The following is a 115,343-nucleotide window of genomic DNA, read 5'->3' as shown; positions in this document are numbered from 1 at the left end:
CAGCTGCACGTCGACCCGGTCGGCCAGGCCCGCCGCGGCGATCCGCTCGGTGGCCAGCTTGCGCTGCTCGGTGGAGATGGTGAGCGAGGTGACCCGCGCTCCCCTGCCCGCGGCGCGCAGCGCCAGCTCGCCCCAGCCGGTCCCGATCTCCAGCACCCTGCTGCCCTCGCGGACGCCCGCGTAGTCCAGCACGCCGTCGATCTTGCGCCGCTGGGCGGCGGCGAGGTCGTCCTCGCCGGGCGCGAACAGCGCCGACGAGTAGGTCATCGTCTCGTCGAGGAAGGTGGCGAACAGGTCGTTGGACAGGTCGTAGTGACGGTGGATGTTGGACCGGGCGCCCTCGACCGTGTTCCGCTCACCGCGCGGCTGCTGCCGCTCGACGAGCCGCCGGAACCGTTGCAGCACAGGGGGAATCAGCGTCGCCATCCGCTCGGCGAACGGCGTCAGCAACTCGGCCAGCGCGTCGGTGGTCCAGTCCCCCACCATGTACGCCTCGCCGAAGCCGATCTTCGTGTCGGCACCCAGCCGGTGGAAGAACGCGGCGGGCCTGCGCAGCCGCATCTCGGGCGCGCCCGCGCCGCCCGCGCCCAGCGTGCTGCCGTCGGGCAGGGTGATCCGCACGTCGAGGGGGCGCACGGCCCTGCGGAACAACGCCTCGGCGATGCGGGCACGCCACGGCGCCCTCGGCGGTGTCGCGAGTCCCGGCCAGCGCTGGCCCGCTGCCGGGTTCGGCGATTCGACGCTCGATGTGCTCACGACTGTCCTCCCTTGATTCTGTTGTCGGGGTCAGATCCGGATTCGCAACCGTTCTGCCTCCGGTTTACTCCACACTCCGCCGAGCGTGGCGTCGGTGGGCAGCGCCAGTGTCTCCAGTGTGAAAGCCCGGGCCAGCCGGGTCCACACGGAGGGCCTGCGCACCATGGAGTGTCCCTCGTCGGTGACCTCGAACCGGACAATCCCGGCGGCCAGGGCGGCGGCCCGCAGACAGAACGCGTGCGACTCGGCCGCGCTGGTGACGCGGTCCCTGGTGCCGTGCGCGACGAGCACCCTGCGGCCGGCGGCCGGCTCCACCGGTTCGCCTGCCGGGGTCCACGGCGCCAGCGCGCAGGCCCCGGTCACCGCCGGATCGTCGGCCACCCGCAACGCGACGCGGCCGCCGAGCGAGTGGCCCAGCAGCACGATCGGGACGTCCGGATGGTCCGCTCGCAGGCGTTCCAGCGCCCACCGGGTGTCCACAACCGGATCGAGCGCCGGCTCGTTCCAGCCACGCAGCCGGTTGCGCAGCAGGCCGACGGCCAGTCCGTGGCGGCCGCCCGCGCGGAACAGGTCCCGCGCGAACGGCACCATCCGCAGGTAGGCCAGCCGCCATGGCCGGACCCGCTCGGTGTCGTGCTCGGCGCCGCCGTGCAGGACCAGCGCGATCCCGGTGACCGCGCCCGGCGGCCTGCGCACGGACAGCACCGGGTGATCGGCCGGTGCCGCCACCATTCGGTCGTCGTTCATTCCCGCAGCCTCCCCGCAGCGTGGTGATCGTGGCAAGGTGGATTCGGATCACGAACCCGACCGGAAGGGGCACTGTGGTGCAGACCACTCGACTCGGCGGCCTGGCCACCGACGCGCTGGCGCGTGCGGAGGATCGCAACACCGACCGGATCGCCGAGACAGCACGGCTGGTGGTGGACTGCATCCGGGCCGACGCGCTGATCTACACCGCGGGCGCGGGCCACTCGCTGGCCGCCGTCGCGGAGACGTTCTACCGGGCGGGCGGGCTGGCGTGCGTGTACCCGCTGTACCACCCCGATCTGCTGCCGCTGCACGGCGCGCACAGCAGCACGCTGACCGAGCGCCGCTCGGGTCTGGCCGCCGAGGTGCTGGCCGGGCCCGCGCCGGGGCCGCAGGACCTGCTCGTGGTCTTCTCCACCTCCGGGGTCAACCCGTACCCGGTGGAGCTGGCCGCGACCGCACGCGCGGCCGGCACCCGGGTGGTGGCGGTGACGTCGGTCGACTCGGTCGCGGTGGCACCCCGCCGTGCGGGCAGCACCCTGGTCGAGGAGGCGTCGGTGGTGCTCGACTCCGGTATCCGCCCCGGCGACGCGAGCTACCCCGAGGACTCGCCCGTCACCGCACCGCTGTCCACTGTGGTCAACGCGTACCTGTGGAACCTGATCCTAGTGTCGACTCTTGACCTGGCTGCGTCGGAGAACGTGGAGGTTCCACTGTGGAAAAGTTCCAACGTGGACGGTGGCGACCAGGCCAACATCCGGCTGCGCGAGCGGTACCAGGAGCGCATCCCGGCCCTGCGGTGAACGGCCGGTGCGCGCCCGGTTTCGAACCGGTCCGGGAGGCGTTCGAGCGCAACTTCGCCGACCGCGGCGAGGTCGGCGCGGCGGTCGCCGTCACCGTCGGCGGTGAGCTGGTGGTCGACCTGTGGGCGGGCTGGGCCGACGCGGAGCGGACCGTGCCGTGGCGGGAGGACACGCTCACCAACGTCTGGTCGACCACCAAGGGCGTCGTGGCGATCGCCGCCCACCAGCTGGCCGACCGCGGCGAGCTGGACCTGGACGCGCCCGTCGCCCGCTACTGGCCCGAGTTCGCCGCCGAGGGCAAGGACGCCATCCCGGTGCGCTGGCTGCTCTCCCACCGCTCCGGTGTGGTCGGTATCGGGCTGGACCGCCCGGTCACCGTCGAGGAGCTCTACGACTGGGAGCACATCACCGGCCTGCTGGCCGCGCAGGCGCCGTTGTTCGCGCCGGGAACGGCCAGCGGCTACCACGCGCTGTCCTACGGTTTCCTCGTCGGCGAGGTGATCCGCCGGGTCAGCGGGCAGACCGCAGGCGAGTACCTGGCCGAGCACGTCGCCGGCCCGCTGGGCGCCGACTTCGTCCTCGGGCTCGGCGACGCCGACCTGCCGCGCTGCTCGTCGATGATCGAGCCGGTGCTCACCTCGGCTGCCGCGCAGGCACTGGCGACGGCGTTCGCCAACGCGGGCCCGGTGGCGCTCGCGGCGATGGCCAACCCGCGCGTGGAGGGCCACCACGCCAACGCCGACGACTGGCGGCGGGCGGAACTGCCCGCGCTCAACGGCCACGGCACCGCCCGTGCCGTGGCCACGATCTACGGGGCGCTGGCCGACGGGTCGCAGCGGCTGCTGTCCGACGCCGCGCTGGCCACCGCGCGGGCCGGCCAGGGTCGGGAGGTCGACGTGGTCGGCGGGCTGCCCAACGAGTGGGCGCTCGGGTTCTACCTCGGCAGCGAGGAACGCGGCTTCGGGCCCAACCCGCTGGCGTTCGGCCACGACGGCTTCGGCGGCTCCAGCGGCGGCGCCGACCCGGAGGCCGGCGTCGGCTTCGGCTACGTGATGAACCAGATGGGCCCGCTGCTGCGCGACGACCCGCGCAAGCTCGCGCTGGTCGCCGCGCTCTACAGCTGCCTCGGTTAGGCGGCCTCGGCCACCGGGCGGTCGAGGAACTGGGTGCGGTGCAGTTCGGCGTACCGGCCGTCCAGCGCGATCAGCTCGTCGTGGGTGCCGCGTTCGACGACGGTGCCGTCCTCGATCACCAGGATCAGGTCGGCTGCCCGCACGGTCGACAGCCGGTGCGCGATCACCAGCGACGTCCGGCCGGCCAGCGCGCTGGTCAGCGCCTCGCCCACCGCGGCCTCGGACGCGGTGTCCAGGTGCGCCGTCGCCTCGTCCAGCACGACGACCCTGGGCTGGGCCAGCAGGAGCCTGGCGATGGTCAGCCGCTGCCGCTCGCCGCCGGAGAGCCGGTAGCCGCGCTCGCCGACCATCGTGTCCAGCCCGTCCGGCAGGCTGCGCACCAGCTCGGCCAGCCGCGCCCGCTCCAGCGCGTCCCACAGCTCGTCCTCGGCGACGCCCGGCTTGGCGTAGGCGAGGTTGGCCCGGATCGTGTCGTGGAACAGGTGCCCGTCCTGGGTGACCACGCCGATGGTCTCGCGCAGCGACTCGAAGCTCAGCTCGCGCACGTCGACGCCGCCGACCCGCACCGCGCCCTCGTCCACGTCGTAGAGCCGGGGAAGCAGGCCTGCGATCGTCGACTTGCCGGCGCCCGACGACCCCACGAGCGCCACCATCTGCCCCGGTTCGGCGCGGAAGCTGATGCCGTGCAGCACTTCCTCGCCACCGCGATTGCCCACTGTGGCCACTTCCTCCAGGGAGGCCAGCGAGTAGCGGTCCGGCGAGGGGTAGCCGAAGCGGACGTCGTCGAACTCGACCGCGACCCCGCCCGCCGGTACCCGCTTCGGGTCGGCGGGCTCGGTGATCATCGGCTTGACGTCGAGCACCTCGAAGACCCGCTCGAACGACACCAGCGCGGTCATCACGTCGACCCGGACGTTGGCCAGCGCGGTCAGCGGGGCGTAGAGCTGGGTGAGCAGCAGGGCCAGCGCCACCACGGCGCCGGGGGCCAGCTCGCCGCGCAGCGCCAGCCAGCCGCCCAGGCCGTACACCAGCGCCTGCGCGAGCGCGGACACCAGCGTCAGGCTGGTCATGAACCAGCGGGTCAGCATCGCGGTCCGCACGCCGATGTCGCGGACCCGGCCCGCGCGCTCGCCGAACTCGTCGACCTCGGCCTTCGGCCGTCCGAACAGCTTGACCAGCGTCGCGCCCGGCGCGGAGAAGCGCTCGGTCATCTGCGTGGTCATCGACGCGTTCAGCCCGGCGGACTCACGCTGCAGGTCGGCCATGCGCCTGCCGATCCGGCGGGCGGGCAGCACGAACACCGGCAGCAGCACCAGCGCCAGCAACGTCACCTGCCAGGACAGCGCCATCATGACCACCAGCGACAGCGCCAGCTGGATCACGTTGGTGACCAGGCCGGACAGCGTCGCGGTGAACGTGCGCTGGGCGCCGATCACGTCGTTGTTCAGCCTGCTCACCAGCGCGCCGGTGCGGGTGCGGGTGAAGAACGCCACCGGCATCCGCTGCACGTGCTCGAACACCGCGCGGCGAAGGTCGAAGATGAGCCCTTCCCCGATGTGCGCGGACTGCCACCGCTCGACCAGGCCGATCCCGGCGTCCACCAGTGCGACCACGGCGATGAGCCCGGCCAGCCCGACCACCAGTCCGGCGTCCTGGCCCGCGAAGATCGCGTCCACCACCTTGCCGGCCAGCAGCGGCGTGCTCACCGCGAGGCCGGCGCCGATGACGGTCAGCACGACGAACCAGCTCAGCCGCCGCCAGTGCGGTCTGGCGAACCGGGCCACCCTGCGGACCGTGCCCTTGCGCAGGCCCTTCGGGGCCTCGTCCGCTCGCATCGCGGAATTCCACAACGACCAGACGTTGTCCATCCCCGATCCTCCCAGAAACTTCTATATTAGTTGAGCTTTTCTGCGGATATGTCCTGGCCAACGCCGGGTGCCACCTGGTTCTTCCCGATTCGGCGAGAAATCTTCCGATGTGCCCGAACCGTGCCGCGGCGGTCTCGATAACCTGCCCGCATGGTGCGTCTCGTCGCCGGTCTGCGGGCCCGGCCGCTGCTGGTCGACCTGCTGTTCTACCTGGGCTGCGCCGGGTACGCGCTGACGCTGGCGCTGACCAACGAGTTCTACGGGTTCCGGATCTGGGGCAACTTCGCACTCGCCGGATACGGGCTGGCGTTCCTGCACACGGCCTGGCGGCTGACCGGACTCGGCCAGGGCGCGCCGGCCTGGCTGCGGTCCCGCTGGTTCGGCATCGGCTCGGTGGCCGTGGTCGGCATGCTGGCTCCGCTGGTGATGCTGGTGGTGCGCAGGCTGACCGGCCGCGACTGGCTGATCACGCCGTGGTCGTGGAGCGCGCAGCCGGAGGTCTGGGTGATCGAGCGGTCGGCCCGGCTGCTGCTGGACACCGGCACGCCCTACACCGACATCGCGGCGCTGCCCCGGCCGCCCGAGGTGAACGACTACACGCCCTACGGCCCGCTGATGCCGGTGTTCGGCCTGCCGAGGGCATTGTTCGGCGGCACGCCGGTGACCGACGCGCTCACCGACGCCAGGCTGATGTTCGTGCTCACCGCGGTCGCGTGCGGCTGGGCCGCCCTGAGGCTGCTGCGGGTCCGGACCGTACCGGTCGGCGCGGCACAGCTGGCCGTCGTGTTCCCGCTGACGGCGCTGACCTTCGCCACCGCCGCGCCGGATCTGGCGATCCTCGGCCTGATCGTGCTGTCCGCGGCGCTGGCCGTCGCCGACCGGCCGCTCGCCGCGGCGGTCGTGGCCGCGCTGGTCGTCAACGCCAAGGCCACCGCGCTGCCGACGGCGATCGTCGTGGCCGTGGTGATCGCCGCGCGGCTGGGCGGGCCCGCGCTGGGCAGGTTCGTGCTCGCGTTCGCCGCGGTGACCGCCGCGGTCAACGTTCCGGTGGCACTGGTGAACCCCAGGGCGTTCGCCGAGCACGTGGTGTGGTTCCCGCTCGGCATGGGCCAGGTCGCCTCGCCTGCCGCGAGTCCGTTTCCCGGGCAGCTGCTCGCCGGCACCGGACCGGTCGGTCAGGCGCTCGTGTTCGTCCTGATCGGCGTGGCGGGGCTGGCCATCGGCTGGTGGGTGCTGCGGCACCCACCGACCACGGCCGCGGACGCGATGTGGCGGATGGCCGTCGGCATGGGGACGCTGATTCTGCTCACCCCGGCGAGCCGCTTCGGCTACCTGGTGTACCCGGCGGTGCTACTGGGCGCGTCGCTGGCCTTCACCGGCGCGCGACAGCGCGCGGACGCTACTTCTTCTTGACCCGCGTCGCGCCGCCACGGCCGCGCAGCTGAACGCCGGATTCGGAAAGCACCCTGTGGACGAATCCGTACGACCGTCCAGTCGACTCGGCGAGCGCACGAATGCTCGCGCCCTTCTCGTATTTCTTCTTCAGGTCAGCGGCCAGCTTGTCGCGCGTGTTTCCGGTGATCCGCGCGCCCTTCTTGAGGTCAGCCACGTCTCTCCGCCTTCCGCCTGAGAGTGCTTTGGGCCACATACGGCCCCCTGCCGCCGCAATGATCGAACACCGCAGCCCGGATTGCCAGACGACGGGCGAAAAACCTTCCGAAACCGCTATGACATTGGGCCATTCCAGTGTGTTTGTTCAACATCAACTAACAACACGATCACGAGATCAACTCGGGACGTATCCGCAGGACTAGTACACCCTCCGCACCCATTGACGGCAAAAAAGCCGTCACGCGAGTTGCACGAGATCCAGATAGTCCGCCGACCAGTGGTCCTCGGTGCCGTCGGGCAGCAGGATGACCCGCTCCGGCTCCAGCGCCTCGACCGCACCGGGGTCGTGGGTCACCAGGACGACGGCGCCGGTGTAGCTGCGCAGCGCGCTCAGCACCTGTTCCCGGCTGGCCGGGTCCAGGTTGTTGGTGGGCTCGTCGAGCAGCAGCACGTTGGCCGCGCTGGACACCAGGCCGGCCAGCGCCAGCCTGGTCTTCTCACCACCCGAGAGCGTGCCGGCCGTCTGGTCCAGCTGCTCGCCGCTGAACAGGAACGAGCCGAGCAGGTTCCGCAGCTCCTGCGCACCGGTGTCCGGCGCGAGGTGCCGGATGTTCTCCCACACCGTGGCGTCGTGGTCGAGCGTCTCGTGTTCCTGCGCGTAGTAACCCAGCCGCAGCCCGTGCCCGGCCTCCACCGCGCCGGTGTCGGCGGTCTCCATGCCGCCCAGCAGGCGCAGCAGCGTGGTCTTGCCCGCGCCGTTGAGCCCGAGCACGACGACCTTCGACCCGCGGTCGATGGCGAGGTCGACGCCGGTGAAGATCTCCAGCGAGCCGTAGGACTTGGACAGTCCCTCGGCGGTCAGCGGGGTCCGGCCGCAGGGGGCGGGCGCGGGGAACTTGATGTGCGCGACCTTGTCGGCCTGCCGCGTCTCGTCGAGGTTGGCCAGCATCTGCTCGGCCCGCCGCGCCATGTTCTTCGCCGCGACGGCCTTGGTCGCCTTCGCGCCGAGCTTGGCCGCCTGCTGCTGCAGCGCGGCGGCCTTCTTCTCCGCGTTGGCCCGCTCGCGGCGCCTGCGCTTCTCGTCGGTGGCCCGCGCTTCCTGATACCGCTTCCAGGTCATGTTGTAGTGGTCCAGCTCGCCCCGCGTGGCGTCGAGGAACCACACCTTGTTGACCACCTCGGCCAGCAGCTCGACGTCGTGGCTGATCACCACGAGCCCGCCCTCGTGGGCCTTGAGGAAGCCGCGCAGCCAGGTGATCGAGTCGGCGTCGAGGTGGTTGGTCGGCTCGTCCAGCAGCAGGATCGTGTCGGACTTGCCGCCTGCGCCCGCCTCGGACGCGGCGAACAGGATCCGCGCCAGCTCGACGCGGCGCCGCTGGCCGCCGGACAGCGTGCCCAGCGTCTGCGCCAGCACCCGGTCGGGCAGGCCGAGGTTGGAACAGATCCGCGCCGCCTCGCTCTCCGCGGCGTACCCGCCGAGCGCGGCGAACCGCTCCTCCAGCCTGCCGTAGCGGCGCACGGCACGGTCCCGCTCGGTGTCGTCGACCAGCTCCGACATCGCCGACTGGGCCTTCTCCATGTCGCGCAGCAACGTGTCGAGTCCGCGCGCGGACAGCACGCGGTCCTTCGCGGTGACCGACAGGTCGCCCTCACGCGGGTCCTGCGGCAGGTAGCCGAGTTCGCCGCCGTGCCGGACCTCGCCCGCGTAGGGCTCGCCTTCCCCGGCGAGCACCTTCAGGGTCGTGGTCTTGCCGGCGCCGTTGCGCCCGACGAGGCCGATGCGGTCGCCGGACTGGATACGCAGCGCGGTGTCGGCGAGCAGGATGCGCGAGCCGGCGCGCAGCTCGAGGCCGGTGGCCGTGATCAAGGGAAACTCCTGGACTACAGGGGTGGACGGGAAGCACGGGATCGCCCGCGGTGTCGGCACGCGGGCGCGGCGCTACTCCAGCTGAATGTCCACGTTCCCCAGGATACGGGCCGGTGTCCACCGATTTTCCCCGGCGTGGGCGGGCTCACCCGTCGCGGACGGTGATCTCCACCGCGAACGCCCGCTCGGCGGCGTCGTCGAGCACGGTGCGCCGCGGCTCGGGGATGTCGAGCACCCGGGACACGGCCAGCGCGAACACCGGCTCCAGCCGGCGGTCCGCCCGCAGTTCGTCCAGCGCCCTGCGGTCCCCGCCGAGCACCACGGCGTCCAGTTCGGACAGTCGCGAACCCAGTACCGCCAAGGCGTCCTCGGCGGCGGCCCGCAGGGCCTGCCTCGCCTGCCCCTCGCGCCTGCGGGCGAACCGCTGCTGGGACCAGCCGCCGGCGGCGCTGCGGCCGTGCACGAGGCGCCGGTCGGTCCGCGACACCAGCACGGCACCGTCGCGGGCCAGGCCCACGCTGTGGCCGCCGAGGCGGACCAGCAGCAGGCCGACGGTGCGCGGCACACCGGCGTGCTCGATCAGCGGGCCGACCACCAGCCCGTCGTGCTCGCCGGTCCCGGCCAGCGGCGGGAACGGCACGGCCGCCGTCGCGGTCGTACCGTTCCCACCTGTCACCCGGACCGTCTCCGCCGCCAGGGTGGTGGCGGTGACCCCGTCGTTGCGGGTGGCGAAGCGGTCGAACCAGCCGGCCAGCCGGCGCGGGTCCACCTCGACGACCCGTCCGCCGCCCGCCGCCTGCCGTACCTTCGCCACCCGGTCACCGTAGAGCTAGAGCGGCCGCACCGGCCCGTTGCCCACCCCCGGCTGGACGAGGACAGGGCTGCGCGGGGCGGCCTGGTAGCCGTTGAGGTGCAGCGACACCGACCGGATGGAGCCGATGTCGCCGCCGGCCACGTCCTTCGCGGTGAACGTCCACGTCCCGTCCACCCGCTCCGCGGTCGCCAGCGGCGAGACCGGCGCGTACGTGCCGGTGTAGGGCGCGTCGCTCGCCCCGACGGTGCTGAACGCCCGTGCCGCGCCGTCGGCGAACACCACCTGGCACAGGTTGTTGCCACCGCCGCCGGACTCGGAGAACAGCGTGGCCGTGGCGCCACCCGGCGTGGTCAGCGTGCCGACCAGATCTCCCACGAACGAGTGGTTGATGCCCACCGTCGTGGAGTTCTGGTCGGTGCTGCACGTGGTGCCGTCGATGGACACGGACACCTTCCACGCCCGGCCCACCCCGGTCACCGGAATCCGCACGCTGGCGCCGACCTCGCTGTCGTCCGGGATCGCCACCGGTTCCCCCGCGTAGGCGAAGTGCTGGGTGACGTCGGACGGCCTGCCGACCGGCACCGGGAACTCCACCTCGGTCGGCGAGTGGGCACCGGCGAAGGTGACCCTGGCCCGCAGCACGACCGGCACGCCCGGCTCATGGGCGGGCGGGACGGTCAGCGTGAACTCGTTGACACCGGTCTGTTTCGGGCTGATCGTGCCGTAGAACTTCGACCGCGGCGCCACGGTCACCCCGGGCGTCGGGCTGGTCAGCAGCACGCTGGTGGACACCGCGGCACCGTCACCGCTGTTGGTCACCGGCAGCATGACCCTGGCCGTGTCGCCGGGATCGAGGTGGCCGCCGCCGTCGTTGGGGGTCACCATCGGGCGCTGGGCCGTGGCCACCGGCTGCGGGCTGGCACCGGTGTGGGCCAGCACCCGGTCGGCGAGGATCACGCCCGCGCCGCTGACCCCGTCGACGCCCGGTGCCTCGATGTCCTGCGCGGTGGCGATCAGTGCCTCCCGTACCTCCTTCGGGTGCATGCCCGGGTTGCCGGACAGCACGAGCCCGGCGATGGCCGCGGCGTGCGGTGCCGCCGCCGAGGTGCCGAAGAACGGGTTGAAGCCGGTGACGCTGGTGGCGGTGCCGTCGGCCGCGGTCAGGTCCGGCTTCTGCCGCACCTCTCCCCCGCTGGCCGACACGTTGCCCGGCGTGATCGCCGTTCCGTCGGCCTCGTAGAACATCCGGCGCGGGCCGTCGGACTCGAACCGCTCGACCTGGCTGCCCGGGCCGAACGAACCGGGGAACGGGCCGGCCGGGTTGGCCGGGTCGCCCGGCTCCAGCGGCCTGCCCAGTGGCGTGGCGGCCGGGGTGGCGGCGACACTGAACGCCTGCCGGGCGGCCGAATGGCCGACGGTGACACCGGGCGTGGTGTAGGCCTTCAGGCCGTCGGGCGAGTCGGAGAACCGGCCACGCAGCGCGGACAGCGACAGGTACCGGTTCTCGCCGGAGTACTTCACCACCGCCAGGCGCAGGCCGCTGCCGCCGCCCAGCGGAGTGTTGAGCCGCTCGTACGGGTCCTGGGTGCCGGTCTGGTTGGCCTGGCTGAACGCGACGACCCCGCCCGTGGCGTTGAACAGGTACAGGTCGTAGTCGTTGGCGGACCTGCCGAGCGGGTCCGACCAGTGCAGCGTCACCGGGACGTTCGCCGACGAGGCCGCCGAGACGGGCTGGAAGATCTGGGTGCCCGCGGCACCGGCGAAGTCGTGGGCGGCGCCGACGAACTTGCCGGCCTGCTGGCCGGAGTCGACGAAATCGCCCTCCCAGTGGCCCGAGGTGCCGTCGGTGGTGTTGCCCTCGTTGCCCGCCGAGGAGAAGTAGAGCGCGCCGTCGGCGGTCACCTCGTTCACGGCCTGGGCGATGATCCAGTCCTGGAACGGGCTTTCCTTGAAGTACAGGACGTCGTCGACGATCACGTCGCAGCCGGCGTCGAAGCGCAGCTTGCGGATGTTGTCGGCGAATCCCGCGTCGGAGCTGAACGCCGTGGCGAAGCCCAGCTCGGCGCCGGGCGCGACGTCGTGCAGGATCTCCAGCATCGCGGTGCCCTCGTTGCCGGTGCCCGCCTGCCCGGGCAGCACGTCGACGCGGGCGGGCAGCTCACCGCGCGCCTGCGAGGCGGCCAGCGAGCCGACGCCGTCGGACAGCGCGCAGATCTTCACCCCGGCGCCGGTGACGCCGTACTGCTGGCGTGCGGTGTCGGCGTTGTGGGCGCGGTCGCCCTGGCTGGTCACCGCACCGGCCCGCACGCGCATGGCCTGGCCGACCTCGGCGGCGACCGACGCCGCGTCGGCCTCCTTGTCCCGTGGCGTGTCGGAGGTGACCGGCGCGGCGGGTTCGTTGGCCTGCCGGGCGGTCATCGCGCCGCCGGCGGCCTCGACGGCGCGGACGTCGGACCGCTCGGCGAGCCGGGCCACGGCGTCCAGCGGCAGGGCGGCGCGGATGCTGCTCGCCTTGTGTGACACGACGCGGGCGGTGCCGCCGAGCTGGGCGAGCGCGGTCAGCAGGCCGTCGGTGACAGCGGTCGCCCGGATGTCGACCTCGACGGTGCCCTGCTGGGAAACCTTGGCCCCAGTGGAAAGCGCGCTCAGCGGAGTGCTCCGCAGCCCGCCCTCGCGCAGCCGCTTCTCGACGACCAGCCGGCTGTCCACCTTGGACTCGGCCGGGGTCTGCGAGCGCTTGAGCTGCTGCAGGGCGGCGATCTGGCTCAACATCGTGTCGGTGAGCTCGCCCGGTGCGGGCTGCTCGGCCGTCGCGGGTGCCGCGAGCCCCACGGCGGTGACGAGGCAGGTGAGCGCGGCGAGTACCGCCTGCGGTCTCCTGCGGGTGAGGGACGTTCGACGCACGTGCGCCTCCGATTCCTAGGCGCGTGCCCCGACTCACGCAGACCGATGCCGGTGATCACCGGCTGAGTCAGCGTAAGTACCCACAGTGGCGACAGGCAGCACCCGTTGGAGTGACACTCACACGACGGTGGCGACGAAGCTCGTGAAGGCCACCTTCACCACGTCACACGTAATGAAGGTGGCCTTCACGTGCTGTGGCCGGGACGGGAGCCCGTCAGAGGACGAACGAGTCCGACCAGGGCTGTGCGGCGCGGCCGGACAGGGCGTCCAGCAGCGTCACCGCCTGCTTGTCGGTGAGCGAGGCGACGAAGTCCACCACCGCCCTGCCGCGGGCCAGGCCGTACAGCTCGTCGCGTCCGGTCACCGGCTCACCGGCCGGCCCGACCAGCAGCTCGGGCGCCGACCGGGCCAGCGCCGTGTACTCCCCGTGCGCCAGCTCGACCAGGTCGTGCAGCCGCCGCGGCAGGCGGGACGCCTCCTCGCGGTCGCCCAGCCACGCGTCCAGCGCGTCGACCAGCGAGGACAGCAGGCTGGCCTGCCCGCGCTGGTGCAGCGCCAGGTCGGGCCGCAGCAGGACGAACCGCCGGTGCACGAACTTCAGCACCTGCACCTCGTGCCACTGGGCGGGTCGCAGCGTGACGTGACCGGAACGGGTCGACGGCGCCGCGGTCAGCGTGACGCCGTCCACCAGCCGCGCGGTCCACCTGGCGAAGAACGCCGCCGTGGCCCGCTCGGCCTCGATGGAGCCGTCGAACGGGCTGGCCAGCAGGTCGTCCACCAGCTCCGAACGCACCCGCGCGACGGCGTGCGCGAACGCGTCGTCGTCGACGATCCAGCCGTCCTTGGCGTGCAGGCGCCGCCGCAGCGCCTCCAGCGACCGGCCCGGCTGCCGCTGGTCGGCCGCCAGCTCCGCGGTGTCCAGCCCGGCCAGCTCGCCCAGCCGGTCCACCCACTGCCCCAGCTCCGCCGCCACCGACGCGTGCTGCAGCACGCCGATGCGGTGGAAGTCCTGCAGGTCGTGGATGGCGTAGGCGATGTCGTCCGCGGTGTCCATCACGGACGCCTCGACCGTCTGCTGCCACGGCTCGATCCGCTCGGCGAACGGCGCCCGTGCCTGCTCGAAGTCGTCCAGTTCGGTGCAGTAGGCGGAGAACTTGCTCGACCCGGTGCCGACGGCGTCGGCGGGCTCGGCCGCGCCCCGGGGCGGGATGCGCATCGTCGACGGGTGCGGCGAGGGCCGGTGCCGCCGCGCCCACGGGTACTTCAGCACGGCCGCGCGCACGGCCGCGGTCAGGTCGAGGCCCACCGCGGACGGTCCGCGCACGTCGGTGGTGGTGATGATGCGGAAGGTCTGCGCGTTGCCCTCGAAGCCGTCGGTCAGGCCGTAACGGTGGCGGGCGATGCGGTCCAGCACCCGCTCCCCCAGGTGCCCGAACGGCGGATGGCCCAGATCGTGGGCCAGCGCCGCCGCCTCGGCGACGTCCGGGTCGCAGCCGCCCAGCTTGGCCGCCAGCTGCGCGGTGTCCACCCCGGTCCCGAGCCGCTCGGCGATCGCCCTGGCGACCTGCGCGACCTTCAGGCTGTGCGTGAGCCGGTTGTGCAGCAGACCCGACCCGGACGCGCTGACCACCTGCGTGACCCCGCCGAGCCGGGCGAAGAACGGTGAGGCCGCGATGCGGTCCCGGTCGATCCGGAACGGGGTGGTGGCCAGCTCCGCGTCCGCCGCGACGCCGTCACGCCGCCAGGCCCGGGGATCGAGGTCGTTCATGGGCCCACCGTAACGTGGGAGCCCGTGACGGACGTGATCGTGGCCGGAGCGGGTCCCGCCGGTGTGGCGCTGGCGGGTGCGTGTGCCCGGCTGGGCCTGGCGACGACGCTGGTCGACCCGGCTCCGCGACGGCCGTGGCCGGCCACCTACGGCCTGTGGCGCGACGAGGTGCCGGACCTGCCCGCGTCCGCCGTCGCCGCGGCGAGCCGGGACGTCGTCGCCACCGCCGTGACCACCCACCGGCTGGACGGCGAGTACCTGATCGCCGACAACGCCGGGCTGCGGCGGTGGCTGAGCCACCCGGAGATCCGGTTCGTCACCGGTCGCCTGGCCGGGGCCGAAGCCGGCCCGGCGGGTGTCACGGTGACGCTGGCGGACGGCCGCCGCCTCGCCGCCGCCGCGGCGTTCGACGCGACCGGCGCCCGCCGGGCGGCCCGCAACCAGACCGCGTACGGCCTCCCGGTGGCCGACGCGGCCGCGCTGACCGGCGGGCACGACGTGGTGTTCATGGACTGGCACCCGGGTCCCCGGCCGGACGGGCTGGCCACCCCGACGTTCCTCTACGCCGTGCCGCTGGGCGAGGGCAGGGTGCTGGTGGAGGAGACCGACCTGGCCGGCGCGCCCGGGCTCGCCCCGGCGGTACTGGCCGGCCGCCTGCGGGCACGGCTCACCGCGGCCGGGATCGCCGCGGCCGGGCCGCCCGAACGGGTCCGCATCCCGCTGGACCTTCCGGCCACGACCCGGGGCGCGGCCGTCCCGTTCGGTGCCGCCGCCGGGCTGGTGCACCCGGCCACGGGCTACAGCCTCGCCACCACGCTGCGCCTGGCGCCCGCCGTCGCGGCCGCCGTAGCCGCGGATCCCGGCGCCGCCAGGACCGCCGCGGCCAGGGTGATCTGGCCACCGGCCGCCCGGGCGGTCCACGCACTGCGCCGGCACGGCCTGGCCGCGCTCACCGCGCTGCCGCCGCGGCGCGTCCCAGAGTTCTTCGAGCTGTTCTTCACGCTGCCCGCGCCACTTCGCCACGCCTACACCGGCGGCAGGGACGACCTGCCGGGCACGGCACGGGCGATGGCCGCGTTGTTCGGCGCGTCGCCGTGGCGGCTGCGCGCGGGGCTGGCGCTGCCGGTCAGGCCGGGTCGACGAAGCCGGACTCGAACGCCCTGATCACCGCCTGCGTGCGGTCACGCGCCCCGAGTTTGCTCAGCACGTTGCCGACGTGGGTCTTCACCGTCTGCACACCGAGGAACAACGTGCCCGCGATCTCCACATTGGACTGCCCGGTGGCCATCAGCCGCAGCACCTCGGCCTCCCGTTCGGTCAGCCCGGCCTTGGCCAGCCGGTCCCGGCCCGAGCCGGGGGTGTTGCGGGCGGCCAGCCTGCGGATCGCCGCGGGGAACAGCAGGGACTCGCCGTGCACGACGGTCTGCACCGCGGAGACGATCTCCTCCGGCCGCGCGCGTTTGAGCAGGAAACCGGACGCGCCGGCGCGCAGCGCGTCGTAGACGTAGTCGTCGTTCTCGAAGGTCGTCACCACGATCACCTTCGGCGGCTGGTCCATTGTGGACATCAGGTGCTCGGTGGCGCGGATCCCGTCGACCGCGGGCATGCGCACGTCCATCAGCACGACGTGCGGCCGCAGTCGCGACACCAGGCCCGGCACCTCGGCGCCGTCCCCGGCCTCGCCGACCACCCGCAGGTCCGGTTCGGAGTCGACGATAGCCCGCAGGCCGGCGCGGATCAGCTGCTCGTCGTCCACCAGCAGCACGTCGATGGTCATGTCGCTGTCCCCCACGGCAGTCGCACCGCGACCTCCCACTGTTCACCCCGTCGGCCGGCACGGTACTCCCCGCGCAGCACGTCGACCCGTTCCGCCATGCCCCGCAGCCCCCGCCCGCCGCGTACCCGGCGCCGCGGCACGTCGGTGGCGGGATTGGTGACCGTCAGCTCCAGCACGTCGGCGCCCACGTCGAGCACCAGCGTGACCGGGACCTTACCGGCGTGCCGCAGGGCGTTGGTCAGGCATTCCTGGACGATGCGGTACGCCTCGCGGGACACCACGGCGGGAACCGCTGCCAGGTCGCCCCGCACGTCGTCGTGCACGGTGGCGCCGGACAGCCGGGTGGCCGACAGCAGCGCGGGCAGTTCGGCGAGCCCGGCCTGCGGCCGGGTCCCCGCCTTCTCGTCGCGCAGCAGGCCCAGCACGTGGTCCAGGTCGTCCAGTGCGGCCCTGGCGGAGTCCTCGATGGCCAGCAGCGACCGTTCGGCTCCGTCGGGGTCGTCGCGCAGAATCCGCCGGGCGGCCCCCGCCTGCAGGGTGACCACGCTGAGCGCGTGCCCGACCGAGTCGTGCAGCTCGCGGGCCAGCCGGTTGCGTTCGGCCAGGCGCTCGGTCCGCTTCTCCAGCTCGGCGATGCGATCGCCCGCCGACACGCCCAGCAGCGCGGCCGCCGCCCTGGCCAGCAGGGCGCCGACCCCCGCGGTGAGGTAGATCAGCGCGACAACGGCGACGACCAGCAGTGCCGGGACCCACACGCCGGGCCAGCCGATGGGCACCTCGAGGCCGTCCGGTGTGCCGATGGCCCATTTGCCGGTGAACACCCCGATGATGCTGAGCACCAGGAACACCGGCACGATCAGGCTGAGGAAGCTCACGATGCCACCGGCCACCACGTGCAGCAGGAACATCGCGCCGGACCGCAGCCGTACCGACCAGCTCCCGGCGGGGCCGAACGTCACGCCGGGCACCGGATCGTCGAGCAGTTCCCGCACGGCCGCGCCCTCCAGCACCCGCACCGCGGGGATGAACGACGTCACCAGCATCACCAGCAGTGCCAGCACGACCCCGATCACCATCGCGGTGTCCACTGTGGCCGCGAGCGGCAGCATCGACGGGACCGCGACGGTGACCAGGATGAGGTAGGGCACCAGCAGGGCACCGCCGAGGATCAGGTAAACCCATCGGCGGTAGGTCGACCGCCTCACCAGCGGGGCCAGCACACGCACCCGACGATCCTCGCAGAAGTCCCTACGGGACGGGTTCCCTCCCGGGAGGGAGCGGTCGCAGACGTCCGAACGAGACTGGCGGTCCGCGGGCGTGCTTGGATTCTGCCCATGCTCTCACCGCTGTTCGCGCTGCTCAGCCTTCCCTTCTACCTCGTCGTGCTGTGGCCGCTCGTCGTCGCGGCCCGTCGCGTGCTCGGTGTTCGCATCGGCGTGGTCAGGGCGCTGGTCGGTGCCGCGATCGGCTGGGCCGTCGGCGTGGGCGCGATGACGGTGCTGCTGAGCCGGATGCAGAACAGTCCCGGTGCGTTCGCCGCGTTGATCATCCCCATCGCGGGCAGTGCGCTGCTGGCGACGATGATCTTCCTGTTCCTCGCGGAGATGGCCGTGCCCAGCGGCACGGCCCTCGGGCCGATCGCGCGGCTGCGGTCGCTGCGGCGCAGGGTGGCGCGGGCACGGCGGTACTCGCAGATCAGCCGGATCGCCGTGCGGCACGGGCTGGGCCCGTACCTGGTCGGCCGCCGCGACCCGGAGATCTCCGGCAGGCAGGCCACGCTGGCCCGGTCGCTGCGCAAGGCGCTCGAGGAAGGCGGGGTCACGTTCGTCAAACTCGGTCAGCTGCTGTCCACCCGGCCCGATCTGCTGGCGCCGCCGTTCATCGAGGAGCTGAGCCGGCTGCAGGACCAGGTGTCGCGCGTGCCGGCCGAGCGGATCGAGGAGGTGCTGCGTGACGAGCTGGGCGCGGGCTCGGCCGAGCTGTTCGCCGAGTTCGACCCGGTGCCGCTCGCGGCGGCCTCGATCGCGCAGGTGCACCGGGCGCGGCTGCGCTCCGGCGAGGACGTGGTGGTCAAGGTGCAGCGGCCGGACGTCCGCCAGGTCGTGGAACGCGACCTGGACATCGTCGGCCGGGTCGCGGCGTCGCTGAACTCGCGTGCCGCCTGGGCCCGTTCGCTGGGCGTGGTGGAGCTGGCCGAGGGGTTCGCCGTGGCACTGGTCGAGGAGCTGGACTTCCGGGTCGAGGCCCGCAACATCGCCGCGGTGACCGCGGCCTACCCGGACGGCGCCGTGGCGCTGCCCCGGGTGCACCAGAACCTGTCCACCGAGCGGGTGCTGGTGATGGACCGGCTCGACGGCGTCCCGCTCGGCAGCGCGCGGCCGGAGGACGGGCAGCGGGAGCCGTTGGCCCGCTCGCTGCTGGACTGCCTGCTGCGGCAGGTGATGCTGCACGGCGTGTTCCACGCGGACCCGCACCCCGGCAACGTGCTGCTGCTGGCCGACGGGCGGCTCGGCCTGCTCGACTTCGGCTCGGTCGGCAGGCTGGACGCCGGGTTGCGCTCCGGGTTGAACCGCCTGCTGCTGGCCATCGACCGAGGCGACCCGGGTGCGTTGCGCGACGGGCTGCTCGACGTCGTCGACCGGCCGGACGAGATCGACGAGCAGCGGCTGGAACGGGCGCTGGGCGCGCTGGTCGCCAAGCATTTCAGCCACGGGCAGGCGCCGGACGTCGAGTTGTTCACCGACCTGTTCCGGGTGATCGCCGAGTTCCGGCTGGCCGTGCCGCCGCCGGTCGCGGCCGTGTTCCGCGCGCTGGCGACGATGGAGGGCACGCTGGCGATGCTGGCGCCCGGGTTCAACATCATGGTCGAGTCGCGGCAGTTCGCCACGGCACGCGTCGGCGAGAAGATGCGGCCGGACTCGGCCGGTCAGGTCGCGCGGGACGAGTTGCTGGCCATGCTGCCGGTGCTGCGCGGGCTACCGCGGCGGATCGACCGGATCACCGGGGCGCTGGAGCAGGGCAGGCTGTCGGTCAACGTCCGGCTGCTGGCCGACGAGCGTGACCGCGGCGTCGTCACCGGATGGCTGCACGAGGTGCTGCTGGCGTTCGCGGGCGCCACCACCGGCCTGATGGCGGCGCTGCTGCTGGCCGGCAGCGGCGGGCCGAACGTGCTGCCGGACCTGCCGCTCAACCACGTGTTCGGCTACAACCTGCTGGTGATCAGCGCGCTGGTCGGCCTTCGGCTGCTGTTCGTGGTCTTCCGCGGGCAACGTCGGCAGGCGTCCCGGACGGTGGAGTGACCTCAAAGCGGTGCCGTATAGGCCGTTATACATTTGACTCAATGCTGATTATTCTATAAACAATAGAACATGTTGTTCCGCGTCGACCCGTCCAGCTCCGTACCGCTCGTCGAGCAGATCAGCGGCAACGTCCGCCAGCACCTGGTCAATGGGACCATCACCACCGGTGACCGGCTCCCCGCCGCCCGGGAACTCGCCGACTCGCTGGGGGTCAACATGCACACGGTGCTCAAGGCGTACGCCGCGCTGCGAGACGAGGGGCTGCTGGAGCTGCGCCGGGGCCGGGGTGCGGTGATCACCGCCACTCATCCTGCCGACAGTGCCCGAATGTCCGCGGCACTGCGGGAAGTGGCGGACGCGGCCCGGCGCATGGGCCTCGGCGCCGACGACGTCGTCCAACTCGTGCGAAAGGCGTTGCCATGAACGTTCGCTGGCTCACCGGCCTGGTCCTGCTGCCCGCGATCAGCATCGGTACCGGCAGCACGCTGGCACTGGTCTGGCGCTCACGCCTTCCCGCTACCCTCCCCCAACGCGGGAGCGCGGGAACCGGGCAACCCGTCGTCGGCACGATATCGGTCGACTCCGTCTCCGTCGGACTACTGGGCACCGCGATCGCGGTGTGGCTGCTCGGCGCCACGATCTTCTTACTGAATAAACACTTCCGCGCCGCGGTGCTGCCGACCGTCCTGGTGGTCACCACCGTTCTGCCGTTGGCCCTGCTGGCAATCCTGGCACCGGCGCTGGACGCCACCAGCCCCGAGCAGGTGGGCCCGCCGTCGCTGATGCTGCTGGCCGCGGTGCCGCTCGCGATCGTGCTCGCGCTCGCCGTTGGCCTGCTGCTCGCCGGAACCGAGGTACCAGACCTTCCGGCCGCCGGTCCCCTGCCCGCCGGCGCGGCCGTGACACCGATTGGCGCCGGAGAACGAGTGCTGTGGTCGGAGCGCCAGCCGGTCTGGATCTACCGATGGCTCGCCGCGGCGCTGACCCTCGGCGGGGTCGTGGCCACGGCGGTACTGAGTATCATGCTCGGTCCGTTGATCGGGCTGGCAGGCGTCGCGCCGGTCGTGGCCGCGGTCGCGCTCGAGGCGCTGGGACGCTACTCGTTGCGGGTCGACGAGCACGCCGTCCGTGTGCGGCTCGGCCCGGTGCGGCGGCTCGTCCGGCTGGACACCGTCGAGCGTGCGGACACCGCCGAACTCGACACCGTCACCTGGCTGGTGCGGGGTTCGCTGCGCGGCTTGGCTTCCGGGATGTCCGTGCTGTGGCCGGGGCGGGTGCTGCGGCTGACGTTGTCCGACGGCAGCACAACATGGCTGACCTGCCGCGCACCGGACACCGTCGCGGGCCTGATCAACGGCTTGCGCGCACGCGGACCGGTCGGCTGACGGTCCACAAGCACGTGAAGGCCACCTTCATCACGTGAGACGTAATGAAGGTGGCCTTCACGTGCTTGGGCCAGCCGGGAGGAGCTACACCGTGAAGCCGAGGGCGCGCAGCTGCTCGCGGCCGTCCTCGGTGATCTTCTCCGGGCCCCACGGGGGCATCCACACCCAGTTGATCCGGAAGTCCTTCACCAGACCCGCGCCGCCGGTCAGCGCCGCCGCGGTCTGGTCCTCGATGACGTCGGTCAGCGGGCAGGCCGCCGAGGTCAGCGTCATGTCCAGGGTCGCCGTGTTGTCCGGCTCCACCCGGATGTCGTACACCAGTCCGAGGTCCACCACGTTGATGCCGAGCTCCGGGTCGACCACGTCACGCATGGCCTCCTCCAGGTCCTCGACCTTGGCGACGTCGGCGGACGGCTCGGCCTGCTCCGGCAGGTCGGCCGCCGTGCGTCCCTCCCGGTGGTCCGCTGTCGTCTCGCTCATGAAGCCTCTCCGTTCCGGCGGTTCGCTTCGGTCCTGGTCAGCGCGTCCTTGAAGGCCATCCACCCGAGCAGGGCGCACTTGACCCTGGCCGGGTACTTCGCCACGCCAGCGAAGGCGACGGCGTCCTCGAGCACGTCCTCGTCCGGCTCGACCTGACCCCGTCCCTGCATCAGCTCGACGAAGGCCTCCATGGTGGACATCGCCTCGTCCACGGTGTGCCCCACGACGAGATCCGTCAACACCGACGCCGACGCCTGGCTGATCGAGCAGCCCTGCCCCTCGTAGGACACGTCGCCGACCTTGTCACCGTCCAGCGACACCCGCAGCGTCACCTCGTCGCCGCAGGTCGGGTTCACCTGGAACGACTCGGCGTCGAACGGGTCACGCAGACCGCGGCCGTGCGGGTTCTTGTAGTGGTCCAGGATGATCTCCTGGTACATGCTCTCCAGCTGCACGGCTCAGGCCACCCCGAAGAAACGCTGCGCCTCGCGGACACCGGCCACCAGGGCGTCCACCTCGCTGAGGTCGTTGTACAGATAGAACGACGCGCGCACGGTCGCCGGGACACCCATCCGGCGGTGCAGCGGCCAGGCACAGTGGTGGCCGACCCGCACCGCGACGCCCAGGCTGTCCAGCACCTGGCCGGCGTCGTGCGGGTGCACGCCGTCGATCACGAACGACACGGCACCACCACGGTCGGCCGAGTCGGCGGGGCCGATGATCCGCACCCCGTCGATCTCGCCGAGCCCGGCCAGCGCCGCCTCGGTGAGCGCGTGCTCGTGCGCGGCGATCCGGTCCATGCCGACGGCCGACAGGTACTCGACGGCCGCGCCCAGGCCGACGGCCTGCGAGGTCATCGGCGAACCGGCCTCGAACCGCTGCGGCGGCGGCGCGAACGTCGAGCCCTCCATGCGGACCAGCTCGATCATCGAACCGCCGGTGATGAACGGCGGCATGGCCTCCAGCAGCTCACGGCGGCCGTAGAGCACGCCGATGCCGGACGGGCCGAGCATCTTGTGCCCGGAGAACACCGCGAAGTCCACACCGGACCCGGCGAAGTCCACCGGCATGTGCGGAACCGACTGGCAGGCGTCGGCCAGCGTCAGCGCGCCGACCGACTTCGCCTTGCGCACCAGCGTTTCCAGCGGGTTGACCGTGCCGAGCACATTTGACTGGTGGGTGAACGCCACCAGCTTGGTCCGCTCGGTGATCAGGCTGTCCACATCGGACAGATCGAGCCTGCCGTCGTCGGTGACCCCGAACCAGCGCAGCGTGGCACCGGTGCGCTGACACAGCTGCTGCCACGGCACCAGGTTGGCGTGGTGCTCCATCTCGGTGATGACGATCTCGTCGCCGGGACCGATCCGGAACCGCTCCGCCTCCTCGCCCGAGGTGGCGGAGTTGCTCATCGCGTAGGCGACCAGGTTGAAGCCCTCGGTGGCGTTCTTCGTGAACACCAGCTCACCGGGGGTGGCGCCGACGAACTCGGCGATGCGCACCCTGGCGCCCTCGTAGGCGTCGGTGGACTCCTCGGCGAGCTGGTGCGCGCCGCGGTGCACCGCCGCGTTGGAGGTCTCCAGGAAGCGCCGCTCGGCGTCGAGCACCTGCAGCGGACGCTGCGAGGTCGCCCCGGAGTCCAGGTACACCAGTGGTTTGCCGTCCCGCACGGTGCGGGCCAGGATCGGGAAGTCGCCGCGCACGGCGCCGACGTCCAGTGGGACAGAGCCGGCTGACGTGGTGGTGGTCATCGCGCCAACTCCTCTCGTGCTGTGGTGGTGGACTCCGGGGTGACCCGCGAACTCAGACCGCGGCCTCGGCCTTGACGTACTTGACGTAGCCGTTCTCCTCGAGCTCGTCAGCGAGTTCAACACCGCCGGACTCGACGATCTTCCCGCCGGCGAACACGTGCACGTAGTCCGGGGTGATGTGCTTGAGGATCCGGGTGTAGTGCGTGATCAGCATGACGCCGACCTCGTTGTTCGCCTTGTAGTCGTTGACGCCCTGCGAGACCACGCGCAGCGCGTCGACGTCCAGGCCCGAGTCGGTCTCGTCCAGCACGGCGAACTTCGGCTTGAGCAGCGCCAGCTGCAGGATCTCGTGACGCTTCTTCTCACCGCCGGAGAAGCCCTCGTTCACGCTGCGCTCGGCGAACTCGGCGGAGATGTCGAGCTTGCCCATCTCCTCCTTGACCTCCTTGACCCAGTGGCGCAGCTTGGGTGCCTCGCCACGGATCGCGGTGGCCGCGGTGCGCAGGAAGTTCGACATGGACACGCCGGGCACCTCGACCGGGTACTGCATGGCGAGGAACAGGCCGGCGCGGGCACGCTCGTCGACGCTCATCTCCAGCACGTCCTCGCCGTCGAGCAGGACCTGGCCGGAGGTCACCTCGTACTTGGGGTGGCCGGCGATCGCGTAGGACAGGGTGGACTTGCCCGAGCCGTTGGGCCCCATGATGGCGTGCGTCTCACCGGAACGGATGGTGAGGTTGACGCCCTTGAGGATCTCCTTGGCACCCTCCTCGGTCGTGACCGAGGCGTGCAGGTCCTTGATTTCCAGTGTTGCCATGGGTTTGCTTCGTTCTCCTGGGTGGACGGGAAAGTTCGGGTCAGGCGCCGACGGCCTGGAGTTCGGCTTCGATCGCGGCTTCCAGGCGCTCACGCACCTCGGGAACGCCGATCTTCACCAGGATCTCGTGGAAGAACCCGCGCACGACCAGCCTGCGCGCCTGCTCCTCGGCGATCCCGCGCGACTGCAGGTAGAACAGCTGCTCGTCGTCGAACCGCCCGGTGGCGCTGGCGTGGCCCGCGCCCTCGATCTCGCCGGTCTCGATCTCCAGGTTGGGCACCGAGTCCGCGCGGGCACCCTCGGTCAGCACCAGGTTCCGGTTGAGCTCGTAGGTATCGGTGGCCTCGGCGGCCGCGCGGATCAGCACGTCGCCGATCCACACCGCGTGCGCGTCGTCGCCCTGCAGCGCGCCCTTGTACATGACGTTGGACTTGCAGTGCGGCACGGCGTGGTCGACGAACAGCCGGTGCTCCTGGTGCTGCCCCGCGTCGGCGAAGTACAGGCCCAGCAGCTCGACCTCGCCGCCCGGCTGGGCGAACGTCGCGGTCGGCGACACCCGGACCAGGTTGCCGCCGAGGGTGACCACGGTGTGCTTGAGCACGGCGTCGCGGCCGACCTTCAGGTGCTGCTCGGACACGTGCACCGCGTCGTCGGCCCAGTCCTGCACCGACACCACGGTGACCTTCGCCGAGTCGCCGATCACGAACTCCACGTTGTCGGCGTAGGTGCCCGACCCGGTGTGGTCGAGGATGATCACGGCCTCCGCGAACGCCTCCGCGCGCACCTGCAGGTGCCCGTAGGCGACCTTGCCCTCGCCGGGGCCGGTCAGGCGCAGCACGCTCGGCCTGGACGCCTTGGTCTCCTTCGGCACCGTCACCACCGTCGCCTTGGCGAAGGCCGTGTAGGCCTGCGCGGCGATGCGGTCGCTGGGCACGCCGGCGGCGCCGAGCCGCTCGTCGTCGCGGCCCACGGTCTCGACGGTGACCTCGGGGGCCACGTCGGCCTCCACGACCAGTTCCCCGTCGGCGACGGCGGTGCCGTCGTGCAGCCCCCGCAGCCGCTTCATCGGCGTGAAGCGCCAGTTCTCCTCGCGCCCGCCCGGGACCTCGAAGGCCTCGACGTCGTAGGAGGCGAACCGCTCCGCCCGGGAGGCGGCCGGGACGACCGACTCCCGCGCGGCGGCGGACACGTTGTTCTCAGTAGTAGCCGTCATGTCAGCCGACGGACCCTTCCATCTGCAGCTCGATCAGTCGGTTCAGCTCCAGCGCGTACTCCATCGGCAGCTCGCGCGCGATCGGCTCGACGAACCCGCGCACCACCATGGCCATCGCCTCTTCCTCGGTGAGGCCGCGCGACATCAGGTAGAACAGCTGGTCCTCGCTGACCTTGGACACCGTGGCCTCGTGGCCCATGGACACCTCGTCGTTGCGGATGTCCACGTACGGGTAGGTGTCCGAGCGCGAGATCGTGTCGACCAGCAGCGCGTCGCACACCACGCTGGAACGCGAGTGGTGTGCCCGCTTGGCGACCTTCACCAGGCCGCGGTACGAGGTCCGGCCACCGCCGCGGGCGACCGACTTCGACACGACCGTCGACGAGGTGTACGGAGCCAGGTGCTCCATCTTCGCGCCGGCGTCCTGGTGCTGGCCCTCACCGGCGAACGCGACGGAGAGCACCTCGCCCTTGGCGTGCTCGCCCATCAGGAACACCGACGGGTACTTCATGGTGACCTTGGAGCCGATGTTGCCGTCGACCCACTCCATGGTGGCGCCCTCTTCGGCCTTGGCACGCTTGGTCACCAGGTTGTAGACGTTGTTCGACCAGTTCTGGATGGTCGTGTAACGGCAGCGGCCGCCCTTCTTCACGATGATCTCGACGACCGCCGAGTGCAGCGAGTCCGACTGGTAGATCGGCGCCGTGCAGCCCTCGACGTAGTGGACGTAGGCGTCCTCGTCGACGATGATCAGCGTCCGCTCGAACTGGCCCATGTTCTCGGTGTTGATCCGGAAGTAGGCCTGCAGCGGGATGTCCACGTGGACGCCCTTGGGCACGTAGATGAACGAGCCACCCGACCACACCGCGGTGTTCAGCGCGGAGAACTTGTTGTCACCGGCCGGGATGACCGAGCCGAAGTACTCCTTGAACAGCTCCGGGTGCTCACGCAGGCCGGTGTCGGTGTCCAGGAAGATCACGCCCTGGGCCTCCAGGTCCTCGCGGATCTGGTGGTAGACGACCTCGGACTCGTACTGCGCCGCGACACCGGCGACCAGCCGCTGCTTCTCCGCCTCGGGGATGCCCAGCTTGTCGTAGGTGTTCTTGATGTCCTCGGGCAGGTCCTCCCAGCTGGTGGCCTGCTTCTCGGTGGAGCGCACGAAGTACTTGATGTTGTCGAAGTCGATCCCCGACAGGTCGGCACCCCAGTTGGGCATCGGCTTGCGCTCGAACAACTTCAGCGCCTTCAGGCGCGTCTCGCGCATCCACTCCGGCTCGGACTTCTTCGCCGAGATGTCGGTGACGACGTCCTCGTTGAGCCCACGCCGGGCACTGGCACCGGCCTCGTCGGAGTCGGCCCAGCCGAACGCGTACCTGCCCAGCGAGTCGATCGTCTCTTCCTGGGTCATGGGCGCGGTGGTGGGAGTGCGCTGCTCGGCAGCGGCAGTCATGCGGGTGTCCCTCCGTTCGGGGGTGGTGCTTCGTTACCGCGCGGATGATCCGCCGGCACGTGTGTGGTGCACGCGGTGTCGCCACGTGCGATGGTCGCCAGCCGCTGCACGTGGGTGCCCAGCAGCCGGGCGAACGCCTCGGTCTCGGCCTCGCACAGCTGTGGGAACTCGGCGGCGACGTGCGCCACCGGGCAGTGGTGCTGGCACAGCTGCTCGCCGGCGCCGACCTGGCGGGTCGACGCAGCGTATCCCTCCCTGGTCAGGGCCGTGGCGAGGGCCTCCGCCCTGGCCGCGGGCTCACTGAGCTGGGTGACGGCGTCGCGGTGGGGTTCCACCAGCGCCGCGACCCTGCGCTCGGCGAACGCCCGGACGGCCTCCTCGCCCGCGTGCTCGGCGAGGAACCGCACGGCCGAGACCGCGAGGTCGTCGTAGGCGTGCCCGAACCGGGCGCGCCCGGTGTCGGTCAGCCGGAACATCTTGGCCGGGCGACCCCGGCCACGCGGGCCGCGCCGGGGCGCGTCCAGCGTCTCGGCCTCGCCGTCGGACAGCAGTGCGTCGAGGTGCCTGCGCACCGCCGTGGGACTGATCCCGAGCCGGGCGGCGACCGCCGCGGCCGTGATCGGCCCCTCCTCCAGCAGCAGGCGGGCCACCTCGTGGCGGGTCCGCCCGTCCGCCCCGGCCTGGGCGGGAACACTGGGCATACCGAGGTCGGCGGCACCACGCCGCGGCGCGGCGTCGTGCTGCTGATCGGCCTCGGTCTTTTTCACAACACAAGTGTGTCGTATTTACTCCGGCGGGGCAAAGGGACCCCGGTTGTGCGTGACCGGCATCACGGCGGACCCGGAGTCGATACGCTTCCGCTCGTGGTACTTGGCGAGAAGCGAGCGCAGCAGGAACCGGTGCCGGAAGCCGGTGGGCGCCCGGTGGTGTCCCCGGTGTACCCGGGCGACGCCGCCCCGCTGGACGCCGCGGAGCAGCGCACGCTGACCATCGTGCGCCGGTTCGGCATCGTCGGCGCCCTGATGCTGGCGTTCGGCTCGCTCGGCGCCAGCGCCGCCCCGGTGATCAACCCGGTGCTGGAGATCCCCGTGCTGCGGCTGTTCGCCCGCATCCCGACGGTCTCGCTGGCACTGGCGGCCATCGGCATGTTCATGATGGTGATCGCCTGGCTGTGGATCGGCCGGTTCGCCAAGCCCGGCCGCGAGCGGCTGGCCACCCCCCGCCAGCTGCACCGCACGCTGGTCATGTGGTGCACTCCCCTGCTGATCATCCCGCCGCTGTTCTCCCGGGACGTCTACAGCTACCTGGCCCAGGGCGAGATCGTGCGCCGCGGCATGGACCCGTACACCCTCGGCCCGGCCGACGCGCTCGGCGTCGCCGACCCGTTCACCGCGGGCGTGTCCAACATGTGGAAGGACACCCCGGCGCCCTACGGCCCGCTGTTCCTGCGGGTGGGCAGCTGGCTGTCCAGCATCGTCGGCAACGAGATCCCCACCGGGATCCTGGTCCAGCGGGCACTGGCGCTGGTCGGGGTGGCGCTGATCGTCTGGGCGCTGCCCAAGCTCGCCACCCGCTTCGGCGTGCAGCCGGCGACCGCGCTGTGGCTGGGCGCGCTCAACCCGCTGGTGTCGTTCCACCTGGTGGCCGGGATCCACAACGAGGCGCTGGCCATCGGCCTGATGCTGGCCGGGCTGGAACTGGCCCTGCGCAGGCTGCCGTACCGGGTGTCCGGGGACAGCCCGCCGCCGCTGGCACAGGGCGAGCTGGCCTACCTGATCCTCGGCGCGGCGGTGATCTCGGTCGCGGCCATGGTGAAGATCCACGCCGTGGTGGCGCTGGGCTTCCTCGGGGTGATGATCGCCAGGCGCTGGCACAGCCGGATCAGCGACCTGGTGAAGGCGGCGGCGCTGATGAGCGGCGTGTTCGCCGTGGTGACCGTCGTGATCTGCCTGGGCACCGGGCTGGGCTTCGGCTGGATCGGCACGATGGGGACGGCCGGGCTGGTGCGCTCGTTCATCTCGCCGATCGCCGAGCTGGCCAACCTGGGCGGCGTGCTCGGCATCGCGCTGGGCCTGGGCAACCACACCGGCGCGCTGGTGACGATCATCAGCCTGATCGGCTACGCCGCGGCGGGCGCGATCACGCTGAAGTTCCTCTGGGACAGCTTCAAGTGGAAGTACCGGCCGATCATCGGGCTGGGTGTGTCGCTCGGCGCGTTCATGATGCTGCACGTGGCGTTGCAGCCGTGGTGGCTGCTGTGGGCGGTCATCCCGCTGGCCGCCGCCGCGGGCACGTCGCGGTTCCGGGTGGCCGCGACCGTGGTCAGCGTGGCGCTGGCGTTCGTGGCCTTCCCCACCGGCGGCACCTTCGGCGGCCGGATGTTCGTGCCCGTGTCGGCCTACACCGCGGCGGCGATCGTCGTGGTGATCGCGGTGCTGCTGGTGCGCAGGCGCGCGCCGGAGCTGGTTCCCGAGCTGCCGCGCCTGCGCCGCCGGGACAAGGAGCCGGAGCCGAGCGCCTGAACCGCACGCCGTACCCTTGACCGTCGTGAGCGCCCCTGCCGTCGAGATCACCGGTCTGGTGAAGCGGTTCGGATCGACGACCGCCGTCGACGGCCTCGACCTGCGGATGCCCCGGGGCAGCCTGCTCGCCCTGCTGGGCCCCAACGGCGCGGGCAAGACGACCACCGTCGAGGTGTGCGAGGGCTTCCAGCGTCCCGACGCCGGCTCGGTGCGGGTGCTCGGGCTCGACCCGGTCGCCGACGGCGCCCGGCTGCGGGCCCGGATCGGCGTTATGCCGCAGGGCGGCGGCGCCTACCCCGGCGTGCGGGCGGCCGAGATGCTCGGCCTGGTGGCGGCGTGTGCGGCCAGCCCGCTGGACACCGGCTGGCTGCTGGACGTCCTCGGGCTGGCGAAGGTGCGGCGGACGCCGTTCAAGCGGCTGTCCGGCGGGCAGCAGCAGCGGCTGTCGCTGGCCTGCGCGATCGTCGGCAGGCCCGAGCTGGTGTTCCTCGACGAGCCGACCGCGGGCATGGACCCGCAGGCGCGGCGGCTGGTCTGGGATCTGCTGCGGGCGCTGCGGGCCGACGGCGTCAGCGTGCTGCTCACCACCCACCTGATGGAGGAGGCCGAGGCGCTGGCCGACCGGGTGGTGATCGTCGACAACGGCAGGGTCATCGCCGACGGCGCGCCGACCGAGCTGACCGCGGAGCACTCCGAGCAGGCGCAGCTGCGGTTCCGCGCGCGGCCGGGGCTGGACACCGGCCTGCTGAGCGCGGCGCTGCCGGAGGGTTACCTGGTGCGTGAGCCCACGCCGGGCACCTACCGGGTCGCGGGCAAGGTCGACCCGCAGGTGGTGTCGGCGGTCACCTCGTGGTGCGCGCAGCACGGCGTGCTGGCCGAGGAACTGCACGTCGGCAGGCGGGATCTCGAGGAGGTCTTCCTCGAGCTGACGGGACGGACGTTACGGGCATGACCACGTTCGAGGCCGGCACGTTCACCCCGGCGCCAGGGCGCGGGTCGCTGCGGCGGATGCTGCTCGCCCAGGCGCGGACCGAGGTGGCGCTGACGCTGCGGCACGGCGAGCAGCTGCTGCTGACCCTGCTCATCCCGCTGACACTGCTGGTCGGCCTGAGCCTGCTGGACATCCTCCCCGCGTCCCAGCTCGGCGGCGCGTCCACTGTGGACTGGATCACGCCCCGGCTGCTGGCGCTGGCGGTGATGTCGTCGGCGTTCACCGGGCAGGCCATCGCGCTGGGCTTCGACCGCCGCTACGGCGTGCTCAAGCGGCTGGCGGCCACCGCGCTGCCCCGGTGGCTGCTGCTGGCCGGGCGGCTGACCGCGGCGCTGACCGTGGTGGCGGTGCAGGTCGTCGTGCTGGGCGTGGTGGCCGCGCTGCTCGGCTGGTCGCCCGAGCCCGGTGGTGTGGCCGCCGCGGTGCTGCTGCTGGTGTGCGGGACGCTGGCGTTCGGCGCGCTCGGGGTCCTGCTCGGCGGCTCGCTGAAGGCCGAGGCGGTGCTGGCGGTGGCCAACGTCGTGTGGTTCGTGCTGCTGCTGGCTGGCGGGATCCTGCTGGCGCCGGCGACCCTGCCCGGCGTGTTCGGCGACGTCGTCGCCCTGCTGCCGTCGGGCGCGCTGGCCGAGGGCCTGCGGGCGGCGCTGCTGGACGGCAGCTTCGCCGCCGGCCCGCTGCTGACCCTGCTCGTCTGGGCCGCCGCCATCGGCGCCCTGGCCACCCGCACCACCCGCCTGAGCTGACCTCGCCCGGCCGTCCTGCGCCGGTGCCCCCAAGGCCGCGGTGAGTGGTCCCGAGCGTAGAACTCGCGTTCCTGAACGTAGAACTCGCGTGCGTGAGCGCAGAACTCACCATGTGGACGCCGGATCTCACGTGGTGCCGGTCGCCCGCGTGACCGGTCCGTTCGCGCGAGTCCTCCGTTCCCCACCCGCGAGTCGTCCGTTCCGGACCCGCGAGTTGCACGTTCCCGCCCTCCTGGTCCCACTGCCCGGCACGCCAGTTCCAGATAGCGAGACCACCCCGTGGTCGGCTGGCCGAACGGACCGTTCGCGCGACCGCACCGGGCCATTCGGCGCGAGTCTCGTGTTCAGGAACGCGAGTCTCGCCTTCCAGAACGCGAATGACGCGCTCCGGACCACCCGGCTTCGCCGGGACCCTGACGTCTCACGTGATGAAGGTGGCCTTCACGAGCCTTCGGCAACCCGCACGGATCGCGCGGCGGGAGCGCGAATACCATTCGGGGGTGGTCTTGAGCAAGCTGGTCGCCCGTCTGCCGTATCCCTCGCCCGGCGTACAGCGGGCCGTCGCCGTCGCGGCGGTGATCTCCCAGGCGGGCATCGGCGTCACCGGCTCGATCGTGCGGGTCACCGGCTCGGGCCTGGGCTGCCCGACCTGGCCGCAGTGCTTCTCCGGCAGCATGTTCCCGGTCGACCACCCCGAGTACGCCGCGCTCAACCAGTGGATCGAGTTCAGCAACCGCATGCTGTCCGGCGTGCTGGTCGTGGTGTCCGCACTCTGTGTGCTGATGGCCATGCGCATCCAGCAGGCCCACCCGGGCCGCCGCAGGCTCGTCGCGCTGGCCTGGACCATGCCGGGCGGCGTCGTCGCCCAGGCGGTGCTCGGCGGCATCACCGTGCTCAACGACCTGCTCTGGTGGACGGTCGCGCTGCACTTCCTGGCGTCCACCCCGCTGGTGTGGCTGGCCGTGCTGTTCCTGCGCGCGCTGCGCGAGGGCGACGAACCGCCGCGCTGGCTCATCCCGCCGCTGGGGCGCAGGCTGCTGGCCGTCATGGTGGTGCTGCTCGGCGGCATCCTCGCGGCCGGAACCCTGGTCACCGGCGCGGGCCCGCACGGCGGCGACCCGGACACGCCGCGCCTGCAGGCCCCCATCGACACGCTCGTCACCGTCCACAGTGGACTTCTGATCGCCTACCTGATCGCGCTGGCGATCCTCGGCATCCAGTTCGTCCGCGCCGGGGTGCCCGCCGGGCTGTGGCGCCGCTACGGCGTGCTGTGGGTGATCACCCTCGCCCAGGGCGGCCTGGGCTCCCTGCAGTACGCGCTGGGCATCCCCGAGGCACTGGTCTCGCTGCACGTGCTCGGCTCGGCCGTGGTGATCGTCGCCACCGCAGTGCTCTGGTGTGCCGCCCGCGACCGCGGCCCGCTGCCCTACGCCGGCCGTCCCACCGCGGAAGCCGAACTCGCCACTGCCGACTGACAGCCACGCCCCCGTAACGAACCGGACATTCGGTACCGCTACGGTCCCCGCGTGGCACATGTGAAGCCGCTTGTCTCGCACCGCCGGTCGGCCGTCGAGATGGTGGTCCTCAAAGCGTTCCTGCTGATCCCGTTCGCCGCGCTGGTCGCGGCCGTGCCGCTGGCCTGGGGCTGGGGGCTGACCTGGCTCGACCTGACGCTGGCCGGCGTGTTCTACGTCGTCGGCACGCTCGGCGTGACCGTCGGCTACCACCGCTACCTCACCCACGGCGCCTTCAAGGCCAACCGTCCACTGCGGATCGCACTGGCCGTCGCCGGTGGCACCGCCGTGCAGGGCTCGGTGTTCTTCTGGGTGGCCAGCCACCGCAGGCACCACGCCTTCGCCGACCGCGAGGGCGATCCGCACTCGCCGTGGCTGTTCGGCACCGGCCCGGGAGCGCTGGCCCGCGGGTTCTGGCACTCCCACATGGGCTGGATGTTCGGCAGGGAGGTCACCAGCTACGAGCGCTTCGCCCCCGACCTGCTCGCCGACGCCGACCTGCGGGTGGTCAACCGGCTGTTCTGGCTGTGGACGACGCTCAGCCTGGCCGTTCCCGCCCTGCTCGGCGGCCTGCTCAGCTGGTCGGTCTGGGGCGCGGTGACCGCGTTCTTCTGGGCCGGGCTGGTGCGGATCGCGTTCCTGCACCACGTGACCTGGTCGGTCAACTCGATCTGTCACCTCATCGGCGACCGGCCGTTCACCAGCCGCGACCGCGCAGCCAACTTCTGGCCGCTCGCGCTGCTGTCCATGGGCGAGTCCTGGCACAACTCGCACCACTCCGACCCGACCTGCGCGCGGCACGGCGTGCTCCGGGGCCAGGTCGACGTGTCGGCCCGGCTCATCTGGATCTTCGAGAAGCTCGGCTGGGCCCGCGACGTCCGCTGGCCGAGGCCCGAACGGCTGGCCGCCCGCCTGAAGGTCTAGCGGCCGGCCATCCGGCGCCGGTGCGCGGCACCGATCGCGGTCGCGTTCACCAGCTCGGAGTCCCACTCGGACGGTTCCAGGTCCGCGACGGCGGCCACCAGCGCGTCGCCGGTCTCCGGGGCGGGGACGACGACGTCGCCGAGCGCGCCGTCGTGACCGACGAGCACCACCCGCGCGCCACCGCGGCCGATCCGCTCCACGACGGCCTTGGCCGGCGTGCCGTGCTGTTCGACGAACCGGCGAGCGGCGGCCAGCTGGCGGGCGGTCGGCGCCGGGGTGTCCTCTTTCTCAGCCACGCCCCGAGCATAGAGGTCCACTCCCCGGAACGCGGAACACCGTGGTGACGGCCATAGTTGTACCCGGCAACTGGCCAAGACGAAGGAGGAGCGGATGCCCACTGCGATTCGGGTCGCGCGCACGGGAGGGCCGGAGGTCCTGGAGGTCGCCGACGTGCCGGAGCGCTCGCCCGGGCCCGGTGAGCTGCTGGTGGACGTCGCCGCCGCGGGGGTCAACTACATCGACACCTACCACCGCGCCGGCATCTACCCGCTGGAGCTGCCGTTCACCCTCGGCCAGGAGGGCGCGGGCCGCGTCGCCGCGGTCGGCGAGGGCGTCACCGGCTTCGCCGAGGGCGACCGGGTGGCCTGGCAGGGCGTGCTCGGCGGCTACAGCCGGCAGGCGCTCGTCCCGGCGTCGTCCGCCGTGCGGGTGCCCGACTCGATCTCCGACGACGTCGCGGCGGCCACGCTGCTGCAGGGCATCACCGCGCACTACCTGGTCGCCTCCACCTACCCGGTGGTCAGCGGCGACACGATCCTCGTTCACGCGGCCGCCGGCGGCGTCGGGCTGCTGCTGACCCAGCTGGCCAAGGCCCGCGGCGCGCGGGTGATCGGCACGGTGTCGACCGAGGAGAAGGCCCGGGCGGCCCGCGAGGCCGGGGCGGACGAGGTGATCCGCTACGACCAGGTGGACTTCGCCGAGAAGACCAGGGAGCTGACCGGTGGTGAGGGCGTCGCCGCGGTGTACGACGGCGTCGGCAAGTCCACTGTGGACGGAAGCCTGGCCAGCCTGCGGACCCGGGGCATCCTGGTGCTGTTCGGTGCCGCGAGCGGCCCGGTGCCGCCGCTGGACCCGCAGCGGCTCAACTCGGGCGGCTCACTGTTCCTGACCCGGCCGACCGCGAAGGACTACACCCGTACCCGCGACGAGCTGGACTGGCGGGCCGGTGAGCTGTTCGACGCGGTGATCGCCGGGGACCTGACGATCACCATCGGCGGCCGCTACCCGCTGGCCGAGGCGCGCCGCGCCCACGAGGACCTGGAGGGCCGCCGCACCAGCGGGAAGCTGCTCCTGCTGCCCTGACAGCACGTGAAGGCCACCTTCACTACGTGAGACGTAGTGAAGGTGGCCTTCACGTGCTTGTGCCCGGGAGTGTCAGCCGACCTTGACGGCGTCCACGACGAACACCAGGGTCTCGTTCGGCTTCACCGGGGCCTTGCCCTGCGGGCCGTAGCCCTTGTCCGGCGGGATCACCAGGACACGCCGGCCACCCTGGTAGATGCCCTGCAGGCCCTCCTCCCAGCCCGGGATGACCCTGCCCTCGCCCAGCGTCAGCTCGAACGGCTGACCCCGGTCGTAGGAGTTGTCCACGATGTTCTTGTCCGACCAGGTCATCAGCAGGTAGTTCATCTGCAGCGGCATGCCGTTGGCCGCCGGACGGCCGGTGCCCGGCTCCAGGTCCTTGGTCAGCACCTTGGTGGGCGGCGCGCAGCCCTGGGGCAGGGTGATCTCGGGCTTCTCGCCCTTGTCACCCTTGACCTCGATCTGGTCGACGGTGCACTCCGGTCCCTCCGGCCGCGGGGCGGGCGGCGGCACCGGCGGCGGCGCGGCACCCGCCGGGGGCGGCGGGGTGTGTGCCGTCGACGGCTGCGCACCGGGTGGCAGCGGGGAATCCTCTTCCGACGGTGTGCAGGCCGCCAGCGTCAACGCGGCGGCCGCCACCGCGACCATGATCATGCCTGGTTTGCGCATGCCGTGGAGCCTAACCGGCACCACCGAACTCGTCGGCCCCGGTATGCACCACGCCCAGCCGCTGGGTCGCCCTGGTGAGCGCCACGTACAGGTCGTTGAGCCCCTGCGGCGACTCGGCGACGATCTCGTCCGGCGCCACGACCACCACGGCGTCGAACTCCAGGCCCTTGACCCGCTCCACGGTCGACACGGTCAGCCGCTCGTCCGGCGTCAGCGGCAGCTCGCCCAGCCGCCCCGCCGGGCTCAGCACGGCCACCGTCCCGCCGTCCACCTCGGCCAGCTCCCGGTCCACAATGGACCGAAGACCGGCCGCCGGGTCGGCTTCGGTGCGGTGCCACGGTTCGACACCGGTGCTGCGTACCGACACCGGCACCTCGGCATCCGAGTCGACCTTGTGCAGCACGCCGGCGGCGAAGTCCATGATCTCGGCGGGCGTGCGGTAGTTGACGGTCAGCTCGGCCACCCGGAAGCGGTCCTCGACGTAGGGCGAGAGCGCCTGCGACCACGACGTCGACCCGGCCGCGGAACCGGTCTGCGCGACGTCACCGACCAGCGTCATCGACCTGCTCGGGCAGCGGCGCATCAGCGTCCGCCAGTCCATCGCCGACAGCTCCTGCGCCTCGTCGACGATGACGTGCCCGAAGGTCCACTTGCGGTCCCGCACCGCGCGCTGGGCGACGGTCAGCTCGCTGCGCCGCTGCTGGCGCTCGGCGAACAGCTCGGCGTCCAGGATGTCGCCGACCCGCAGGATCTCCTCGTCGGCCAGCTCGTCGTCCTGGTCCATGATGTGCAGCACACCCTCGGCGTAGGCCCGCTGCTCGCGTTCCCGGCGGGCCCGCGTGGCCTGCTTCTGCCGGTCGTCCTCCCCCAGCAGCTCGGCCAGTTCGTCGAGCAGCGGCACGTCCGCCGGCGTCCACGCCCGGCCGCGCTCCCGCACCAGCGCGGCGCGTTCCTCGGCGGTCAGCCACCGCGCGGCGGCACTGTGCAGCCGTTCGGGCGAGGACAGCAGGTCGGCCAGGGCCCGCTGCGGGGTCAGCGCGGGCCACAGCGCGTCGATCGCCGCCCGGACGTTCGGGTCGGCGGCCAGCTCGGCGCGGATCTCCGCGACGTCGCCGGGGTCCAGCACCGGTGCGTCCGGGTCTTCGTCCCCGGAGACGGGGATGTCCGGCAGGCCGTCCAGCACGGACGACTCCAGCTTCAGCGCGGCCTGCTCGGCGAGGGCGTCCAGCAGCCCGTCGACGAACACCGGCCGGGCCAGGTTGTGCGGCCTGCGGGTGGCCCTGGCCCTGTCCCGGATCCGCGCGCACACCTCCGGGTCGAGGTCGAGCGTGTCGCGTTCCACCTCGACCTGGGTGCCGGGCTCGGGCAGCACCTGGCGGTCGGCCACGGCCTGGGTGAGCACGTCGACCATGGTGATCCGGCCCTTGACCTCGGCGGCGAGCCTGCTGTCGGCCGATGTGGGCTCCACGCCGGGGAACAGCCCGCCGACCGTGGTGAGCACCACACCGGTCTCGCCCAGCGACGGCAGCACCTGGCCGATGTAGCGCAGGAACGTGTCGTTCGGCCCGATCACCAGCACGCCCCGGCGGTCCAGCTGCTCGCGGTAGGTGTAGAGCAGGAACGCGGCACGGTGCAGCGCGACGGCGGTCTTGCCGGTGCCCGGCCCGCCCTGGACGACCAGGACGCCGTTGAGGCCGTCGCGGATGATGCGGTCCTGCTCGGCCTGGATGGTGGAGACGATGTCGCCCATCTCACCGGTGCGGCGCTTGGTGAGGGCGGCCATCAGCGCGGCCTCGCCGGCCAGGCCCAGTTCGCTGCGGCCGCGGTCCTCGGCCTCGGTGAGGTCGAGCACCTCGTCGTCGATGCCGACGACCTTGCGGGTCAGCGTCCGGATGTGCCGCCGCCTGCGCACGCCGTCCGGCGAGGCGGCGGTGGCGAGGTAGAACGGCCGGGACGCGGGTGCGCGCCAGTCCAGCAGCAGCGGGCGGTAGTCGTCGCCCTCGTCGAACAGGCCCAGCCTGCCGATGTAGGCGGGCCCGTCCCGGTCCGGGTCGAGGAAGTCGAGCCTGCCGAAGCACAGGCCCTGCTCGACGGCCCCCAGCTGGGCCAGCCGCTCGGAGTGCAGCCGGGCCGAGGCGTCCCGCTCGGTCCGGGCCTGCGGCAGACCGCCGCTCTGCCGCAGTGTGTCGGTGAGGCGCCGCTGCGCGACCTCACGTTCGGTGTCGAGTTTGTCGTACAGTGCGCAGACGTACTCCTGCTCGATGGCGATCTCGGTCTCTGTCTCGGTGTTTGCCCTGTTCGGGGACACGGACAAGAGCCACCCTCTTTCCCTCGGCTAGCGGTTCGGCGAGTTACCAACGCGCCGCCCGCCGGGAAGATTCCCCGTTCGGCGACTTTTCTTCACGAGGGTGAGTGCGGTATGCGCGAGCGGCTGTCGCTCAAGGCACGTGAAGGCCACCTTCACCACGTCACACGTCAGGGCCGCGGCAAAGTCAGGTGGCGGTCAGGCGAGGTGGCTGGTCTCGAGCGTGGAACTCGTGTACCGGAACGTAGAACTCGCGTGCCGGAACGCAGAACTCGCGTGCGTGAGCGCAGAACTCACGATGTGGACTCCGGTTCTCACCTCGTGCCGATCGCCGCGCGTGAACGGGCCGCTCGCGCGAGTCCTCCGTTCCCGACCCGCGAGTCGACCGTTGCGGACCCGCGAGTTGCACGTTCCCGTTCCCGCTCGCCTGGTCCCACTGTCCGACACGCCAGTTCCAGATCGCGAGACCAGCCCGTCACCGGCTGGCCGAACGGACCGCTCGCGCGACCGCGCCGGGCCGGAGCACGAGTTTCGCGTTCCTGAACACGTCATTCGCGTTCCCGAACACGACACTCATCATCCGGACCCCGCATCCCAGCCCGCGAGCGCCACCGGACCACCCGCCGCGAGTCTCGTGCCCAGGAACGCGAGTCTCGTCTTCAGGAACGCGAATGACGCGCTCCGGACCACCCGGCTTCGCCGGGACCCTGCCGCCCCACCTGATGAAGATGGCCTTCACGTGCTTTGGCCGTGGGCCGGGGACCGGTCAGAAGGGCAGGCCCAGTACCGGCAGGCCGATTGCGGCGTCGACGGCCAGGGCGCAGAACACGATCATCAGGTACGTGTTCGAGCGGTGGAACAGCGACATCGGCTTGGTCTTCTCCCCCGCCCGCACGGCGGAGTACAGCCGGTGCGCGTAGAACAGGAACCAGCCGCCCGCCAGCGCCGCGAAGCTCGCGTACAGCCAGCTCGTCGCCGGGACCAGCAGCAGCGTCCAGACGACCATCACCCACGAGTAGATGACGATCTGCTTGGCCACGTGCTGCGGCGTGGCGACCACGGGCAGCATCGGAACCCCGGCGCGCTCGTAGTCCTCGCGGTACTTCATGGCCAGCGCCCAGGTGTGCGGCGGGGTCCAGAAGAAGATCACACCGAACATGACGAACGCGGGCCACTCGACGGTGCCGGTCACCGCGGCCCAGCCGATCACCACCGGCATGCAGCCCGCGGCCCCGCCCCACACGACGTTCTGCGGCGTCCGGCGCTTGAGCACCAGCGTGTAGACGAAGATGTAGAACAGGATGGTCGCCACGGCGAGGATCGCGGCCAGCAGGTTGACCGTCGTCCACAGCACCGCGACCGACGCCACACCCAGCGCGACGCCGAAGATCAGCGCACCCAGCCGGGGCACCGAATCGCGCACCAGCGGGCGGCGCTTCGTGCGGTTCATCACCTTGTCGATGTCGGCGTCGATGACGCAGTTCAGCGCGTTGGCGCTGCCCGCGGCCATCGTGCCGCCGACCAGCGTGGCCAGCACCAGCAGCGGGGACGGGATCTCCCGGCCCGCGAGGAACATGGCCGGGATGGTGGTCACCAGCAGCAGCTCGATGACCCGCGGCTTGGCCAGCGCCGCGTAGGCGGCGATGACCTGACGCGGCGACCGTTTGCCGTCGCTCGGTCCCGCACCGGCCGGGGGCACGGCGCTGCGGCCGTGCGCAGCGTGCACCAACGACATCTGGCTCCCTGCGTCAGGTTCGGGGATGCGCGCACGAAGTCGATCTTCTGGTGGGCTCGGCGCGCCCTCTCCGACAGATCGTAGTTGTTGCCGTTTCGCCCCATCTCCGGGGGTCACCGGGTGTCGTCGCCGAACGGCCGGGTACCCGAAACGTTAGGCTGACCGCGCGTGCGCGTGCGCGCCCGTCCAAGCAGGAATATCGTCCCTTCCGGATCGATTGAGTACGACGGGGGGAGAACACGGGCGAAACGCAGCGCGTAGCAGTACCCGAGCACGTGGCAACCAGAAAGACGGGGAGTTCGAGTCCAGTGTCCCAAACCGCCTCCACCAGCGAGAACAACCCACTGATCCGGCGGAACTACCCCGCCGACTGGACTGACGTGGACACCCGGGCGGTGGACACCGTGCGAGTGCTCGCCGCGGACGCGGTGGAGAACTGTGGCAGCGGCCACCCCGGCACGGCCATGAGCCTGGCGCCGGTCGCCTACTCGCTGTACCAGCGGATCATGCGTCACGACCCCGCCGACCCGGAGTGGCCGGCGCGGGACCGGTTCATCCTGTCGGCCGGGCACTCCAGCCTGACCCTCTACATCCAGCTGTACCTGGCCGGCTACGGCCTGGAGATCGAGGACCTCGAGCAGCTGCGCAAGTGGGACTCCAGGACGCCGGGTCACCCGGAGTACCGGCACACGCCGGGCGTGGAGACCACCACCGGCCCGCTGGGCCAGGGCCTGGCCAACGCGGTCGGCATGGCCATGGCGGCCCGCCGCGAGCGCGGCCTGCTCGACCCGGACCCGGCCCCCGGCGAGAGCCTGTTCGACCACCACGTCTACGTGATCGCCTCCGACGGTGACATCGAGGAGGGCGTCACCTCCGAGGCGTCGTCCATCGCAGGCAGGCAGGAACTGGGCAACCTGGTGGTGATCTACGACGACAACAAGATCTCCATCGAGGACGACACCACGATCGCGCTGTCCGAGGACACCGCCAAGCGGTACGAGGCCTACGGCTGGCACGTGCAGGTCGTCGACGGCGGCGAGGACGTCGTCGCGTTCGAGGAGGCCATCGCCGCGGCCAAGGCGGAGACCACCCGGCCCTCGTTCATCCTGCTCCGCACGGTGATCGGCTTCCCGGCGCCGAACAAGATGAACACCGGCAAGGCACACGGTGCCGCGCTGGGCGCCGACGAGGTGGCCGCGGTCAAGGAGATCCTCGGCTTCGACCCGCAGCGCAACTTCCAGGTCGACGACGAGGTCATCGCCCACACCCGCAAGGCGCTGGAGCGCGGCAAGACCGCCAGGGCACAGTGGCAGGAGCGCTTCGACGCGTGGGCCGCGGCCAACCCGGAGCGCAAGGCGCTGGCCGACCGGCTGGCCGCCCGCTCGCTGCCCGAGGGCTGGGCCGACAACCTGCCGTCCTGGGAGCCCGACCCCAAGGGTGTGGCCACCCGCAAGGCGTCCGGCGCGGTGCTCAACGCGCTGGCCGACGTGCTGCCGGAGCTGTGGGGCGGTTCGGCCGACCTGGCCGAGAGCAACAACACCACGATGGAGGGCGCCGACTCGTTCGGCCCGGAGAAGGCCTCCACCGGCATGTGGAAGGCCAACCCCTACGGCCGCACGCTGCACTTCGGCGTCCGCGAGCACGCGATGGGGTCGATCCTCAACGGCATCGCGCTGCACGGTGGCACCCGCCCCTACGGCGCGACGTTCCTGATCTTCTCCGACTACATGCGCCCGCCGGTCCGGCTGGCCGCGCTGATGAAGGCGCCGGTCATCTACGTCTGGACGCACGACTCGATCGGCCTCGGCGAGGACGGCCCGACGCACCAGCCGATCGAGCAGCTCGCCGCGCTGCGGGCCATCCCCGGCCTCAACGTGGTGCGCCCGGCCGACGCCAACGAGACGGCCGCGGCGTGGAAGGCGGTGCTGGAGGACGTCCACCACCCGTCGGGCATCGCGCTGACCCGGCAGAACGTGCCGGTGCTGGAGGGCACCAACGCCGAGGGCGTCGCCAAGGGCGGCTACGTGCTGGCCGAGGCGTCCAACGGCAGCCCGGAGGTGGTGCTCATCGCCACCGGCTCCGAGGTGCAGCTCGCGGTGGAGGCCAGGAACAGGCTGGAGGAGCAGGGCGTTCCTGCCAGTGTGGTCTCCATGCCCTGCGTCGAGTGGTTCGACCAGCAGGAACAGAGCTACCGCGACGCGGTGATCCCGCCGACCGTCAAGGCCAGGGTCGCCGTGGAGGCGGGGGTGGCCCAGCCGTGGCACCGGTTCGTCGGCGACGCCGGCGAGATCGTGTCGATCGAGCACTTCGGTGCCTCGGCCGACTACGCCACGCTGTTCCGCGAGTTCGGCTTCACCGCCGACGCGGTGGTCGACGCGGCGCGGCGCTCGCTGGCCAAGACGCAGGACTCCTGACTACGTAACCGAATCTAAGGGGATGACGAGGTCATGAACAGCACAGACCGGTTGGCACAACTGTCCGCCGCCGGCGTGTCCATCTGGCTGGACGACCTGTCCAGGGAGCGCCTGGAGTCGGGCAACCTGGCCGAGCTGATCCGCGACCGGCACGTGGTCGGCGTGACCACCAACCCGACGATCTTCGCCAACGCGCTGTCCAAGGGCGAGTCCTACGACCCGCAGCTGCGTGAGCTGGTGGCCCGCGGTGCCGACACCGACGCGGCGGTCCGCGAGTTCACCACCACCGACGTCCGCAACGCGGCCGACCTGTTCCGCGACGTCTACACCGCCACGAACGGGGTCGACGGCCGGGTGTCGATCGAGGTGGACCCGCGGCTGGCCCGCGACACCGACAAGACGGTGGCCGAGGCCAAGGACCTGTGGAAGACCGTCGACCGGCCCAACCTGCTGGTGAAGATCCCGGCCACCGAGGAGGGTCTGCCCGCCATCACCCGCACGCTGGCCGAGGGCATCAGCGTCAACGTCACGCTGATCTTCTCCGTGGAGCGCTACCGCGCGGTGATCGACGCGTTCTTCGCCGGGCTGGAGCAGGCCAAGGCCAACGGCCACGACCTGCGCGGCATCCACTCGGTCGCCTCGTTCTTCGTGTCCAGGGTGGACGCCGAGGTGGACAAGCGGCTGGCGGCGATCGGCACCGACGAGGCCACCGCGCTGCGCGGTGAGGCCGCGATCGCCAACGCCCGCCTGGCCTACTCGGCGTTCGAGGAGCTGTTCTCCTCCGAGCGCTGGCAGGCGCTGGTCAAGGAGGGCGCCAACCCGCAGCGTCCACTGTGGGCGTCCACCGGGGTCAAGGATCCGTCCTATTCGGACACCCGGTACGTCGACCAGCTCGTCGTGTCCGGTGTGGTCAACACGATGCCGGAGAAGACCATCGATGCGGTCGCCGACCACGCCGAGATCACCGGCGACACGGTGACCGGCACCGGCGAGCAGGCCAAGGCGGTGTTCGACAAGCTGTCCGCGGCGGGCGTCGACATCACCGACGTCTTCCTCACGCTGGAGAACGAGGGCGTGGAGAAGTTCGAGAAGTCGTGGACCGAGCTGCTCGACACGGTCACCGGCCAGCTGGAGAAGGCGAAGGGCGGCGCGGCGGAGTGACCGAGCACGTACAGCAGGGGGATGTCGGCTCCACCACCGTCACGATCGTCGATCCGGCACTGGCCGCCAGGGCCGAGTCCGCGGCGGCGGCGCTGGCCGCGGGCCAGGTCGCCTCGAAACTGACCGCGCAGGACGCCACGCTGTGGGGTCCCGCGGCCGAGCCCGAGGCGTCGATCCGGCTGTCCTGGACGACACTGCACCGCAGCTCGCGGCCGCTGATCGGCGAGATCGAGACGCTGCGGGCCGAGCTGCGCTCCGAGGGCGTCGAGCGGGTGGTGCTCGCCGGCATGGGCGGCTCGTCGCTGGCCCCCGAGGTGATCACCGGGACCGAGGGCGTCGCGCTCACGGTGCTGGACACCACCGACCCCGGCCAGGTCGCCGACGCGCTCGCCGGTGACCTCGACCGGACGGTGCTGGTGGTGTCGTCGAAGTCCGGCGGCACGGTGGAGACCGACAGCCACCGGCGGATCTTCGCCGAGGCGTTCCGCGAGGCCGGGATCGACGCCGCGAGCCGGATCGTCGTCGTCACCGACCCCGGCTCTCCGCTGGCCGAACTGGCGGAGAAGGAGGGTTACCGCAGGACCTTCCTCGCCGACCCGAACGTCGGCGGCCGCTATTCGGCGCTGACGGCGTTCGGCCTGGTGCCCGCCGGGCTGGCCGGTGCCGACGTCGCGCGCCTGCTCGACCAGGCCGCCGGCGTCGCCGACGCGCTGGCCGCCGACTCGCCGGACAACCCGGCGATCCGGCTGGCCGCCGCGCTCGGCGCGGCCCACGAGGACGGCGCGGAGAAGGTGGTGCTGGCCGACACCGGGTCGGGCATCACCGGCTTCGGCGACTGGGCCGAGCAGCTGATCGCCGAGTCGACCGGCAAGGAGGGCACCGGCCTGCTGCCGGTGGCCGTCGAGGGTCCGCAGGCGCCCGGGTTCGCCGACCACGGCGCCGACGCGACAGCCGTCGCCGTCGGCCCGGCCGCCGACGGCGCGCAGATCTCGGTCACCGGCCCGCTGGGCGCCCAGTTCCTGCTCTGGGAGTACGCCACGGCGCTGGCCGGCAGGCTGCTCGGGATCAACCCGTTCGACCAGCCCGACGTCGAGGCCGCCAAGAAGGCCGCGCGGTCGCTGCTCGACCGGCCCGAGGGCGGGCAGGCGCAGGAGCCGGCGTTCACCGACGGCGCCGTCCAGGGTTTCGGCGTCACCGCCGCGAACCTCACCGAGGCACTGACCGGGTTTGCCGGGCAGGCCACCGGGTCGGGCGGTTACCTGGCCGTGCAGGCCTACCTGGACCGGCTCGACGACGCCTCGGCGTCGCTGCTGCGGGGTGAGCTGGCCAAGCGCACCGGGCTGCAGACGACGTTCGGCTGGGGGCCGCGGTTCCTGCACTCGACCGGGCAGTACCACAAGGGCGGGCACCAGAACGGGTTCTTCCTGCAGATCACCGGCGACGCCGAGGAGGACCTGGCGGTGCCGGACCGGCCGTACACGCTGGGCACCCTGCAGCTGGCCCAGGCACTGGGCGACGGCCAGGTGCTGGCCGAGCACGGGCGGCCGGTGCTGCGGCTGCACTTCACCGACCGGGCCGCGGGGCTCGCGCAGCTCGTCGCGGCCGTACAGGAGGCGATCCGGTGAGCCGGTGGACCAACCCGCTGCGTGACCCGAGGGACAAGCGGCTCCCCCGCATCGCCGGGCCGTCCGGCCTGGTGATCTTCGGTGTCACCGGCGACCTGTCCCGCAAGAAGCTGATGCCGGCGATCTACGACCTCGCGCACCGGGGGCTGCTGCCCGCCGGGTTCTCGCTGGTCGGGTTCGCCCGGCGGGACTGGGCCGACCAGGACTTCGGCGAGCTGGTGCACGACTCGGTCGCCGAGCACGCCCGCACCCCTTTTCGTGAGTCGGTGTGGAACCGGCTCGCCGAGGGCATCCGGTTCGTGCAGGGCTCGTTCGACGACGACGACGCGTTCGACCGGCTCGCGCAGACCGTGCGCGATCTCGACGCCGAGCGCGGCACCGGCGGGAACACGGCGTTCTACCTGTCGATCCCGCCGGGTGCGTTCCCGGTGGTGACCAAGCAGCTGGCCCGCTCCGGCCTGGCGCAGTCGGACGGCGAGACCTGGCGCCGCGTCGTCATCGAGAAGCCGTTCGGCCACGACCTGCGCAGCGCACAGGAACTCAACGGCATCGTCAACGACGTCTTCCCCGAGGAGTCGGTGTTCCGCATCGACCACTACCTCGGCAAGGAGACGGTGCAGAACATCCTGGCGCTGCGGTTCGCCAACCAGCTGTTCGAGCCGATCTGGAACGCCAACTACGTCGACCACGTGCAGATCACCATGGCCGAGGACATCGGCCTCGGCGGCCGCGCGGGGTACTACGACGGCATCGGCGCCGCACGCGACGTCATCCAGAACCACCTGCTGCAGCTGCTGGCGTTCACCGCCATGGAGGAACCGGTCTCGTTCGAGCCGAGGGCGCTGCGGGCGGAGAAGGTCAAGGTGCTGGGCGCGACCCGCGCGGTGACGCCGTTCGCCGAGACCACCGCGCGCGGGCAGTACGCCGGTGGCTGGCAGGGCGGCAAGAAGGTGCCCGGCCTGCTGCAGGAAGGCGGGTTCGCCAAGGACTCCACCACGGAGACCTACGCCGCGGTGACGCTGGAGGTGCAGACCCGCCGCTGGGCCGGGGTGCCGTTCTACCTGCGCACCGGCAAGCGGCTGGGCCGCAGGGTCACCGAGGTGGCCGTCGTGTTCAAGCGGGCGCCGCACCTGCCGTTCGACTCGACGTCGACCGAGGAGCTGGGGCAGAACGCGCTGGTGATCCGGGTGCAGCCGGACGAGGGCGTGACCATGCGGTTCGGGTCGAAGGTGCCGGGGACCACGATGGAGGTCCGCGACGTCACCATGGACTTCGGCTACGGGCACGCGTTCACCGAGTCCTCCCCCGAGGCCTACGAGCGGCTGATCCTGGACGTGCTGCTGGGCGAGCCCTCCCTGTTCCCGGTGAACGAGGAGGTCGAGCTGTCCTGGAAGATCCTGGACCCGGTGCTGGACTACTGGGCCAAACATGGAGAACCCGAGTCGTACCCGCCCGGATCCTGGGGGCCGCCGTCGGCCGAGGAACTCCTGGCACGCAGCGGCAGGCACTGGAGGCGCCCGTGATCATCGACCTTCCGTCCACCACCACGTCGCAGCTGAACAAGAAGCTGGTCGAGCTGCGCGAGCGGGGCGGTGCCGTCGCGCTGGGCCGGGTGCTGACGCTGGTCATCGTCGCCGACGACGACGAGCGGCTGGAGGAGGCCATCGACGCGGCCAACGAGGCCAGCCGCGAGCACCCGTCGCGGGTGATCGTGGTGGCCAAGGGCGCCCGCACGGCGGCGCCGCGCATCGACGGCCAGATCCGGGTCGGCGGGGACGCCGGTGCCAGCGAGGTGATCGTGCTGCGGCTGTACGGGCCGCTGGCCAGTCAGGGGCAGAGCGCCGTCATCCCGCTGCTGCTGCCGGACGCGCCGATCGTCACCTGGTGGCCGGGCACCGGGCCGAAGGACCCGGCGCGCGACCCGCTGGGCGAGCTGGCGCAGCGGCGGATCACCGACTCGGCCGCCGAGCGCAACCCGATCCGCGCGCTGAACACGCGGGCCAAGGCGTACACCGACGGCGACACCGACCTGGCGTGGACACGGCTGACCCGCTGGCGTGCGCAGCTGGTGTCGGCGCTGGATCTGCCGCCGTACGAGAAGATCACCGGCGCGACGGTCACCGGCGAGGCCGACTCGCCGTCCACCGAGCTGCTGGCCGGCTGGCTGGCCTATTACCTGAAGGTGCCGGTCAAGCGGGTCAAGACGACCAGCGCGCAGGGCATCGTCTCGGTGACGCTGGACCGCCGGTCCGGGCCGATCGAGCTGCACCGGCCGGACGGGCGGGTGGGCACGCTGACCCAGCCGGGCCAGCCGACCCGGCGGATCTCGTTGCAGCGCCGGGACAACAAGGACTGCCTGATCGAGGAGCTGCGGCGGCTCGACCCGGACGAGATCTACGAGGCGGCGCTGCAGGGTCTCGGCAAGTTCGCGGCCGGGGCCACGGCGAAGAAGAAGGCGCCGGCGGCCAAGAAGAAGGCCGCCGCAAAGGCGGGCTCGTGAGCGCGCCGGAGGTCGTCGTCCACGCCGGCCCGGAGCTGCTGGCGGCGGCCGTCGCCGCGCGGCTGGTGACCCGGCTGGTCGACGTCCAGGCCGCGAAGGGCTCGGCGTCGCTGGTGCTGACCGGCGGCGGAACCGGTATCGCCATCCTGAAGCAGCTGCGGGACTCCCCCGCTCGGGACGCGATCGACTGGTCGCGGCTGGACCTGTACTGGGGTGACGAGCGGTTCGTCCCGGCCGACGACGACGAGCGCAACGAGAAGCAGGCCCGCGAGGCGCTGCTGGACCACGTGCCGGTCGACCCGGCGCGGGTGCACGCCATGGCGGCCTCCGACGGCCCGTTCGGCGACGACCCGGACGCGGCGGCCGCCGACTACGCCAGGGTCCTGGCGCAGCGGGCACAGCCGGAGGACCACGGCAACGTGCCGACGTTCGACGTGACGCTGCTCGGCCTGGGCGGTGAGGGGCACACGGCGTCGGTGTTCCCGGAGTCGCCCGCGGTCTACGAGACCGAGCGGCCGGTGGTGCCGGTGCGCAACTGCCCGAAGCCGCCGCCCACCCGGGTGTCGCTGACGCTGCCCGCGATCCGGCGGTCGGCGGAGGTCTGGCTGGTCACCACCGGCGAGGCGAAGGCGGACGCCGTGGCGCTGGCCCTGGCCGGCGCCGGTGAGGTGCAGATCCCGGTGGCCGGCGCGCGCGGGCGGCGGCGCACCCTGTGGCTGCTGGACCGGGCCGCGGCGGGCAAGCTGTCGAAGGTCTACCAGCCGCCGGTCGGCTGAGGCCCCCAAGCACGTGAAGGCCACCTTCAGCACGTCTCATCTCAGGGTCCCGGCAAAGTCGGGTGGTCCGGAGCGCGCCATTCGCGTTCCGGAAGACGAGACTCGCGTTCCTGAACACGAGACTCGCGGAGAGTGGCCCGTTGGCGCGGGTGCGCCGTTCACGAGCTGGGACGCCGGGTCCGGATGGTGAGTGTCGTGTTCAGGAACGCGAAACTCGTGCTCCGGCCTGGCGCGGTCGCGCGAACGGTCCGTTCGGCCAGCCGATGACGGACTGGTCTCGCGATCTGGGACGGGTGTGCCGGACAGTGGGACCAGGAGGGCAGGAACGTGCAACTTGCGGGTCCGGAACGGTCGACTCGCGGGTCGGGAACGGAGGACTCGCGCGAACGGGCCGTTCACACGGGCAACCAGCACCACGTGAGAACCCGATCCACATGGTGAGTTCTGCGCTCACGCACGCGAGTTCTACGTTCAGGAACGCGAGTTCTGCGTTCCGGTACACGAGTTCCACGCTCGAGACCAGCCACCTCGCCCTGGCCGCCACCGGACTTTGCCGGGGCCCTGACGTCTCATGTGGTGAAGGTGGCCTTCACGAGCTTTTACGTGACCCGGTGCCGCCGCCGACCCCGATCGGCACACAGCACCGGGTCACCCCCAGTGCGCATTGCCGGGGCGGACAGATTGCCCTTTTACCGAAACCGGCCCGGCGATACGACGCCATCCGGGTGCGGCGGCGGCAATTCCCGCACGCATTCCACGCACCCTTTTCCCGCGCATTCACGCTCTCGTTACGTCACTCAAACTAGCGATCCGAGCTTGCAGGAAGCTTGCAGAGAACCGATCCAGTGTCCGGCAACCGGCCGTGCGCGTCCGCTTGACGGTCAACCAGTCCACTGTCCGATAATCGGACACCTGTACGGCTGAACGGCGGGAAAGTTACCGCCGGACCCTACCGACGCGTTAGCATCCGCACATTTGTTCGTTGTTGCGCGTCCCGATCGGGGTGCGCGCACCTCTCACCAGTAAGTCCACAAGACGCGGGGAGGTCCGAACAGTGACCACAGAGGGACTCTCTATACCCGGGATCACGGGCGGCGGGAACAACGTGATCAGCCGGTCGCGCGAGATAACCGTGCCCACCGTCCACTGGCAGCGGTGGCTGCGCAAGCCGGCAGTGCCCGCATTCGCCCTCGACATCGCCTTCGTCGCGCTCGCGGCACTCGACGTCTGGCTCAACTTCGCCCACGACGCCCCCGCCTACAGCGGCTGGCTGTCGGCCTTCTCCTGCGCGGCGCTGCTGTTCCGCCGCAGGCTGCCGTTCCTGGTCGTCGTGGCGACCTTCCCCGGGTTCCTGACCGGGTGGGCCCAGATCGCCGCGATGGTCGCGCTGGGCACGCTGGCACACCAGCGCGGCCTGCGCTGGCAGACGGTCGTCGGGTTCGGGCTGGTCTGGTGCAGCCGGTTCGTCCAGTGGCCGCTGCCCGAGTTCGTCGCCCAGACCTGGCAGGAGCACGTCCTGGCCGGCATCTACGGCGTCGTGGTCGCCGGCATGCCGGTGGCGCTGGGCCTGCTGTTCCGCGCGCGGGCCGAGCTGTCCGAACGGCTGGCCGAACTCGCCGAGAGCCGGGACCGTGAACGCCAGCTGCACGCCCAGGCCATCCGGGCGGAGGAACGCGCGCGCCTGGCCAGGGAGATGCACGACGTCGTGTCCCACGACATCACGCTGATCGCCATGCAGGCGGGCGTGCTGTCGATGTCGTCGGCGGGCGGAGAGGCCCAGCAGGCCGCCCAGACCATCCGCGAGCTGAGCACCCGCACCCTGGAGGAGCTGCGGTCGCTGGTGGGCGTGCTGCGGTCCGGCGTCGACGACGAGAGCACGCAGCCCGGAATCGACCAGCTGCACCAGCTGATCCGGACCTCCGACGTGCCCGTCCAGCTCACCATGGAGCGGCTGCCCGAGCAGCTGCCGTTCCCGGTGTCCAACGCCGCCTACCGCACCGTCCAGGAGTGCCTGACCAACGTCTACAAGCACGCCCCCGGCGCCAAGGCGACGGTCTGGGTAGGCGGCGAGGAGAACGCGCTGGGCGTCGAGGTTCACAACGACCAGCCGTGCGAGCCGACGACCGGCCTGCCCTCGGGCGGGCACGGTCTCACCGGACTGGCCGAGCGGGCCAAGCTGCTCGGCGGCACGTTCGAGACCGAGCCCACCCCCGAGGGGGGCTTCCGGGTCCGCGCCCGGTACCCCCTCTCCGGGGTCGGCTAGTGTCCTGCACCGGAGGTCCGGTGCGTAAGTCGGCGAGTCCAGGTTTCCGCTGGCAAGGCGCCGGTTCGCCCTCGTACTGGACCGTACTCGGGCGGACCGGCAACGCCGCCAGCGGGAAGCTGGGCCGGCGAATTATTCAGCGGATTTCCGGTGCCGGACACTAGCGCACCTGCTCGTCGCGGGGACGGTTGTCGTAGAAGCCGTCCCCGCCCGGGCGGCCGTTGCGGTTGTAGCCGTCGTACTGGTCGTACTTCGCGCCCGCGTTGCCCTCGGCGATGTCCTCGGCGTCGTTCTGCTCGTAGGCCTGCGGTTCGTAGGCGATGCCCCGCGCCGCGATGCCCGGGACGTTCGGCAGGACGCCCTTGTTGACCAGACCGAACGTCTCGCCGAAGTCACGCAGCCCGCCCTGGGGCAGCGGCCCGTTGCGGATCGCGTCGCCCGCCCGCTTGCCGTACTCGCCCGCGTTGTCGATGAGGCCGCGTCCCTTGGCGGCGATGTCGCCGCTGCGCGAACCGGTGCGGGCCGCGAAGTTGCCGACGTCGTCGGCCATCCCGCTGACCTTGTCCGCGCCGCGGCCGACGGCCTTGCCGACGTCGTCGACCTTCGACGCGGCCGCGGCCACGTTGTCCCCCGCCGACGCGATCCTGGTGCCCATGTTGGGCGCGACCTTGCCGACCGCTCCGCCGGCCTTGCCCAGCTTGCTGCCGACCTTGGCGCCCACCGCGGCGATGTCGTCGAGAACCTTGGCCAGGTGCGCGCCTGCCTTGCCGAGCTTGGCCAGCAGCTTGCTGATCTTGGCGCTGATCTCGGCGATCTTCATGCCGATCCGGCCGACGGCGTAGGTGATGTAGCCCGCGACGGTCGCGCCGAAGGAGATCACCGAGGTCGCCAGGGCCGCCAGCGCGCCCTTGATCAGCTCGGCGACGACGGCGGCGATGATGTCCCGGATCAGCGCCCGGCAGGTGGCGACCATCGTGCCCGCGGTGGCGACCACGGCCGCCGCGCTGCCCGCGCTGACGGCCAGTGCCTCGACGCCGGCCGCGCAGTCCTTGACGTTGCGGTCGTAGGCGTCGCGGCCGTCGCCGCACCAGCTCGGCAGGTCCTTCTCGGCCATACCGGGGATTTCCCTGGCCAGCGCCTCGAGGTCGCGCTGCACCTCGGTCCAGGTGTCCGCACCGGCCTGGATGGCCGCCGGGTCGCCGGCGAGCTTGTCGAGAAGGTTGGTCAGCGGGTCGAAGTGCTCGATGAGCCAGCCGACACCCGCCGACAGGGCCGCACCGACCGGGTCCACCGCCACCGCGAGGCCGTCCAGTGCCAGAACCCCCGCGCTGGCGGCGAACTCGCCCCAGTCCTCGTCCTGGATGGCCGCGGCGGTAGCGCGGGCCGTGTCGACCACGCCCGCACCGGCTGTCGCCGTCCTGGCTTCCGCGCTGTCCAGATCCGTCATGGTCACTCCCCTCCCTTGAACGGCTGAGCGAGCGCGTCGTCGGAGGTCTGGTAGAGCTGCCCCGCCTGGCGTACGCAGCCGGCCAGGTCCCGGATGTCGCCCGCGAAGTCGTTCATCTCCCGGACGGCCTCCTGCGAGACCCGCTGCGCGTCACCGGCGAAGAGCTGGCCGACGATGCCGAAGGTGTCGATGCCGAACGTGAACCCGCCGCCCTTCTCGGCGGCGCCGCGGATCCGCTCGGCGATCCCGTCGACCGTGCCGCCGTGCTGCGCCAGTTCCCCCGGCCGGACGGTGTAACCCTTTCCCGGTGCCATGAGTCCGTCTCCCCTCAGTACACGCGCCGCATGAACGTCTGCGGCGGCTCGTCGTCGTCCCCGCCGGCACGTCGCTCGGGTGCCGGGGCCGCCGGGGCCTCCTCCGGCTCCTCGGACGGCAGCTGACTGCGCAGGAAGTCCATGCCGGACTCGCCCGCGACCGGCGCCACCACGGCCATCGCGCGGCGGGCAGCGGCGGCCTGGGCCCGCGCGGCCAGCCGGAGGATCTCGGCGGACAGCTCGGCGCTCTGCCTGCTCATGGCGCGCTGGTCGATCTCCAGCCCGGACAACGCCCCGCCGGCGCCGACGCTGACCCGCACGGCCCCGTCGTCGGACTGCGCTGTCTCGGTCAGCCCGCCGAGTTCCTCCTGAAGTCGCTGGGACTGCTCGACCATCTGCTTGCCCTGCCGTTTGATGTCGGCGAGCCACTGCGGTTCCGGCTGCTCCGTCATGCCCAGTTCCGTCCTAGTCGGGGATCTCGGGACTCCGACGTGCCAGGTGTCACATCGGTTCCCGCTCACCGCGGACGGCGTGCGCGCCACACCAGGCGGATGCCCGCGACCAGCAGCGCGACCGGCAGCCCGGTGGACGTCCACGGCAGGCCGCCCAGTACCACCCACAGCAGGGCGGCGACGGCCACGGCGAGCAGCGTCCAGCCGGCCACGGGCCTGGCCTTCCGCCCGGCGGCGGGTTTGCGGGACCGGACGAGCCCGGCGACGAGCACCAGGTGCCCGGCGACGATCGTGACCCCGGTCAGGGCGGGCTGGTGCGGTACCGCGGCTCCCAGCGCGCCGGTGACGATCAGCCAGTAACCGGTCAGCACGGCGACGGCGGGTCCCGCTCGCGGTGGTCGTCCCCGCCACCAGTACGGCCACAGCAGCGCCACCCCGGCCACCGAGGTGAGCAGCGACCAGCCCAGTGCGGTGTACCGGTGCGGCAGGTCGAGCGCGACCGCGGTGGGCACCCTGGCGCTGCCGTGCTCGACGGCCCGGACGGAACGGCCGCTGTCGCCGGCGGTGAGGTCGGCCGATTCCAGCCTGTGCGTGGTGATCTCGCCGTCCGGCCAGGTGACCCGGGCCTGGCAGGCGACGACCCAGCCGAACAGGTCACCGGACGCGCAGCCGGTCAGCTCGGCCGTGCCTGTCCGGCCGGTCTTGCCGCCGATCAGCGGGGTGGCCGTCAGGAAGACGACGAGCGCGAACACCACCAGGGCGGCCCGGACGGCGCCCTGGACGAGCAGCTGGACGACCACCAGCGCCCGCTCACCGGGGCTCAGAACAGACCAGCGCCGGTGCCCGCGACTGGTCCGTTCGCCGGCACCGGCGCCGGCCGGTGGACTCACCGTGAGTTCAGCTGGTTCAGATCTCGCGGCGCTTGCGCAGGCGCTCCAGCGCCTCGCTGAGGATGGCCTCGCCGTCGGCGTCGCTGCGCCGCTCCTTCACGTAGGCCAGGTGGGTCTTGTACGGCTCCGTACGCGGGGCCGCGGGCGGGTTCTGCTCGTCCTGCCCGCCGGGCAGCCCGCACCGGGGGCAGTCCCACTCCTCCGGAATCTCCGCGTCCAACGCGAACGAGGGCTGGGCCTCGTGCCCGTTGGCGCACCAGTACGACACCCGGCGACGCGGAGCGGCCTCCCCGCGCTCCGACTCGCCCATCGGGCCGGCACCGACTCTGGTGCCCCGAATAGCGTTACCGCCAACCATGAATTGTCACACCCCGGTGTTGATGAGTAACGGCTGGTCAGAGCTTCATGATCAAACCGAGACCGATGATGCTGATCAGCCAGATGGCCCCGAAGAACAGCGTGAACCGATCCAGGTTCTTCTCCGCGACACTCGACCCCGCCAGGCTGGACTGCATGCCGCCGCCGAACAGCGACGACAACCCGCCTCCGCGGCCACGGTGCAGCAGCACCGCGACGATCAGCAGCACGCTGGAGACGATCAACAAAATTTGCAGCGCCAGCTTCATGTCACCCTCAGTGTGTCGTGGAAACCCGTATCCCGCGTCCCGGTTCGCCCAAGGTTACCGGGTGATCACCCGGTTCAGGGCAGCGGCCCGCCGGCGGCCAGCGCGCACAGCTTCGTGAACTCGTCGCCGTCCAGGCTCGCGCCCCCGACGAGCGCACCGTCCACGTTGTCGCACTTGACCAGGTCGGAGATGTTACCCGACTTGACCGAACCGCCGTAGAGAACCCGCACGTCACCCGCGACGTCCGCGCCGTACTTCCCGGCCAGGGTGTCCCGGATCGCGGCGCAGACCTCCTCGGCGTCGGCCGGGGTCGCCACCTTGCCGGTGCCGATGGCCCACACCGGCTCGTAGGCCACGACCACACCGCGTACCTGCTCGGCCTTCAGCCCGTCCAGCCCGGCCACCAGCTGCGCGGTGGTGTGCTCGATGTGGGTTCCGGCCTCGCGGACGTCCAGCTTCTCGCCGACGCACAGGATCGGGGTCAGGCCGTGCTTGACCGCGGCCCGGACCTTGGAGTTGACCAGCGCGTCGTCCTCGGCGTGGTACTCGCGGCGCTCGGAGTGGCCGACGACGACGTAGCTGCAGCCCAGCTTCGCCAGCATCGGGCCGGACACGTCACCGGTGTAGGCGCCGGAGTCGTGCGGCGAGACGTCCTGCGCGCCGTAGCTGAGCAGGAGCTTGTCGCCGTCGACCAGGGTCTGCACGCTGCGGATGTCGGTGAACGGCGGGATCACCGCGACGTCGACCTTCGCGTAGTACTTCTCCGGCAGCGCGAAGGCGATCTTCTGCACCAGCGCGATCGCCTCGAGGTGGTTGCAGTTCATCTTCCAGTTGCCGGCGATGAACGTCTTGCGTGCCACTACTTTCCCTCTTCCAGAACGGAGACGCCGGGCAGCTGCTTGCCCTCCAGGTACTCCAGCGACGCGCCGCCGCCGGTCGAGATGTGCGAGAAGCCGTCCTCGGGCAGGCCCAGCTGCCGCACGGCCGCGGCGGAGTCGCCGCCGCCGACGACGCTGAACCCGTCGCCCCGCGCGATGGCCTCGGCCACCGCCCTGGTCCCGCCGGCGAACGCGTCGAACTCGAACACGCCCATCGGGCCGTTCCAGAAGATCGTCGCGGCGTCGGCCAGCTTGCCGGCGAACAGCTCGCGGGTCTTCGGGCCGATGTCCAGGCCCTGCCGGTCGGCCGGGATCGCCGTGGCGTCGACGGCCTCGTGCTCGGCGTCGGCGGCGAACTCGGTGGCGGCCAGCACGTCGACCGGCAGCACCAGCTCGACGCCGCGCTTGTCGGCCTCGGCCAGGAAGCCGCTGACCTGCTCCAGCTGGTCGGCCTGCAGCAGCGACTTGCCGACCTCGTGGCCCTGGGCCTTGAGGAAGGTGTAGGCCATGCCGCCGCCGATGAGCAGCCGGTCGACCTTGGTCAGCAGGTTGGCGATGACGCCCAGCTTGTCGGAGACCTTGGCCCCGCCGAGCACGACCACGTAGGGCCGGGCGGGCTCCTCGGTCAGCGTGCGCAGCACCTCCAGCTCGGCCAGCACCAGGCCGCCGGTGTAGGCGGGCAGCACGCGGGCGACGTCGAACACCGACGCCTGCTTGCGGTGCACCACGCCGAACCCGTCGGAGACGAACGCGCCCGCGTCGCCTGCCAGCGCGGCCAGCTCGCCGGCCAGCTCGGCCCGCTCCTTCTCGTCCTTGCTGGTCTCGCGGGCGTCGAAGCGCACGTTCTCCAGCAGTGCCACCTGGCCGTCGCCGAGCGCGTCGACCACGGACCGGGCGCCGGGACCGACCAGGTCGGCCGCCAGCGGGACCGCGGTGCCGAGCAGCTCACCGAGCCGCGCGGCGACCGGCGCCAGCGAGAACTTCGGGTCCGGCTCGCCCTTGGGCCTGCCCAGGTGGGCGGTGACGATGACCTTCGCACCCGCGCCGGCGAGCTTGCGCAGCGTGGGCAGCGCGGCGCGGACGCGGCCGTCGTCGGTGATGGTCTCGCCGTCGAGGGGGACGTTCAGGTCGGCGCGCACAAGGACGCGCCGACCCGAGACACCCTCGGCGATCAGGTCGTCGAGAGTCCGCACCATGATCAGGACAGCTTGCCGCCGACGAGCTTGACCAGGTCGGCGAGGCGGTTGGAGTAGCCCCACTCGTTGTCGTACCAGCCGACGACCTTGACCTGGTTGCCGATGACCTTGGTCAGCGGTGCGTCGTAGATGCACGACGCCGGGTCGGTGACGATGTCGGCGGACACGATCGGCTCGTCGCTGTAGCGCAGGATGCCGTTGAGCGGGCCGTCGGCGGCGGCGCGGTAGGCGGCGTTGATCTCGTCCAGCGTCGCGGCCTTGGACAGCGTGACGGTCAGGTCGGTGGTCGAGCCGGTCGGCACCGGAACCCGCAGCGCGTAGCCGTCCAGCTTGCCGTTGAGCTCGGGCAGCACCAGGCCGATCGCCTTGGCGGCGCCGGTCGAGGTGGGGACGATGTTCAGCGCGGCGGCGCGGGCGCGGCGCATGTCCTTGTGCGGCGCGTCCTGCAGGTTCTGGTCCTGCGTGTAGGCGTGGATGGTGGTCATCAGGCCCTGCTCGATGCCCCAGTTCTCGTGCAGCACCTTCGCCAGCGGGCCGAGGCAGTTGGTGGTGCAGGAGGCGTTGGAGATGATCGTCTGCGACCCGTCGTACTTGTCGTCGTTGACGCCCAGCACCACGGTCAGGTCCTCGCCCTTGGCCGGGGCGGAGATGATGACCTTCTTGGCGCCACCGGCCACGTGGGCCTTCGCGGCGTCGGCGTTGGTGAAGAAGCCGGTGGACTCCACGACGACGTCCACGCCCAGGTCGCCCCACGGCAGGTTGGCCGGGTCCTTCTCGGCGAGGGCCTTGATGGTCTTGCCGCCCACGACGATGCCCTCGTCGCTGACGCTGACCTCCTCCGGGAAGCGTCCGAGGATGCTGTCGTACTTGAGCAGGTGGGCCATGGTGCTGACGTCGCCGAGGTCGTTGAACGCGACAACCTCGATGTCGTGACCGCCGGCCTGCACGGCCCGGAAGAAGTTGCGGCCGATCCGACCGAAGCCGTTCACACCTACGCGAACCGTCACTGCTGCCACTCCTCTGCGGCTCGACCCGGCTGCACCGGGGAACTTGCGGGTGACCCAACCCTAGCGTTGGGCGGACTGGGCCTTTCCGTTGCCCCGAGGAGACTTCCATCACCCCAGGTCCCGGGTCAAGAATCGATCAAGACGCCCAGTGTTTTCAGGGGTTTCCCGAGAGTTCCTTCTCCAGCGGGGTGCGAAAGCGCGGGGTCACCCTGACCTCGCCGAGCCAGGCGGTCAGCCGCGCGGCCTCGGCCTCGACCGCTCGGGTGACCTCGGCGCCGACGTCGGACAGGATTCTCGTCACGACTTCGCCGTCGGCACGCTGGGCCCAGCCGCCGACGACCCGGCCGTCGGCCCACACCGTCGGCCCGGCGTTGCCGCTGCGGTCGAACAGTGCGGCCTGGTGGCCGTCGAGGAACCAGTCGCGCCGCTGCCAGCCCATCGGCGTCGGGTCCAGGGCGGGCAGCAGCGCCACCCACGGCTCGGGCTCCGGGACGGGTTCGGTGTCGCCGGCGAGCAGCACGCCGGGCTCGCCGTCGAGGTCGGCCTCGGCCAGGTCCAGAGCGGCCAGCGCCTGCTTGGTCTGGGCGGCCGTCCAGCCGGTCCACCAGCGCAGGTCGGACACCGGCGCGGGTCCGAACGAGGTCAGCCAGTGCCGGGCCAGCTCGGTCCGCGCGGTGACGGGGTCCAGTTCGGGCAGCCCGCCGGGCAGCCAGGTGTCCAGGGTGGCCCAGTGGTACTGGCTGGACAGCCACGAGCCGCGCGGCCGTCCGCGCACGATCCGGCCGCGCAGGCCGAGCAGGTAGAGCACGCGGCTGGTGACGTTGCCGATGGCCTCGTAGGGCTTGCCCTTCGCCATGATCAGCTGCTGGCGCAGCCGCGGAACCTCGGCGGACAGCTCCGCGCCGGTCGCCTGGCCCCTGGCCCGCAGCGCGCGGAGGGTGGCCTCCTCGGTCTCGGCCAGCCACTCCGCGGCGCCGGGCACGTTGTCCGGGTGGCCCTGGCTGGACAGGTGACTGATGAGCAGCGTGCGCTGCTTGCGTTCGACGTCGAGAGCGGCACCGGCCTGGGCCCGCGCGGCGACGGCGACCGGCAGGACGAACATGGTGCGCCGCATGCACAGCATCCGCAGCAGCGTGCGGTCGTCGTAGAGCGCCCGCTCCACCTCGGCCACGCTCGGTTCCCGCAGGCGCGCGGCCGTCGAGAGGTACACCGTGGCCGGGTCGGTGGCGTGCAGGGCGACCAGCGCGCCGGCCACCTCCTCCGGTGTGCCCGCCCGGGTGGCCAGCCGGTGCCGTACCCCCAGCCGCGCCCGCCGCTGCGCCACCGTCACCCGCACTGCCATGGCCCGGTTGCTACGACTCGCGGGCGAAGACGCGGGTGGCCGAGACGCGGGCCGTGCCGTCCGGGTCGCCCAGCTCGTCCAGCCCGGCGCGGATGGTGGCGTCGACGGACAGGTACTTGCGCCCCGCCCGCAGGTCGGCGTCGTTGCGCAGCCGGACGATGAGCGGGAACTCCGACAGCGCGCCCGCGTCGAACAGGCCCGTCGTGTACACCAGCTGCACGCCCAGTGCGGTGGCCACCGCGCGCTGCAGCTCCAGCAGGTAACCCGCCGACGCGCGGCCGATCGGGTTGTCCAGGAACAGCACGCCGGAGTGCGGCGTGCGTACCCGGCCGCGGTTGTTGGCCCGCAGGGCGGCCAGCGTGCAGTACAGGATGATCGCCGCGGTCAGCTGCTGGCCGCCGGAGAACACGTCGCGGATCTCCGACACCCGCTGCCGCTCGGTGCGCAGCACCGAATCCGGTTTGAGCATGTCGACCCGGAAGCCCTTCGGCACCGCCGCCAGCACCGACCGCAGCAGCAGCGACATGCCGTCCCGCTTGACCTCCCTGCCGTCGGCGGTCCGCCCGCCCGCCGCCTCGTCGACGACCTCGCCCAGCCGCTCGGCCAGCGCCGCGTCCTCCAGCTCGGTGAACCGGATCCGCAGGAACTCCTGCCCCGACCAGTCCCCCAGCCCGTCGGGCAGCCGGGACACCCGCTGCGCCGAGCGCAGCGTGCGCAGCGCGCCGTCGACCATGCTCTGCAGCCGGGTGATGATCCCGGACCGGTGCCGGTCGATCTGGTCGAGGTCGTCGGTGAGCGAGCGCAGCCTGGGCCGCAGCGCGGCGGCCCACTCGGCGGCGTGGCCGGGCAGGCTGTCCCGGCGCACCGACACGACCTGCTGGCGCACCGGGGTGTCCAGCTTCTCGAACCGCTTCTCGGTGGCGTACTGGGCCAGCGCGTCGGCGGCCGAGCGCACCCGCTTCTCGGCGGTGTCGACGGCCTGCTGCGCGGTCTCCAGCGCGGTGGTCAGGGCGTTGTACCGGGCCCTGGCCTGGTCCAGCCCTCCGTCGAAGGCGCCCGCCGTCGCGTCGCCCTCGGGCATGGCCTCGGCCAGCATGCCGAACCCGGACGCCGACCGGCTCGCCTGTTCCAGCGCCCGCTTGGCCTCGGCGTGCCGTTCCTTCAGCTCCTCCCACGACCGCGCGGCCGCCGACGCCTCGGCGCCCGCGGCGTCGATCAGCTCGTGCGCGTGGTCGAGGTCGCGGGGCCGCTCGGTGACGTCGACGGCACCCGGCGCGGGCGGCAGCTGGTCACGTTCGGCCTTGCGGGTGGCCACCAGCGCGATGACCTCGGCGCGTTCCTCCTCGACGGCGGCGAGCACCCGGCCCGCGCGGGCCTGCGCGGCGGCGCGGGCCGAGGCGTCCGAGCCGTCCGGGGTGTCCAGCAGCTCGGTGGCCCGGGCCCGCACGGCGTCCGGCAGCGCTGCCACGGCGGTGCTCGCGGCCGACTCGGCCAGCTCGGCCTGTTCCAGCTCGGCCCGCAGATCGCTGCCGACCTCCACCTTCGCGTACGCCTCGGCGGCCGAGGTGTAGGCCCGGCGCAGCGCGTCGACCGGCTCGTCCGGCGCGGGCATGTCCTCGGTGACGTCGGCCGCGCCGGGCAGCTCGGCCAGTTCGGCGCGGGCGGTACTGACCGTGCGGGCGTGCCCGTCGGCGGTGCGCTGCTCCTCGGCTGCCCGGTCGCGCTGCCGCGCGGCGGTGGCGGCGGCCTCCGCCGCCTGTGCCTCGGCCCGCTCCACCGCGTCGGCGGCCCGCTCCGCCTCCTCGGTCCACTGGGCCACCCGGGCGGCGCGGGCGGCGAGCTGGTCGAGCCTGCGCGAGGTCTCCTCGGCCTCGCGCAACGCCGTCCGCAGCGCGGGGATCCGCTCCCCCAGCGTGCGCCGGGCCGTGGCAAGCCGCTCCAGTTCGGCCGTGGCGTCGGCGAGCGCGGCCTCGGTGCGGTCCCGCTCGGCGCGGGCCTGCTGGGTCTGCTCGGCGAGCACGGCGATGCTGCCCGGCGGGTAGTCCTCCCGCCAGGCGGCGACCTTCCAGGACAGCGCGGTGTCGGCGGCGACGGCGTCGGACAGCTCGCCCAGCCGCTTCTGCCGGGTGGCGTGCCGGGTGCGGATCTCCTCGCGTTCGGTCTCGGCGGCGTCCTCGTCGTACATGGCCGGGTTGGGCGGGACGACGAACTCGACCCCGGGGGCGGCCGAGTCGCCGTGCACGGCCGCCGTGGTGCCGACGGCGATGGCCGCGCCGGGCAGCAGGCGCCGCTCGGTCAGCACCTCCCGTGCCCTGGTGACCTGGCTGTCCTCATTCAGCAGCACGCCCGCGACCAGGTGCGGTACCCGCTCCAGCGCACCCGCGCGCGTCTTGGCGTCCACTGTGGACAGATACCGCCAGCCGGACCACGCCGTGATCCCGGCGTCCTCCAGCACGTCCAGTGCCGCCTGGACCTCCTCCGGCGGCGGCAGCAGGCCCCCGGAACCGAGCGCGGCCAGCGCGCGCTCGTCGGCCGACTCCTCCATCCGCAGCGAGGTCTGCTCGCGCTCGGCGACCGACCGCGCCTGCGCGAGCCGCTCGGTCAGCACCGGCGCGTCGGTCTCCAGCGCGACGTCGCCACTGCCCAGCAGCTCGACCAGCCGCGGTTCGGCGGCGAGGCTGTCGGTGCGGCGGTGGGCGCGGTCGAGGTCCTCGGCGAGCCGTTCGTGGCGGTCACGGGCCGACCCCGCGGCGCGGTGCGCGTCGTTGACGGAGGCCTGGGCGGCGGCGTGCTGCTCGGCCACCCGTTCCAGCTCGGCCTCCCGGCCGGCCAGTTCCTCGGCCGCGGCCTCGACCTGCCCGCGGGCCGTGCGGGCCGCCTCGCCGACGTCGGCACCGGACGGCAACAGTCCGGCGGCCACCGCCTCGGAGATCTCGGCCCGCACCTCGGCGACCCTGGCCTTCAGGCCGTCGGCCTCGGCGCGGCGGGTCGCGGCGAGCGTGGCCGCCTCGTCCCGGTCGGCCTGGGCCCGGTCGGCCTCGGCGCGGCAGGCGGCCGACGCCTGCTCGGCGCGTTCAGCCTGGCCCTGCGCCCGCACGGCAAGCTCCAGCAGCCCGCGGGCCAGCGCGGTCGCGGCCGCCTGCTTGGCCTCCAGCGCCGGGCGCGCCTTCTGTTCCCTGCCGCCGACCAGCTCCCGCAGGTCGGCCGCCCGCCGGGCGGCACCGAGGTGGGCCAGCACGGTGCCGGTCTCCCGCCAGGCCTCCGCCTCGGCCTTGGCCCGCACCAGCTCGGCGTCGACGCGCTGCTTCGCCGCCTCGGCCTCCTCCAGCCGCATGCCGGCGGCGATCCGGCGCAGCTCCGTCACCGCGGCGGTGCGGCGGCGGTGGTCGCCCTCGGCCAGCCGCACGGCCTGGTCCAGTTCCTCGACGTGGGCCTCCAGCCCGCCGAGGCGGTCGGACTCCAGCCTGTCGCGGGCGGCGACCTCGCCGGAGAACGCGCGCAGGTCGGTCTTCGCGGCCTCGGCCAGCTTGCGTGAGGCCGCGGCCATCGACTCCTCGTCGGCCAGCGGGCCGAGCAGGTCCAGCGCGCCTGCGACGAAGTCCTTCTCCGCCAGCAGGTCCCCGCGCTGGGCGAGGTTGTCCGCGTAGGTGGCCAACACCTCGGCGAGATCCCTGGGGTCGTCCTCGGACACCACGGCCCGCAGCAGGAACTCGACGAACGCCTCGTCGGTGTTGAACGCGAACGCGTCGGCGGCCTCGCCCTCGCCGGCGTTCATGGCGCGCTGGTAGCGGAACAGCTCGGTGTCCAGGCCGAGCATGTCCAGCCGGGCGGTCCACTCGCTGTGCTTGCGGGTCCAGGACAGCTCCAGCTCCGGCTCGGCGAGGTGCGCCTGGGCGAGCTTGTCGTGGTAGCCCGACATCGTGAGCAGCCTGCCGTCCACGGTCAGCGGCAGCGATTCCAGGTCCAGCGCGGCCGTGGGCCGGAAGCAGTACCAGGAGTCGATGAGGTTGGCCGGGTCGGAGGACACGACATGCCCGCGCCACTCGGAGACCTTGCCGGTGATGACCCGCTCGCCGGTGCCGGTGTGCTGCCACTCCAGCACGACGTGCGCGACGTCCTTGGCGCCGACGAACTTCTCCAGCACGCGGGTGCTGGTGGTGCCGACGACCTGGCGGCGGCCGGGCAGCATCACCGAGAAGATCAGCTTGATCAGCACCGACTTGCCGCCGCCGTTTTCCAGGAACAGCACGCTGGCGGGAGACGGCCGCCGCGGCGGTCCCTGCCCGGCGGCGTGCACCCCGGCGGCGAACAACGCGTCCTGCTGGGGCGCGGTGATGACCGGGCCGACGCCGCTGAAGTCGAGCAGGACGTCCTGGTAGCGCGCGCCGGCCGGGCCGACCGAGTGCAGCCGCACCCGCGACAGTTCGTACATGGGTCCCCTCTAGTGCAACGTATCCGGCGCGGCGGCGCGCAACGTGCCCGCGCCGTCGGCCACCGACACCACGTTCAGCGCCAGCAGTTCCTCGAACGCCGCGTCCGCGGCCAGTTCCCGCACCTGCACCTGGTAGCGGTGCGTGGTCCGGTAGGTGCCGCCCTGCTCGGCACTCATGTGCACCAGGAATCCTTGCTCGGCGAGGAAACGCAGTGCCCTGGCGACCATTCCCCTGGTGGTGTCCGAGGAGAGCCTGCCGTCCTTGGTCGCCGCCGCGGACGGGCGGCGGGCGTAGGCACGCCAGGCCTGTTCCAGCTCCGGCGCGTCGGCGAGCGGGTCGTTGTTGGCCTCGGCCTCGGCGGCCCGTTCGTCGAGGATGCGGCACGCCTCGCGGACCATCGCGTCGACCTGCTCGACGTTGACCCGGCCGACGTAGGTGTCGTTGGCCAGGTCGTCCGGGCGGGGGAAGCCGAGCGCGGCGACGGCCAGGTGCACCAGCCCGTGCAGCACCTTCTCGGTGTCGCGGCGTTCGCGGATCTTGCTCTGCCGGGCGTAGGAGTCCATCTTGATCTCGAACACGGACTCGTCGGTGGCGGCCAGCACGGCGCCGGACTGGCTGCTCACCTCCAGCACCATCAGCCCGAGCCCGGCGGCGACGGCGTTGGTGAGCTGTTTGAACGCGCTGTCCTCGCCGTAGCGGCGGACCAGGTCGCCGTAGACGACGTCGCGTGCCGGGATCTGCTTGGGCCGCAGGCCGAACGAGATCAGCCGGGCCGCGGCCTCGGCGTCGGCGTTGGTGGCGCTCACGCCGCTCCCTCCCCTGTGTCGTCCGGCCGGTCCAGCGCGGCCGTGGCGAGCAGCAGGTCGGCCCCGCCGAACTCGCCGTCGGTGAACTCGGTGCCGTCGTCGACGGCGACCAGCAGCTGCCGGTCGCCCTGCCGCAGCGCGGCGCCGACCTCGGAGCCGTAGGCGTGCACGGCGCGCAGCGCGACCAGCCGGGGCAGCACCGGGTCGAGGCGACGAGCCTCGGCGATCAGGCCGGACAGCCGCCGGGGCACCTCGGGCAGGTCCAGCAGCTCGTCGGCCAGCCGCCACTGCTCGTCGCTGTAGCGGTCGGTCTCCTCCGCGGGCAGCAGCTCCGGTTCGGGGACCTCGCCGACCAGCTGGTCGCGTTCCGGCGCGGGCCGCAGCAGCAGCGACACCAGCGCGGGCAGCGACGGCACGGTGGGCGCGGACACGCCGATGCCCGCCTGGAAGAACGCCGTCGCCGGGCCGAGCGCGTCGGCGAGCGGAAGCCCCAGCGTCGGGTTGAGCAGCTGGCCGAACAGGTCGATGGCCGAACGCTGCGGTGGCCCGGAGAACTGCTGGCGGTCCTGCTCGGCGCGGAACACCGCGCCCGCCGCCTGCAGCCGGGCCTGCAGCTGGGTGTGCCTGCGGATGCAGTCGCCGACGATGTCGACCAACTCGGCCGCGCGGCGCTTGCGGTCGGCGTCCTCGGCCTCGTCGCGGGCGGTGGTGATGTTGCGCAGGATCGCCGTCTCGGAGCGGAAGCGGGACTCGATGTGCGACAGCGCCGAGTCGAGCAGCTCGGGGATCTCCCGCTCCCAGTCGACGGCCCGGACGTCGCGGCGGGTGGCGTCCAGCTTGGCCCGCAGCGTCTCGCCGTACTGGACGGTGCGGTAGCGGGCCTGCTCGGCGGCGAGCTTCGCGTCGGCGAGGCGGCCGCGGTTGATCAGGTTCTCCAGCTTGACCTCGGCCGCGATCTGGGCCGATTCGACGTCGGTGTCCAGTGCCCCGACCAGGACGTTGATGGCCTCGTCGGTGGCCCGCAGGTACACCTCGCCGTCCGGCGCGGCCAGCTCGACCAGCAGTTTGAAGTCGAACGCCCGGCGCTGGTAGGCGCCGCCGGCGCCGACACTGCCGTAGACCCGGCGGAAGCCGCGGTCGGTGGTGCCGACGTTGATCAGGTTGTCCAGCACCCAGCGGGCGACCTGGGTGTGCTCGTCCGGGCCGCGGCCGGGTGCCTGCGCGGCGACGAACGGCGTGACCCGGCGGATGACCTCGCCGTGGTCGGCGCCGGTGTCGAAGTCCATCGCGATGGTGACCTGGTCGATGGTGTGCAGGGCGACCTCGGCCATCTGATAGACGGTGGCGTCGGCCCAGTCCAGCTTCGCCTTGCGGGCGTCGAGGTCGTGCAGCGGAGCCGTGCAGGCGAGCGCCTTCAGCCGACGGGTCAGCCCCTCGTCGGCGAGTCCCCCGCCGATCAGCTCGTCTGCACGCACAGCGAGCCAGGTTAGCCGCCGTCACCCGGTCGGCGCGCGGGCAGGGCGGGGGCACCACCCGCCGGGGGTGTTCGGCACTCACCGACTCCAGCGGGCTGACGAAAATCTCCAGCCACACTGAAGATCAACATCTTAGTGTTCACGTCCGGCCGTCAGGAACGAACCGGCACGGGAGGTGACATGAAGAAGATCGTCGTTCGCAAGGCGGAGCCCATCCGCCCGACGAGCCAGTACTGGCAGTGACCCGAGCACGCCCCGACCGGTGCCGGCAGGCCCCCCTGCCGGCACCACCTGGCCGGCGCAGAGGAGGAATGAGCTGTGGGGACGTCCGAACCCGGCGAAACCGAACCGCTGGCCCTGCATCCGCTGACCTATCTGGCCGACGGCGGCGAGGTGGTGGTCGGCCGTGCGGACACCGGCACCTGCGCGGTGTTCCCCGCGGACGGCGCGGCGTTGCTGGCCGAACTGGAGAACGGCCGCACGGTCGCCGACGCTCGTGACTGGTACCAGCGGCGGTTCGGGGAGACCGTCGACATCGCGGAGTTCACCGCCACGCTGCGGGAACTGGGGTTCGTCAGGGACGCAGGCGACACGCCGGTGCGCGGGGTCCGGTGGCAGCGCCTGGGACGTGCCCTGTTCTCGCCGGTGGCGTGGTGCTGTTACGGCCTGCTCCTGGTCGCCGCGGTGGCGGTCTGTATCGCCGACACCCGGCTCGTCCCGCAGCGCGACCATCTGTTCTTCTCGTCCTACCTCCTGCTCGTCCAGCTCACCTTCACCTACGGTCAGGTGCCCAGGGCCCTGCTGCACGAGCTGTTCCACCTCCTCGCGGGACGGCGCATCGGCGTCGGGTCACGCATCCGGGTGAGCCAGCGGTTCTACTTCGTGGTGTTCGAGACGACCCTGGACGGGCTGGCCGTCCGCCCGCGGCGGCAGCGGTACCTCCCGTTGCTGGCCGGAATGCTCGCCGACGTCCTCGTGGCGGCGGCCCTCACCGTCGCCGCCTACCTGCTGCGTGCCGGGGACGGCTCCCTGACGACGGCCGGCCGGCTCTGCCTCGCGCTGGCGTTCTCCACCCTGCTCGGCCTCGGCTGGCAGTTCTTCGTCTTCCTGCGCACCGACATCTACTATCTCGTCGTCACCGTCACCGGCTGCACCGATCTCCACGAGACAGCGAAAGTGCTGCTCCGCAACCGGTTCTGGACCGCGGTGGGCCGGCCGGGCAGGGCCACCGACGAGTCCCTGCTGCATCCGCGCGACCGGTCGGTCGCGCGGTGGTACGCGCCGCTGATGGTCCTCGGCTACCTGGCGATGGCGGTCGCGCTCGCCACGGTCGTGCTGCCGGTGTTGTGGACGTTCGCCTCCACCGCGTTGTCGACCCTCGTGGACGACACCGTGCCGGCCGCCCGGCTCTGGGACGCCGCCGGGTCGCTCGCCCTCACGTTGTTCCTGCCCGCTGTCGCCGGCCTGCTCGCCGTGCGCTCCCACCGTAGCCGTACCTCGAACCCCGGGACATCCCATGACCGATGACATTGTGCTGGCCGATGTCGACGCCCACGCGCGGCTGCGCGGGCCGTTCACCGCGGCGGGCGCCCTCATGCGGGCGATCGTGCCCGATGCGCTGACCCACCACCCCGAACTCGTCCGGCGCTACGACATCGAGATCGTCACCGCCGCACCCGACCTGGCCGGCCTGGTCGGGTGCCACCGGCGGACGCTGACCGCGGACGAGCCCGTGGAAAGCCGGATCAGGCAGTACCCGGCCGAGCGCACGCTGTCGATCTGCCACGGCCTCGCCGAGTTCGTCGGCGAGTACGCCGCCGGACTCCGCGGGCCGCTGTCGCTGATCATCCGGCGGGCCGCGCACGCCGACCGTACCGACGCCGACTGGCTGGCGATCCTCTCCCGCCGCGCCGATCCCCGGCACCTTCGGATCGTGGTCCACGACGGGGACACCGGCGCGGAGTCCGGCTCCGCCGACCTGGCCGTGCGCTACGTCGAGGGTGACTGCACGAGCACCGATCCGCGGCAGCGTGCCGCCTACGAGGCGTTGCCGGTGGCTGACCGCGAGCGCCTGCACGACCAGCGCGCCAAGGAGCTCACCGCCCGCGGCGACGAGTCGTTGCGGCTCGGCGCCATCCCGTTCCATCTCGAACGCGGCAGCGACCCCGGCGCCGCCCGCGAAGCGCTCGAACACGCCATGGCCCACTGCCGTCGGCACGACCTGCTGCACGGGCTGCTCGACCTCGCTCAGCGCTACCGCAAGCTGGTGGACTGGGCCACGATGCCGGAGAAGTGTCTGCTGGCGACGCGGAACCTCACCGCCGCGCTGGCGATGCTGGGCCGGATCGACGAGGCCGACGACGTCTGGGAAGGCGCCTGCGCGGAGTCCTCCATGCCGCGTCTGCACTCGCTCACCGCGACCAGCCGGGCCGTGTATCACTCGCGGTACAGCAACCGGAGTGTCCGGAATCTGCGCGCGGCCAAGGCATGGGGGAACCTGGCCGTCGTGCTGGCCGGGCAGAACCCCGACCCGCGGCAGGGCCCGTTCGACCGCGCCTGCGCCGACAACGCGCTGGCGCTGGTCGACATGCATCTCGGTGACGACGACGCCGCCATGCGAAGGATCGACGCCGCGCTGGAGTATCTCGGCGCCCTGACCCCGCGGGACTACCCGCTGCTGCGCTCGGTCCTGCGCTCCAACCGGGCGCAGCTGCTGGCCCGGATGGGCAAGCTGACCGAGGCCGTCGCCGAATACACCGCCGTCCTGGCCGACGACCCGCACCACATGCACTACCTCGTCGACCGGGGAACGCTCTACCGCAGACTGGGGCGCCACGACGAAGCCATGGCCGACTACACGGCGGCCGGCCGAGCGGGCCCGCCGTCCCCGGAGCCGTACTACAACCGGGCGCTGGTGCGGCTCGACCTCGGCGACAACGCCGGAGCGATCGAAGACCTCGGGTACGCGATCGAACTGCGCCCGTCGCCCGACGCCTACCTCAACCGGGCGGCCGCCTCGTTCGAGCTGGGCGATCACGTCGCCGCCGCCGCGGACGTCGAGTCGGGACTGTCCCTCGACCCGGACCACGCCCACCTGCTGTGCCTGCGCGGCCTGCTCGCCCTGTCCGCGGACGACCCAGCGGCGGCACGGCGCGACTTCGAGGAGGCCCTGCGCCGCGACGAGACGCTCGCCGCGGCCTGGGCCAATCTCGGTGTCCTCGCGTTCGAGCGCGGCGACGTCGACGAGTCGCTGCGTCACCTGGACCGGGCACTGTCCATCGAGGACGATCCGGAGGTGCGTGGCAACCGCGGCTTCGCCCGCCAGCACGCCGGGCTGTTCACCGAGGCGATCGAGGACTACACCGTGGCGCTGGAGGGCGATCCGGAGGACCGCGCCGAACTGCTGCGCCGCCGGGCGTACTGCCGCGAGCGGCTGGGACACGACGCCGGAGCCGCCAGGTCCCGGGTGGCCGGTGACGCGCCCGCTGGGTAGGTTCGCGCAATGCGGAAGATGACCAGGGACGAGTGGTGGGCGTTCGCGTCGGAAGGCACCCGGACGGGGCGGCTCGGGGTCGTCCACTCCGACGGCGGGCCGAGGGTCACCCCGATCTGGTTCGTGCTCAACGAGGGCCCCGGCGGTGACGAGCTGATCTTCAACACCGGGGCGACGTCGCTGAAGGGCCGCGCGCTGCGGCGTGATCCCCGGCTGTCGGTGTGCGTGGACGACGACCGCCCGCCGTTCTCCTACGTGCAGTTCCTGGCCACCGCGACGTTGTCCGAGGACATGGACCTGATGCGCGAGTGGGCCACCCGCATCGGCGGGCGCTACATGGGCGCGGACCGGGCCGCGGAGTTCGGCGCCCGTAACGCGGTGCCGGGCGAACTGCTGGTGCGCGCCCGCATCGACCGGGTGATCGCCCACGCCGGCGTGGCCGACTGAGGCGCGGCCCAAGCTCGTGAAGGCCACCTTCATTACGTGAGACGTGGTGAAGGTGGCCTTCACGTGCCTTGACGGTTGGCGGGGTGGGCGTCCCGGTCAGGACAGGGCCGCGGCGACGGCGGCGCCGGTCTCCCGCTTGGCCAGGTAGAACGTGGCCTCGTGGGGCTTGGCCCCGTTGTCGACGGTGTAGCCGGACTCCAGCACGCCGTCGGCGCCGGGGAACAGGGCGGTCAGATCGGGCCGGGCGGCGACCAGGTCGTCACGGTCGGCGAGGTTGACCCACCGGGCCAGCATCGGCGGTACCGCCGGCGGCTGCGGACGGGTGCGCTCGTAGACCACCGTACGCAGGCCCAGCGGCGAGCCGAGCGTGACCAGCAGCGGCAGCGGACGGCCCAGCCGGTGCACGGCCTCGTAGGCGACGACCGAGCCCAGCGAGTGCCCGACGATCACCTGGGTGTCCGGCCCGACGTGCTCGGCGACGCGCTCCTGCACGGCCTCGCGCACCGCCTCGTCGGTGAGGTACAGCGTGACCTGCCGCAGCGCCTTGACCACCACCCGCTCGGCGAGCGCCACGCCGAACCGGGCGAACGGCCGCAGCCGTGACAGGGCGTTGAGCACCGGCCGCAGCGCGGCCCGCACGCCCTGCTCCTCCCCTGCCGGCCCGGCCAGGAACGCCAGTTCCCGTGCGGCCGTGGCCCGGTCGCGCTCCCGGCTGGCGTCGGCGGCCGCGCGGTTCAGCCACTCCAGGGCCAGCGCCTCGGCGAACGGCCACTCCGCCGCGGTCAGCTCGTCACCGTCGCCCTGCTGGCCGCGCCGCAGGAACAGGTCGCCGTAGAACGCCATCCGCGCGGGCCCCGGCCTGCCGTCGCGCCACAACGCGTCGGCCAGCTCCGGCCTGCCCGCCAGCCGGACGCCGCCCGCCAGGCTGGGCAGCCACTCGGCCTCCAGGGAGTCCGGCGACTTCTGCTCCTGCGCGATGCCGTGTACCAGAACGATCCGTGCCACGACGCACAGTATTGTCGACGCCGTGGGTGAGCGGAGGGCACTCGTGATCGCGTCGCAGTGCGCGACGCGCAACCTGCTGTCGTTCCTGCCCGAAACCGCCCGCGAGCTGGCCGGCGTGCTGCTCGACCCGGACATCGGCGGCTGCGTCCCGGCCCTGCCCGACGGCCGCGACCTCGTGGTGGACCCGACCGCGGTCGAACTCGACGACGCGGTCACGACGGCGTTCGAACGGGCCGACGAGGACGAGGCCACGCTGTTCCTGGCTCTGGTCGGCCACGGCGACTACCGGGACGACGACTTCTACTTCCTCCCCAGGGACGCCACCGAACCGGTGAGCAGCCGCACCGGGTTCCTGCTGGCCCAGCGGGTCAAGGAGCTGCTGGGCCGGTACTCGATGCTGGACGGATTGGTGGTGCTGCTGGACACCTGCCACGCCGCGGTCGGGGCCGAGCAGGCCGCGGCGCGGTGGATCCGCATCGTCGGCGAGGCCGGACGGCGGTTCGAGGTGCTCACGGCGTCGGACCACCGGCCGGCCGCCGACGGCTGCTTCTCCCGTTCGCTCGCCAGGACGCTGCGGGCAGGCCAGGCGGAACTGGGTCAGCGGCTACGGGCGCCGGACCTGAAGCGGGTGGTGGCGCAGGCCTGCCCGGACCAGACCGCGCTGCACCTGGCGTTCGACGGTGTGCGGCAGGTCGCCGACGGGGACGAGGGCCTGTGGCTGGCCTACAACACCGCCGATGTCGTGCGCCGCTCCCCGCTGTGGGGCAGCCCGGTGGCGGTGCCGGTGGAGAAGGCGGCCCGCGCCTACGAGCCCGGCCCGGAGCTGGGCGAGGTGCTCAGCGCGCTGTACGGCCCGGCATGCCTGATCGCGGTGACCGGTGACCGGGCGCGCGAGCTGCTGGCCGCGCTGGCCTGGCCGCAGGCCGCGCCCCAGCACGTACCGCCGCAGCTGCTGCAGGCCGCGTTGTTCCTCGCCGGGTCCGACACCGTCGACGCGGCGGTGCGCGAGCTGCGACGGCAACTACGGCACACCGTGCCCGGGTTCGCCGGGAGCACGGTCGATTCCACCGCCGAACCGTTCGACAGGGAGATCGCCGGGCCGCTGAGCCGGCTGCCGTCCCAGCCGGTCCGCATCGCCGTCGGGGGCGCCGACACGCTGGCGGCACGGACCCGGTCCTGGCTGCTGGCCGAACTGGAGCGGCTGGCCGGCGAGAACCCGGGCGTCCGGGTGGTCGTCACGACCGACGACCCACCGCCCGGCTGGACCGTGGTCCGGACGCCGACGGTATGGATGGCCGGGGCGGGACTCGGCCGGCCGGCGCCGCCCGGCCCACGACCGTACCCTCCGCTCCCGCGCGAAGGCCTGCCGGTCGTACCTCGGGTCCTGGAGGCGGTGCCGCCCGGGGTGTTCCTGCCGCTGCGGGTCCTGACCGCGGCCTCCGCCAGGCTGGGCGGGCCGTCGGGCCGCAGCCGGATCCACGACCAGCTCGCGCACGGCAACGCGATCCGGCGGGAGCCCGGCACCCCGGCCGAGTCGGCACGGGCGCGCCACCCGCGGGGAGCCGGAGCCGAAGTCCACGCCGCGATCGCCGACGCGCTGAGGGAGGTGGCACCCGTGGCCGAGCGTGACGGGCACGGACCGGAGCAGGACTACGCCGACGCCCACGAGGCGGAACACCTCTGGCGGGCCGGACGGCACGCCGAGGCGGTCACGAGCCTGGAGACCAGACCCTCGGACATCCCGGTGGAGAACCGGGAACGCTGGACGGCCTGGGCGCGGCGCGCAGAGTACGAGCTGGGCCGCGAGCACCCGCTGACCCGGGTCTGCCGGGCGCGGCACGCGACCGCCACCGGCAAGGCGGGCGACGCCGAGCACGCCCGGCGGCTGTTCGCCGAACTGCTCGCCGCTCCCGTCTCCGCCCCGGAGGAGGCCAGCCTGCGCAACAACGCCGCGTTCCAGTTGCTCATGCTCGACCGGCACCAGCAGGCCAGGGCCGAGTTCACCGACCTGGTCGAGTTCGCCACCGCCCGGCTCGGACCCGGCCATGAGGAGACCCTGCTCGCCCGGCACATGCTCGCCATCGCGATCGGCGGCTGCGGCGACGTCGACGACGCGGTCGCGCGGTTCACCGCGCTGCGCCCCGAGGTGTGTGAGCGGCTGGGTGCCGACCACGATCTCGTCGGCAAGATCGACGAGAACCTGGTGTTCTGGGGGCGCCAAATGGCGCACCCCCCCCCCGGACTCGACGAGCTCGCGACGCGGCTCCCGATCCGCACGGGGTCGCTGAATGACCAGCTGCACGCCAGGTTCACGCTGGCACTCGATCTCGCGCGGGCGGGCGGCACCGGCGAGGCCGTCGCCGCGTGGGAGGAACTGCTGCCCGAAGCACTCCGGGTCCTCGGCGAGCGGCATCCGACCACCCGCAAGATCCGCGAGCAGCTCGAGCACTGGCGAGACTGACCGGTGAGCGGGCAGCCGCTGCGGATCGCGCTGCTCACCTACCGCGGCAACCCGCGTTCCGGCGGGCAGGGCGTCTACGTCCGGCACCTCAGCCGGGAACTGACCGCACTCGGCCACCGGGTCGAGGTGATCTCCGGGCCGCCCTACCCCGATCTCGACCCGGGCGTGCCGCTGACCCGGCTGCCCGGGCTGGACCTGTTCGCCGAGCCGAACCCGTTCCGCACGCCGGCGCTGCGGGAGCTGCGCACGCTGCCGGACTGGGTGGAGTTCGCAGGGATGCGCCGGGGCGGATTCCCCGAGCCGCTGGCGTTCTCCCTGCGCGCGGCCTGGCAGCTGCGCCGCCGCCGCGGGCAGTTCGACATCGTGCACGACAACCAGGGACTGGGCTACGGCCTGCTCGCCTGCGGGCTGCCGGTGGTGGCGACCGTGCACCATCCCATCGCGGTCGACCGGCGGCTCGCCCTGGCCGACGCCGAGTCCGGGCATGCCGGAATCCTTCGCTGGTACGGCTTCCTGACCATGCAGCACCGGGTGGCCCGGCGGCTTCCGCTGCTGCTGACCGTGTCCGAGGCGTCCCGCGCCGCGCTGACCGCCGAGATGGGCGTCGAACCGGCCCGCACCCGGGTGGTTCCCCTTGCCCCGCACGGGTTCGCGCCCACCGGGACGACCGTGCCCGGGCGGATCGTGACGACCGCCAGCGCCGACGAACCGCTCAAGGGCCTGCGGCACCTGCTGGCCGCCATGCCCGCGGTGCGGCAGGCCTGTCCGGGTGCCGAGCTGATCGTGGTGGGCAAGCCGAAGCCGGACGGCCCGGTCGCCCGCCTGGCCGGCGACGGCCGCTTCGTCCACGGCCTGACCGAGGCCGAGCTGGCCGCACTGGTGTCCAGTGCCGAGGTCGCCTGTGTGCCGTCGCTGTTCGAGGGCTTCTGCCTGCCCGCGGTCGAGGCGATGGCCGCCGGGACGCCGGTGGTGGCGACGACCGGCGGCGCGCTGCCGGAGGTCGTCGGCGAGGCTGGCATGCTGGTCCCGCCCGGTGATCCGCGGGCACTGGCCGGCGCGCTGGTGACCGTGCTGACCGAGGCCGGGCTGCGCAGGCGGCTGCGGGCCGCCGGGCTGGCCAGAGCGGCCGGGTTCAGCTGGCGACGCACCGCGGAGGACACCGTGCGGCACTACCGCGACCTGCTCGCGCCGAGGGAGCGGGTGCCGGTGTGCTGACCGTCGACTTCGGCCGGTTCCCGGTGGGGCCGGGCGACCGGGTGCTGGATCTGGGCTGCGGCGCCGGGCGGCACGCGGCCGAGGCTTACCGGCGTGGCGCCGACGTCGTCGCGGTGGACGTCGACGAGACCGACCTGAAGCACGTCCGCGACCTGCTCGGCGGGATGCCCGGGCACGGCAGGGCGGCGCCGGTGCGGGCCGACGGGTTCGCGTTGCCGTTCGCCGACGCCACGTTCGACCGGGTGATCGTCGCCGAGGTGCTGGAGCACATCCCGGACGACCGCGGGCTGCTCGCCGAGGCGGTGCGGGTGCTGCGGCCCGGCGGGCTGCTGGCCGCGACGGTGCCGCGGTGGTGGCCGGAGCGGATCTGCTGGGCACTGTCCGAGGAGTACCACCGGGTCGAGGGCGGGCACGTGCGCATCTACCGCCGCGGGCAACTCCTCCGGCTGCTGCGGACAGCCGGGCTGGTCACGGTGAGCAGTCACCACGCCCACGCGCTGCACGCGCCGTTCTGGTGGCTGAAGGCCGCCGTCGGGCTGGACGACGAGCACGTCCTGGTCCGCCGGTACCACCAGTTCCTCTGCTGGGACATCCTGCGCGGGCCCAAGCCGGTCCGGATCGCCGAGCGGGCACTGAACCCGGTGCTGGGCAAGAGCGTCGTCGTCTACGCCCGCAAACCGTGACGGCGGGCTGGATCGCTGCGGCACAACGCACCGACGGCGCGATCCCGTGGTACCCGGGCGGTCCGCTGGACCCATGGAACCACGTTGAGGCGGCGATGGGGCTGACCGTCGCCGGCCTGACCGAGCAGGCGGCGGCCGCCTACGACTGGCTCGCCGCCGTCCAGAACGCCGACGGCTCGTGGTTCGCCGGCTACGGCGCGGACGCCGAACGGGTCGGCGACAGCAACGTCACGGCCTACGTCGCCGTCGGCGTCCGGCACCACCTGCTCGCCACCGGCGACACCGGGTTCGCCAGGCGACTGTGGCCGGTCGTGGAGGGCGCGCTGGACTACGTGCTGAGCCTGCGCCGCCCGGACGGCGCCATCCGGTGGCGGGAGGACTCGGCCGACGCGCTGGTCACCGGCTGCAGCAGCATCGCCCACGCGCTGCGGCACGGCCAGGAACTGGCCGGCGGGCACGACCGGTGGGCGCGGGCGGCGGCCGGGCTGCGGGCCGCCCTGACCGGCAGGCCGGACGCGTTCCTGCCCAAGCCGCATGCCATGGACTGGTACTACCCGGTGCTGACGTCCGTGATCACCGGCGGCGCGGCGACGGCCAGGCTGGCCGACGGCTGGGACCGGTTCGTGGTGCCGGGCCTGGGCGTGCGCTGCGTGCACCACCAACCGTGGGTCACCGGCGGCGAGACCGCCGAGCTGGCACTCACCCTGGCCGCCCGCGGTGAGCGGGCGCGGGCGGCACGCCTGCTGGCCGACATCGGCGCGCGGCTGCGGCACGACGACGGCTCGTACTGGACCGGCTACCAGTTCGCCGACGACGCGCTCTGGCCCGACGAACGCACCACGTGGACGGCCGGCGCGATGCTGCTGGCGCGGGCCGCACTGGCCGGCGACCCGGCCACGCTGGCCGTCTTCGGCCCGGCCGGGGGCCCACGGACTGGACCAGTTGGGTAAGCGCTTACAGCAAGGGTGTTGACACCCGGCCGATCCGGGTGTGTGATCTGAGTCTCGGACAGGAAACTTTCCTAACTAATTGAACCCGTCAGCCGCCGCGTCCCCCTCCCCCTCCCCATCCCCGACACAGGAGGACCCGTGTCACCCCGTCCCCACCGGTACACGGCCACGGCCGTGACCACCGCGGCTGCCACCCTGCTCGCCCTCGCCGTGCCGGCCCAGGCGGCGCCCCTCGCGTCCGCCGACTACGAGGCCGAGGACGCCACCGTCAGCCAGGGCCTCGTCGAGTCCAACCACACCGGCTACACCGGGCGCGGCTTCGTCAACTACGACAACGTGGCGGGCAGCTACGTCGAATGGACCGTTCCGTCCGGCGCCTCCGGGCCCACCGACCTGACGTTCCGGTTCGCCAACGGCACGACCGCCAACCGCGCCATGGACGTGACGGTGAACGGCACACTGGTCGCCGACGACCTCGCCTTCCCCGGCACCGGCGCCTGGACCACCTGGCGCACGGTCACCGTCCGCGCCACGGTCGCGGCCGGAGCGAAGATCCGCGCCACCGCGGTCACCGCCAACGGCGGCCCCAACGTCGACAAGCTCACCGTCGCCAGCACCGACGCCGAGGCACCCCGCCCGCCCGCGAACCTGCGCTCCACCGGCAAGACCCACAACAGCACGTCGCTGGCCTGGGACGCGGCCGCCGACAACGTCGGCGTCACCGGATACGACGTCTACCAGCACGGCCAGCTGATGAAGTCGGTCGACGGCGCCACGCTGGCCACCACGGTCGACGGCCTGGACGCCGCCACCGAGTACACCTGGACGGTGTTCGCCAAGGACGCGGCCGGCAACGTCTCGCAGGCCAGCAACCCGGTCACGGTGACCACCGATCCGGCCCCGCCGGACAACCAGGCGCCGACCGTGCCGGGCGCGCTGCGGGTCACCGGCACCACGGCCACCACCGTCGACCTGGCCTGGACGGCGTCCACCGACAACGTGAAGGTGACCGGCTACGACATCCTCCGCGACGGCGCGCCCAGCGGCACCGCCGACGGTGCGGCCACCAGCACCACGGTGGCCGGGCTGGAGACCGGCAGGCAGTACCGGTTCACGCTGCGGGCCCGCGACGCGGCGGGCAACGTGTCCGGGCCGAGCAACGAGGTCACCGCGACACCGTCGGCAGGCGGGCCGGGCGGGGTACCCGACCCGGGCGCGGTACGGCAGATCCTCGGCGGCACCGACGTGCCGTGGGGCGTCGCGTTCCTGCCCGACGGGTCGGCACTGGTCACCGAGCGGGAGACGTTCAACGTCTACCGGCTCACCGAGTCCGGCCAGCGCACCGCGCTGGGCAAGGTTCCCGGCGCGCAGGGCACCGGCGGTGAGGGCGGTGTCATGGGGCTGGAGGTGTCGCCGAACTTCGCCACCGACGGCCTCGTGTACGTCTACCACACGGCGAGCGGCGGCAATCAGCTCGTGCGCGCCAGGCTGTCCGGCAACCAGCTCACCGGCTGGCAGACGCTGCTGTCCGGCGTGCCGAAGAACCGGTTCCACAACGGCGGCAGGCTGCGGTTCAGCCCGGACGGCAGGCACCTGTTCGTCTCCACCGGCGACGCGCAGAACGGCAGCAACGCGCAGAACCTCAACAACAACGCCGGAAAGATCCTGCGGCTCAACCCGGACGGCTCCATCCCGGCGGACAACCCGTTCCCCGGCAAGGCGATCTGGAGCTACGGGCACCGCAACGTCCAGGGCCTGGACTTCGATTCGCAGGGCAGGCTGTGGGCCTCGGAGTTCGGCAACAGCAGCACCGACGAGGTCAACCTGATCACCCGCGGCGGCAACTACGGCTGGCCGGGCTGCGAGGGAACCTCGGGCAGCTGCGGCGGGACCATCCCGCCGAAGAAGACGTGGTCGACCGCGTCGGCGTCGCCGAGCGGGCTGACGATCATCAACGACCACGTCTTCGTCGCCACCACCCGTGGCGAGCGGGTGTACCGGATGCGGATCGACGCCAACGCCGGCCTGGTCGAGCAGAAGGTCTACTTCCAGGGCACCTACGGGCGGCTGCGCACGGTCGAGGTGGACCGGGACGGCGACATCTGGCTGACCACGTCGGCGGACAAGGACGGCAGTCCGAACAACGACCGGGTCCTGCACATCGACATCGTGTACTCGGGCGGCGCCAGGGCGTCGTGACAGGCCGCGGCTGGGGTGGCGAAGGCGGCGGGCCACCCCAGCCGCACTCCAACCGCCGCCTACCATTGGCGGGTGCTTCCCGTCCTGGCCGACCTGCGTGCCGACTGCTCCCGGTGCGCGGGCCTGTGCTGTGTCGCGCTGCCGCTGAGCCGCTCGGCCGACTTCGCCATCGACAAGGACGCAGGCACGCCGTGCCCGAACCTGGGCGCCGACTTCGGCTGCGGTATCCACTCCGAGCTGCGTGAGCGCGGTTTCCCCGGCTGCATGGCCTACGACTGTTTCGGCGCGGGCCAGTACGTCACCCAGGAACGGTTCGCCAGCACCGACTGGCGGACGACGCCGGAGATGCTGGAGGTGTTCCGCGGCGTCCGGCAGCTGCACGAACTGCTGTGGTACCTGGCCGAGTCACGCACCCTGCCCGCCGCACGGCCGCTGCGTGGCGAGGTGGATGCGCTGCTGGCGCGGACCCGGGAGCTGGCCGGCGAGCGCGACGCCGACGTCGCGGCGCACCGGGACAGGGTCAACGCCGTGCTGCTGCGGGTCAGCGAGCGGATGCGGGCGCACCACCGTGGTCCGGACCACCGGGGTGCCGACCTGATGGGCGCCCGGCTGCGGCGGGCCGACCTGCGTGGCGCGAGCCTGCGCGGCGCCTACCTCATCGGCGCCGACCTGCGCGGTGCCGACCTGCGTGAGGCGGACCTGATCGGGGCCGACCTGCGCGGCGCGGACCTGCGGGGCGCCGACCTGAGCACGGCGTTCTTCCTGACGCGGCCGCAGATCGCCGCGGCACGCGGGGACGGGAAGACCCGGCTGCCTGCGCACCTCGACCGCCCGGACCACTGGTGTGCCCTTGACAGGAAATCGTCTACGACGGTGTGATTCCCACCGGGCCGGGACGTTCCCGCCCTTCCGCCGCGTGACCTCCCAGGAGGATTCGACGTGGCATTCCGCTTCTCCGCAGTCGTCGCCGGCACGGTCCTGGCGACGCTCACCGGCGTCGCGCACGCGGCTCCGCCGTTCACGTTGTCCAGCACGGCGTTCGCCGACAACGCCATGATCCCGGCGAAGTACACCTGCGCCGGCGACGGCAAGGCGGGCCAGGACCCGTCGCCCCCGCTGGCGTGGACGCCCGCCGACGGCGCCAAGGCGTACGCCATCGTGTTCGCCGACCGCAAGAACGGCGGCAACAAGCTGCACTGGGCGATCTGGGACATCCCGGCCGCGGCGACGTCGCTGCCGGAGAACCTCGGCGCCGGCTACACCGTGCCCGGTCAGGGCGGCGCCAAGCAGAAGGCCATGGGCAGCGGCGCCAACTCACGCAAGTTCTTCGGCCCCTGTCCCGGTGGCTCGACCAACCCGTACACGTTCACGCTCTACGCGCTGACGTCGGCCACGGTGCCCGGCCTGTCGCCGGGTTCGTCGATGGCGCAGATCGAGAGCGCGATCAAGAAGGCCGCCTCGGCGAACACGGTGCTGCGCGGCCGTTCCAACGCCCGTACCTGAGCGGCGCAAGCACGTGAGGGCCGCGCCCTCACGTGCTTCTCAGTACCCGCGACAACCCGCCGAGCAGCAGCCACAGGACCGCCGCGAACACCGGCAGCCAGGCCAGCCGCAGCGCCACCCAGGCACCGGTGTCCGGCACCGTGTGCAGGCCCGGCAGCACCGCCACCGCGGCGGCCAGCAGCGTCACCGCGACCAGCGCGCTCTGGTGCAGCAGGAAGATCGGCAGGGCGCGCCGGTTGATCCAGCCGACGGCCCTGGCCGGCAGCCCGCGCAACGCAGGCGCCGCCAGCAGCACGACGCCCAGCTGCGCCAGTGCCAGCGCCACCACGGCGGGCGAGGGCGGCGCCAGGTTGGACCGTGGCTCCCCGGTGCCGCCCACGGCACTGGCCGGGAACCCGGCCAGCAGCACCAGCCCGGCGAACACCGCCGCGCCGCAGGCGGCCAGCGAGAAGCCGGCCACCCGGCCGGGCCGCCATCCCTCGGCGGCCGCGACCCCGAGCTGCCACGGCACCCACCACGCCAGCACCACCGTCGCCTGCCCCGCCCAGTCCGGGCCCAGCTCCGCCGCCACGGTGAGCGCCGCCGGGATGGCGGCCGCCCACACCCCGCACGCCGCGTGCAGCCGCCGCAGCGGCCCGGTGGCCGCCAGCAGCACCAGGTACACCGCCAGGAACCACAGCGGGCTGGTGACCAGCCCGGCGGCCGTCGACACGGTGTCGCCCGGCATTCCCGCCGCCGCACCGATCCCGAGCACGGCCGCCCACGCCGCCAGTACCACCGCGACCGCGACGGCCAGCCGCCGCAGCCGGGTGCCGAACCACCGTCCGTACGACTCGCCCGACCGGCCCCGGCTCACCGCGGCGCCGAACCCGCCCGCGAAGAAGAACAGGCCCAGCGTCTGCAGCAGCCAGCTCAGCGGGACCAGTTGCGGGTGATGCCGCAGCGGGCTGTCGACGTCGAGACCGCCGGGCACCACGACGACGGCGGTCACCAGCCAGTGCCCGGCGACCACCCCGGTCATCGCGACGGCACGGACCGCGTCGACGAACGGGTCGCGGCTCACACCGGGTCGTCGAGCATCTCCGCGGTGACCGCGGACTCGGTGTCCGGGATGCCCTGTTCCTTGGCCTTCTTGTCCGCCATGGCCAGCAGCCTGCGGATCCGGCCGGCGACCGCGTCCTTCGTCATCACCGGGTCGGACAGCTGGCCCAGCTCCTCCAGCGACGCCTGCCGGTTGGACAGCCGCAGCCGTCCCGCGGCCAGCAGGTGCTCCGGGGCGGACTCGCCGAGGATGTCCAGTGCCCGCTCCACCCTGGCCGCCGCGGCGACCGCGGCCCTGGCCGAGCGGCGCAGGTTCGCGTCGTCGAAGTTGGCCAGGCGGTTGGCGGTTGCCCGCACCTCGCGGCGCATCCGCCGCTCCTCCCAGGCCAGCACGCTGCGGTGCGCGCCGAGCCGGGTCAGCAGCGCGCCGATGGCGTCGCCGTCGCGCACCACCACCCGGTCCGCGCCGCGGACCTCACGCGACTTCGCCTGGATACCCAGCCGCCGGGCGGCGCCGACCAGTGCCAGCGCGGCCTCCGGGCCCGGGCAGGTGACCTCCAGCGACGACGACCGCCCCGGCTCGGTCAGCGAGCCGTGCGCGAGGAACGCGCCACGCCACGCGGCCTCCGCGTCGGCGACACCGCCGGAGACCACCGCGGCCGGCAGGCCACGCACCGGCCTGCCGCGCTGGTCGATCAGCCCGGTCTGGCGGGCCAGTCCCTCGCCGTCCTGCACCACGCGCACCACGTAGCGGGTGCCCTTGCGCAGCCCGCTGGAGGTGATGATGTGCACGTCGGAGTGGTGCCCGTACAGGTCGTGGATCTCCCGGCGCAGCCTGCGCGCGACCGAGCCGGTGTCCAGCTCGGCCTCCACCACCACCCGGCCGCCCACGATGTGCAGCCCACCGGCGAACCGCAGCAGCGAGGCCACCTCGGAGCGGCGCGGGCCGGTCTTGGTGATCTCCAGCCTGCTCAGCTCGTCCTTGACGTCGGCCGTCATCGCCATCGCCCCTCCTCCCCGCTCCCGGTCAGACCGAGAGCCTTTCGCAAACAGCTCGCCAGCGCATCCGGATCATGCCGTTCCGCCACGTTCGGGTCAGCGATGTGGTCCAGGTGCGCGGTCGCTCCCATCTCGGCCGCCGCCTTCCGCAGCCGGGCCGGCGTCGGGACGGCGTCGTGGTCGGCGACCACCGCGTCCAGTCTCAGCGTGGGAGCATGTTCGGACAGTACGTGTAGATGACGCTCCGGCGAGAAGCCAGCCGTCTCCCCCGGCTGAGGGACGAGGTTCAGGATCACCGTCCGGGACGCCCTCGTCCGCACCAGCGCGTCGTGCAGTTCCGGCACCATCAGGTGGGGCAGCACGCTGGTGAACCACGATCCCGGCCCGAGCAGCACCACGTCCGCGCCGAGCACGGCGTCCACCGCCGCCGCGCACGCCCTTGGCGGATGACCGGGCCTGCCCGGGTCGCGCAGGGTCACCCGCTGCACCTGTCCCGGTGTGCTGGCCACCGCGACCTGACCGCGGATGCGGCTGATGTCGCCGTTCTGCAGGCCGGTCACCTCGGCCTCGATCTCCAGCGGGTCGGTGCACATCGGCAGCACCCGGCCGGACACCCCGACCAGCCGGGCCGCCTCGTCCAGGGCCGCGACCGGGTCGCCCAGCACCTCGAACAGCCCGGCCAGCAACAGGTTTCCGACGGCGTGACCGGCCAGCGCGCCGGTCCCCCCGAACCGGTGCTGGAACACCTCCGCCCACAGCGGGCCGCCGTCCTCGGCGGCGGCCAGCGCGGACAGGGCCTGCCGCAGGTCCCCCGGCGGCAGCAGGCCCAGTTCACGCCGCAGCCGGCCGGAGGAACCGCCGTCGTCGGCGACGGTGACCACCGCGGTCACGTCGTCGGTGATCCGCCGCAGGGCGGTGAGGGTGGCGTGCAGACCGTGCCCGCCACCGAGCGCGACCGCGCGCAGGTTACTCGCGGCCAAGGTCGCGATGCACCACCTTGACCGCCATACCGTCCTCAGTGGACAGACGGCGGGCCAGCTCCTCGGACAGTGCCACGCTGCGGTGCTTGCCGCCGGTGCAGCCGACGGCGAGCGTCAGGTACCGCTTGCCCTCCCGCTTGTAACCGGCGCCGACCAGCCGCAGCAGCTGGTGGTAGCGCTCCAGGAACTCCTCGGCACCCTCCTGGCTGAGCACGTAGTTGCGCACCTCGCCGTCCAGGCCGGTGTGCTCACGCAGCTCCGGGATCCAGAACGGGTTTGGCAGGAACCGCACGTCCATCACCAGGTCGGCGTCCATCGGCAGGCCGTACTTGTAGCCGAACGACAGCACGGTGACCCGGGTCTGCGTGCTGGCCTCGGTGCCGAACGCGTCCTCGATCTTGGCGCGCAGCTCGTGCACCGAAAGCGACGAGGTCTCCAGCACCAGGTCGGCCTCCTCGCGCAGCGGCGCCAGCAGGGCACGCTCGGCGACGATGCCGTCGGACAGCCTGCCGTCGCCCTGCATCGGGTGACCGCGGCGGACCGCCTCGAACCGGCGCACCAGCACGGCGTCGGTGGCCTCCAGGAACAGCACCCTCGGCTTGTAGCCGCGGGCGTCCAGGTCCTTGATGATCGACGCCAGGTCGTCGGTGAACGCGCGGGAGCGCACGTCCATCACCACGGCCACCTTGGTGATCGCACCGCGGGCCTGCGCGCCCAGCTCCACCATGGTGGCGATCAGTTCGGGCGGCAGGTTGTCCACCACGAACCAGCCGAGGTCCTCCAGGCATTTGGCCGCGGTACTGCGGCCGGCGCCGGACAGGCCGGTCACCACGGCGACCTCCATGCCCGACGTCCGCTCGTCGGTCTCCCCGCTCATCTGTCCTGCTCCCCTTCTCCCGTACCGTTCTCGCCGGCCAGCGCCACGTACACCGCCTCCGCGGTGCGCCTGCCGACCCCCTGCACCCCGGCGATCTCGTCCACGCTCGCCTGTTTCAGCTTCTTGACCGACCCGAAGTGCTTGATCAACGCGGCCCTGCGTGCCTGGCCGAGGCCGGGCACACCGTCCAATGCGGACACCTGGATCCGCTTGGATCGCTTCTCCCGGTGGTAGCGGATCGCGAACCGGTGCGCCTCGTCGCGCACGCGTTGGAGAAGGTACAGGGCGTCCGAAGTGCGCGGGAGGATGACCGGGTCCGGATCGGCCGGCAGCCACACCTCCTCCAGGCGCTTGGCGAGCCCGACCACCGCGACGTCGGTGACGCCCAGCTCGGCCAGCACGTCCGCGGCGGCCGTGGCCTGCGGGCCCGCACCGTCGACGACCAGCAGGTTGGGCGGGTAGGCGAACTTGCGTGGCCTGCCGGTCTCCGGGTCGATGCCGGGTGTGCTCTCCGGGGTCTCGCCCGCCGTCTCCTTGAGGTAGCGGGCGAAGCGGCGGCGCACCACCTCGGCGATGGCGGCGACGTCACCCTCCTGGGCGGCCTCCCGCAGCGCGAACCGGCGGTACTCGGACTTGCGGGCCACCCCGTCCTCGAACACCACCAGCGAGGCCACCACGTCGGTACCGGCGATGTGGCTGATGTCGACGCACTCGATGCGCAGCGGCGCGGTGTCCAGGCCCAGGTGGTCCTGCAGCTCGGCCAGCGCCGCCGAGCGGGCCGTCAGGTCACCCGCGCGGCGCAGCTTGTGCTGGGCGAACGCCTCGCCGGCGTTGCGGGCGACGGTCTCGGCCAGCGCGCGCTTGTCGCCGCGCTGCGGCACCCGCAGGGCGACCCTGGCACCACGCAGGCCGGTCAGCCAGTCTGTCATGGCCGCCGGGTCGGCGGGCAGCACCGGGACCAGCACCTCGCGCGGGACCGGCTCGCCGGTGCCCGGCTCGCGCGCGGCCAGGTCGACCTGCTCGCCGTAGAACTGGGTGAGGAACTGCTCGACCAGCGCCGCCTCGTCCATTTCCTCGACCTTGTCGATCACCCAGCCGCGCTGGCCGCGGACCCGGCCGCCGCGCACGTGGAAGACCTGGACGGCGGCTTCCAGCTCGTCGTGGGCGAAGGCCACGACGTCGGCGTCGGTGCCGTCGCCGAGCACGACCGCCTGCTTCTCCATGGCCCGGCGCAGCGCGCCCAGGTCGTCGCGCAGCCGCGCGGCCCGCTCGAACTCCAGTTCCTCCGCGGCCTGCTCCATCTCCTGTTCCAGGCGGCGCATCATGATGTCGGTGCGGCCGGCGAGGAAGTCGCAGAAGTCCTCGACGATGCGGCGGTGCTCGGACTCCGACACCCGGCCGACGCACGGCGCGGAACACTTGTCGATGTAGCCGAGCAGGCAGGGCCTGCCGATCTGGCCGTGCCGCCGGAACACCCCGGCCGAGCAGGTGCGGGCCGGGAACACCCGCAGCAGCAGGTCGAGGGTCTCGCGGATGGCCCAGGCGTGGGCGTACGGGCCGAAGTACCGCACGCCTTTACGACGGGCGCCGCGGTAGACGTGCAGCCGGGGGAACTCCTCGTGCAGCGTCACCGCCAGCACGGGGTAGGACTTGTCGTCGCGGTAGCGGACGTTGAACCGCGGGTCGAACTCCTTGATCCAGTTGTACTCCAGCTGGAGCGCCTCGACCTCGGTGCCGACGACCGTCCACTCGACCGACGCCGCCGTGGTGACCATCTGCCGGGTGCGCGGGTGCAGGCCGGACAGGTCGGCGAAGTACGAGTTCAGCCGGCTGCGCAGGCTCTTCGCCTTGCCGACGTAGATGACGCGCTTGGTCTCGTCACGGAACTTGTAGACGCCGGGGGCGTCCGGGATGCTGCCGGACGACGGACGGTAGGTGGACGGATCAGCCACCCGACCAGCCTATGGCTCGCCACCGACGCTCCCGCGTGCCCCCGCCCCGGCCGCGCGCCCCCGTGTCCGCTACCCGCCCGCTTGTCACATGGCGTCATGTTTGCGCACGCACACCGCTCTATCCGACGTTGGTAGGTATCTTTCGAGTGGTTCGGAAATTACTTTCCGTTTCACGCCGGGTTGCCGGCGCCTCCCAACCGGAAGGAACTCGACGTGAGCCGTGCCCGTCTCGCCGGCGCCGCCTGCGCGGTGACCGCAACACTGTCCACCCTGCTCGCCGGCGGAGTCGCCAGCGCCGCCCCGCAGCCGGGTGGTGTCCAGCCGTTCATCGTCGGCGGCGACGTCGCCAGCCCCGTCCCCTACGCCGCGCAGGTCTACGTGGAGGGGCGGTTCAACTGCTCCGGCACGATCATCTCCGCGCAGTGGGTGCTCACCGCCGAGCACTGCCTCGGCAACTCGATGAGCGTGCGGCTGGGCAGCAACGACCTGGGCGGCGGCACCGAGGTGACCGTCGACCGGCAGGAGGTCGCCCCGGGTGCCGACATCGCCCTGCTGCACCTGACCAGCTCGTTCGACACCACCTACGTCACCCTCGGTGACGCGGACCCGGCCACCGGCGCGACCAACCAGATCTTCGGCTGGGGCCGCGAGACCCCGACCGGTCCCGCCGCGCCGAAGCTGAAGACCGCCAACGTGGAGGTCACCGGCAAGTCCCAGGACTACCTGGGCGGCCCGGCCATCCAGAGCCGCGGCATCAACGGCGCGGCGTGGAAGGGCGACTCGGGCGGCCCGCAGATGGCCGACGGCAAGCAGGTCGGCGTCGCCTCGACGGTGCAGAACCAGGGTGGCGAGAACCCCAACGGCACGAACAACTACGGCAGCGTGGCCAACAGCCGCGACTGGATCCGCTCCACCGCCGGGGTCTGATCTCCCGCAGCAAGGGCCGTGAAGGGGGCCCTCACGGCGTCTCCTGCCGTGAGGGCCCCCTTCACGGCATTCGGGCGCGGGGGCTGTCGGGGTGGTGTGGCACTCTGCGGTTATGCGGATCGCCACCTGGAACGTCAACTCCGTCAGTGCCCGTCTCCCCCGGCTGCTGGAGTGGCTGGCCTCGGTGCGGCCGGACGTGGTGTGCCTGCAGGAACTCAAGTGCGACAGCGACGCCTTCCCCGCCGCCGAGGTCGCGGAGCTGGGCTACGAGGCGGCCGCCTACGGCGTCGGCAGGTGGAACGGGGTCGGCGTGCTGTCCCGGGTGGGACTGGAGGACGTCACCCGCGGCCTGATCGACGAGCCGGACTTCGAGAGCCGCGCCGAGCCGCGTGCGATCGCGGCCACCTGCGGCGGGGTCCGGGTCTGGTCGGTCTACGTGCCCAACGGCCGCGAGCCCGGCCACCCGCACTACGACTACAAGCTGCGGTGGCTGGCGGCCCTGCACGGCACCGCCGCCAAGGAGGCCGCCTCCGGCAGGCCGTTCGCCGTGCTGGGCGACTTCAACGTCGCGCCGACCGACGCCGACGTCTGGGACATCAGCCTGTTCGCCGAGTCCACCCACGTCACCGAGCCGGAGCGGGCCGCGCTGGCGGCGCTGCGTGACGCCGGCCTGACCGACGTCATCCCCCGGCCGCTCAAGCACGACCACCCGTTCACCTACTGGGACTACCGGGCCGGCGCCTTCCACAAGAACATGGGCATGCGCATCGACCTGGTCTACGCCGACCAGCAGTTCGCCGCCGCGGTGACCGACGCCTACGTCGACCGGGAGGCCCGCAAGGGCAAGGGCCCCTCCGACCACGCGCCCATCGTCGTCGACCTGGATCTCTAGGCCGCCCGGGCGCTCGGTGACAGCCGCCCGACGATCGCGGGCGCCTCGCCGACGAGCGTGTCGTCGGTGAGGGCGTGCACCATGAACAACGCGAAGTCGGTCCGGCGCGTCAGGTTGCTGGCCAGGATCGGGTCGCCGACGTGCCTGCTCCACACCGGCAGCCCCTGGCTCTCCCCTTCCTCCAGGTCGCTGCCCCGCACGACCGTCCACCGCCGGTCGCTGGCGAAGATCCGGCGGCACGCCTCCACCTGGTCGTCGATCTCCACGGCCCGCACCACGCGCCCCGCCCACGTGGCCAGCCGCAACGCCGTGCGGAACCGCCACGAGTAGCGGTCCCTGCCGTCGCGGCTGATGTGCCAGCCGCAGGAGAAGACCAGCCGCGCGCCGGGCTCGGCGTGGTCGAGCACCGCCTGTGCCGTGCCCGACGAGTACTGCTGGACGCCCCACGGCACGAGCACGGTCAGCACGCCGTCGCAGCCGGCGACCGCCTCGCGGATCACCCCCGCGTCGTTGGTCGGGCCCGGCACGATCGTGATCCGGTCGGCGACCGCGGCGAGCTTGCCGACGCTGCGCTCCCGGCACACACCGACGACCTCGTAGCCGCGGTCCAGCGAGTGCCCGACCAGGTACTGCCCGAGCTTGCCCGACGCTCCGATGACGCAGACCCTCATGTTCCCGCTCCCTCCGGACTTACACTGTAAGTCCAGGCTAGACTTACGGCGTAAGTCCGGTCAAGGAGGCATCGATGGGCAAGCGCGCACCACTCAGCAGGGAACGAGTGGTCACGGCGGCCGTGGAGCTGGCCGACGAGAAGGGCGCGGCGGGAATCAGCATGCGGGCGATCGCCGCGAGACTCGGCGTCGAGGCGATGTCGCTCTACAACCACGTGGCCGGGCGGGAGGACATCCTCGACGGCATGGTGGACACGGTGTTCGGCGAGGTGCGGCTGCCGAATGCGACCACGGACTGGAAACCGGCCCTGCGCGAGCGCTGCGTCTCCCTGCGCGCGGCGCTGCGCCGCCACCCCTGGGCGGTCGGCCTGCTCGACTCCCGCAGCACACCCGGCCCGGCAACCCTGCGCCACCACGACGCCGTCATCGGCATCCTGCGCACGGGCGGCTTCTCCGTCCCGATGGCCGCGCACGCCTTCTCGGTGATCGACAGTTACCTCTACGGTTTCGTCCTGCAGGAACACAGCCTGCCGTTCACCACGCCTGCCGAGCTGGAGCAGGTCGCGGGCGGCATCCTGGACAGCCTGCCCGCCGGCACCCATCCCCACCTCACCGAACTGGCCGTCGAGCACGCCCTGAAGCCCGGCTACGACTACGGCGCCGAGTTCGACTTCGGCCTGTCGCTCATCCTCGACGCGCTGCGGCCCGACGAACGCTGAACTCGCTCGATCGTGTATTTGTTTCGAACACCTGTTCGCAATATGATGGTGATGTGTTCGAGAAGCCTGGTACCCGCCTGTGGCGGCACTCCGACGAGGAGGTAGCCGCCATCATTCAGCGTGGCCAGGAAAAGATGGCCGCGGCCGCCGCCGAGATACTGGAAGGCCTGGCGGAGCTGAGCGCCCGCGGGGCGGATCTGGGGTTCCGGGATCTGGTGGCGTTTCAGGTGGACAACCTCAACGTCTCCCGCGCGCTGGCCAAGACACGGGTGCAGCTGGCCGAGGAACTGTTCGGCTCGCTGGCCGCGACCGGTGCGGCGCTGGCGGCGGGTGAGGTGTCACTGGAGCACGCGGTGGAAATCCACCGCGCTATTACGGCCCTGCCGGTGGAGGCGCGGGAGGGTTTCGAGGACATTCTGCTGACCCTGGCTCGCACGGCCCCACCGACCGCGGTGCGGAAGGCGGGGGACAACATCCGGGCCCGCGTCGACCAGGACAGCGCCCCACCCGACGAAGACGCACTGGCGCACCCGGTCCGCGAGTTCCGCTCCACAGTGGATCGACGCGGCCGGTACCGGTTCGCCGGAACCCTCGACCCGGAAACCGGCGCCACCCTGGACGGCCTGTTCGATGTGCTGGCCAAACCGTGCCCGGCCGAGGAAGGGCAGCCCGATCTACGCGATCAGGCCGAACGGAAGGGCGACGCACTGGCCGAGATGATCGAACTGGTCGCCCGCACCGAGGACCTGAGCACCCAAGGCGGGGAACGGGCCGTGGTCACCGTGACCACGACGCTCGACGACCTGCAACGCCGCGCCGGACCCACCGTGCTCGACGGCGCCGGGTACCTGAGCGCGTCGGCGTTGTCGCGGCTGTGCTGTGAAGCCAAGCTCGTCCCGGCCGTGTTCGGTTCCGAGGGCGAGGTACTGCACCTGGGCCGCGACGTCCGGCTCGCCACCAAAGCCCAGCGCCGCGCGCTCCGCCTACGGGACCGTGGCTGCTGTTTCCCCGGCTGTACCAGGAAAGCCCGCTGGTGCGTCGTCCACCACGTACGGGAATGGCAACACGGCGGACAGACCACAGTGGACGAGATGATCCTCCTGTGCGGCAGACACCACCGGATCATCCACCACACCGACTGGACCGTCACCATGGTCCACGGCAAACCCCAGTTCCATCCCCCAGCCTGGCTCACCAGACGCCGAAGACCCAGCACCAACCCCTACCACCGAATCCCCGCCTGAAACCGAGGCGCAGGCCCGCTTCCCGCTGCCGGTGCGCCTAGAGCCCGAGTGCTTCGGCGATGTCGGCGCGTTCCAGGTTGGCCACGCACCAGGCGAAGTGGCCGTCTGTTCCGTCCGCGCCATAGGAGTTCGCGCCCGCGATCGCGTAGGCGGCCCGGTACCGCAACAGGAGTTCGGCCGGAAAGCCCACGACACCGGCCGCACCGGACTCCATCGCGGAGAGCAGCGAACGGCCGTCAAGTCGCCTTTCGATGCTGATCGACTGTCCCTTGTGTACCGCTGTCTCGTCGAGCTGGAAGACCGCGCCCTCCATGCCCTGTCCCAGCGGCTGCACGCCACAGAAGCCGCGCCGGCGGAAGTACCCGGCCCAGTCGGCGTACTCGGGCATCGCGGCCTAGTCGTCGCGGAAGCGGCGGTGCAGCCTGCGCAGGGCCCGGACCGCCTCGACGGCGTGCTCCCGGTCGACCGCCTGCACGGCCAGCACCGAGTGGTACTCGTCGTCGGGCAGCTCCAGCCGGGCGTAGGAGGCGCCGTCGGGGAACGTGATCGACAGGACCTCGGTCCAGGTGAAGTGCCGCACGCGCAGCAGGTTGCGCACCACGATGCCGTTCTCGTCGGCCTTCACCGTGGACAGCGTGAACAGCATCGTGCCTGCCGCGAGCAGGACGCCGATGCCGATCATCGCCACCTGGTCGGACACCTGGAAGATCACCCCGGTGTCGGAGCTGCGCAGCAGCACGGCCACCGTGACGAACACCGCTACCAGCAGCAGCGCCAGCGGGACACACACCCAGAACACCCGCCGAGGGCGGACGAACAGCTTCTCCTCCGTCATGACGGTCACACGAAACCCCGCTCGGTCCACGGCTGCCGCAGGCCACGCAGCACGTGCGCGGTGTCCAGCGCGGCCACCGTCGCCTCGTAGCCCTTGTCCTCGCTCGAACCCGGCAGCCCGGCCCGCTCGAAGGCCTGCGCCTCGGTGTCACAGGTCAGCACACCGTTGCCGACCGGCGTGCTCTCGTCCAGCGCCACCCGGGTCAGCCCGGCGGTCACCGCGTCGCAGACGTACTCGAAGTGCGGCGTGCCACCGCGGATGACCACGCCCAGCGCCACCACGGCGTCGTGCGAGCGGGCCAGCGACTGCACCACGACCGGCAGCTCGATCGCACCGGCGACGCGGACCACGGTCGGCTCCTCGGTCAGCTTCGCCTCCCGCGCCGCCGCTAGCGAGCGCTCCAGCAGCGTGTCGGTGATCCGCGGGTGCCAGCGCGTGGCCACCACGGCCAGCCGCAGGTTCTCGCACTCGCTGAGATCCAGCTCGACGTCGGGCCGTCCCTCGCCGCTCACCTCGCACCCTCCCCGTTACGCAGACCGTCCAGGTCGGCGCCCACGTCGTCGATGTGTTCCAGCTGCGACAGGTCGTGCCCCATCCGGTCCCGCTTGGTACGCAGGTACCGCAGGTTCTCCGGGTTGGGCGAGATCGGCAGCGGCACCCGGCCGGTGACCCGCAGCCCGTAGCCCTCCAGGCCGACGCGCTTGGCCGGGTTGTTGCTGAGCAGCCGCATCGACCGGATTCCCAGGTCGCACAGGATCTGCGCGCCGGTGCCGTAGTCGCGGGCGTCGGCGGGGACGCCGAGCGCCAGGTTCGCGTCGACCGTGTCCGCGCCGGCGTCCTGCAGCTGGTAGGCCTGCAGCTTGTGCAGCAGGCCGATCCCCCGGCCCTCGTGCCCGCGCACGTAGAGCACCACGCCCCTGCCCTCGGCGGCCACGGCGGCCAGCGCCGCGTCCAGCTGCGGGCCGCAGTCGCAGCGCAGCGAGCCGAACACGTCACCGGTGAGGCATTCGGAGTGCACCCGCACCAGGATGTCCTCGCCGTCGCCGATCTCGCCGTAGACGAACGCGACGTGCTCGATCCCGTCGAGCAGGCTGTCGTAGCCGACGGCGCGGAACGTGCCGTGCGCCAGCGGGATGCGAGCGTCGGCGACGCGCTCCACCTGCTTCTCGGTCCGCCTGCGGTAGGCGATCAGCTGCGCGATGGAGATCAGCTTCAGGTCGTGCTCGGCCGCGAACACCTCCAGCTCGTCGCGGCGGGCCATGTCGCCGTCGTCCTTCTGCGACACGATCTCGCACAGCACCCCGGCGGGCGCCAGCCCGGCCAGCCGGGCCAGGTCGACGGCCGCCTCGGTGTGCCCGGGACGGCGCAGCACGCCGCCCTCCTTGGCCCGCAGCGGAACGACGTGCCCGGGCCTGCGGAAGTCGGCGGCGGTGGACTTCGGGTCGGACAGCAGCCGGATGGTGCGGCTGCGGTCGGCGGCGGAGATGCCGGTGCTGATGCCCTCGGCGGCGTCCACGGTCACCGTGTACGCGGTACCGCGCTGGTCCTGGTTGGTGTGGTACATCGGCGGCAGGTCGAGCCGGACGCAGTCCTGCTCGGTCAGCGCCACGCAGACGTAGCCCGACGTGTAGCGCACCATGAACGCCAGCAGCTCGGGTGTGGCGCGCTCCGCGGCGAAGATCAGGTCGCCCTCGTTCTCCCTGTCCTCGTCGTCGACCACGATCACCGGCCGGCCGGCCTTGATGTCGGCGACGGCCGCGTCGATGGCCGACGAGTCGAACACCGGAGTCGCCGGATCGTCGGTGCGTGGGATGGTCATGACCGCTCCTTCGAGGCGCCGGGGAGATGGGCACCCGCCAGTTTCTCCACGTACTTGGCCACCACGTCTACCTCAAGGTTGACCAGATCGCCCGGCTCGCGGCGACCGAGGGTGGTCAGCTCCAGCGTCGTCGGGATCAGCGCCACACTGAACTCGTCCACGCCGACCCCGACCACGGTCAGCGACACGCCGTCGACGGCGATCGAGCCCTTCTCCACCACGTAGCGGCTCAGCTGCTCGGGCAGAGCGAACCGGGTGACGCCCTGGGGGTCGCGGGAGAGGTACACGCCGGTGCCGTCCACGTGGCCCTGCATGATGTGGCCGCCCAGCCTGCCGCCGACGGCGGCGGCCCGCTCCAGGTTGACCCGGTCGCCGACGGCGACCTTGGCGAGGCTGGACCGCTGCAGTGTCTCGTGCACCACGTCGACGGTGAACTCCCCGCCCGCGACGTCGACGACGGTCAGGCAGACCCCGTTGACGGCGATCGAGTCGCCGTGTGCCGCGTCACTGGTGACCAGCGGGCCACGGACGGTGAGCCGTGCCGCGTTGGGTACCTGCTCCACCGCGGTGATGTCGCCGAGCTCCTCGACGATGCCGGTGAACACTGTCCGCCTCCAAGCCTGCTGTTCAGCATTGTTCCACCATGGTGGACCTCCCGGCCGCACCTCGCTGGTGAGATCCCCCTCACCGCGCGGCGGCGGCCTGCTCCCGCAACGCCGCGACGGCGCGGCCCGGGTCGCCCGCGCCGTACACGGCCGAGCCTGCCACGAAGCAGTCCACTCCGGCCTCGGCCGCTTGCTCGATCGTGTCGGCGTTGATGCCGCCGTCGATCTCGATCAGCACGTTGAGGTGGCCGGTGTCGACCATCCGCCGGGCGGCCCGCACCTTGTCCAGCACGGACGGGATGAACGACTGCCCGCCGAAGCCCGGTTCGACGGACATGACCAGCAGCGTGTCGTAGTGCCGCAGCGCCTCGACGTAGTCCTCCAGCGCCGTGCCCGGCTTGATCGACAGGCCGGCCTTGGCGCCCGCGGCCCGCAGGTCCCTGGCGATGGCCACCGGGTCGGCCGCGGCCTCGGCGTGCACCGTCACGTTGTAGGCGCCCGCCTCGGCGTAGCCGACGGCCCAGCGGTCCGGGTCCTCGATCATCAGGTGGCAGTCCAGCGGGAGGTCGGTGGACTTCAGCAGCGACTCCACCACCGGCAGCCCCAGCGTCAGGTTGGGCACGAAGTGGGCGTCCATGACGTCCACGTGGACCCAGTCGGCGCGGTTGTCGCCGGAACCGGCGACGGCGTCGATCTCGGCGCCGAGGCGCGCGAAGTCGGCGGACAGGATGCTGGGGGCGATGAGCGGTCGAGCTGCGGTCACGGTGACGCAGTGTAGGAGGCCTCCGCCGCCGGGCGCCCACCAGCACGTCGGTCATACTGCACCCGGGCAAACCGAGGGGGACCGATCGTGACCATCACCGTGCGCCATCGCATCCTCGACGGAGCGCCGAGGCCGGCCGTGCTCGTCGGCGACGTGCTGATCAGCGACGAACCGGCCACCAACACCCGGCACGGCGGCGACCGGCGCATCTTCTGGCTGCTCGACGTCGGCGTCCAGCTGGTGTGGGAGGCGTTCCGGTGGGAACGCGAGTGGTACGTCGACATGGTGCGCATCGACCGCGAGGGCGACACGTTCCACGTCACCGACCAGTACCTGGACTTCGTGGTGCCCGGCATGGGACCCGCCTACCGGGTACTCGACCTCGACGAGCTGGGCGACGCCGTCCGCGACGGCCACCTCTCGGTGGCCGACAGCACCGAGATGCTGACCCGGGCACAGCGGTTCCTCGACACCTACCTGCACCGCGGCGCCGTCTTCCCGCCGCCGCCGATCCGCCCCTACTTCGCCGCCGACCACCGCTACCCGGACATCACGGGATGAGCACCACCTTGCCGACGGTGGCCCTGGTCTCCAGCGCGACGTGCGCGGCGGCCGCGTCGGCCAGCGCGAACGGTTCGTTGACCAGCGGCTCCACCCGGCCGGCCGCAACCTCGGCCAGCGCCTGGTCCTCCAGGGCACGCAGCCTGCCGGGCACCGCCATGATCCGCTGACCGATCGGCACCGACACGGTCAGGCCGCGGCCGAACAGGTCCGGCGCGCTCAGCTCGGTCGGCTCCCCCGCCGACCAGCCGAACATGACCAGCCGGCCACCCGGGCCGAGCAGGTCCATCGCCGCCCGGCCGGGTTTGCCGCCCACGCCGTCCAGCACCACGCTGAGCCTGCGCTCCCCCAGCTCGGCGGTCAGCCGGTCCACCCAGCCCGGGTCCTCGTAGTCCAGCGCGATGTGGGCGCCCAGCGCGCGGACCACCTCGACCTTGGCGGGACCGCCGGCCAGGCCGATCACCGTGGCCCCGGCGTTGCGGGCCACCTGCACGGCGACGCTGCCGATCCCGCCCGCCGCGGCCGTCACCAGCACCACGTCGTCGGCGGTGACGGCGGCGTCGTTCAGCACGGCCATGGCGGTGCGCCCGGTGCCGATGGTGGCGACCGCCGCGGCGTCGCCCACGCCGTCCGGGACGCGCTGCAGCGACGTCACGTTCGCCACGGCCAGCTCGGCGTAACCGCCGCTGGCCGGGCCCAGGTGCGCCACCACCCTGGCGCCGACCCACTGGCTGTCCACTTCGGACCCGACCACGTCGACGACCCCGGCGACCTCACGGCCGGGGGTCATCGGCAGCTCCGGCGGCGGGAACGGGCCGCCGGTGACACCGGCCCGGATCGAGGTGTCCACCAGATGCACCCCGGCCGCGGCGACCCGGATGCGGGCTTGGCCCGCGTGCGGCACCGGGTCGGGTACCTCCTCGTAGCGGAGCCGGTCGGCCGGGCCGAACTCGTACTGGCGAATGGCGTGCATGTGGTGTCTCCCGTGGCTCAGGGCCGGTTCCCGGCCTCACCCCGCAGACGCTAAAACCTCAACCAAAGTGAAGGTCAAGCGTCGAGCAGCGGGAGCAGGTCGGCCCAGGTGCCGGGCATCGGCTTGGCGCGGATGCCCGCGCTCGCCAGCGCGTCCAGGTGCCCGCGCCAGGCGGGATGCCGGAACCGCGCGGGCTGCACCTGGTAGCCGACGACCATGCGCACGTCCGGCGCGCCCACCACGTCACCGAGCACGGTGAGCGCCTGGTTGTCGGCGATGCCCAGGGCGAGCTTGGCCACCGAGTTCGCCGACGCCGGGGCGAACAGGAACGTCGCCGGGTCCGGGTGCGGCCGGGGCTGCCCGGGCAGGCGCGACTCCCAGCGCACCGGCAGGTCGGTGAGCGAGCACAGCCGGTCCAGCTCGCCCGCCGCGTCCAGCCAGCGGGCCGCGTTCGGGGTGAGCGTGATCGCCAGCCGCCAGCCCCGCTCGGCCGCGGGCGCGGCCAGCTCGGGGACCAGCCGGGTGTCGATCCCGCCGCAGGAGCTGACGACCAGGCCGAGGACGCGCGTCACGTCCGGCGCAGCACGGCGCAGAACATCGCGTCGGTGCCGTGCCGGTGCGGCCACAGCTGCACGTACGGCCCGTCGCCGAGCTGCGGCACGCCGTCGAAGAACTCCCGCGCGTCCAGGGTCTGCGCCTTGGCCTTGCGGACGACGTCGGCGACGACGCCCTCGGTCTCGGCCAGGTGCGGCGAGCACACCACGTAGGTGACCACACCGCCGGGCCGCACCAGGTCCAGCGCGGCGGCCAGCAGCTCGTCCTGCAGCTTGACCAGCTCCGGAACGTCGGAGGGCTGACGGCGCCAGCGGGCCTCCGGCCTGCGGCGCAGCGAGCCGAGGCCGGTACACGGCGCGTCGACCAGCACCCGGTCGTAGCCGGGCCGCAGGCCGGAGTCCCTGCCGTCGGCGACGTGCACGGTCACCGGCAGCCCGTCGGTCGCCTTCTCCACCAGCCGCGCCCGGTGCGGGGCCTTCTCCACGGCGTCGACGGTCGCACCCGACACGGCCGCCAGCGCGCCGAGCAGCGTGGCCTTGCCGCCGGGTCCGGCACACAGGTCCAGCCAGCGTTCGTCGGTGCCCTCCAGCGGCACGCGGGTGGCCGCCACCGCGCACAGCTGGCTGCCCTCGTCCTGCACCGACGCCATCCGCTCGCGGACCGGCTCCAGTTCGCCGGGATCGCCGGTGCCGGCGGGCAGCCGCACGCCGTAGGGCGAGTACGGCGCCACCTCGCCACCGGTGACGGCGGCCAGCTCGTCGGCGCTGATCTCACCGGGCCGGGCCACCAGGTGGACGTCGGGACGGGTGTCGTCGGCGATCAGCGCCGCCTCCAGCTCCGGTCCCTTGTCCCCCAGCGACTCGGCGAACGCCCTGGCGATCCAGCGCGGGTGCGCGGTGCGCAGCGCGAGGTTGCCGATGGCGTCGGTGCCCGCGGACGGCGCCAGCTCGTCCAGCCACGCGGCCTCGTCCTTCTCCGACACCTTGCGCAGCACGGCGTTGACGAACCCGGCGGTGTGCGAACCGGCGTCGGCCCTGGCCAGGTCGACAGTGGCGGTGACCGAGGCGTGCTCGGGGATGCGGGTACGCAGCAGCTGGTAGGCCCCCAGCCGCAGGCAGTCCAGCACCACACCGTCCACTTGGGACAGTGGCCGGTCGACACACGCGTCGATCACGGCATCGAGCAGGCCCTGCGCGCGGGCGGCGCCGTAGGTCAGCTCGGTGGCCAGCCCCGCGTCCCTGCCGCTGATCCGCCTGGCCCGCAACTGCTGGGACAGTTCCAGGTTGGCGTAGGCGTCGCGTTCCCGGACGGCCCGCAGCACGTCCAGTGCGACCCGGCGGGCCGGGTCCTCGTGCGGCGGCCTGCGCGGGCCGCTCTTGCGTGGCGCCGGCCGTCCCCGTTGCGGCCGGGCGGGCCGGCCTCGCCTGTGCTCGTTCATCCGAGGCGCTCTCCCTGCTCGATCCTGGTGCCGCGCGCCCAGTCGGCCGCCGCCATCCGTTTCTTGCCCTGCGCCTGCACCTCGCCCAGTGCCACCGGGGTGGTGGCGGTGCCGACCAGGACACGCTTGCGCTCGACGAGCAGCTCACCCGGCTCCAGCGCCGGTTCGTCCACAGTGGACACCGGGCCGAGTTTGAACCGCTCGCCACGCAGCAGCGTCCACGCGCCGGGCTCCGGGGTGACCGCCCGGATGTGCCGGTCGACGGCGCTGGCCGGCGTCGCGAAGTCGACCCGCGCATCGTCCACGGTGACCTTGGGCGCGTAGCTCACCCCGTCGGCCGGTTGCTCGACCGCGCGGACGGTGCCGTCCTCGATTCCGTCCATCGTGGACAGCAGCAGCCGCGCGCCGGATCCGGCCAGCCGCTCCAGCAGCGCGCCCGAGGTGTCGCCGGGACGGACGGTCTCGGTGACCACCCCGAACACCGGTCCGGCGTCGAGTTCCTTGACGATGCGGAACGTCGACGCCCCGGTGATCTCGTCGCCCGCCCGCACGGCGGCCTGCACCGGCGCCGCGCCACGCCACGCCGGCAGCAGCGAGAAGTGCAGGTTGACCCAGCCGTGGCGGGGGATGTCCAGCGCGGCCTGCGGCAGCAGCGCGCCGTAGGCGACCACCGGGCAGGCGTCCGGGGCCAGCTCCCGCAGCCGCGCCAGGAAGTCCTCGTCGCCGGCCCGGGCGGGCGTCAGCACCTCGATGCCGTGCTCGTCGGCCAGTGCTCCCACCGGGGACCGGCTGACCTGGCGGCCGCGCCCCGACCGCGCGTCGGGACGGGTGACGACGGCCACCACCTCGTGCCGGGGAGACTCCAGCAGTGCCCGCAGCGCCGGCACCGCCGGTTCGGGCGTGCCGGCGAAGACCAGCCGCATCAGCGCACCGTGCCGGAGGATTCGAAGGCGATCATCCGGGCCAGTCTACGGACCGTGCTTACCGGCCGTGCGGGAGGACGACGGCGGCCGCACCGCCACCGCGCCGGACCGGTTCGGCCGCGGCGCGCCAGCGTCCGTCGGGCAGCCGTTCGACGCCGGTGACGGCGCCGATCTCGCTCGGCCGCTCGGCGAACTCCTGGCCCAGCGCCCGCAGTGCCGCGGTCTCCGGCTGGTCCAGGAACGCCTGCTCGACCTGGGCGGCGTCGGAGTTGCGTTGCGAGGCCCGCGGCGCGGCGATGGCGTCGACCAGCGGCAGGCCGCGGTCCAGCCTGCCGGTCAGCACCTGCAGCACGGTGGTGATGATCGACGCGCCGCCCGGCGAGCCGACGGCCACCAGCGGTTTGCCGTGCCGCAGCACGATGGTCGGCGCCATCGACGAGCGCGGCCGCTTGCCCGCGCCGGGCAGGTTCGGGTCGGGGACGCCGGGGGTGACGGGCGTGAACGAGAAGTCGGTCAGCTCGTTGTTGAGCAGGAACCCGCGGCCGGGAACGACCATCCCGCTGCCGCCCTCCTGCTCGATGGTGAGCGTGTAGGCGACGACGTTGCCCCAGCGGTCGGCGGTGGTCAGATGGGTGGTGTGCTCGCCCTCGTACGGCGTCGGCGCCGGGGTGCCGCCCGCGGCGCACGGCGCGGGGTTACGCGGGTCGCCGGGTGCGACGGGGCTGACCAGCGCCTGCGCCGGGTTGATCAGGCACGCCCTGCTGTCGGCGAACTCCTGGCTGATCAGCTCGCGCGCGGGGACGTCGACGAACGCCGGGTCGCCGATCCAGCGGTTGCGGTCGGCGAAGGCCAGCCGGGTCGACTCCAGGAACCGGTGCAGGTACTCGGTATTGCCGAGCGTGCCGAGATCGGCCGATTCGAGGATGTTCAGTGCCTCGCCCACCGTCAGGCCGCCGGACGAGGGCGCGGGCATGCCGTAGACGTCGAGCCCGCGGTAGCGGGTGTGGGTGGGTTCGCGTTCGACCGTGCGGTAGGCCCGCAGGTCCTCGGCGGCGAGCCGGCCGGGGCGCACGGTCAGCCCGGCGGCGGGGTCCACCGGCGGCTGCCGCACGGTGCGCACGACGTCGGCGCCGATGCGGCCGTGGTAGAGCGCGCCGGTGCCGGTGGCGCCGAGTTCGCGGTAGGTGTCGGCGAGGTCGGGGTTGCGGAACCGGCTGCCGACGGCGGGCGGCGCGCCGCCGGGCAGGTACAGCTCGCGGGTGGCGGGGAACGCGGCGAAGCGGGTGGCGTTGCCCGCGATCTGGTCGTGGAAGGTCTTGTCGACCACGAACCCGCCGCGGGCGATCCGCTCGGCGGGCCGCAGCATGTCCGACAGCGGCCGGGTGCCCCACCGCCGCAGCGCGTCGCGCCAGGTGGCCGGGGTGGACGGGGTGCCCACCGACAGCCCGCTGGTGACCGCCTCGGCGAACGGGATGGGCTTGCCGTTCTCGACGAACAGGTTCTCGTCGGCGGCGGCCGGCGCGGTCTCCCTGCCGTCGAGGGTGTGCACCTTGCCGGTGCGGGCCTCGTAGAACACCACGAACCCGCCGCCGCCGACCCCGGCGGAGAACGGATCGGTGACGCCGAGCGCGGCCGCCGTTGCCACCGCCGCGTCGACGGCGTTGCCGCCGTGGCGCAGCACCTCGATGCCGGCCGCGGTGGCGTCGGCGTCGATGCTGGAGACCGCGCCGAGGTAGCCGGAGGCGACCGGGACCTTCCCCGGCGGTGCCGCGGCGGTCGCGGGCGCGACGAGGGCCAGTGAGGTGAGGGTGGTCAAGGCGATCACGGCGCCTCGACGTGCACGCGCTGACATGCGCCGTAACCTACGCGACTTCCGGTGCAGGACACTAGGGTGACCGCATGCCGCTGGTGGGAAGGGACTCCGAGCTGGCGCGGATCCGGCGCCTGCTGACAGACGCTCGCGACGGCCGCAGTGGCGCGCTGGCGCTGCGCGGCGCGGCGGGCATCGGCAAATCAGCCCTGCTCGAGCAGGCGGTGTCGATCGCCGAGGCCGACGGTGGCGTGACGGTGATCCGCGGGGCCGGGGTCGAATCCGACTCCGAGCTGGCCTACGGCGGCCTGCACCAGCTCCTGCTGCCACACCTGGACCGGCTGGACGCCCTGCCCGCTCCCCAGGCGGGCGCGCTGCGGTGCGCCCTCGGCCTGGCCGAGGGGGACGAGGTCAACCGGTTCCTGATCTCCGCGGGCACCCTGTCGCTGCTCGCCGACCTCGCCGACGAGGCCCCGCTGCTGTGTGTGGTCGACGACCTGCAGTGGCTCGACCAGGCGTCGGTGGACGCGCTGCTGTTCGCGGCCCGCCGCTTCGTGGCCGACCCGATCGCGATGCTGTTCGCCATCCGCGAGACCCCCGCGCCGTTCGAGATCGCCGGCGTCGAGGTCGTCGACCTGCCGGGGCTGGCCACGCCCGACGCCACCCGGCTGCTGAACGACCACGCACCGGACCTGATCGAACCGGTACGGGCCCGGGTGCTCGCCGAGTCCGGCGGCAATCCGCTGGCGATCATCGAGCTCGGCTCGGCCCGGTCCGGCGACGAGTCCGGCCCCGCCGATCAGGTCGGGCCGCTGCCGGTGCCCCGCCGCGTGCAGGAGGCGTTCCGCCGCCAGATCGCCGGGCTACCCGAGCCGGCCCAGCGCGCGCTGCTGGTCGCGGCGGCCGACACGGCCGCTCCCCTCGCCACGATCCTGCGGGTGATCGAAGCCCTCGGCGGGCAGCCCGGTGACCTGGCACCCGCCGAGCGTCACCGCCTGCTCCGCACCGACAGCCGGATCACGTTCCGCCACCCGCTGGTCCGGGCGGCCGCCTACCAGGACGCGCCGCTGCACCTGCGGATCGAGGTCCATCGCGCGTACGCCGACGCACTGGGCGAGGCCGACGCGGACCGCCGGGCGTGGCACCTCGCCGCCGCCACCACCGCTCCCGACGAGGCGGTGGCGGCCGAACTCGAACGGGCGGCGGAGCGGGCCTGGCACCGCGGCGGCGTGAACGCGGTATCCGCCGCCTACGACCGCGCCGGCCGGCTCAGCACCGACCGGGAACGCAAGGCCCGGCGGATCGCCAGGGCGAGCCAGGCCGCGTTCGACGCGGGCAAGACCGACCGCGCCGCCCGGCTGGCGGCCGAGGCGCTCTCGCTCACCACCGACCCCGGCGTCCAGGCCGACGCCATCTACACCCGCGGCGCCGTGGAGTACGAACGCACCTCGCCACGGGCGGACGCCGAGCTGGCGATCGAAGCCGCCGAGCTGGTGCGCGACAGCGATCCCGAGCGCGCCGCGCTCACGTTCTTCGAGGCCGTGCACGCCGCCCGGCACGGGGCGGCACACGAGCTGCTGTGGCGTGCCGCGGATCTGATGCGTGGCTTCACCCCGCCCCGGCACTGGGCGCCGGTCGTCACCGCCCTGTTCGGGTGGGCCGAGCTCTTCGCCGGACGCCCGGAGCGGGCCGCCGGGCCGATGCGCGAGCTGTACACCGCCGCCCCCGGCGGCGACAACGACCGGATGCACCGCATCACCGCCGCGATCGGCGGGCTCCTGGTCGCCGACGACGACCTGGTCGTCACCGGCACCGAGGAACTGCTCGCCGACGTGCGGGCCACCGGCGCGCTGGGCTGGGTCCCCTACGCCCTCAACGTGCTCGCCGTGGCGCGGCTGTTGCGCGGCGAGTTCGCGGACGCCCGCGCGTGCGTGACCGAGGGTGCGGCGGTGAGCACCGAACTCGGCAACACGACCGAACGCCTGGCCCACCGGTCGGTGGAGGTGTGGTTGCACGCCGTGTCGGGCGACGAGGCGGGCTGCCTGGCTCTCGCCGACGAGGTGCTCCCGCGAGCCCGGGCCCGGCACCTGGTCAACGCCGAGATCGGTGCCTGGGGTCTGGGCATGCTCGACCTGTCCGCCCGGCGGTTCGCCGAGGCACTCGACCGGCTGGAGACCGTGGCGAAGGGACCGGCCAGCCGCGACGTGCCGATGCGGGCGGTGCCCGACCTGGTGGAGGCCGCCGTGCGCGCGGGCGAGCCGGAGCGTGCCCGCGAACCGCTGACGGTGCTGCGGCACTGGGCCGAGCACGCCGGCCGTCCGGCCGCCACCGGGCTCGTCCTGCGCTGCCGTGCCCTGCTGGCTGGCGACGACGACGCCGACGCCCTGTACGCCGAGGCACTGCGGCTCCACGAACGGTACGGCGGCCCCTACGAGCATGCCCGTACCGGCCTGGTCTACGGCGAGTGGCTGCGCCGCAGGCGCCGCCGTACCGAGGCCCGTGCCCATCTCGCGGCCGCGGTCTCGGCCTTCGAACGGCTCGGCGCGCAGCTGTGGGCCGAGCGGGCACGCGGTGAACTGGCCGCCTTCGGCGAGCAGGGTGACGAGCCCCGGCACAGCGGTCCGCTCACCCTGCTGACCCCGCAGGAACTGCAGGTCGTGCGGCTGGCCGCGGCCGGGCACACCAACAAGGAGATCGCCGCCCAGCTCTTCCTCAGCCCGCGGACCGTCGGCCACCACCTGTACAAGGCCTATCCGAAACTCGGCGTGACCGGTCGCGCCGGGCTGGCCGGCCTCGGCTGAGGCGTCGAGGTCAGTCATCGGGACCCCGGACATCGGTCACGATGACCGATGCCCTGCCGGGGTGCCCCGGCATAGCGTTGCCTCATCCCACAACGGGGAACGAACGAGGAGACGAGAAATGCCGCAGTACTTCCTGAGCCTGCCCCACGACTCCAACGAGGAGCCGACGATGGAGAACATGGACCCCGCCGAGCTGCAGCAGGTGATGGCCGAGGTCGGTGCCTTCAACACCGCGCTCATGGAGGCGGGCTCGTTCGTGACGGCGGGTGGCCTGCAGCCGCCGTCGACCGCGAAGACCGTGGACTACTCCGGGGACAGCCCGGTGGTCACGCCCGGCCCGTTCGTCAAGGCCGACGAGTACCTCGGCGGGTTCTGGATCATCAAGGCCGAGAACGACGACGTCGCCATCGAGTGGACCAAGCAGGCATCGCGTGCGCTGCGCAGCAGGGTCGAGGTCCGGGCCCTCCAGGAGGAGCCCGCCTGAGTGGCCGCCTCCGGACGACCGTGACGCACCGGGCAGCGGGCGTCACGGTCCTTCGGGGCGCAGGAAGCGGGTGGACAGCGTCGAGCCGATGTCGGCCAGGTGGTCGACAAGCGCGTCGGCGTCGGCGTCGATCAGGCCGGACCGCCAGGCGAGCATGGTCTCCACGAACCCGCCGATACCGAGCAGGACGTAGATCCGGAAGGTGGCCTCGTCGGTGTCGTCGCGGAGAAACCGGTGCGCGAGGTCGATGAGGATGTCGGTGGCCTGCTGGACCGTCTGGCGGCGGCGCTGCTCGAGGACCGCGCTGCCGGCGTGATCGCCGAACAGAATCTGCGCACGGGCGGGTTCGGCGTTGATGTGGTGCACCACGACGTGCAGCGCGGCGCGGAGCTGGTCCAGCGCGGGTTCGTCGGCCCGCTCGGCGACGGTGCGCAGGACCATCGCCAGTGTCTCGTCGCGCAGCTGGTCCCACACGGTGGCCAGCAGCTCGTCGCGATTGGCGAAGCTCTCGTAGAAGTACCGGTCGGTCAGGGCGGCCCTGGCGCACACACCCCGCATGGTGACCGCGGCCCAGCCCTGCTCCTGCCAGATCTCCAGTGCCGCGCCGACCAGGGCGTTCCGCCGTTCGCTCTGGCGCTGGTCCGCGCTCTTGCCGCCGTAGCGCCGGGTGGCCGGCTGAGGTGAACTCACCGGTCCATATTGACATCACGTGCCCTCAGATCGCAGTCTGAGGGCATGCGCATGCAGAATGGCCTGCGGAACGCGCGCCTCTCCCGCAGCGGGGCGGCCGCGGCACTCGCCGCGATCACACTCCGGCCGTTGACCGCCGTGGTGCCGTCCAACCGTGCGGGCGTCCTGTTCTCCCGCCGGCTGGTGGCAGGCGGTCTCGCCCTGCTCGGCCCCCCGCTGCGGGGCAGTCGCGTCGAACCGGCCGGCGGTGTGCGTGGCGAGTGGGTGCGCGGTCCGGGCGCCGAGCGGGACGACGCGGTGGTCCTCTACCTCCACGGCAGCGGGTACGCCCTCTGCTCGGCCCGGACCCACCGCGGGCTGACCACCCGGGTGTCGGCGGGGACCGGGCTGCCGGTGTTCGCACCCGACTACCGGCTGGCACCGAGACACCGGTTTCCCTGCGCCGCGGACGACGTCCGCGCTGCCTACGACTGGCTAGCCGACCGGTTCGCCCCCGGGCGGATCCTGCTTGCGGGCGACTCGGCCGGCGGCCATCTGGCCGTCGACCTGACGCTGCAACTGCTGCGCGAAGGCCGGGTCGCGCCGGCGGCGCTGGCGTTGTTCTCGCCGCTGTTCGACGCCACGTTCGCCCTGGCCGCCGCGCGGGAGCGAATGCAGCGCGACTCGATGATCTCCGCCGCCGCGATGGCCAGGCTGGTCGGCCTCTACACCCGCGACGCCGACCCGCGCTCCCCCCGGCTGCGGCTGTCCGCGGCAGGTGTCACCGGGTTCCCGCCGGTGCTGATCCAAGCCGGCGGACGGGAGATCCTCGCGACCGACGCCGTCGAACTCGCGCGCGAACTGCGGCGCGCCGGCGCCGACTGCGAACTGGACATCGTCGCCGGGCAGATGCACGTCTTCCAGGCGCTCCCGCGGCTGAGCGCGGAAGCCGGGCCCGCGCTGGCACGGGCCTGCCGCTTCCTCAGGGAGGCGTCCTGATGCCCCGGCGGACCCACCGCGCACACGCCGTCGTCACCGGCGCGGGCAGCGGGATCGGCCGGGCCTTCGCCACCGAACTGGCCCGGCGCGACGGCCGCGTCGTCTGCGCCGACATCGACCCCGGCACGGCGGAGGACACCGCGGCGGGCATCCGCTCGCGTGGGGGCGAGGCGGTCGCGGCCGGCTGCGACGTCGCCAGCGCGGCCGACGTGGACGCCCTCGCCGAGAAGGCCCGAGCGTGGCTGGGCCGCGAACCGAACCTGGTGGTCAACAACGCGGGCGTCGGCGCGGGCGGCCGGGTCGTGGGAGACACTCCGCTGACCGACTGGCAGCGCACGCTCGGCGTGAACCTGTGGGGCGTCGTCCACGGCTGCCACACGTTCGTCCCCGCGCTGCGCCGGGCGCGAGCGGGTGGCGTCATCAACGTCGCCTCGGCGGCCGGGTTCGCCGCCGCGCCGCGGATGGCCGCCTACAACGTCAGCAAGGCAGGCGTGGTGAGCCTGTCCGAGACGCTGGCCGCGGAACTGTCCGGCACCGGTGTCGCGGTGACGGTGCTCTGCCCGACGCTGGTGCGCACCAACATCTTCGGCGGTGACCTCGTCGACGCCGCGGCGGGCAGCCTGGCACGGCGGGTCGCCGGCGCCGTGGGGTTCTCGCCGGAGCGGGTCGCCCGGATGACCCTGGACGCCTGCGACCGCGGCAGGCTCTACGTCGTCCCGCAGCCGGACGCACTGCTGCTGTGGCACGCCAAACGGCTGCTGCCCACCCCCTATGCCCGGATGGCCGGGGTCCTGGGCCGGTTCGTTCCCGGCCCGCGAGACAAGGAGGCATGATGTCCTACGACTTCGCGGCGATGCTGCAGACGATCAAGGACAAGCAGTGGTCGCTGGCCGATATCGACTGGGACGCGCCGGGCGCGGAGACCATGAGCGACGACCTACGCGCCAGGATGCGCCCGTTCATGGCCGACCTGGTGTGGATCGAACACGTCGGCGCGCGCGGTTTCGCCTCCCTGGCCACCAAGGCGCCGACCCCGGAGATCCAGGAGATCTACCGGTACTTCCACGCCGAGGAACAGAAACACGCCAACGCCGAGCTGGCGCTGATGAAGCGCTGGGGCATGCTCGACGCCGACGGCTCGATGCCCGAACCGAACATCAACGTCAAGATGGCGATCAAGGTGCTCGACGACTACGGCGACACCCTGCCACTGTCCAGTCTGGCCACCCTCATCCCGCTGCTGGAGTGCGCACTCGACGGCGCGCTGGTGAAGTTCCTGCTCGAAGAGGTCTCCGATCCGGTGTGCCACCAGGTGTTCCGGCACATCAACTCCGACGAGTCGCGGCACATCACGCTGGACTTCCAGGTCCTGGAACTGATCGGCGCCGGCGCGCCGCACAAGCTGCTGATCGAAACCATCGGCGCGCTCAAACCCCAGGTCATCATCGGCCTGATCGTGGTGTTCGTGCCGCTGATCAACAAGATGCGGGACAACATCGTCGCCATGGGCCTGCCCGAGCAGAAGCTCTACAACGCGGTCAAGCGCTTCGCCACCATCGGCGGCCGCGGCGAGTTCACCAAACGGATCCCCGCCTACCACGTGCTGAAGGCCCAGGCGGCGGCGATCGTCGACCGGACCCATCCCTACCACCGGCTGCTCGCGGACCCGATGGTGAAGCTGACCAGCCGGATTCCCGCGTGGCTGCTGGGCAAGCCGCAGTCGTGGACCAAGGAGATCACCCACGAGCCGGTGGCCTCGTGACGGCGGCGGACTTCCGGGGCAGGCTCATCGAGGGCACCGACTGGTTCGGCCACGACTTCACCGGGCAGCGGGTCGCCGTCGTCGCACCCGGCCGCGAGGCCGCGCAGATCGTCCCCGAGGTGGCCGCGACCGCGCTGTCGGTGAAGGTGTTCCAGGAGGAGCCGGACTGGGTGCTGCCGCTGCCCGTGCCCGGCCCCCGCGCCGTCGGCGTCCTCGTGGCCCGGATCTTCCTGCGCCAGCAGGTGAAGGACCCGTGGATCCGGCGACTGCTGACTCCCGGCCGTTTCGGCTCACGGCGGCTGGCAACCGGGCCCGGGTACTACGGCGCGCTGCGGCGGCCGCACTGCACGCTGGTCACCTGGCCCGTGTACGCGTTCACCGCCGGCGGCGTGCGTACCGCCGAGGGCGTGGAGCATCGCGTCGACTGCGTCGTGCTCGGCCCCGGTTCCGTGTTCGCCGGCACCCCGGAAGGACAGCTCACGTGAGTCCGGACCACGAGATCGTCATCATCGGCGGCGGCTTCTCCGGCATCGGCGCCGCGATCCTGCTAGACCGGGCCGGTTTCGGCGATTTCGTCGTGCTGGAGGAAGGCGACGGTGTCGGCGGGGCCTGGCACTGGAACACCTACCCCGGGGTCGGCGTCGACATCCCGTCGTTCAGCTACCAGTTCTCCTTCGAACAGGTCACCGGCTGGTCCCGGGTGTACGCGCCCGGCCGGGAGCTGAAGGCCTATGCCGAGTACTGCGTCGACAAGTACGACATCCGGCGCCGGACCCGCCTCGGCGCGAAGGTGGCCACGGCGACGTTCGACGACGAGCGGCACCAGTGGCGGCTGGACCTGGCGAACGGTGACTCGCTCACCGCGCGGTTCGTCGTCGGCGCCACCGGTGTGCTGACCCAGCCCAAGACGCCCGACATCGACGGCCTGGCGGACTTCCGCGGCACGGTCGTGCACACCGCGCGCTGGGATCACGACCTCGACCTGTCCGGCAGGCGGGTGGCGGTGATCGGCACCGGCGCCTCGGCCGTGCAGGTCATCCCGTCCATCGCGGCCGACGTCGGGCACCTGACGGTCTTCCAGCGCACGCCGATCTGGTGCCTGCCCAAGCCGGACACGGCCCTGCCCGCCCCGGTACGGCTCCTGCTGCGGCGGCTGCCCGGCGCACGGCGGATCTCCCGGCTGGCCAGCCAGACCTTCGTCGAGCTGACGTTCCCGCTGGCCGCGCACTTCCACCGGATCGTGCCCACGGCCGCGGCCGGGGAACGGCTCGGCCGCGCCCACCTGCGGCGCGCCGTGCGCGATCCGGAGACACGCGACAAGCTCACCCCGCGCTATGCCCTCGGCTGCAAGCGTCCCAGCTTCTCCAACGACTACCTGCCGACCTTCAACCGGCCCAACGTCACGCTGGAGACCACCGGCATCGACGCCGTCACCGCGTCCGGCGTCCGGACCGCCGACGGCGTCGAGCACGCGGCCGACGTCCTGATCCTGGCGACCGGGTTCAAGGTCTTCGAGAAGGGCAACATGCCCGCCTTCACCGTCCGCGGTGCGGGCGGGGCGGACCTGGAGAAGTTCTGGCAGGAGAACCGTTTCCAGGCGTACCAGGGGGTCAGCGTCCCCGGCTTCCCGAACCTGTTCACCATCCTCGGGCCGTACGGCTACAACGGCTCGTCCTACTTCAACCTCATCGAGACCCAGACCGCCCACATCGTCCGTTGCCTGCGCAACGCCCGCAGGACCCGCGCCACGCGGATCGAGGTCACCCGCCAGGCCAACGACCGGTACTTCCGGGCCATGCTCGCCCGGCGCCGCCATCAGGTGTTCTTCCAGGACAGTTGCGCCCAGGCCAACAGCTACTACTTCGACGAGCACGGGGACGTGCCCTTCCGCGCCTCCCCCACCCTGGAGACGATCGCCACCAGCCGCGGCTTCGACCTGAGCGACTACGACTTCGGCTGTACGGCCTAGATCAGTTCCAGCGGGTCCAGCTGCACGCGGGCGGGGTCGGCCTCCTTACGGGCCACCCGCCCGCGCTGCGCCGCGGCCAGGGCCGCCGCCAGCGCGGCACCGTCCGAGCGCGGCACCCGCACCAGCGCCCGCTCCCGTTCCGACCGGCCCTCGGCGTCGACCTCCCCCAGCGGCACCGGGCCCAGCACCTCCGCCGACCCGGGCAGGTCCGCCTCGCCCAGCAGCGCGGCGACCGCGTCCGGCGTGCCGTCGACCGACGCCATCCGCACGGCGGGCGGGAAGCCCAGCTCACGCCGCTCCCCCAGCTCCGCGGCGGCGTGCCAGACCGGGTCCCAGCGCACCAGCGCCTGCACGGGTGCCAGTGACCCCTCCGCCCCCACCACGACCCGGCCCCCCTTCGGGCCCGGCCGGACCAGCGCCGCCGCGGCCATCCAGCGGCGCACGGTCTCCTCGGCCGCCCGCAGGTCCTGGCGGCCCAGCAGCGCCCAGCCGTCGAGCAGCAGCGCGGCACCGTAGCCGGCCTCGGCGACCGGCTCGGCGCCGGGCGTCGCCACCACCAGCGCGGGCTCGGCTGGCACCGTGGCCAGCACCTCCGTGGCACCCGAGGTCCGCACCGGCACCCCGGCGAACGCCCTGCCCAGCTCCTCCGCGGTCCGCTTCGCGCCGATCACGACCGCCCGCAGCCGCCGCGCGCCGCACGCCGAGCAGCGAAACGCCGCCTCGGCCACGCCGCACCAGCGGCAGTGCGGCACCCCGGCGCCGTCGCGGCCTGCCGGCAGGGTCAGCGGCCCGGCGCACTGGCGGCACCGCGCGGGCGCACGGCAGTGGCCGCAGGCCAGGCCGGGCACGTAGCCCCGCCGCGGCACCTGCACCAGCACCGGGGCTCCGGCCCCGAGCCCGGCCCTGGCCGCCTCGAACGCCACGGCGGGCAGCCGGGCGGCGCGGGCGGCCGGGTCGCGGGCGACGTCGAAGTCCTCGCCGACCGGGGTGACCCGGGGCGCGGCGGCCCGCAGCACGTCGCGGCCGGCGACGATGGGGTGCGCCCAGCCCGACTCGACCAGCAGCTGCGCCTCCGCGGTGCGGGCGAACCCGGCGACCAGCAGCGTCGCCCCGCCGGCGTGGGCGCGCAGCATCAGCACGTCGCGCACGTGCGGGTAGGGCATGTGCGGGTCGAGGTGCAGGTCGTCGCCGTCGTCCCAGACCACGAACAGGCCGGGGTCGGCGACCGGCGCGAACATCGCCGCCCGGGTGCCCACGACGATGCGGACCGCCCGCCGGGACACGGCCAGCCACCGCCGGTAACGTTCGGCGGGGCCGAGGTCGGCGTAGAGCGCCACCACGGCGTCGGGACCGGCCAGCTCGGCGCACGCGCGGTGGACCCGGTCCAGGTCACGCTGGTCGGGCACGACCAGCACCGCCCCGCGCCCGGCGGCGGCGACGGTCACCGCTGCCTCGGCGAGCCGGGCCGGCCAGTCCTCCCCCGGCAGCGCCTGCCACACCGCGTGGGCCCGGCGGCCGGCGGTCAGCGCGTCGGTGAACGCGGTGCCGCGCGGGTAGCGGGCCCAGCCGCCGGTGTCCGGGCGCCCGGGAACGGGCGCGGGTTCGCGTGGGGGTTCGCCCTCGGCCTTGGCGTGCCGCGGCGGGATGGCCAGCCGCAGCACGTCGATGGCCGTTCCGGCGTAGCGGTCGGCGACGGCGCGGGCCAGCGTCGCCAGCTCGGGTCCGAGGACGGGTTCGCTGGAGGTGACCCGCTCGATCCAGCTCAGCCTGCCCTCGTGGTCGGTGGTGTCGGCGCGGTCCAGCAGGAAGCCGTCGACCAGCTGCCCGGCGAAGCGCACCCGCACCCGGCAGCCGGGGACGGCGGTCTCGTGCAGCTTGTCCGGGATGCGGTAGTCGAAGGTGCGGTCCAGGTGCGCCAGCGGCACGTCGACCAGGATGCGGCCGATCGGCCGCTCCGGCGCGGGCTGCTGCTGGCCGCGCCGGTTCACCGGCTTGGCGGGCTTGGCCGGGCGCCCGCGCTTGGCCGGCGCCGGCAGGTCCCACAGCGGGGTCGGCTCCGGCGAGTTCACCACTCGATCTCTACCAGAGTCCTCTGCCCTTGCTTCGCTGCGGGCCCTTCCGACCGGTGCGGGTCGGCTGTCCGTCAAAGCACGTGAAGGCCACCTTCATTGCGTGAGACGTCAGGGCCCCGGCAAAGTCGTGGGGCAGCGACGGCCTGGGGCGTTGACAAGGGCACGGTGGTTGCGTCTCGCGCAGGTATGGTGCCGTTGGTGGCGGCGGGGTGCGGGGTGTTGTCTCGTTCGTGGTGGCTGGTGGTGTGGGTGTGCTGGCTGGTGCCGGTGTGGCAGGTGTGCCCGCCTGGCGGGTTCGCCCCCGGTACGTGAAGGCCACCTTCACCACGCCTGGCGACAGGAACTCGGCCTTCACGCGATCCCAGGCGCCCCACTGGCATCACACGCCACGGCAGCCCCACCAGCCACACCCGTAAGACAGCAAGGGAGCTTTACTACCCTTCTTCGCCAGTAAAGCCCCTCGCTCACGCCCGGCGCCCGACTTTGCCGGGGCCCTGAGGGCCGCGCGGGCGGCCCGTTCGGCCACGCGAGGGGGCTGGTCTCGCGATCTGGAACCAGCGTGCCGGGCAGTGGGACCAGGCAGGCGGGAACGTGCAACTCGGGGGTCCGGAGTGGCCGACTCGCGGGTCGGGAACGGAGGACTCGCGCGAACGGGCCGTTCACGCGGGTGATCGGCACCAGGTGAGAACTGGCGTCCACATCGTGAGTTCTGCGCTCACGCACGCGAGTTCCGCGTTCCCGACCGCGAGTTCTGCGTTCCGGTACGCGAGTTCCACGCTCGAGCCAGCCACCTCACCTGCCCGCGACCGGACTTTGCCGGGGCCCTGACGTGAGACGTGGTGAAGGTGGCCTTCACGTGCTTGGGCGCACCGGTCATCCCGTCCGGTAGGCGGCCAGGTAGCGGCGCGTCGCCTCCGCGTCGGCCTCGGCGGTCGCCTGGGCACGCACCGCGGCGCCGGTGCCGTGCGGGAAACCGTGTCGGACCAGCCGGTGCTCACCACTCTCGTCCAGGTAGACCAGCGAGTAGAACAGGCCGACCAGCAACGCCATCAGCACCAGCGACAACCGCAGCCCCAGCGGCCCCGGCAGCATCAGGCACACCACGAGCACCGGCGAGAGCAGCACCACGGTCCGGATGGCGTGCCGCAGGCCGCGGGTGCGGGCGGTGACGTCGTGCAGCACCCAGTCCCGCCGGTCGGCCGGCAGCTTGCCGCCGAATGCGTACCAGACCCACTGCAGCGGATTGGGCCGCCTGCCCTGGAAACGTCCCATAACCGCACATTCCAGCACGGAACGCGCCGGAACGCTTCCCCGCCGAGACGGGGCACACACGACAGCGCCCCGCGAGCGGCCGGCTCGCGGGGCGCGGACGGTGGACTGCCGGCTCAGGCGCCGGCGGCCGAGCGCAGCGCGTCGGCGCGGTCGGTGCGCTCCCAGGGCAGGTCCAGCTCGGGCCTGCCGAAGTGGCCGTAGGCGGCCGTCGGGGCGTAGATCGGGCGCAGCAGGTCCAGGTCGCGGATGATCGCGGCCGGGCGCAGGTCGAACACCTCGGTGATGGCGGCCTGGATCTTCGTCGGGTCGACGGTCTCCGTGCCGAAGGTCTCCACGAACAGGCCCACCGGGGCGGCCTTGCCGATCGCGTACGCCACCTGCACCTCGACCCGCCCGGCCAGGCCGGCGGCGACGACGTTCTTGGCCACCCAGCGCATGGCGTAGGCCGCGGAGCGGTCCACCTTCGACGGGTCCTTGCCGGAGAACGCGCCACCACCGTGGCGGGCCATGCCGCCGTAGGTGTCGACGATGATCTTGCGGCCGGTCAGGCCGGCGTCACCCATCGGGCCGCCGATGACGAACCGGCCGGTCGGGTTGACCAGCAGCCGGACGTCCTTGGTGTCCAGGTCCAGCGCCTCCAGCTCGGGCGCGACCACGTGCTGTTTGACGTCGACGCCGAGCAGGGTGTCCAGGTCGATGCCCTCGGCGTGCTGGGTGGAGACCACGACGGTGTCCAGCCGCACCGGCTGGTCGCCCGCGTACTCGATGGTGACCTGGGTCTTGCCGTCCGGACGCAGGTAGGGCAGCACGCCGCTGTTGCGCACGGCGGTCAGCCGCTTGGACAGCCGGTGCGCCAGCGCGATCGGCAGCGGCAGCAGCTCGGGGGTGTCGGAGCAGGCGTAGCCGAACATCAGGCCCTGGTCGCCCGCGCCCTGCTTGTCGATCTCGTCGTCGGCGTTCTCCAGCCGCGACTCGTAGGCGGTGTCCACGCCCTGGGCGATGTCGGGCGACTGCGACCCGATGGCGACGTTCACGCCGCAGGAGTTGCCGTCGAAGCCCTTGGCCGACGAGTCGTAGCCGATGCGGAGGATGACCTCCCGCACGATCGTCGGGATGTCGGCGTAGGCCTCGGTGGTCACCTCGCCCGCGACGTGCACCTGGCCGGTGGTGATCAGGGTTTCCACGGCGACCCGGCTGCGCGGGTCCTTCGAGAGCAGGGCGTCGAGGATGGAGTCGCTGATGGCATCACAGATCTTGTCGGGATGGCCTTCGGTCACCGACTCCGAAGTGAACAGCCTGCGGTTCGACGCGGTCACGGCTCTCGTCACATCCTTCTGCTCGCCACTAGTCAACGCACCCAGCGTACTGAGCAGGCTTGATGGTGGGTCAAGCCTTGAGCAACGCCAATGCGGCGTTCCACACTTCGGCCGCCAGTTGCGATTTCGATCCGAGCGGGATAGGGCGCTCGGTCCCGTCGGCGGCCAGCAGCCAGCCGGCGTTGTCCTCGACCTCGAACGCGGTGCCCTCGCCGACGGCGTTGACGACGAGCAGGTCACAGCCCTTGCGCTTGAGCTTGGCCCGCGCGTGGTGCAGGACGTCGCCGCCCTCGTCGCCGGTCTCGGCGGCGAAACCGACGATGACCTGGCCGTCTTTCCGGTCCTCCACCAGGCCGGCGAGGATGTCCGGGTTGCGGACCAGCTCGACGGTGGGTGCGCCGCCGTCGTCGGTCTTCTTGATCTTGTGGGTGGCCAGTTCGGCGGGCCGGAAGTCGGCGACGGCGGCCGCCATGACCACCACGTCGGCGTCGCTCGCGGCGGCCCGCACGGCCTGCTCCAGCTCCAGCGCGGTGGACACGTGCAGGACGTCCACCCCGGCCGGTTCGGGCAGCTCCGCGGAGTGCGCGGTGACAAGTCTCACCTCGGCCCCGCGCTGGGCGGCGACCCTGGCCAGGGCGTAGCCCTGCTTGCCGGAGGACCGGTTGCCCAGGAAGCGGACCGGGTCCAGCGGCTCCCGTGTCCCGCCGGCGGACACCACCACCCGGACGCCCTCCAGGTCACGCGGCAGGGCGGCCGGCTCGGCCAGCAGCAGCCTGGTCAGGTCGACGATCTCCCTCGGGTCGGCCAGGCGGCCCTTGCCGGTGTCGACGCCGGTGAGCCTGCCCGACGCCGGCTCGGCCACCACGGCGCCCCGCGACCGCAGCGTGGCGACGTTGTGCCTGGTCGCCGGGTGCTCCCACATCTCGGTGTGCATGGCGGGGAAGAACGCCACCGGGCACCGGGCGGTGAGCAGGGTGTTGGTCAGCAGGTCGTCGGCGAGGCCGTTCGCGGCCTTGGCCAGCAGGTCGGCGGTGGCGGGCACGACGACCACCAGGTCGGCTTCCTTGCCGACCCGGACGTGCTGGACCTCGGGCACCTCGGTGAACACCCCGGTGTGCACCGGGTGACCGGACAGCGCCTCGAAGGTGGCGGCACCGACGAAGTTCAGTGCCGCGTCGGTGGGGACCACGCGCACGTCGTGGCCCGACTCGGTCAGGCCGCGCAGGACCTCGCAGGCCTTGTAGGCGGCGATGCCGCCACCGACCCCGAGTACCACCCGGGGTTTGGCGGTCATTCGCCTTCGGTGTGCTCGAGCAGGCCGGCGTGGATCTCCCGCAGCGCGATCGACAGCGGCTTCTCCCGCGGCCCCGGCTCGACCAGCGGGCCGACGTACTCCAGCAGACCCTCGCCCAGCTGGGCGTAGTAGTCGTTGATCTGGCGGGCGCGCTTGGCCGAGTAGATCACCAGCGCGTACTTCGAGCTGACCTTCTCGAGCAGGTCGTCGATCGGCGGGTTGGTGATGCCCTCGAGCTCCTCGCCCTGCGCACCCAGCATCGTGGTCACTCGTAGTACTCCTGAGAAAGGGAAGTCAAGAATCGTCCGACATCAAGTTTAGCAACTCGCTCGCGGCGGTCCGCACATCGGCGTTCACCACGGTCGCGTCGAACTCGCCTGCGGCCGCCAGTTCCCGCTCCGCCTCGGCCAGCCGGGCCCGCACGGCCTCCTCGGCCTCGGTGCCGCGGCCGGTCAGCCGCCCCACCAGCACGCCCCAGGACGGCGGGACCAGCATCACCAGCCGTGCCTCCGGCATGGCCTCGCGGACCTGCCGCGCGCCCTGCAGTTCGATCTCCAGGACCGCGGAGCGGCCCTGGGCCAGCGCCCGCTCCACCGGTTCGCGCGGGGTGCCGTAGCAGTTGCCCGCGAACTCGGCGTGTTCCAGCAGGGCGCCGCCGGCGACCAGCCGGTCGAACTCGGCCCGGTCGACGAAGCGGTAGTGCTCGCCGTCGACCTCGCCGGGCCGCGGCGCGCGGGTGGTCACCGAGACGCTGAAGTAGATGTCCGGGTCCAGCCTGCGCAGTTCGCCGACGACGCTGGACTTGCCGACGCCGGACGGGCCCGATACGACGGTGAGCCGGCGCCGGGACCCGCGTCCCGGTGCCGGCTCACCCTCCGCTAGTTCGGGTGGAGCGTCGCCGTGTGCGCTGCCGCTCACTCGCCGCTGAACTCGGCCAGCAGCGCCTTGCGCTGCCGGTCACCGAGGCCACGCAGGCGGCGGCTGGGGGCGATCTCCAGGCGCTCCATGGTCTGCTGGGCCCGAACCTTGCCAACGCCGGGCAGCGCCTCCAGGAGGGCGGACACCTTCATCTTGCCGAGGACCTCGTCCTCGTCCGCCTGCTTCAGCACGTCCACCAGCGTGGTGCCGCCCCGCTTCAGCCGCTCCTTCAGCTCCGCGCGGGCGCGACGGGCCGCAGCGGCCTTCTTCAGCGCCTCTGCACGCTGTTCCTCGGTCAGCTGGGGAAGTGCCACGATTTCCTCCGGTAGTACTCAATTTTCGGCCGTCGTCGGGACGGTACCCACCTGCCACACCAGCCACAATGCGGGGGTGGGCCTCCACCTGCGGATCGGGGTGGTGGTATCGGCCCGCGGAAC

101 protein-coding genes and 1 pseudogene (1 of these 102 only partly in view) are annotated in these 115,343 nt (G+C 72.5%); 42 read left to right on the top strand and 60 right to left on the bottom strand.

From position 1 onward, the window contains the following. Both EWH70_RS01090 and EWH70_RS01085 read right to left on the bottom strand, forming a co-directional pair. Positions 1-756, bottom strand: partial view of an SAM-dependent methyltransferase gene (locus EWH70_RS01090; protein ID WP_130473289.1) — the 5' portion only. The gene continues 501 nt to the left of window position 1, outside the view; 756 of the gene's 1,257 nt are visible here — the first part of the coding sequence; its start codon is at positions 754-756; its stop codon lies beyond the left edge, outside the window. Between the two features lie 30 nt (positions 757-786). Next, positions 787-1,503: an alpha/beta hydrolase gene (locus EWH70_RS01085; RefSeq protein WP_240686721.1), complete on the bottom strand. Its 717-nt coding sequence runs from the start codon at positions 1,501-1,503 to the stop codon at positions 787-789. A gap of 74 nt (positions 1,504-1,577) precedes the next feature. Here EWH70_RS01085 and EWH70_RS01080 point away from each other — a divergent pair, with 74 nt between their 5' ends. Then, positions 1,578-2,306, top strand: a complete 729-nt coding sequence (locus tag EWH70_RS01080) for a sugar isomerase domain-containing protein (protein WP_130473669.1) — start codon at positions 1,578-1,580, stop codon at positions 2,304-2,306. Further along, on the top strand, positions 2,303-3,439 hold the full coding sequence (locus tag EWH70_RS01075; protein ID WP_130473288.1) for a serine hydrolase domain-containing protein: 1,137 nt from the start codon (positions 2,303-2,305) through the stop codon (positions 3,437-3,439). The genes EWH70_RS01080 and EWH70_RS01075 overlap by 4 nt, the downstream gene beginning before the upstream one ends. On the opposite strand, the gene EWH70_RS01070 is transcribed toward EWH70_RS01075, so the two are convergent. Further along, positions 3,436-5,307 carry an ABC transporter ATP-binding protein gene (locus EWH70_RS01070; RefSeq protein ID WP_130473287.1) on the bottom strand — a complete coding sequence of 624 codons (1,872 nt, stop codon included), beginning with the start codon at positions 5,305-5,307 and terminating at the stop codon, positions 3,436-3,438. The genes EWH70_RS01075 and EWH70_RS01070 overlap by 4 nt on opposite strands. 150 nt (positions 5,308-5,457) lie before the next feature. Between EWH70_RS01070 and EWH70_RS01065 the strand changes: the two genes are divergently transcribed. Further along, positions 5,458-6,720, top strand: coding sequence for an MptA/MptB family glycosyltransferase (locus EWH70_RS01065; protein ID WP_130473286.1), 1,263 nt, complete (start codon positions 5,458-5,460; stop codon positions 6,718-6,720). On the opposite strand, the gene EWH70_RS01060 is transcribed toward EWH70_RS01065, so the two are convergent. From EWH70_RS01060 to EWH70_RS01040, 5 genes are all read right to left on the bottom strand, one after another. Beyond that, on the bottom strand, positions 6,707-6,916 hold the full coding sequence (locus EWH70_RS01060) for a helix-turn-helix domain-containing protein (RefSeq protein ID WP_005437638.1): 210 nt from the start codon (positions 6,914-6,916) through the stop codon (positions 6,707-6,709). The two genes, EWH70_RS01065 and EWH70_RS01060, sit on opposite strands and share 14 nt — an antisense overlap. A gap of 240 nt (positions 6,917-7,156) precedes the next feature. Beyond that, positions 7,157-8,785 (bottom strand): ABC-F family ATP-binding cassette domain-containing protein, encoded by a 1,629-nt coding sequence (locus EWH70_RS01055; protein WP_130473285.1) that lies wholly within the window; start codon positions 8,783-8,785, stop codon positions 7,157-7,159. A 145-nt stretch (positions 8,786-8,930) separates the two neighbouring features. Next, the gene (locus tag EWH70_RS01050) at positions 8,931-9,599 is read right to left on the bottom strand and encodes an acVLRF1 family peptidyl-tRNA hydrolase (RefSeq protein ID WP_130473284.1); all 669 of its coding nucleotides are present in this window, start codon (positions 9,597-9,599) and stop codon (positions 8,931-8,933) included. Positions 9,600-9,614: 15 nt separating this feature from the next. Next, positions 9,615-12,503, bottom strand: coding sequence for a S8 family serine peptidase (locus EWH70_RS01045; RefSeq protein WP_420809020.1), 2,889 nt, complete (start codon positions 12,501-12,503; stop codon positions 9,615-9,617). 214 nt (positions 12,504-12,717) lie between these two features. Further along, the gene (locus EWH70_RS01040; protein ID WP_130473283.1) at positions 12,718-14,271 is read right to left on the bottom strand and encodes a deoxyguanosinetriphosphate triphosphohydrolase family protein; all 1,554 of its coding nucleotides are present in this window, start codon (positions 14,269-14,271) and stop codon (positions 12,718-12,720) included. A gap of 24 nt (positions 14,272-14,295) precedes the next feature. Between EWH70_RS01040 and EWH70_RS01035 the strand changes: the two genes are divergently transcribed. Then, positions 14,296-15,435 carry a lycopene cyclase family protein gene (locus tag EWH70_RS01035; RefSeq protein WP_130473282.1) on the top strand — a complete coding sequence of 380 codons (1,140 nt, stop codon included), beginning with the start codon at positions 14,296-14,298 and terminating at the stop codon, positions 15,433-15,435. Here the strand turns inward: EWH70_RS01035 and EWH70_RS01030 are convergent. Further along, positions 15,398-16,048, bottom strand: coding sequence for a response regulator transcription factor (locus EWH70_RS01030; protein WP_130473281.1), 651 nt, complete (start codon positions 16,046-16,048; stop codon positions 15,398-15,400). The genes EWH70_RS01035 and EWH70_RS01030 overlap by 38 nt on opposite strands. Then, on the bottom strand, positions 16,045-17,274 hold the full coding sequence (locus EWH70_RS01025) for a sensor histidine kinase (RefSeq protein WP_130473280.1): 1,230 nt from the start codon (positions 17,272-17,274) through the stop codon (positions 16,045-16,047). Before EWH70_RS01025 ends, EWH70_RS01030 begins: the two co-directional genes overlap by 4 nt. Positions 17,275-17,382: 108 nt before the next feature. Between EWH70_RS01025 and EWH70_RS01020 the strand changes: the two genes are divergently transcribed. The 3 genes from EWH70_RS01020 (at position 17,383) to EWH70_RS01010 (ending at position 20,732) form a co-directional block, all read left to right on the top strand. After that, the gene (locus tag EWH70_RS01020) at positions 17,383-19,347 is read left to right on the top strand and encodes an ABC1 kinase family protein (protein WP_130473279.1); all 1,965 of its coding nucleotides are present in this window, start codon (positions 17,383-17,385) and stop codon (positions 19,345-19,347) included. A 69-nt stretch (positions 19,348-19,416) separates the two neighbouring features. After that, the gene (locus EWH70_RS01015; protein WP_130473278.1) at positions 19,417-19,770 is read left to right on the top strand and encodes a GntR family transcriptional regulator; all 354 of its coding nucleotides are present in this window, start codon (positions 19,417-19,419) and stop codon (positions 19,768-19,770) included. Then, positions 19,767-20,732: a hypothetical protein gene (locus EWH70_RS01010; RefSeq protein ID WP_130473277.1), complete on the top strand. Its 966-nt coding sequence runs from the start codon at positions 19,767-19,769 to the stop codon at positions 20,730-20,732. The genes EWH70_RS01015 and EWH70_RS01010 overlap by 4 nt, the downstream gene beginning before the upstream one ends. A gap of 84 nt (positions 20,733-20,816) precedes the next feature. Here the strand turns inward: EWH70_RS01010 and EWH70_RS01005 are convergent, their stop codons facing one another. From EWH70_RS01005 to EWH70_RS00975, 7 genes are read right to left on the bottom strand one after another with little or no spacing between them, the layout of a single operon-like run. After that, the gene (locus EWH70_RS01005; RefSeq protein WP_130473276.1) at positions 20,817-21,212 is read right to left on the bottom strand and encodes a metal-sulfur cluster assembly factor; all 396 of its coding nucleotides are present in this window, start codon (positions 21,210-21,212) and stop codon (positions 20,817-20,819) included. Next, on the bottom strand, positions 21,209-21,667 hold the full coding sequence (gene sufU / locus EWH70_RS01000) for a Fe-S cluster assembly sulfur transfer protein SufU (protein WP_130473275.1): 459 nt from the start codon (positions 21,665-21,667) through the stop codon (positions 21,209-21,211). Before sufU ends, EWH70_RS01005 begins: the two co-directional genes overlap by 4 nt. Positions 21,668-21,670: 3 nt before the next feature. Next, on the bottom strand, positions 21,671-22,960 hold the full coding sequence (locus EWH70_RS00995; protein ID WP_130473274.1) for a cysteine desulfurase: 1,290 nt from the start codon (positions 22,958-22,960) through the stop codon (positions 21,671-21,673). 52 nt (positions 22,961-23,012) lie between these two features. Further along, on the bottom strand, positions 23,013-23,777 hold the full coding sequence (sufC, locus tag EWH70_RS00990; protein WP_130473273.1) for a Fe-S cluster assembly ATPase SufC: 765 nt from the start codon (positions 23,775-23,777) through the stop codon (positions 23,013-23,015). Positions 23,778-23,817: 40 nt separating this feature from the next. After that, entirely contained in the window at positions 23,818-24,990 is a 1,173-nt protein-coding gene (gene sufD, locus EWH70_RS00985; RefSeq protein WP_130473272.1) for a Fe-S cluster assembly protein SufD, read from the bottom strand. 1 nt (position 24,991) lies between these two features. Continuing rightward, the gene (gene sufB / locus EWH70_RS00980) at positions 24,992-26,440 is read right to left on the bottom strand and encodes a Fe-S cluster assembly protein SufB (protein ID WP_130473271.1); all 1,449 of its coding nucleotides are present in this window, start codon (positions 26,438-26,440) and stop codon (positions 24,992-24,994) included. Next, complete coding sequence (locus tag EWH70_RS00975; protein WP_420809019.1) at positions 26,437-27,207, bottom strand: helix-turn-helix transcriptional regulator; 771 nt, start codon at positions 27,205-27,207, stop codon at positions 26,437-26,439. Before EWH70_RS00975 ends, sufB begins: the two co-directional genes overlap by 4 nt. 132 nt (positions 27,208-27,339) lie before the next feature. Here EWH70_RS00975 and mptB point away from each other — a divergent pair, with 132 nt between their 5' ends. From mptB to EWH70_RS00950, 5 genes are all read left to right on the top strand, one after another. Further along, the gene (mptB, locus tag EWH70_RS00970) at positions 27,340-28,962 is read left to right on the top strand and encodes a polyprenol phosphomannose-dependent alpha 1,6 mannosyltransferase MptB (RefSeq protein WP_130473667.1); all 1,623 of its coding nucleotides are present in this window, start codon (positions 27,340-27,342) and stop codon (positions 28,960-28,962) included. Between the two features lie 25 nt (positions 28,963-28,987). Then, positions 28,988-29,914, top strand: a complete 927-nt coding sequence (locus EWH70_RS00965) for an ABC transporter ATP-binding protein (RefSeq protein WP_130473269.1) — start codon at positions 28,988-28,990, stop codon at positions 29,912-29,914. Continuing rightward, positions 29,911-30,696, top strand: coding sequence for an ABC transporter permease (locus EWH70_RS00960; RefSeq protein ID WP_130473268.1), 786 nt, complete (start codon positions 29,911-29,913; stop codon positions 30,694-30,696). Before EWH70_RS00965 ends, EWH70_RS00960 begins: the two co-directional genes overlap by 4 nt. Positions 30,697-31,196: 500 nt before the next feature. Then, positions 31,197-32,171, top strand: coding sequence for a COX15/CtaA family protein (locus tag EWH70_RS00955; protein WP_205668994.1), 975 nt, complete (start codon positions 31,197-31,199; stop codon positions 32,169-32,171). Positions 32,172-32,270: 99 nt separating this feature from the next. After that, the gene (locus tag EWH70_RS00950; protein ID WP_130473666.1) at positions 32,271-33,134 is read left to right on the top strand and encodes an acyl-CoA desaturase; all 864 of its coding nucleotides are present in this window, start codon (positions 32,271-32,273) and stop codon (positions 33,132-33,134) included. On the opposite strand, the gene EWH70_RS00945 is transcribed toward EWH70_RS00950, so the two are convergent. Further along, positions 33,131-33,430, bottom strand: coding sequence for a hypothetical protein (locus EWH70_RS00945; RefSeq protein ID WP_130473266.1), 300 nt, complete (start codon positions 33,428-33,430; stop codon positions 33,131-33,133). The genes EWH70_RS00950 and EWH70_RS00945 overlap by 4 nt on opposite strands. A 94-nt stretch (positions 33,431-33,524) precedes the next feature. Here EWH70_RS00945 and EWH70_RS00940 point away from each other — a divergent pair, with 94 nt between their 5' ends. Then, a complete protein-coding gene (locus tag EWH70_RS00940; protein WP_130473265.1) occupies positions 33,525-34,496 on the top strand; it encodes a quinone oxidoreductase family protein in 972 nt (323 codons plus the stop codon). A gap of 72 nt (positions 34,497-34,568) precedes the next feature. On the opposite strand, the gene EWH70_RS00935 is transcribed toward EWH70_RS00940, so the two are convergent. The 3 genes from EWH70_RS00935 to EWH70_RS00925 all read right to left on the bottom strand — a co-directional run bounded on the left by EWH70_RS00935 (position 34,569) and on the right by EWH70_RS00925 (position 39,205). Beyond that, positions 34,569-35,165 (bottom strand): FKBP-type peptidyl-prolyl cis-trans isomerase, encoded by a 597-nt coding sequence (locus EWH70_RS00935; protein ID WP_130473264.1) that lies wholly within the window; start codon positions 35,163-35,165, stop codon positions 34,569-34,571. A gap of 10 nt (positions 35,166-35,175) precedes the next feature. Further along, a complete protein-coding gene (locus tag EWH70_RS00930; RefSeq protein WP_130473263.1) occupies positions 35,176-37,479 on the bottom strand; it encodes an ATP-binding domain-containing protein in 2,304 nt (767 codons plus the stop codon). Positions 37,480-38,236: 757 nt separating this feature from the next. Then, entirely contained in the window at positions 38,237-39,205 is a 969-nt protein-coding gene (locus EWH70_RS00925) for a heme o synthase (protein WP_130473262.1), read from the bottom strand. A 308-nt stretch (positions 39,206-39,513) separates the two neighbouring features. Here EWH70_RS00925 and tkt point away from each other — a divergent pair, with 308 nt between their 5' ends. The 7 genes from tkt to EWH70_RS00890 all read left to right on the top strand — a co-directional run bounded on the left by tkt (position 39,514) and on the right by EWH70_RS00890 (position 49,944). Then, positions 39,514-41,619, top strand: coding sequence for a transketolase (tkt, locus tag EWH70_RS00920; protein WP_130473261.1), 2,106 nt, complete (start codon positions 39,514-39,516; stop codon positions 41,617-41,619). Between the two features lie 33 nt (positions 41,620-41,652). Then, positions 41,653-42,780, top strand: a complete 1,128-nt coding sequence (gene tal, locus EWH70_RS00915) for a transaldolase (RefSeq protein WP_130473260.1) — start codon at positions 41,653-41,655, stop codon at positions 42,778-42,780. Then, positions 42,777-44,405, top strand: a complete 1,629-nt coding sequence (locus EWH70_RS00910) for a glucose-6-phosphate isomerase (protein WP_130473259.1) — start codon at positions 42,777-42,779, stop codon at positions 44,403-44,405. The genes tal and EWH70_RS00910 overlap by 4 nt, the downstream gene beginning before the upstream one ends. Beyond that, positions 44,402-45,928, top strand: coding sequence for a glucose-6-phosphate dehydrogenase (gene zwf / locus EWH70_RS00905; RefSeq protein WP_130473258.1), 1,527 nt, complete (start codon positions 44,402-44,404; stop codon positions 45,926-45,928). Before EWH70_RS00910 ends, zwf begins: the two co-directional genes overlap by 4 nt. Further along, positions 45,925-46,905, top strand: coding sequence for a glucose-6-phosphate dehydrogenase assembly protein OpcA (gene opcA / locus EWH70_RS00900; RefSeq protein WP_130473257.1), 981 nt, complete (start codon positions 45,925-45,927; stop codon positions 46,903-46,905). The genes zwf and opcA overlap by 4 nt, the downstream gene beginning before the upstream one ends. Beyond that, positions 46,902-47,681 (top strand): 6-phosphogluconolactonase, encoded by a 780-nt coding sequence (pgl, locus tag EWH70_RS00895; RefSeq protein ID WP_130473256.1) that lies wholly within the window; start codon positions 46,902-46,904, stop codon positions 47,679-47,681. The genes opcA and pgl overlap by 4 nt, the downstream gene beginning before the upstream one ends. A 1,054-nt stretch (positions 47,682-48,735) precedes the next feature. Further along, on the top strand, positions 48,736-49,944 hold the full coding sequence (locus tag EWH70_RS00890) for a sensor histidine kinase (RefSeq protein ID WP_130473255.1): 1,209 nt from the start codon (positions 48,736-48,738) through the stop codon (positions 49,942-49,944). A gap of 160 nt (positions 49,945-50,104) precedes the next feature. Here the strand turns inward: EWH70_RS00890 and EWH70_RS35350 are convergent, their stop codons facing one another. The 13 genes from EWH70_RS35350 to EWH70_RS00830 form a co-directional block, all read right to left on the bottom strand. Next, the gene (locus EWH70_RS35350) at positions 50,105-51,391 is read right to left on the bottom strand and encodes a hypothetical protein (protein WP_165436104.1); all 1,287 of its coding nucleotides are present in this window, start codon (positions 51,389-51,391) and stop codon (positions 50,105-50,107) included. 2 nt (positions 51,392-51,393) lie between these two features. Next, positions 51,394-51,705, bottom strand: a complete 312-nt coding sequence (locus EWH70_RS00885; RefSeq protein ID WP_130473254.1) for a type VII secretion target — start codon at positions 51,703-51,705, stop codon at positions 51,394-51,396. A 14-nt stretch (positions 51,706-51,719) separates the two neighbouring features. Continuing rightward, a complete protein-coding gene (locus EWH70_RS00880) occupies positions 51,720-52,157 on the bottom strand; it encodes a YbaB/EbfC family nucleoid-associated protein (protein ID WP_130473253.1) in 438 nt (145 codons plus the stop codon). 65 nt (positions 52,158-52,222) lie between these two features. Next, positions 52,223-53,047 (bottom strand): DUF6346 domain-containing protein, encoded by an 825-nt coding sequence (locus EWH70_RS00875; RefSeq protein WP_130473252.1) that lies wholly within the window; start codon positions 53,045-53,047, stop codon positions 52,223-52,225. Between the two features lie 16 nt (positions 53,048-53,063). Next, a complete protein-coding gene (locus EWH70_RS00870) occupies positions 53,064-53,405 on the bottom strand; it encodes an RNA polymerase-binding protein RbpA (RefSeq protein WP_130473251.1) in 342 nt (113 codons plus the stop codon). Positions 53,406-53,442: 37 nt separating this feature from the next. Further along, complete coding sequence (gene secG / locus EWH70_RS00865) at positions 53,443-53,673, bottom strand: preprotein translocase subunit SecG (RefSeq protein ID WP_130473250.1); 231 nt, start codon at positions 53,671-53,673, stop codon at positions 53,443-53,445. Positions 53,674-53,747: 74 nt separating this feature from the next. Continuing rightward, positions 53,748-54,533, bottom strand: a complete 786-nt coding sequence (gene tpiA / locus EWH70_RS00860; protein ID WP_130473249.1) for a triose-phosphate isomerase — start codon at positions 54,531-54,533, stop codon at positions 53,748-53,750. Beyond that, complete coding sequence (locus EWH70_RS00855; RefSeq protein ID WP_276320528.1) at positions 54,533-55,744, bottom strand: phosphoglycerate kinase; 1,212 nt, start codon at positions 55,742-55,744, stop codon at positions 54,533-54,535. The genes tpiA and EWH70_RS00855 overlap by 1 nt, the downstream gene beginning before the upstream one ends. A gap of 5 nt (positions 55,745-55,749) precedes the next feature. Further along, positions 55,750-56,754: a type I glyceraldehyde-3-phosphate dehydrogenase gene (gap, locus tag EWH70_RS00850; protein WP_130473248.1), complete on the bottom strand. Its 1,005-nt coding sequence runs from the start codon at positions 56,752-56,754 to the stop codon at positions 55,750-55,752. Positions 56,755-56,908: 154 nt separating this feature from the next. Further along, positions 56,909-58,096 carry a winged helix DNA-binding domain-containing protein gene (locus EWH70_RS00845; protein WP_130473247.1) on the bottom strand — a complete coding sequence of 396 codons (1,188 nt, stop codon included), beginning with the start codon at positions 58,094-58,096 and terminating at the stop codon, positions 56,909-56,911. 10 nt (positions 58,097-58,106) lie between these two features. Then, entirely contained in the window at positions 58,107-62,528 is a 4,422-nt protein-coding gene (locus EWH70_RS00840) for a coiled-coil domain-containing protein (protein WP_130473246.1), read from the bottom strand. Between the two features lie 9 nt (positions 62,529-62,537). Next, positions 62,538-63,335: a hypothetical protein gene (locus tag EWH70_RS00835; RefSeq protein WP_130473245.1), complete on the bottom strand. Its 798-nt coding sequence runs from the start codon at positions 63,333-63,335 to the stop codon at positions 62,538-62,540. Next, on the bottom strand, positions 63,332-64,810 hold the full coding sequence (locus EWH70_RS00830) for a hypothetical protein (RefSeq protein ID WP_130473244.1): 1,479 nt from the start codon (positions 64,808-64,810) through the stop codon (positions 63,332-63,334). The genes EWH70_RS00835 and EWH70_RS00830 overlap by 4 nt, the downstream gene beginning before the upstream one ends. 318 nt (positions 64,811-65,128) lie before the next feature. Here EWH70_RS00830 and EWH70_RS00825 point away from each other — a divergent pair, with 318 nt between their 5' ends. From EWH70_RS00825 to EWH70_RS00815, 3 genes are read left to right on the top strand one after another with little or no spacing between them, the layout of a single operon-like run. Beyond that, complete coding sequence (locus tag EWH70_RS00825; protein WP_130473243.1) at positions 65,129-66,337, top strand: hypothetical protein; 1,209 nt, start codon at positions 65,129-65,131, stop codon at positions 66,335-66,337. Further along, positions 66,327-68,303, top strand: coding sequence for a tetratricopeptide repeat protein (locus EWH70_RS00820; protein ID WP_130473242.1), 1,977 nt, complete (start codon positions 66,327-66,329; stop codon positions 68,301-68,303). Before EWH70_RS00825 ends, EWH70_RS00820 begins: the two co-directional genes overlap by 11 nt. Before the next feature lie 9 nt (positions 68,304-68,312). Then, complete coding sequence (locus EWH70_RS00815) at positions 68,313-68,750, top strand: PPOX class F420-dependent oxidoreductase (protein WP_130473241.1); 438 nt, start codon at positions 68,313-68,315, stop codon at positions 68,748-68,750. Positions 68,751-68,846: 96 nt separating this feature from the next. On the opposite strand, the gene EWH70_RS00810 is transcribed toward EWH70_RS00815, so the two are convergent. Next, positions 68,847-69,755 carry an alpha/beta hydrolase family protein gene (locus EWH70_RS00810; RefSeq protein ID WP_130473240.1) on the bottom strand — a complete coding sequence of 303 codons (909 nt, stop codon included), beginning with the start codon at positions 69,753-69,755 and terminating at the stop codon, positions 68,847-68,849. A 22-nt stretch (positions 69,756-69,777) separates the two neighbouring features. Here EWH70_RS00810 and EWH70_RS00805 point away from each other — a divergent pair, with 22 nt between their 5' ends. The 7 genes and pseudogenes from EWH70_RS00805 to EWH70_RS00775 form a co-directional block, all read left to right on the top strand. Beyond that, the gene (locus tag EWH70_RS00805) at positions 69,778-72,216 is read left to right on the top strand and encodes a tetratricopeptide repeat protein (RefSeq protein WP_130473239.1); all 2,439 of its coding nucleotides are present in this window, start codon (positions 69,778-69,780) and stop codon (positions 72,214-72,216) included. A 3-nt stretch (positions 72,217-72,219) separates the two neighbouring features. Then, positions 72,220-73,431 (top strand): glycosyltransferase family 4 protein, encoded by a 1,212-nt coding sequence (locus EWH70_RS00800; protein WP_130473238.1) that lies wholly within the window; start codon positions 72,220-72,222, stop codon positions 73,429-73,431. After that, positions 73,425-74,114, top strand: a complete 690-nt coding sequence (locus EWH70_RS00795) for a class I SAM-dependent methyltransferase (RefSeq protein ID WP_130473237.1) — start codon at positions 73,425-73,427, stop codon at positions 74,112-74,114. The genes EWH70_RS00800 and EWH70_RS00795 overlap by 7 nt, the downstream gene beginning before the upstream one ends. Further along, on the top strand, positions 74,111-75,064 hold the full coding sequence (locus tag EWH70_RS00790; protein ID WP_130473236.1) for a prenyltransferase/squalene oxidase repeat-containing protein: 954 nt from the start codon (positions 74,111-74,113) through the stop codon (positions 75,062-75,064). The genes EWH70_RS00795 and EWH70_RS00790 overlap by 4 nt, the downstream gene beginning before the upstream one ends. A gap of 138 nt (positions 75,065-75,202) precedes the next feature. Further along, positions 75,203-77,263, top strand: coding sequence for a PQQ-dependent sugar dehydrogenase (locus tag EWH70_RS00785; protein ID WP_240686720.1), 2,061 nt, complete (start codon positions 75,203-75,205; stop codon positions 77,261-77,263). A 72-nt stretch (positions 77,264-77,335) separates the two neighbouring features. Then, the gene (locus tag EWH70_RS00780) at positions 77,336-78,142 is read left to right on the top strand and encodes a pentapeptide repeat-containing protein (RefSeq protein ID WP_130473234.1); all 807 of its coding nucleotides are present in this window, start codon (positions 77,336-77,338) and stop codon (positions 78,140-78,142) included. A gap of 138 nt (positions 78,143-78,280) precedes the next feature. After that, positions 78,281-78,766, top strand: a pseudogene (locus EWH70_RS00775) (YbhB/YbcL family Raf kinase inhibitor-like protein); the annotation flags it as partial. Between the two features lie 28 nt (positions 78,767-78,794). Here the strand turns inward: EWH70_RS00775 and EWH70_RS00770 are convergent. From EWH70_RS00770 to uvrC, 5 genes are read right to left on the bottom strand one after another with little or no spacing between them, the layout of a single operon-like run. Then, a complete protein-coding gene (locus EWH70_RS00770) occupies positions 78,795-79,829 on the bottom strand; it encodes an acyltransferase family protein (RefSeq protein WP_130473233.1) in 1,035 nt (344 codons plus the stop codon). Next, positions 79,826-80,812, bottom strand: a complete 987-nt coding sequence (gene whiA, locus EWH70_RS00765) for a DNA-binding protein WhiA (protein WP_130473232.1) — start codon at positions 80,810-80,812, stop codon at positions 79,826-79,828. The genes EWH70_RS00770 and whiA overlap by 4 nt, the downstream gene beginning before the upstream one ends. After that, complete coding sequence (locus tag EWH70_RS00760) at positions 80,803-81,771, bottom strand: gluconeogenesis factor YvcK family protein (RefSeq protein WP_130473664.1); 969 nt, start codon at positions 81,769-81,771, stop codon at positions 80,803-80,805. The genes whiA and EWH70_RS00760 overlap by 10 nt, the downstream gene beginning before the upstream one ends. A gap of 1 nt (position 81,772) precedes the next feature. After that, a complete protein-coding gene (gene rapZ, locus EWH70_RS00755; RefSeq protein WP_165436129.1) occupies positions 81,773-82,630 on the bottom strand; it encodes an RNase adapter RapZ in 858 nt (285 codons plus the stop codon). 29 nt (positions 82,631-82,659) lie between these two features. Then, on the bottom strand, positions 82,660-84,615 hold the full coding sequence (gene uvrC / locus EWH70_RS00750) for an excinuclease ABC subunit UvrC (RefSeq protein ID WP_130473230.1): 1,956 nt from the start codon (positions 84,613-84,615) through the stop codon (positions 82,660-82,662). Positions 84,616-84,828: 213 nt separating this feature from the next. On the opposite strand from uvrC, the gene EWH70_RS00745 reads away from it, so the two are divergent. Together EWH70_RS00745 and EWH70_RS00740 are read left to right on the top strand one after the other, a co-directional pair. After that, complete coding sequence (locus EWH70_RS00745; protein WP_130473229.1) at positions 84,829-85,542, top strand: S1 family peptidase; 714 nt, start codon at positions 84,829-84,831, stop codon at positions 85,540-85,542. A 112-nt stretch (positions 85,543-85,654) separates the two neighbouring features. Further along, entirely contained in the window at positions 85,655-86,434 is a 780-nt protein-coding gene (locus EWH70_RS00740; RefSeq protein ID WP_130473228.1) for an exodeoxyribonuclease III, read from the top strand. Here EWH70_RS00740 and EWH70_RS00735 read toward each other — a convergent pair. Further along, entirely contained in the window at positions 86,431-87,105 is a 675-nt protein-coding gene (locus EWH70_RS00735; RefSeq protein ID WP_130473227.1) for an NAD(P)-dependent oxidoreductase, read from the bottom strand. The genes EWH70_RS00740 and EWH70_RS00735 overlap by 4 nt on opposite strands. A gap of 74 nt (positions 87,106-87,179) precedes the next feature. Between EWH70_RS00735 and EWH70_RS00730 the strand changes: the two genes are divergently transcribed. Next, positions 87,180-87,824, top strand: coding sequence for a TetR/AcrR family transcriptional regulator (locus EWH70_RS00730; protein WP_165436103.1), 645 nt, complete (start codon positions 87,180-87,182; stop codon positions 87,822-87,824). Between the two features lie 53 nt (positions 87,825-87,877). After that, positions 87,878-89,068 (top strand): HNH endonuclease signature motif containing protein, encoded by a 1,191-nt coding sequence (locus EWH70_RS00725; RefSeq protein WP_130473226.1) that lies wholly within the window; start codon positions 87,878-87,880, stop codon positions 89,066-89,068. Positions 89,069-89,105: 37 nt separating this feature from the next. Here EWH70_RS00725 and EWH70_RS00720 read toward each other — a convergent pair whose 3' ends face one another. From EWH70_RS00720 to rpe, 6 genes are all read right to left on the bottom strand, one after another. Next, a complete protein-coding gene (locus EWH70_RS00720; protein WP_130473225.1) occupies positions 89,106-89,456 on the bottom strand; it encodes a hypothetical protein in 351 nt (116 codons plus the stop codon). A 6-nt stretch (positions 89,457-89,462) separates the two neighbouring features. Beyond that, the gene (locus EWH70_RS00715; RefSeq protein ID WP_130473224.1) at positions 89,463-89,903 is read right to left on the bottom strand and encodes a PH domain-containing protein; all 441 of its coding nucleotides are present in this window, start codon (positions 89,901-89,903) and stop codon (positions 89,463-89,465) included. Between the two features lie 5 nt (positions 89,904-89,908). After that, positions 89,909-90,415, bottom strand: a complete 507-nt coding sequence (gene ribH / locus EWH70_RS00710) for a 6,7-dimethyl-8-ribityllumazine synthase (protein WP_130473223.1) — start codon at positions 90,413-90,415, stop codon at positions 89,909-89,911. Beyond that, the gene (locus tag EWH70_RS00705; RefSeq protein ID WP_130473222.1) at positions 90,412-91,722 is read right to left on the bottom strand and encodes a bifunctional 3,4-dihydroxy-2-butanone-4-phosphate synthase/GTP cyclohydrolase II; all 1,311 of its coding nucleotides are present in this window, start codon (positions 91,720-91,722) and stop codon (positions 90,412-90,414) included. Before EWH70_RS00705 ends, ribH begins: the two co-directional genes overlap by 4 nt. Then, positions 91,719-92,327, bottom strand: a complete 609-nt coding sequence (locus EWH70_RS00700) for a riboflavin synthase (protein ID WP_130473221.1) — start codon at positions 92,325-92,327, stop codon at positions 91,719-91,721. The genes EWH70_RS00705 and EWH70_RS00700 overlap by 4 nt, the downstream gene beginning before the upstream one ends. Positions 92,328-92,406: 79 nt before the next feature. Beyond that, positions 92,407-93,090: a ribulose-phosphate 3-epimerase gene (rpe, locus tag EWH70_RS00695; RefSeq protein WP_130473220.1), complete on the bottom strand. Its 684-nt coding sequence runs from the start codon at positions 93,088-93,090 to the stop codon at positions 92,407-92,409. Positions 93,091-93,177: 87 nt separating this feature from the next. Here rpe and EWH70_RS00690 point away from each other — a divergent pair, with 87 nt between their 5' ends. Then, positions 93,178-93,651 carry a ribonuclease FAU-1 family protein gene (locus EWH70_RS00690; protein WP_165436101.1) on the top strand — a complete coding sequence of 158 codons (474 nt, stop codon included), beginning with the start codon at positions 93,178-93,180 and terminating at the stop codon, positions 93,649-93,651. On the opposite strand, the gene EWH70_RS00685 is transcribed toward EWH70_RS00690, so the two are convergent. The 5 genes from EWH70_RS00685 to ggt all read right to left on the bottom strand — a co-directional run bounded on the left by EWH70_RS00685 (position 93,641) and on the right by ggt (position 99,392). After that, a complete protein-coding gene (locus EWH70_RS00685) occupies positions 93,641-94,624 on the bottom strand; it encodes a zinc-binding dehydrogenase (RefSeq protein ID WP_130473218.1) in 984 nt (327 codons plus the stop codon). The two genes, EWH70_RS00690 and EWH70_RS00685, sit on opposite strands and share 11 nt — an antisense overlap. A gap of 74 nt (positions 94,625-94,698) precedes the next feature. Beyond that, positions 94,699-95,196 (bottom strand): flavoprotein, encoded by a 498-nt coding sequence (locus EWH70_RS00680; RefSeq protein WP_130473217.1) that lies wholly within the window; start codon positions 95,194-95,196, stop codon positions 94,699-94,701. Then, a complete protein-coding gene (locus EWH70_RS00675; protein ID WP_130473216.1) occupies positions 95,193-96,617 on the bottom strand; it encodes an RsmB/NOP family class I SAM-dependent RNA methyltransferase in 1,425 nt (474 codons plus the stop codon). The genes EWH70_RS00680 and EWH70_RS00675 overlap by 4 nt, the downstream gene beginning before the upstream one ends. Then, positions 96,614-97,540 carry a methionyl-tRNA formyltransferase gene (gene fmt, locus EWH70_RS00670; protein WP_130473215.1) on the bottom strand — a complete coding sequence of 309 codons (927 nt, stop codon included), beginning with the start codon at positions 97,538-97,540 and terminating at the stop codon, positions 96,614-96,616. The genes EWH70_RS00675 and fmt overlap by 4 nt, the downstream gene beginning before the upstream one ends. A gap of 58 nt (positions 97,541-97,598) precedes the next feature. Further along, positions 97,599-99,392, bottom strand: coding sequence for a gamma-glutamyltransferase (gene ggt, locus EWH70_RS00665; RefSeq protein ID WP_130473214.1), 1,794 nt, complete (start codon positions 99,390-99,392; stop codon positions 97,599-97,601). Positions 99,393-99,439: 47 nt separating this feature from the next. On the opposite strand from ggt, the gene EWH70_RS00660 reads away from it, so the two are divergent. Then, positions 99,440-102,151, top strand: coding sequence for a helix-turn-helix transcriptional regulator (locus tag EWH70_RS00660; protein WP_130473213.1), 2,712 nt, complete (start codon positions 99,440-99,442; stop codon positions 102,149-102,151). 118 nt (positions 102,152-102,269) lie between these two features. Continuing rightward, on the top strand, positions 102,270-102,635 hold the full coding sequence (locus EWH70_RS00655) for a YciI family protein (RefSeq protein WP_130473212.1): 366 nt from the start codon (positions 102,270-102,272) through the stop codon (positions 102,633-102,635). A gap of 42 nt (positions 102,636-102,677) precedes the next feature. On the opposite strand, the gene EWH70_RS00650 is transcribed toward EWH70_RS00655, so the two are convergent. Then, positions 102,678-103,325 (bottom strand): TetR/AcrR family transcriptional regulator, encoded by a 648-nt coding sequence (locus tag EWH70_RS00650; protein ID WP_130473211.1) that lies wholly within the window; start codon positions 103,323-103,325, stop codon positions 102,678-102,680. A 45-nt stretch (positions 103,326-103,370) separates the two neighbouring features. On the opposite strand from EWH70_RS00650, the gene EWH70_RS00645 reads away from it, so the two are divergent. The 5 genes from EWH70_RS00645 to EWH70_RS00625 are packed head-to-tail and all read left to right on the top strand — an operon-like array spanning position 103,371 to position 108,034. Further along, positions 103,371-104,303, top strand: coding sequence for an alpha/beta hydrolase (locus EWH70_RS00645; RefSeq protein ID WP_130473210.1), 933 nt, complete (start codon positions 103,371-103,373; stop codon positions 104,301-104,303). Further along, the gene (locus EWH70_RS00640; RefSeq protein ID WP_130473209.1) at positions 104,303-105,136 is read left to right on the top strand and encodes an SDR family NAD(P)-dependent oxidoreductase; all 834 of its coding nucleotides are present in this window, start codon (positions 104,303-104,305) and stop codon (positions 105,134-105,136) included. Before EWH70_RS00645 ends, EWH70_RS00640 begins: the two co-directional genes overlap by 1 nt. Beyond that, positions 105,136-106,065: a ferritin-like domain-containing protein gene (locus EWH70_RS00635; RefSeq protein ID WP_130473208.1), complete on the top strand. Its 930-nt coding sequence runs from the start codon at positions 105,136-105,138 to the stop codon at positions 106,063-106,065. The genes EWH70_RS00640 and EWH70_RS00635 overlap by 1 nt, the downstream gene beginning before the upstream one ends. Further along, entirely contained in the window at positions 106,062-106,550 is a 489-nt protein-coding gene (locus tag EWH70_RS00630) for an NAD(P)/FAD-dependent oxidoreductase (protein WP_130473207.1), read from the top strand. The genes EWH70_RS00635 and EWH70_RS00630 overlap by 4 nt, the downstream gene beginning before the upstream one ends. Continuing rightward, positions 106,547-108,034: a flavin-containing monooxygenase gene (locus EWH70_RS00625; RefSeq protein WP_130473206.1), complete on the top strand. Its 1,488-nt coding sequence runs from the start codon at positions 106,547-106,549 to the stop codon at positions 108,032-108,034. Before EWH70_RS00630 ends, EWH70_RS00625 begins: the two co-directional genes overlap by 4 nt. On the opposite strand, the gene EWH70_RS00620 is transcribed toward EWH70_RS00625, so the two are convergent. The 7 genes from EWH70_RS00620 to mihF form a co-directional block, all read right to left on the bottom strand. Continuing rightward, positions 108,031-110,106: a primosomal protein N' gene (locus EWH70_RS00620; protein ID WP_165436100.1), complete on the bottom strand. Its 2,076-nt coding sequence runs from the start codon at positions 110,104-110,106 to the stop codon at positions 108,031-108,033. The two genes, EWH70_RS00625 and EWH70_RS00620, sit on opposite strands and share 4 nt — an antisense overlap. 873 nt (positions 110,107-110,979) lie before the next feature. Further along, complete coding sequence (locus tag EWH70_RS00615) at positions 110,980-111,378, bottom strand: DUF5313 family protein (protein ID WP_130473204.1); 399 nt, start codon at positions 111,376-111,378, stop codon at positions 110,980-110,982. 113 nt (positions 111,379-111,491) lie between these two features. Continuing rightward, positions 111,492-112,694, bottom strand: coding sequence for a methionine adenosyltransferase (metK, locus tag EWH70_RS00610; RefSeq protein WP_165436128.1), 1,203 nt, complete (start codon positions 112,692-112,694; stop codon positions 111,492-111,494). A 70-nt stretch (positions 112,695-112,764) separates the two neighbouring features. Further along, the gene (gene coaBC, locus EWH70_RS00605; RefSeq protein ID WP_130473203.1) at positions 112,765-113,988 is read right to left on the bottom strand and encodes a bifunctional phosphopantothenoylcysteine decarboxylase/phosphopantothenate--cysteine ligase CoaBC; all 1,224 of its coding nucleotides are present in this window, start codon (positions 113,986-113,988) and stop codon (positions 112,765-112,767) included. Continuing rightward, the gene (gene rpoZ, locus EWH70_RS00600) at positions 113,985-114,248 is read right to left on the bottom strand and encodes a DNA-directed RNA polymerase subunit omega (RefSeq protein ID WP_130473661.1); all 264 of its coding nucleotides are present in this window, start codon (positions 114,246-114,248) and stop codon (positions 113,985-113,987) included. Before rpoZ ends, coaBC begins: the two co-directional genes overlap by 4 nt. A gap of 34 nt (positions 114,249-114,282) precedes the next feature. Further along, on the bottom strand, positions 114,283-114,906 hold the full coding sequence (gmk, locus tag EWH70_RS00595; protein WP_130473202.1) for a guanylate kinase: 624 nt from the start codon (positions 114,904-114,906) through the stop codon (positions 114,283-114,285). Beyond that, positions 114,903-115,220 carry an integration host factor, actinobacterial type gene (mihF, locus tag EWH70_RS00590; RefSeq protein WP_113691187.1) on the bottom strand — a complete coding sequence of 106 codons (318 nt, stop codon included), beginning with the start codon at positions 115,218-115,220 and terminating at the stop codon, positions 114,903-114,905. The genes gmk and mihF overlap by 4 nt, the downstream gene beginning before the upstream one ends. Positions 115,221-115,343: the final 123 nt, after the last annotated feature.

It is taken from the genome of Amycolatopsis suaedae, from assembly GCF_004214935.1.
GTDB lineage: Bacteria > Actinomycetota > Actinomycetes > Mycobacteriales > Pseudonocardiaceae > Amycolatopsis > Amycolatopsis suaedae.
Note: the sequence above shows the minus strand (reverse complement) of the source record. Positions and strands in the feature narration are given on the sequence as shown.

What these genes read in the sequence shown, in the direction of transcription:
- sufB (WP_130473271.1), bottom strand. Translation starts at nt 26,440, where the DNA reads ATGACTGCCGCTGCCGAGCAGCGCACTCCCACCACCGCGCCCATGACC.
- EWH70_RS00845 (WP_130473247.1), bottom strand. Translation starts at nt 58,096, where the DNA reads ATGGCAGTGCGGGTGACGGTGGCGCAGCGGCGGGCGCGGCTGGGGGTA.
- EWH70_RS00645 (WP_130473210.1), top strand. Translation starts at nt 103,371, where the DNA reads ATGCGCATGCAGAATGGCCTGCGGAACGCGCGCCTCTCCCGCAGCGGG.
- EWH70_RS35350 (WP_165436104.1), bottom strand. Translation starts at nt 51,391, where the DNA reads ATGACGGATCTGGACAGCGCGGAAGCCAGGACGGCGACAGCCGGTGCG.
- EWH70_RS00735 (WP_130473227.1), bottom strand. Translation starts at nt 87,105, where the DNA reads ATGAGGGTCTGCGTCATCGGAGCGTCGGGCAAGCTCGGGCAGTACCTG.
- EWH70_RS00730 (WP_165436103.1), top strand. Translation starts at nt 87,180, where the DNA reads ATGGGCAAGCGCGCACCACTCAGCAGGGAACGAGTGGTCACGGCGGCC.
- EWH70_RS01030 (WP_130473281.1), bottom strand. Translation starts at nt 16,048, where the DNA reads ATGACCATCGACGTGCTGCTGGTGGACGACGAGCAGCTGATCCGCGCC.
- EWH70_RS00885 (WP_130473254.1), bottom strand. Translation starts at nt 51,705, where the DNA reads ATGGCACCGGGAAAGGGTTACACCGTCCGGCCGGGGGAACTGGCGCAG.
- EWH70_RS00655 (WP_130473212.1), top strand. Translation starts at nt 102,270, where the DNA reads ATGCCGCAGTACTTCCTGAGCCTGCCCCACGACTCCAACGAGGAGCCG.
- EWH70_RS01065 (WP_130473286.1), top strand. Translation starts at nt 5,458, where the DNA reads ATGGTGCGTCTCGTCGCCGGTCTGCGGGCCCGGCCGCTGCTGGTCGAC.
- EWH70_RS00940 (WP_130473265.1), top strand. Translation starts at nt 33,525, where the DNA reads ATGCCCACTGCGATTCGGGTCGCGCGCACGGGAGGGCCGGAGGTCCTG.
- EWH70_RS00815 (WP_130473241.1), top strand. Translation starts at nt 68,313, where the DNA reads ATGCGGAAGATGACCAGGGACGAGTGGTGGGCGTTCGCGTCGGAAGGC.
- EWH70_RS01015 (WP_130473278.1), top strand. Translation starts at nt 19,417, where the DNA reads ATGTTGTTCCGCGTCGACCCGTCCAGCTCCGTACCGCTCGTCGAGCAG.
- EWH70_RS01040 (WP_130473283.1), bottom strand. Translation starts at nt 14,271, where the DNA reads ATGAACGACCTCGATCCCCGGGCCTGGCGGCGTGACGGCGTCGCGGCG.
- EWH70_RS00685 (WP_130473218.1), bottom strand. Translation starts at nt 94,624, where the DNA reads ATGCACGCCATTCGCCAGTACGAGTTCGGCCCGGCCGACCGGCTCCGC.
- EWH70_RS00870 (WP_130473251.1), bottom strand. Translation starts at nt 53,405, where the DNA reads ATGGTTGGCGGTAACGCTATTCGGGGCACCAGAGTCGGTGCCGGCCCG.
- EWH70_RS01085 (WP_240686721.1), bottom strand. Translation starts at nt 1,503, where the DNA reads ATGAACGACGACCGAATGGTGGCGGCACCGGCCGATCACCCGGTGCTG.
- EWH70_RS00935 (WP_130473264.1), bottom strand. Translation starts at nt 35,165, where the DNA reads ATGCGCAAACCAGGCATGATCATGGTCGCGGTGGCGGCCGCCGCGTTG.
- EWH70_RS00615 (WP_130473204.1), bottom strand. Translation starts at nt 111,378, where the DNA reads ATGGGACGTTTCCAGGGCAGGCGGCCCAATCCGCTGCAGTGGGTCTGG.
- rapZ (WP_165436129.1), bottom strand. Translation starts at nt 82,630, where the DNA reads ATGGAGGTCGCCGTGGTGACCGGCCTGTCCGGCGCCGGCCGCAGTACC.
- EWH70_RS00720 (WP_130473225.1), bottom strand. Translation starts at nt 89,456, where the DNA reads ATGCCCGAGTACGCCGACTGGGCCGGGTACTTCCGCCGGCGCGGCTTC.
- coaBC (WP_130473203.1), bottom strand. Translation starts at nt 113,988, where the DNA reads ATGACCGCCAAACCCCGGGTGGTACTCGGGGTCGGTGGCGGCATCGCC.
- EWH70_RS00950 (WP_130473666.1), top strand. Translation starts at nt 32,271, where the DNA reads ATGGTGGTCCTCAAAGCGTTCCTGCTGATCCCGTTCGCCGCGCTGGTC.
- EWH70_RS00840 (WP_130473246.1), bottom strand. Translation starts at nt 62,528, where the DNA reads ATGTACGAACTGTCGCGGGTGCGGCTGCACTCGGTCGGCCCGGCCGGC.
- EWH70_RS01005 (WP_130473276.1), bottom strand. Translation starts at nt 21,212, where the DNA reads ATGAGCGAGACGACAGCGGACCACCGGGAGGGACGCACGGCGGCCGAC.
- EWH70_RS00675 (WP_130473216.1), bottom strand. Translation starts at nt 96,617, where the DNA reads ATGAACGAGCACAGGCGAGGCCGGCCCGCCCGGCCGCAACGGGGACGG.
- EWH70_RS00960 (WP_130473268.1), top strand. Translation starts at nt 29,911, where the DNA reads ATGACCACGTTCGAGGCCGGCACGTTCACCCCGGCGCCAGGGCGCGGG.
- sufD (WP_130473272.1), bottom strand. Translation starts at nt 24,990, where the DNA reads ATGACGGCTACTACTGAGAACAACGTGTCCGCCGCCGCGCGGGAGTCG.
- ggt (WP_130473214.1), bottom strand. Translation starts at nt 99,392, where the DNA reads ATGTCAGCGCGTGCACGTCGAGGCGCCGTGATCGCCTTGACCACCCTC.
- EWH70_RS00660 (WP_130473213.1), top strand. Translation starts at nt 99,440, where the DNA reads ATGCCGCTGGTGGGAAGGGACTCCGAGCTGGCGCGGATCCGGCGCCTG.
- EWH70_RS00925 (WP_130473262.1), bottom strand. Translation starts at nt 39,205, where the DNA reads ATGTCGTTGGTGCACGCTGCGCACGGCCGCAGCGCCGTGCCCCCGGCC.
- sufC (WP_130473273.1), bottom strand. Translation starts at nt 23,777, where the DNA reads ATGGCAACACTGGAAATCAAGGACCTGCACGCCTCGGTCACGACCGAG.
- EWH70_RS00640 (WP_130473209.1), top strand. Translation starts at nt 104,303, where the DNA reads ATGCCCCGGCGGACCCACCGCGCACACGCCGTCGTCACCGGCGCGGGC.
- EWH70_RS01010 (WP_130473277.1), top strand. Translation starts at nt 19,767, where the DNA reads ATGAACGTTCGCTGGCTCACCGGCCTGGTCCTGCTGCCCGCGATCAGC.
- EWH70_RS01070 (WP_130473287.1), bottom strand. Translation starts at nt 5,307, where the DNA reads ATGGACAACGTCTGGTCGTTGTGGAATTCCGCGATGCGAGCGGACGAG.
- EWH70_RS01020 (WP_130473279.1), top strand. Translation starts at nt 17,383, where the DNA reads ATGCTCTCACCGCTGTTCGCGCTGCTCAGCCTTCCCTTCTACCTCGTC.
- rpoZ (WP_130473661.1), bottom strand. Translation starts at nt 114,248, where the DNA reads ATGCTGGGTGCGCAGGGCGAGGAGCTCGAGGGCATCACCAACCCGCCG.
- EWH70_RS00705 (WP_130473222.1), bottom strand. Translation starts at nt 91,722, where the DNA reads ATGACCATCCCACGCACCGACGATCCGGCGACTCCGGTGTTCGACTCG.
- EWH70_RS00715 (WP_130473224.1), bottom strand. Translation starts at nt 89,903, where the DNA reads ATGACGGAGGAGAAGCTGTTCGTCCGCCCTCGGCGGGTGTTCTGGGTG.
- EWH70_RS00880 (WP_130473253.1), bottom strand. Translation starts at nt 52,157, where the DNA reads ATGACGGAGCAGCCGGAACCGCAGTGGCTCGCCGACATCAAACGGCAG.
- tal (WP_130473260.1), top strand. Translation starts at nt 41,653, where the DNA reads ATGAACAGCACAGACCGGTTGGCACAACTGTCCGCCGCCGGCGTGTCC.
- EWH70_RS00740 (WP_130473228.1), top strand. Translation starts at nt 85,655, where the DNA reads ATGCGGATCGCCACCTGGAACGTCAACTCCGTCAGTGCCCGTCTCCCC.
- secG (WP_130473250.1), bottom strand. Translation starts at nt 53,673, where the DNA reads ATGAAGCTGGCGCTGCAAATTTTGTTGATCGTCTCCAGCGTGCTGCTG.
- EWH70_RS00820 (WP_130473242.1), top strand. Translation starts at nt 66,327, where the DNA reads ATGACCGATGACATTGTGCTGGCCGATGTCGACGCCCACGCGCGGCTG.
- whiA (WP_130473232.1), bottom strand. Translation starts at nt 80,812, where the DNA reads ATGGCGATGACGGCCGACGTCAAGGACGAGCTGAGCAGGCTGGAGATC.
- fmt (WP_130473215.1), bottom strand. Translation starts at nt 97,540, where the DNA reads ATGCGGCTGGTCTTCGCCGGCACGCCCGAACCGGCGGTGCCGGCGCTG.
- EWH70_RS00635 (WP_130473208.1), top strand. Translation starts at nt 105,136, where the DNA reads ATGTCCTACGACTTCGCGGCGATGCTGCAGACGATCAAGGACAAGCAG.
- EWH70_RS00995 (WP_130473274.1), bottom strand. Translation starts at nt 22,960, where the DNA reads ATGACCACCACCACGTCAGCCGGCTCTGTCCCACTGGACGTCGGCGCC.